This window comes from Planococcus antarcticus DSM 14505, from assembly GCF_001687565.2.
In the GTDB taxonomy this organism is placed as follows: Bacteria; Bacillota; Bacilli; order Bacillales_A; family Planococcaceae; genus Planococcus; species Planococcus antarcticus.
This window is the reverse complement of record NZ_CP016534.2, coordinates 115344-229639: the sequence shown is the minus strand read 5'-3', so window position 1 is coordinate 229639 and position 114296 is coordinate 115344. Positions and strand designations below refer to the sequence as shown.

The window sequence follows — 114296 nt, the reverse complement described above, 5'->3', positions numbered from 1 at the left end:
TGGCACCGTAGAAATCAGCTTCCGAGCTGACTTTTTCACGTCGGCTCTTCGCTTCTTGATCGGAAATCATTCCAGCGCCAAGATCGGCGTCGATGCTCATCTGTTTACCAGGCATTGAATCGAGTGTAAATCGGGCAGCGACTTCTGCCACTCGTTCCGACCCTTTCGTGATGACCAAGAACTGGATGATGACCAGGATCAGGAATACTAGAATCCCGATAATGGCACTGCCTCCAACAACAAACGAACCGAATGTTTCAATGACTTGTCCACCGGTCTGGTTGGTCAGGATCGAGCGTGTTGTCGAGACGTTCAAGCCCAAACGAAATAAAGTTGTCAGTAATAATAAAGTAGGAAAAATAGAAAATTGCAGTGGTTCTTTTGTGTTCATCGCCACTAACAAGATCGTTAAGGCGAGACTGATGTTGATCATGATTAAAACATCTAACAAGAGCGGCGGAAGAGGGATGACCATCATCACAACAATCATAATGACGGCTACCATGATGGCATAATCTCTGAATTTCACGCGGTTCCCTCCTCTTTCCCGTTCATCGGATTTTTCCTTTTAGTCGGTAAATATATGCTAACACCTCTGCCACGGCTAGGAACAGATCTTCCGGTACGGTATCCCCTATTTCAACTTGAGCATATAGCGCGCGCGCAAGAGGCTTATTTTCCATCGTCACAATTCCAAGTTCTTTTGCTTTTTCTTTAATTTTCAAGGCCAAGTGATCCTTGCCCATGGCGATGATGACCGGAGCCGCCATCGTTTCGGCATCGTACTTGATGGCGATAGCGTAATGCGTCGGATTGGTGATCAGTACATCCGCGCCTGGCAAATCTTGAATCATTCGATTCATACTCATTTGTCGTTGCTTGTCTTTTATTTTTGATTTGATCAGCGGATCGCCTTCCGCTTTTTTGTATTCATCTTTGATGTCTTGTTTGGACATCCGTATGCCTTTTTCAAATTCGTATTTCTGGTAGATATAATCCAGAATGGATAAACACAGCAGAATGATGCCAGCAATCAGACCCATTTGAAAAACCAATGAGCCGATAAAAGATAAAGATTCGCTGATGCTTTTCTGGGAAAGGGAAAACAATTCTTCCTTGCCGAGCCACAAAACACCGAATGCGGCGCCTCCGATAATGGCAATCTTCAGCAGGGATTTTCCCAATTCCACTAAGGCACGCATTGAGAAGATCCGCTTCGCTCCTTTGACCGGATCCATCCGCTCTAGCTTTGCCATGATCGGATCGGTTGAAAAGATAGCGCCAACCTGGATAAAATTCCCGAGAAACCCAAAGACCACGCCGACTAGCATGATGGGCAACATCAGTAAAAATGCATTCATGGCCATTTGTTCAAACAATGTACGGATCGTCGCCGGCGTTATTTCCCAGGAAATATATTGAGTAAAGTGAATGCGGTAAATGGCTAAAATACGGTCCAGCATCCAGCCGCCAAGCGAGTTCAGCAGCATGATTCCACCGAGGATAATCATGGCCGCTGCAACTTCAGGACTTTTGGCTACCTGGCCTTTCCGCTTGGATTCCTGGCGTTTTTGCGGTGTTGCTGCTTCAGTTTTCTCACCGGCAAAAAACTGCAGGTCCAAAGGATACCTTTTCACCACTTACCTTCCTCCTAATAAACCGATTAGCTCAGCCATGCTCACCAAAATTTTCTCAAAGAGAATCTGCAGGATGAAAAAGAACACAGGCATGGTCAGAAACAGCATGATAAAGCCGACGAAAATTTTCAACGGCAATCCGACAGCAAAAATATTCAGTTGCGGCACCGTTTTTGCCAAAATGCCAAGTGCGACATCCACCAGAAACAAAGCACCGACAATCGGCAGCGCTATTTGCAGCGCGATCAAGAACATCTCTGTGAACAAACCGGTCATAAACATGGCGATGTCTTCGGCTTTTACTGACATTGCCAAGCGTTCCACTGGAAAGACGCGGAGGCTCTGCATGACGCCGTCCAGCATCAAATGATGGCCATTGGCTGTTAATAGGAACAAGAGGGCCATCATGTACTTAAAATGACCAATGATTGGCACTTGCGCTCCTGTCTGCGGATCCAGCACATTGGCCATGGAAAATCCCATCTGAAAATCGATAAATGCCCCGGCAATCTGAACTGCATATAACAGCAGCGCCGCTGTGAATCCAAGCGCTAATCCGGTGCCAAGCTCTTTAATAATCAATAGAATATAGGAAGAATCCAAGGGAATCGTGTCGCCCATCGGCAAAGTCGAAACGGCGACAAACGCCAGGAAAGCGGCGATGCCAATTTTAAATTGCGTCGGTACGCCACGCATTGAAAAAATCGGTGCGATGAGGAAAAAGCTGGTCAAGCGGATGAGCATTAACAAAAAATAAGGCAGTATGTCAAAAATTGTTTCCATTTCCGCTTACCCGATGATTCTTGGCAGCTGCTGAAACAGGTCTCTAGTGTAGTCCAACAACAATGTCAGCATCCATGGCCCAAAGACCACCAGCGAGATAAACACCGCCAGTATTTTTGGAATGAACGCCAGCGTCTGTTCCTGGATTTGGGTCATCGCCTGAAAGACGCTGACCAATAATCCAACAGCTAAAGCGATCAACAGCATCGGCGCAGATATGAGGATAACGGTAAAAATCGATTGTTCTGCTAGTTTGATTACCATATCTGGAGTCATCGTTTTCTTCCCTTCGTCAAAAGCTGACAAGCAGCGATTCGATTATTAAGTACCAGCCATCCACTAGGACGAACAGCAAAATTTTAAACGGCAATGAAATCATGACCGGGGGCAGCATCATCATCCCCATTGCCATTAGCGTACTGGCCACCACCATATCGATGATCAAAAAGGGAATAAATATGACAAACCCGATTTGGAAAGCGGTTTTCATTTCACTGATGGCAAACGCCGGAATCAGTGAAGTCAGTGGAATTTCTTCAATGCTATCTGGCTTTTCAAGTTCTGCATATTTAAAAAACAAGGCCAAATCTTTTTCCCGTGTGTTTTTTGCCATAAATTCTTTTAAAGGCACAATGGCTGTATCCAATGCTTCTTGTTGTTCCATGTCTCCGTCTAAATAGGGTTGCAAAGCTGTCTCGTTCATTTCCATCGCAATCGGTGACATGATGAAGAACGTCAGGAACAGCGCCAAGCCGACCAAAACCTGGTTCGGCGGCATGGATTGTGTGCCGAGTCCGGTTCGGACGAACGACAGCACAATGATGATGCGCGTAAAGCTAGTCATCATAATCAGGATTCCCGGGGCCAGTGACAGTACTGTCAACAGGAAGAACAGCTGCAATGTGGTTGAGACATCCTCAGGCGATTCTCCGCCAAAATCAATGCCCGGAATATTGATGGATGATAAAATTTCCGGAATCATAGCGGACGTCCTTCCTTATCAGGCTGTTCTTGCCCAAGCTCATTTCCGAGCACTTGCTGCTTGGCTTTTTGCTTGTTCAGACTTTGCTTGAAAAGCTGATCAAAGCCTTTTTTCTCCGGGTTTTTCGAAAAATTACCGATTTTCTTTTTCGTAAAGTCGAGCAGATTTTTTGAAAGAATTGGCTGCTGTTGCTCAAAGTCTTTTTCGATGCTGTTTATTTCTGCTGCATCCGAGAACTCCTTGATCAGCGTTATTTCATCACCGACACCGATCAAGTACATCTGGCCGCCAATCTTCACTACTTGTAGCGACTTATTGTTGCCGAGCTGCGTACCGCCCATCAGTTTGACCGCCTGATTGGGCTGGAGGTTTTTCTGGCGCGCCGCCAAGAACTTGATCAGGCCGTAAATCATCGCCACAATTAATAGCGTATAAAGTACCAATTGAACGATGATGCCGGCCAGGCTTTTTTCTTCCACCGGTGCCGCTTCTACAGGATTTGCCGGCGTTTCTTCTGCAGGTTCTTCATTGTTGAGCCACTCCACGACATTCGGGCTTGCCTGAACAGTCAAGGGAACCGACAGTGCACCGAAAAACAAGACTGCCATAAGCAGTGCGATGTATACATTCTTTGATTTGTTCAATCTCGGCAAACTCCTTCTGTCAGGCATTAACGCAGTTTCGAGATACGCTCTGCTGTACTTAGTACGTCTGTTACGCGAACACCAAAATTTTCGTCAATGACCACGACTTCGCCAACTGCGATCAGCTTATTGTTGATCAGAATATCGACTGGTTCGCCAGCTAATTTATCGAGCTCGATGATGGACCCCTGAGAAATTTCCAGTATTTCTTTGACCACACGTTTTGTACGACCTAGCTCCACGGTTACTTGAAGTGGGATATCCAACAGCATATTCAGGTTATTCGGTTCCGACGGTGCTGTTTCCGTATTGTCGAAGCTTGAAAATTGGACATTTTGTACCGTTGGTGTTTCCTGAGTCTGTTCATTTAGCTGGTTGTCTAAATGGCTTTCTGATTGCTTTGGCATTTCACCTATCTCCTTTGTTTCTTCTTCTTCAAACGGTTCAGTTAATATAGTCACCAAGAGCTTCGTGAGTGGCACAGGAAGGCACAGATGAAAACGGATATTTTGCTTGCCGCTAATATTCAGCTGAAATTGGGATTCCGTAAACCACTGCTCTTTCGTGAAGTTGGCCAATGGAAAATCCCCAGCCTGGTCGACGACGTCTATGCCCGATAAGGAATGGGCAATATCCGTTTCCAATAGCGCTGACATCGATTGTGCTACGGCGTCGAACATCTTCCCGATCATCTCTTGAACAGCTTGGAATTCCGTTTCGTCCTCAGCATCATCCAGTCCAGCCCCCAATGCAGCATCTACATCTTTTTTGGAAACAGCAAGAACTTGCATTCCGTTGGCTGCGCCCGTATATTCGCCCAGTGCAACATAAAACGGTGCAACTACCGAAGCGAAGACATCCTCTCTATTGGTGATGGTCAAAGTTGGCGAAGTCACGAAAACCTGTTCAGAAAGCAGTGCAGTCAACTCAGCGGCTGAACCGCCGAGTGATGCGTTCAGCAATTCGATGACCGCTTCTGTTTCCGTTTTCGATAATGAACTTTCAGACATCATCTTTCCTCCCACCTTCTTGTAATTCAGTAAACCTGCGATTTCTTCCGAAGAATGTTGATCAATCGTCATCGAATAGAACTCCTTGAGTTGACACTTCCGTTACCTGTACAGCCATTCGACCTTTTGAAACGCCAGGCTGTGCATAAAATTTCAATTTATTGTCTACTTGAAGCGTGACGGGTGCATCGTACGACTCGTTCAAGCGAATCACATCTCCATTTTTCAGGTTGAGAAAATCCCCAAGTTCAATCGTCGATTTTCCCAGCACTGCTTTAATTTCCATTTTGGTGCCTTGGAGCTTTTCCTCTAAAGCTTCCATTTCGTGTGTTTCAATCGCTTTTTTTTGATTTGCCAGCCAGTGTTTTGCTGACAGCTTCGGCAAAATTTTCTCCAGCACAGCATGGGGCAAACAGATATTGATGATGCCTTCCACATTGCCAATTTTCGTTTGCAGCTGGACCAAAATGACTGTTTCGTTTGGTGGAGATGTGGTCAGGAATTGTGGGTTCACTTCAATCTCTTTGAGTTCTGGAGATAGCTTCACTACAGATGACCAAGCTTCCTCAAAACATTCCAATGACTTCGAAAACACACGTTGAATGACGCTGATTTCAATTTCAGTCAATTCACTGTCCTTCTGCAAAAGATTGCCTTGTCCCCCAAGAAGCCGGTCGAACATGACATATACGACATCCGGGGAAAAATCCATAACCATACTGCCCTGCAGCGGTGCCGCTTCGAAAACGCCTAACATCGATTTTTTCTGGACATTGCGGACAAAATCTTGATAAGAAACTTCTTCTACCGCCTCGACGTTAATTTGAACAAAAGTCCGAAGCTGCGCTGAGAAATAAGAAGTCAATAAGCGGGAAAAGTTCTCATGGATACGGGACAAGGTACGAATCTGATCTTGTGAGAAACGCAAAGCTTTCTTGAAATCGTATGTTTGAACATTCCTTTTTTTATCGATAGCTTTCGGTTCTTGTTTCCCCATTGCCGAAAGAATGGTTTCGATATTTTCATCTGATAAAACATCTGTCAACTTGGTTGCCTCCTCATTCGTCCAGGTTCGGCTCATGCAAACGAGGTAAAATGTTCAGTTTCTGGTAATAACCAGTCACTTTGTCCATAACTTCCTCTACGCTTTCTAGTACATGGACTTTCTTGCCCGTTGTTAACGTCACTACGGTATCCGGTGTAGATTCCAGCCGTTCGATATAAATGGCATTTAATACAAAAGAAGAGCGATTTAACCTGGTTAATTGAATCATGTCGATTGCTGTTCAAAGCATTACTTTGCTCAGCCTGAGCCTCCTCTATTAGCGCTTCAAGTTGACTACTTCCTGCAGAAGTTCATCCGAAGTCGTGATTGTTCGTGAATTCGCCTGGAATCCGCGCTGTGCAATGATCATTTCAGTAAACTCTTCCGTTAAGTCAACGTTGGACATTTCGAGCATTCCGGAACCAATTTCCGTATTCTTTTCTGTAGCTGTTTGAATATTCAACCCGTTCGCACTCGCTACTCCCGTCATCTCGTATAATGAACCGCCAAATTTACGAAGACCTGATGGATTTTCAGGTGTTGAGACCCCAATCTCGGCAATTGTCGTTTCTGTTCCATCGGCTTGTTTTCCGATTACTTCTCCTAAGCGATTGATGCTGAACGAATCGTAACCTGAGACATTGATTGCCTGCTCGTTACTGCCTAAAACATTGTAACCCTGTGCTGTCACTAAATTGCCTTCAGCTGTTACCGTGAAATTTCCCGCACGCGTTAAATATTGTCCTTCTCCAGCAGCAGCTTCTGGATCTTGAACAACGAAAAATCCATCTCCCATAATTGAAAGGTCTGTTCCAACGCCTGTAGACATTGAAGATCCAGCATTGTGATTGACGTTTATCGAAGCCATTGATGAACCCAAACCGATTTGCATTGGGTTAGCGCCACCGCTCGACAAATTCTGGCTCAAAAGATCTTGAAAGTTGATCGTGCTTTTTTTGTAGCCTATTGTATTGACGTTGGAAATATTATTCCCGATTACATCTAGCTTTGTTTGAAACCCTTTCATTCCTGAAATTCCTGAGTACATTGAACGTAACATTTAATTTTCCCCTTTCAAGAATCGTCTTTTGACCACGCTGGGTCAGACAATTTCTTGGTCAATTATAGCTGCTGTTTGTTTTTCGATCCGTTGAATCGATTCGATTGGCACTTTTACATCCGATCCTTCAAGTTCAGCGAGCAATTCGCCGTTCTTGCTGGACAACGCTTTGACGATTCCTTCGCCCGATTCCGTTTCTGACTCCCATTTAACTGAAGTGCCGATCAGGTGTGCATAGTCCGCCAACGAAGAAGTCCCTTGATTGCTGACGAATTGGGTCATGGTCTTGTTTAAGTTAGTCAATTGCTCCAGGCTCGTAAATTGAGCCATCTGGCCAATAAACTCAGTGTCTTTCAGCGGCTCCATTGGATCTTGGTGTTTCATTTGAGTTACCAGGATTTTCAAGAAAGCATCTTGTCCAAGTGCATTTGTTGCTTCCGTCTTAGCAGCTGGCGCTGGTGCAGCAGCTGTACCGGTCGTTACTGTTGAGATGTTCATCAAAACACCCTTTCTTCTACACTGTGTAATCCACTTTCATCAACTGACCAACGGAAGGCTGCCGTTCAACGGCCTTCTCTTCTTCAGGCTGAAAATAGCCGTTTTTATCTTGTCTTGTTGTTCCGTTTCTTTGTTGTTGTTGGGAAAACCGTTGTTCTGTATGGGAATGTTGCTGGCTGAAAGGCTGCTGTGAACTTTGCTGCAGCACTTCGATTTTTTCGACTGCTACACCTTGCTGTACTAACGAAGCCCTCAGCTGATTTAACTGAAGTTCAAGCGCCTCTTTTGCCATCGGGGTACTCGCCATAATTTGAGCGGCCAGTTTTCCATTCGTTGACGTCAGCAAAATTTCCAAGTGTCCCAGATGCTCCGGGAAAATATTGACGCGCATCTTCATGCCTTCTGTGGTCTCTGCCAAGCGCATCGAACTTTTTAACATTCCACTCAAGTCCTCAAGCAGATTGGATAGTCGGACAAATGGTGCAGCTGGTGGATTGGCTTCTGTTCGTACCTGGTTGCCAGCAGCCTTTACAGCTTCAGCCGCCACGGTAGCAGTTGGCTGAACAGCCGGCTCTAGAGCTACTTTACTTTCAACCAGCACTTTAGGAGACTGAAGTTCTTCTGCGGCTTGGAGCTTTCCGGCTGGTTGGAGTTCAACCACTTCGACTTGCTGTGGAATTCCCTGTATTTCAACAGGGGCTCTTGGAAGTTCCTTCACCGGTTTCAGCGTCTCATTCAAAAACCTTAGAGCCTCTTTGGCAGGATTAAGTCCTTGAACCGGTAGCAAATTCACCAACTCTTGCCCGATAGATTTTCCTTGTTGAGAGGCTGAAGTTGTTTGCGGCTGCTTTTCGAGAATGCCGATCAGTTTATCCAGCTGCTCAGAAATTTGCGTTAAGCTGGCAAGGTTTATATTGCTGTTTTTTTCTTCTGTCCCTTTAAACACAAGGGGATCTATAAATTTCGCAGTAAATTCGCTGGAGAGAACCTGCAGCTTTTGCTGAATTTTCTCCAGCAAGCCAATCAATTTATCGGCAGCATTTGCTGCACCTCCAGCCATTTGACCAGGTGCTGTAAAGTAGAGCTGTGTATTTCCGGCTAGAAGCTCCTGCAATTGAAGGATAGCGTATTGAATATCCGGCTGTTCAACCATCTCCTCCTCAACCGGTAGTTCCTGCAATAATGTCAATAAGGATTCCAGGCTTTTCAGTAATTCTTCTGCTGGTGCCTGTTCTTCGCTTGGAAGTTCCGCTTCTGTACCTAAAGAATTCAGCAAAGAGGCAAACAAGGCTTGATCTTGAACCGGTACAGCAGCTTTTTTTGATGCTGGGCTGATGGTTTGTGGAAACGATAGTTTCAATGCCTCCATCTGCTTAAATCCCTTCCACTAAGCTATTGGCTTTAGCTAAGCGATGAAACCGGATACTGGCCATTTCGTCAAAAAAGCTTTGTTCAGCCGCTTTGCTTTCTTCCTGGAAATGATTCAACTTTTGCTGCTTTAAATTTTCCCAAGTCTTTTCTTCCTGTGCTTTTTTTTGCAGTAGGCCTTGAGAAGTCGAAACATTTTTCTGCAAATACTCCAGTTCTCTTTTAGAGGACAGCGATTGATCTTGAAGCTGGTGAATATAGCCTTCTAGCATTCTCAATTCTGAAATATTGACGCCGCTTTGCTGTTTGGCGTTTTTCAGTTGCTCTATATCGCTGATTTGGCTTTGGATGGCTTTGTTTCGCTGATGCCCCACTTCATGCTGCTTAATGGCTTCAGCCATTTGGATCTGCGCAAAGCCCTTTTCATTTTCCTTTAGGTCCAATATTTTTTGAAATCGAAAGTTGAATTGTGTCAGTTTAAACGCCCCCAAATTGTGCTGATAGCCGCTCTATACTTTCTTCCAGTTTGGCTTTTTCATATATATCTTGCTGCAAGTATTCCTTGATCAATGGATGCGAACGAATCGCATCGTCAATCTCTTTATTGGCGCCACTCTTATAGGCACCGATATTGATCAGATCTTCTGAAGTTTCGTAGGCCGCAAGCAAACGTTTAAATTCCCGAGCTGCCAGCTGGTGTTCTTCCGAGACGACTTCGTGCATGACCCGGCTGACGCTGGCCATGACGTTGATCGCCGGGAACTGGCCTTTTTGGGCAATTTTGCGGTCCAAAACAATATGCCCGTCCAAAATTCCGCGCACCGCATCGGCAATTGGTTCGTTCATATCGTCGCCGTCCACTAAAACGGTGTAAAAAGCAGTAATGGAACCTTTGCTTGAAGTACCGGATCGCTCTAGCAGTTTGGGCAGCAGCGCAAAAACACTCGGCGTGTAGCCTTTACTGGTCGGTGGCTCACCCACTGCTAGACCGACTTCCCGCTGCGCCATGGCAAAACGGGTAACCGAATCCATCATGAGCATAACGTTTTTTCCTTGGTCCCGGAAATATTCGGCAATCGCTGTTGCGGTAAGTGCAGCTTTAATGCGTTGCATCGGCGTCTGGTCTGAAGTCGCCGCAACAACTACCGATTTTTTCAATCCTTCTGGACCGAGATCGCGTTCAATAAAGTCACGCACTTCACGTCCTCGTTCTCCGACTAAGGCGATGACATTGATATCAGCTTCCGTATTGCGGGCAATCATGCCCATCAAGGTACTTTTTCCAACGCCACTTCCAGCGAATACGCCAACACGCTGCCCCTGTCCGACAGTTAGCAACCCGTCAATCGCACGAACGCCGACTTCCAAAGGTTTATCGATTCTTGGCCGTTTCAGCGGATTGGGTGGCGCATTATTGGTTGAATATTTTTTCAAGCCACGGGGCAGCAAACTTTCATCAAGCGGCATCCCGGTTCCGTCAAGAACTTTTCCTAAAATAGAAGGACCGACTTTTATTTGAAGCGGTCCACCTGTTGCGACCACCAAACAACCCGGACCGACTTGAGAAAGATCCTGCAACGGCATGAGCATGATTCTATTTTCCTTGAAACCGACAACTTCCGCTTCAATCGGCGGTTCGTTGCGGTTTGGATACAGTAGGCAAAGCTCTCCGATTTTCGCATTCGGCCCTCTCGATTCAATTGTCAACCCGATGACTTGGATCACTTTTCCATGCTTTTGGATGGGCTCAATGTCATTCAGCAATTCCAAATACTCATCTTCCCACAGGTTCATCGTTGGTTTTCTCCTCACAATAAGCGAGCAATTGATTTTTGATTTCATCCAGTTGATTGTCGACCATGGCATCGTAGGATCCGCTCGCCGTATGAATCCGGCAGCCACCTGGCGTCAGATTAGCCACTGGAATCAGTTTCAATTCCGAATCCGCTTTAACGTAGGTCTTCAATTCTTCCAAAAACGGAATAATCATTGGATAATCTTCAGGAGACACCTGCATCGTGACATCTTCTGATTCCTCTACCTGCTTTAATGCATGTTGGATGATGTGTAACAATTGCTGCGTGTCCTGGCCCAATTCGTTATGAATCACTTTTTCTGCGATTGTGACACTTAATGACAACAGGAAAGGTTCAGCTTGCTGTATGATATTGGCTTTTTCTTCATAGGCCATTTCCAGCAATCGAGTCATTTCCAACCGTTTTTCAACACTGTCTTGTTCTGCCAGTTGCAGCCCTTGTTCAAATCCAGTCTGAAACCCCTGCTGTTCCGCTTGCTGTTCCATTTTTTTAGCGTATTGCTGAGCTTCCTGCTGTTTTTCATGCCACCATTCATCGATTTCCTGCTGTGAATTTTGTTGATCGCTCAGAATTTGAGTCTGCAATTGCTCGCGGCGAGATTCCAGTTCGTTGATTTCCTGAAACAACTGTTGTCGCTGCTGTCTCGGATCGTGTTCCTGATTACTGAAAACAGTTTTTTTAGTCTCGATTTTTCGGGTCTGGATAATTTTCTTTTCTTTCGAAAAAGACTGTGGAAGACGAATGATATTAGACAATTATTTCCTCTCCCCCTCCACGCGACACATCAATTTCTCCTTTTTCTTCCATGCTTCGAATCAAGCCAACGATATTCGTTTGCGCATTTTCCACATCTTTCAGTTTCACTGGCCCCATAACTTCAATTTCTTCGAGGATAGCTTCCGCTCTCCGCGTTGACATATTGCGGTAAATACTGTCTTTGACTTCTTCACTCGCTACTTTCAGCGCAAATGTCAGATCAGCATCGCTCACTTCACGGACAATTCGCTGAACGGAACGAGTTTCAAGCTTGACAATATCTTCGAAAACAAACATACGTTTTTTGATTTCCGTAACCAGTTCTGGATTGTCTTTTTCAAGTTCAGTTAAAATGGATTTTTCCGTACCGCGGTCAACATTGCTCAATACACGAACAATCGCTTCTACGCCACCGGTAGCTGTATAGTCCTGTGTTCCTGTAGCAGTCAACTTCCGCTCTAAAATTTGTTCTACTTGATGAATGACATCTGGAGAAGTACTTTCCATTAAAGCAATCCGCCTTGCAACTTCTGCTTGTTTGTCACTCGGTAATTCAGACAAAATCTTCGACGATTGCTTGGCATCCAAATAAGACAGCACTAATGCTATAGTTTGCGCTTGCTCATGTTGAAGAATGTTCAAAATTTGACTCGGGTCGGCTTTTCGCGCAAAACTAAAAGGTTTTACTTGAAGCCGGTTCGATAAACGGCTAATGGTGTCCATCGCCTTATCTTTCCCAAGTGCCTGCTCCAGGATATTCCGGGCATAAACCAAACCACCCTCATTCATATAATCCTGTGCCAGAATCATTTCATAGAATTCATTGATGACTCTTTCCGTTTGGCTGTTCCTCAACTGTCGGACATTGGAAATCTCCATCGTTAGTTGATCGATTTCCGGCTCTGTCAGTTGCTTAAATATCTCAATCGAAACATCGGGCCCTAAACCAACCAATAAGATGGCCACTTTTTGAATCCCTGTCAACTCATGCATTCCTCTAACCATTAGACACTCTCCTAGTCATCTGCCATCCATGACCGCAACAATTTAGTAAAGTCTTCAGGTCGTCCTTTGGCAAGCTTTTCGATCGTTTTTCGCTTCGGATTTGATCTGGCACTAAACTCAGACAAATCAATTTCTTCATCTTCAAGATTTACTTGGTTTGACTTGGCCAATGCCTGTTCAAATCCTTCAAACTCGTATTCTTCCTCGAACACTTCTTCTTTTTTCTTTTTGCGAAGCAATAGCAAAGCAATGATGATAATCAACACCAATACGACTGCTGCACAAATTACAATAAGAAGATTGTTCGGTATACCTGCCAGGAATGTTTCTTCCGGCTCTTCGTCTTCAATTACCGGACGCCCCTGGAATTCAGTAGCAAAAACAGAAATCCGGTCTTCCAGTTCCGCTTCTGTTGCAGGAAATTCATTCATACTTAATGAGGTACTGACAGCATTTTTCAGTAAATTACTGATATCCGTGACGTTTTCCTGTGTTAAGCTCGCCGGATTTTCAGGAACTGGCGGTTCCACACCCACATTGATTGTAATATCATCAATGACGTATGGACTCATTTCAATTTGCCGATTGATCCGATTGACTTCACTATTGATCCGTTCTTCAGTCCGTTCAGATTCGCTGTTGCCAGCACCGTCTAGACCTGGATAATTGGCGACTTCTGTTTCGCCGGTTCCCGCTGCGTCTTCAATGACCGTACCTTCGCTCGAATAGGTTTCAATAATGCGTTCTACACTAATATCCAAGCCTTCATTATTTTCAACATCTACGGGTTCAACCAATTGCTCTTCCCGCTTTTCTTTTGTGAAATCGATGTTCGTCATAACAGAAACGACTACCTTATCCTGCCCCAGCAGCAAGCCGAGCATTTGCTGCAACTCGCGCTGGATATCCTGTTCGATGCCTTTTTGGATTTCGCGATGCTGCTGGTAAACCGACAGATTGGTATCTGCTTGGCTGGCGTCCTGCACTTCAAACACTTGGCCGTTCTGATCCATGATAACAATCTGCTCAGCCGGTAAACTTGGAACCGATTTGCTGATTAAGTGATGCAAACCGTTAATCTGTTTCTGATCCAATTGCAACGTCGAATCGCCTTTGATAACGATGGAAGCCGTAGAGGTCTGTTCTTCATCAGTAATCCAAACATTTTCCTTCGGCAGCGTAATCATGACATTCGCTTCCGTCACTCCATCAATTTGTTCAATTAAATACGCCAGCTCATTTTGCATAGCGTCTCGTTCAACCACATCAAAATGACGATCAGTCATTCCGAGCCCCATGTTTTCGCTGAATATGCCGTAGTTCACATTGCCGTTTTTCGGAATGCCTTCCGCAGCCAGGCTGACTTTTAAATTGGCCAAATGCTCTTCAGGTACACTGATTGTTTTGCCATCGGCCGATACTTCCACTGGAATTGCCTGCTCTTCAATGGCGGTCTTAATCTCACCCGCCTCAGCTGCTGTCAAATTAGAATACAGCACCGAAAAATCAGAGCGATTGCTGAGAAAAACAAAAACAATCAAGATAATTAAGGTGAGTAAAAAGGAGCCAAGAACGGACCATTTCGTTACAGGAGAAAAACTGGTCCACGATTCACTCATCTTCGTTTTATATGCCGAAAACTTCTCTTTCATTTAGTCATCATCCCACCGGTCCACATCATACTTGCATTCTCATTACTTCTTGATAGGCTTCAACAACCTTGTTTCTCACCTGCATTGTCATCTGCAACGATAAACTGGCTTTTTGCGAAGCAATCATCACTTCGTGTACATCCTGAACTTCTCCCGTTACCAGCTGATTGGTCATTTTGTCCGATTCGTTTTGTGCTTTGCTCACTTCTTTTAATGCATCTTTAAAGATCTCTCCAAACCCTTCAACTTGGTTTTCAGGTTTTACTTTATCAAATAATTGATTTTGAATAAAAGGCGTTTGAATCCCGCTTATTTTTTCCATGGTGCCTCCTAGATATTTATAGTAAGATAAATTTTCTCTTTTAATACATCGCTTCGGTCGCTCTTTGCATGGCTCCCGCAAGAAGCCAGGCAAAGAACGCCTGTCTTCTTACTTCGCCTAGCCCGTGGACGCGCCTACGCTTAGAAATTTGGTGAATTTAGAAGCGAGCTCTCAATTTCACACTACTTTCATAAAGATATGGAGCAAGCCAGCGGAGACTCCCGCAGGAAAGCGGAGCTGGCTTGCGGAATATCACCGATGAAAATTAACGAGTTATTTCCCGATTTCTAGAGCCTTCATAAACATACTTTTTGATGCATTCAATGCGGTGACGTTTGCTTCATATGAACGGGTTGCTGACATCAGATCCACCATTTCTTTCAGTGGATCGACATTAGATGAACGGACATAGCCGTCTTCTCCAGCATCCGGATGTTCCGGCTCATAGGACAAAGTAAAAGGCGTTTCGTCTTCTTTGATTTCCGATACTTTGACACCAGATACTGACGTATTGCCTCTATTGATCACCGACTGCAATTGATTGGCAAAAGGCGAAGCGCCGTTTTGCGACAATTCAACTGTTTTCCGACGGTAAGGCATCCATTCCCCGTCCACGAGTTCGGCACGATTTGTATTGGCATTTGCGATGTTGGCGGACACGACATCCATGCGCATGCGATTGGCCGTCAATCCTGAAGCACTGATGTTAAACCCATTGAATAAACTCATCTTTTTTTATCTCCCTCCATTAATGACAGAGCTGAGACTGTTGAGTTTGCCGTTGACCCGTTCGGTAACAGCGTTATACCATAATTGGTTTTTTGCTAGTTCAGCCATCTCGACATCCATATCGACATTATTGCCATTGTTGTTGTATTTTGTGGAGCTATTAGTTAGAATTTCAGTTTTATCTGTTGAAGATTCATTGCTGAATGAAAGATGCCGATCATTGGTTTTATAGCTGGAGAGGCTTTGATTGTTCATTGCTGTATCCAACGCTGCTTGAAAGTCGACTTTTTTGCTTTTATAGTTGGCCGTGTCTACATTGGCAATATTTGCCGAATGCACTCGTTGTCTTAAAGTCGATGCTGAGAGGGCTTGTTCCATAGATTCAAGAGACTTAGGGAATATACTCATCAAAAAACTCCTTTTTTTAACAGTTAGTTAGTTAATAAAAATCCACCTTTAAAAAGGTGGATTTTTATCAAATCTACCACTTTGGTGACCCGGCTGCCTTTTACAATGTGTATTTAGGCCCGTAGCTTTGCGTCGTTACCTTTCGAGTAAGTTTGCCATTTTCATTATGATATTCTAATATTAAATTATTAAACTCGTTATTTCGTACTATTTTCTAAAATTAATAACAAAGTGATAATATCACGTTTCAATAATTTTGTATATTTTTCTTTTTTAAAATATAAAATGATATATTTTCCATATTAATCTAAAAGTCTCTATTTTTTTCGCATTTATAATGGTATGCTACGCGAGAAATATCGAAATAGGCTTTGAGAGGGAGAAATTATATGTTTCGTGGATTATATACCGCTACATCAGGGATGATGGCCAACAATAGACAGCAACAAATATTGACAAACAATCTATCAAATGCCAATACACCCGGTTTCAAAGAAGACCAAACCGTCTTGCGCGCTTTTCCTGATCAATTGATTAAAGCGATGGACACTAGTAAAAAAGGTACAATAGTCCCCCGAAATATTGGGACTTTGACTACAGGAGTATATACACAGGAAGGTATCCCATCTTTTCTGCAAGGCCCTTTAAAAGAAACCGGGAATTTGACAGATATGGTGCTGATGGATGAATTACTTCCAACAAATCCCGAAACTCAACAGAAAGGTAGCATGGTTTTTGCAGTAGCTGCGGAAAATGAAGAAGTACGCTACACAAAAAACGGCTCCTTCGCCGTCGATGCTGAAGGTTTTCTGACTTCCAGCGATGGTTTTCTCGTTTTAGGTGAAAATCAGGAACCCATTCAGGTGGGTTCAACTGACTTTACTGTACAGGACAATGGCCAAATCATTTTAGCTGATGGGACACAAGGAGATCGCCTATGGATCGGCCATACTGAAAATCCAGACCAGTTCGTAAAAGAAGGACAGAATCTCTTGCGTTGGGCCGGAGATCCGGAAACTCCTCCTCAATTTATTGAGAATGTTGATTTGCTGAATGCTACAGACAGCTTTGTAAAACAAGGCTTCATTGAACAATCGAATGTAGATTTGACCAGAACCATGACAGATATGATGACAACTTACCGTGGCTTCGAATCAAACCAAAAAGTAATACAGGCTTACGATCGCAGCATGGAAAAAGCAGTCAACGAAATTGGGCGCGTCTAGGAGGTAACTATACAGTTGAATATCCAAATGAATACCGCAAGCAACACCATGGGTGAACTGCAAAAAAAAATCGATTTGATTGGCAATAATATTGCCAATGTAAACACCACTGGCTATAAGCGCCAAGAAGCCAGTTTTTCGGATGCTCTTGTGCAGTCCATCGAAAAACAAGTCGGGCCACAAAATGAAGTTGGGCGAAATACGCCTTTCGGTTTGCGCATCGGTGCCGGCGCAATTCTTTCACAGACAGCAACCCGCAACGAACAAGGCTCCATTCGCCAAACGGATCGGCCGCTTGATTTTATGATCCAAGGCGAATCGGCTTACTTCCGTATTTCATCCGAAGACAATACGTTTTTTACAAAAGACGGATCTTTTCAAGTACAGCCAGTCCCGAATTCAAACCAAGTAAGCTTAGTTACGGCTAACGGTGATGCAGTTCTCGCAGCCAACAACCAGCCGATTGTTTTCGACGCTGACTATAAAGACATCCAACTAAATGGCAATGGAACTTTAGAGATTTCCTATCAAGATCCTACTAAACAACCGACTGAAATCCAACTGGGTATCGCGCAAATAAATCGGACGGACTCACTCGAAAAAATAGGCGGCAACCGATTCCAACTGACCGGCACGGAAGCTGAACAACTCGCCAACGGCAATTTGCAGTTTATTGATCTGTCTCAGCAAAGGGATGGAACGATTGGTGTGAAGCAAGGCGCTTTGGAAATGTCCAATGTTGAACTGGCTGACGAAATGACGGAATTGATTTCTACGCAACGATTGTTTCAATCACAAGGAAGAGCCATTTCTTATGCAGACGACATGATGGGCTTGGTTAATACCATTAAAGGATAACGAAAAAAGAGCAGGCACCCAGCGGGGTGCCTGCTCTTTTTCTATGTATCCTACTCGGAAGAAATCACTCCAGGCGGACGCTTTCCGGGGGGCACGGCTTCAGCCGCTTCCCTCGCTACGCTCAGTCCAGGGTCTTCAGCTCGCGCTGATCCCCCAGGAGTCGCCGCCTTCCGCTCTTCCTTCTAGGAATCATGGTGACAAATCATTAGTAGCAGTCTTTATCATTAGTACTCAACTCGACTTGTTGGAGAATTACTCAATAAACTATTTCACTATTGATTTAACTTATTTAAGATATGGAGCAAACCAGTGGAGACTCCCGCGGGAAAGCGAGACAGCCGAGACCCTGCAGGAGCGTAGCGACGAAGCGGCTTGGCGCTCGCCCGCAGGAAAGCGGAGCTGGTTTGTGGAATATCAGCACAACTAACTACCCATCACTTATCCAAAATTCATTATCTCAAAAAGTCCATCAAACTTGGTTGGATGATTTTTGATGTTGCAGCGAGGCTGGCTTGGTAAACACTTTCTTCGCTCTTTAGCTTGATGACCGCTTCTGCATAATCGATATCTTCGACTCTTGATAACATCGATTTAAGTTCTAAATTACTATCCAGCAAACGGTTTTCAACAGCTTCTACGCGATTTTGCCGCACGCCGTTTTCAGCACCCACTGTCAATAACCGGTCGATTCCTGCATCGATTTTATCCAAGTCAATGGAAGATCCAGCCTTTAAATTAGTGGATATGCTTTGCAGTGTTTGAAAGAGATTATTAGCGTCTGCCGCAGTTCCGAACAACTCATCAGGCAGAACACTTGATTGAATCTTGATGCCCTCTCCAATCGTAAACGTTTTAGCGATTAGGTCTGTAGGATCAACTGCAATGCTTCCTTTTTCAGGAAAAGGTTGTTCGCCCGTTTTTTGGCCGTTGAACAATGACTTGCCATTAACTTTAGCATTTGCCAATTGGCGCATTTGCTCTGTCAATTCTTCTATTTCAGCGGCCATTGCTGTCTGATCCAGCTCCGAATAAGTACCGTTATTGCCTTGAACCGCTAATTCACGCACCCGCTGCATCGCGTTCACCATTGAATCGATGTTTTGACCGGTTTCGTTCATCCACAACTTGGCTTCATTCGTATTTCGTTCGAATTGCGTGTTGGCCGAAAGCGTACTTTTTAAGTTCATCGCTTTGCTGACGCCGTTCGGGTCATCCGATGGGCGGTGAAGCAATTTACCACTTGATACTTGGTTGTTGATTTTTTCGAAGCGGCTCAAGTTTTGGCTCATATTGCGTATGGCATTCTGGTTCAGCATCTGTTGCGTGACTCTCATGTTTTTCCCCCCACGTTCCTTCTGCTATCAGTTGCCCATTCGGTTAATGATGGTATCCAACATTTGATCCGTCATCGATACTAAACGTGCTGCTGCATTATATGAATGCTGGTATTTGATCAAATTAGCCATTTCTTCATCCAGCGAAACGCCGGTCACTGACTGTCTGCGATTTTCTGTCGCTTGTAGCGTTGCTCCGTGGTTCGTAACAGAATGGATGGCTGCCTGGCTTTGTGCACCAAGCTGGCTAACCAGTTTTCGGAAATCACTTTGCGCTGCTTCGGACGTTTTTTCCGTCGCAGCTGGCTGCTTCAAAAGGCTCGCTTCATAATTGACTTTCACCTCGTACAGGTTAAAGTCTGCGGCATTGCCAATGAATAAAGCCTGATCCTTGCCGCCTGTCGCTGACATGCTGTTGGCCGCTGCAAAATCACCAACTACATTTTCCAAGTTATCCTGATAGCTTTTCGCAATATCGATCGACTCGCTCAATCCAGCCAACTTGCCGCCGTAAACTTTATTTTCACCAGTGCCGGTTTTGTGATCGACTTCAAAAACTTCTTCACCGCTTACCAGTTGCTGGTTGTTTGAAGAGAGGCTGATCGAGTAGCTGCCGTTCGATTTCTCATCTACTTTGATCGACATGAGCGTTGATAGCTCTTCCACCAGCACATCCCGTTTGTCTTTCAAATCATTTGACTGGCTGCCATCGCGGACAATGCTTTTATTTAATTCTGCGATTTGCTTTAAATAACCGTTTGCTTCTTCAGCTGTCGCTTGTGACTCCTGCGTCAGTTCACTTTTCAAACTGTCCAGCGATTTATTCATCGATTGCGCTACTTCGATAAAGCTTTGTGCGCGTTCTTTGACCACAGCCTGTGCGGACAAGCTATCCGGTTCATTGGCTAAATCCTGCCAAGCGCTATTCAGCAAGTCCATTGCGCTATTCAAGCCGCTGTCGCTCGGTTCATTGACAATCGTTTCCAAGCGGTCCAATGTTGTTTGTTTTGCCTGCCATTGTCCGAGTGTTTCGGAATGATCACGAAATTGCTGATCGAGGAAGCGGTCTCTTACACGGGTGATCGAATCGAGATTAACGCCGGTTCCAAGCTGTCCTGTATTCGCCCCTTGGCCTGTCCAAACGTCCAAAGACGGAGAAGCACTTGAGTTTACTTGTTGGCGTGAATAGCCTTTTGTGTTGACGTTGGCGATATTCTGTCCAGTCGTCGCTATGCTTGCCTGACCAACGGATAAGCCGCGTTTTCCTAATTCTAATCCGTGAAATGATGAAACCATAATTTCCCTCGCTCTCTACCAATTGCTAGGCTCTTGTATCAAAAAAGCCTTGATTGTTTGTTTGTGGTTTTTGTTGACCTGCCGGTGATGGATAATTGAAATGCTGTTGCTTTGATTTTGTAACCTGAGTAATCATATGTTGAACAAAGCTCATCGAGTCTTCCAGGATTTTTTCGTTGACTTTATTTTTTGCCTGCAGCTCCGTTAAAAGCATTTGTAACGTTTTCAATTGTGAGTGGAGCTCTTGTTTTACGTGTTCATCTGGAATTTGTTCTGCAAACTGGCTGAATGTCAAACCAGGATGTTCTTCCAATACGTCGGCTACAAGTTGCTGCCGTTCGTCTTCCAATTGGCTAAGCTGTTTGACTAGTTTCGTTTCTTCTTTCACAAGCTCTGTCAGTTCATCGACTTTTCGTTCGATCAACACCGTCTGCTTGCGTTCGGCGTAACGGATAAGCTGTTTTTGTATGCTGATCAATTCGTCCAGCGTATTTACTACTAAGTTCAGCATCCGATACCCTCCTCTTTTAAGAGCTCCACTTTATTTATCGAACCAGAATTGATGAACTTTATCCGCTACCTTGCTAACGTCAACCTGGTATTCACCTGATGACACCTGAGCTTTTAAGAGCTGGATCTTTTCTTGTCTTTCAACATCCACACTGGCATTTTTTTCAAACATCGCCTTCGCTTCATTTGAAATCTGCAACTCGTCTTCTTTTTGTAACGGCTTAGTTTTCGACACAGGAGCCACTTGCATTTTTTGATAAGATTGAATAAAGGAAGAACTATTGGTCTTGTCGATATTCATTCCTTCACCACCCTCTAGTTTAGTTTTGTTCTATTATCGTATTTTCCAATATTGTGCGTTCACTTTTGGCCTGACTCGTTTTCTTCCGGTTTCCTCTAAAAACTTATCGTTTTTCATTGTCGCATCGATTTCCAATGAAAAATCCTCGAAACAGTCATCGCACAGGATCTGCCTTTTGATTACTTTACCACAATGCTTGCACGGGTAACCCAAATTTGGGAAGTCCTCCGCGTAAATACGCCCGTCACGAATAAAATCGGCAATTTGTTTGACAGAGACAGTTGTGGACTCGCTAACCTCTTGAATATCCGCAAAGCGATTGCATTCGATTTTCAGAAAATTGTTCACCAACTTGAATTCCTCTTCGATTTCCTTGTAGCAGTCCAGGCAATAGTCAGTGTAGTCCTTAAGGAATAATGTACCGCAAATTCGGCAATTATCTAGCTGATTTGCTTTCATATCCACTCACCTGACCTTCTCTATAGATTTATATCGGCAGTTCTACCAAAATGTTTAGCGGAATTTCAATTCTTTCTACTTTAATAGCTAATGGCTCTGCCAACGCTTTTTTTACTGCATTTTAAATTCTGTCACCAGCACACGATTCACTTTTCCTTTTTCAAAAACTTCGGATAATCGAGCAGCAAGTTCTTCTTCAATTAGTGTAATTCCGCTTTCTCCGACCAGTTCGTCTTTTGTAAAGCTCGCAACGGTCGCAATCACTGCTGCACGCACTTCAGCAGTACGTTTTTCGGCTTCTTCTTTCGTATCCTTGTCGCTCAGCAAGATATTGAACTGGACAATCCCAAAGTTCCCGGGAGACGCTAAATTCGTCGTAATAATATCGGTATCGACGCTCAACTCAGCTACTTCTTCGGCGCTGAGCGATTTGTCCTCTTTAGCTTCGACATCTTTTTGCATGAAGTAAAATGCGGCTCCTCCACCAATAACTGCTGCAACAATGACAACGCCGATGATTTTCTTTAGTTTTCCCATGGTACACCTCTTAATCGTCAGTTTCTTTTTCATAAGGTGAAATCAGCACTTCGACACGGCGGTTTTCCGCCCGTCCTTCAGGTGTGTCATTTGAGGCAATCGGATGGTATTCGCTATAGCCGGATGCACTAAATTTCTGCGGGTCGAGATCATCATTTTCGAGCAGAATTCTCATGAAATTAATAGCGCGGGCAGAACTCAATTCCCAATTCGTTGGAAATTCCAATGTGCCTGTCGGAATATTATCTGTATGCCCTTCGATGAAAATCATCCGTGGTGGATCGGAAATCAGCAAATTCGAAATCTCGCTCGCAATTGTCTCGGATCCGTCTCGCATATCCGCACTTCCGGACTCGAATAAAACACCTTCTTTGATGGTAATCATCAGGCCTTTTGTGGTCATCTCCGTCTGGAGACGAGGCGATAATCCTTTTTCGTCAATGTACGCTTCAATCTTCGTCTGGAAATCCTGCAATTCCCGCTGATCTTTGGCAGCCAGAATTTCTTCCGAACTTTCACCAGATGGCGGATCTTCGCTCAATTCAGCGGTCGGTGACGTGTCGAAGCTTTCAACCGGCGCCTGCTCATCCAGTACACCAGTGCCGCCTTGCAGCTCGCTATTGAATGACTCTGCAATGGCATTGAATTTTTGGGCATCTACTTGGCTAGAAGCAAACAGTACGATGAACAGCGCCAAAAGCAGCGTCAAAATATCGGCATAAGGTAAGAGCCAGGCTTCATCGACATGTTCTTCATGCTTTTTTTTACGCTTCAACTTGAACACCGCTTTCTTCTTGAGATTCAAGCACACGGTCTTTCGCTGGCAAGTAAGTCAACAGCTTTTCTTCTACAGTCCGGACTGGCAGCCCTTCCTGAACAGCTAACAAGCCTTCTAGCATAATCATTTTCATTTTAACTTCTGCTTCTGATTTTCGCTTGAGTTTATTGGCAAATGGATGCCATAGTACATAACCTGAGAAAATCCCAAACAGGGTCGCGATAAACGCGGCGGAGATTGACTTACCAAGAAGTGCTACATCGTCCAAGTGACCGAGGGCGGCAACCAAACCGATAACGGCACCCAGTACACCGAGCGTCGGTGCGTACGTACCGGCTTGCGCAAAAATCTTTGCACCCAGTTCATGGCGTTCTTCCATCGCAACAATTTCTTCTTCCATTAAATCGCGAATGTGTTCTTGTGACTGGCCATCAACGACCATTTTCAAACCTCGTTGTAAAAATGGATCTTCTACTTCTTCCGCCTTTTCTTCGAGTGCCAGCAAACCTTCTTTTCGTGCGAGCATGGCCCAGCCTGTGAACATCGGAATCATTTCTTTGATCGAGACCGATTTCTTTTCGCTGAAAATCACTTTGAACAAGCTCGGAATTTTTTTGATTTCGTCCATCGGAAAGGCAACGAGCAGACAGGCGACGGTGCCGGCAAAGATGATTACCAGCGCCGCTGGATTGTACAAAGCGATCGGGTTTGATCCTTTCAAGATCATCCCGCCAATCAACACGGCAAATCCCATTATGACTCCTATCCATGACGTCTTATCCACGTTTATACCTCATTTCGTTTACAGGTGTCGTTTTATACTTTTTACTTGGTTGGGGATATTCCGCAAAACAACTCCGCTTTCAGGCCCACAGGATGTGGGTCATGCAGCCGGTGCGACAGGACGTCGCGGTACCAGCTGCCAAGGGCTTGCGCCGAACTAACTCGGGCTCAACGCCCGAGTGGATTTCGGCACTTCGCTATCCCGCGGGAGTCTCCGTTGCTTTGCTCCATATCCTAGTAGTGGAAATTAACAGAGATAAGTTAAAGAATTAAGTAGAGTTTTCTTTTATATTTTCACATAATTCTTAGAGAAAGAGCGGAAGGCGGCGACTCCTGGGGGATCAGCACGAGCTGAAGACCCTGGACTGAGCGGAGCGAGGGAAGCGGCTGAAGCCGGGCCCCCCGGAAAGCGTCCGCCTGAAGTGATTTCTTCTAGTTATCTTGTAAATTAAATACATAAAAATCCGTTATATTAGATTAATTCTTTCTCGCTAATGCCATGGCTTGTTTCCAGGTGTTGCGCATGTCTGTCATGAGTGTTTCTACTTCTTCTAGTGCTTCTAAATCGTTTTTCATGTTGGCTTCTAGTAGACGGCTATACATGTATTCGTACATTTGCTCAAGACCTGTCGACATATCGATGTCTGAGTTTAATGTGCTGCGAAGTTCTAGGATAATATTTTGAGCTTTGATAATGTTGGTGTTTTTTTCTTGGAAGTTCTTATCGTTCATTGCTCGTTTTGCTATTTTTATGAATTTTACAGAGCCGCTGTAGAGCATTAACGTTAGTTCCTGAGGTGATGCTGTCATGACTGAGTTTTGTTGGTAGGTTTGGTACGGATTGATGATTGCCATTTGGTTTCCCCCTTGCTTAGTTGCGCTTGTCGATAAATGAACCTGCGGCGGCCATCCCCTGATAGGCTCCGCTGTATTTTTTAGATATTTCTTTTGTTTGTGTAATACGTTTGATTTGTGCGAAAAAGGATTGGTGCAAGTTATTAATTAGCGGTTGGAGCTGCTGATCGATTTCTTGCAGTTGTTCAATAATCGAAAGTTCTTCTGTCGTCCATTGAAAATTCCGCTGCTTCATAAATATCTCCAAATGCCGAATCGATTCTTGCCGGCTAGCAAATAAGGTTTCGAGCGATTCTACGATTCCTTCTTCGTTGTCTTCCATTCGGGAATTGATATGCTGCGCTTTTTCATATATATCGTATGTTTGTTTCAGAAAAGCATACATAATCTGTTTTGAACTCATCATTATGAGCCACCGAATAGACTTTGCTGCATCCAAGTACTTTGCGAGTTCATTTGGCTTAACGCTTTCTCCATTGCCGTGAATTGCTTCCAGTAACGGTCCTCAACACGCGCCAGACGATCTTGCCAGCGGCTGATTTCTTCGTCCATTTGTTTGATTTTTTTAGACAATGTACTGTTGTCAATAGAACTTGAAGAGCTTCCCGCTTTTGCGCTGAGGTTTTTAACGACTGCGTTCAAGGTATCGTAGACGCGTACGCCTACTCCGTTGCCAGCAGCATCTCGCGTAGTGAATAACGCCATCACTTCATCGGGTTTGTTCGCTAACGCTTCGCTCAGTTTCTTGTCATCAATGAATAACTTACCGCCTTCTGTATAAGAGCCGGTGTTAATGCCGATCTGCGATAAATGACTGATGTTGCCGTCTGCAATGCCGGACACATTGTCCATGAAAGCTCTGCGCAGATCTTGCATCGCGCTTTTCAACACCGGATCGTTGCGCAACAAGCCACTACGTGCTTTTTCTTCCCATAATTCGATTTCTTTTTCCGTCAAATCCTTTTTCTGTTCATCAGATAAAGGTTGGAAATCAGGATAGCGTTTTTCGATGATCTGCTTTTGCAGGTTCTCGATTGTTTCGTTGTACTTATCGACAAAGTCTTTGATCATGGCTAATGGTTTTTCAGGGTTAGACTGGACGTTAACGATTGTTTCTGCACCTGTTTGTAAGAGGTTTACCGTTAATCCATTGACCGTAGTTTGGTTGGTTTTTAGTCCAGTTACTTCAATACCATCAAATTTAATGGCACCGTCCGTAGCTCCATCCGCTGTTGCTGTAGCCGTTCCGTTATTAATGATTTTGTTAGCAAGGTCTGCGTTGGCAGTAGTTCCATCTTCTGCTGTAAAGTCCATTGTAAAAGCTTGTTCGCTGCCCATTCCTTTTGTGGCGATAAAAAAGCGAGATGTTGTATCGTCAAAACTAACTCGTAACTCAGGTACTTTACCGATAGTTGAATCCTGTAGTTTCTTAGCTACTTCTGTATAGGTCATACCTGCCGTAATTTCGACCGTAGCATCTTTAGTTGCATCTCCAGTGCCATTGATGATTACCTTCCCAGCAATACCAATTTGATCGGTAGACTTCGCCGCCCTTGCAACTGTTGTAACGGTTCCGTCCGGGTCAGTTACAGCCGGTTTCATAATGGTTGCTGATGAATTTAATTTCCCCGCACTCGCCACACTCACTACTTCCACTCTATACGAACCGCTCATCGCGGTAGGTGTTGTGGCAACACTGAAGCTTGTCGGGTTTGGTGACGTCGCACTGTATGAGTTGAACGACGATTGCAGACGCAGACTACTGGCACTCGTACGAAGATTCGACATGGTCAGGTTGGTTTCGCGTACTGCTTCTTGTTGCCATCCTGTAAATGTTTTTTGCTGCATTAATTTATCTAAAGGCATTTTTTGGATCTTCATCATGTCTTTGACGATTGATTCGGTATCCATGCCTGATGCTATTCCGCCAACGCGCATAGGTTTTTCACTCCAATCTTATAATTTCTCATCCACGATTAAGCCCGCTAAACCGGCCATCGAGGCGTACATATCCAAAAATTTCTTATTGGGAATCTCTCGCAGAACTTCATCGGTTTTGGAATCAATTACTTGTACATAATAAACTTCCAGCTCTTCATGCAGCTGAAATTTCACATTTGTTGATGTTGCCTCTAGAAATTCGTTCATGCTATCCACTTTATCTACGATTGCTTTTTTCGTGACGGGTTTCTCGGCATGTTCGTTGTTGTTTTCTTCAGGAGCGATTGTCTCCTTGGGAACTACCGGATTGGATTCGTTAATTTTCGGAAATTGCAGAATAGCTGATTTTGTTACTTCCATAGTAAAACCACTCCTCGTCTTCTTGACTGACAAATAGATAAGTTGAACTAAAGAAACTAGCTTTCACCCATCGCTTCGGCCGCTTTGGGCATGGCTCCCGCAAGTAGCTCAGCAAAGGACGCCTGCCTTCTTGCTTCGCCTAGCCCCTAGACACGCCAGCGCTAATTTAGTCCATTGAAAATAAGTAACTCAAAATCTCGATGCTGTCTTAGGATAGATCAACAGATAAAAATCAGTAGTTCAACATATTTTGATCCTATATAGTAGTTATCGGCAGAAAAACAGTTTGTTTAAGTCGAAAAGCAAAAAAAAAATAAGGACCTATCCCAAAAGGTCATGAAAATTGACTTTTTAAGAACACCCCTTTTTCCTTTTCATAAGTAGTGGCTCCTGTCCATTCCGCCAGCTCTAAAAAACCAGACGGAGAAAAAGAAATCCTTTTTCTCCGTCTGGTTTATTTTAGGGAGGTATGGAACACCCCTTACTTCATGTAAGTTTGGCGTAAGTATTGCTGACGCCTTGCGTCCAGTGGTTGTTTAATCCTGTTGGATCGTTCGCTGCTCCAACTGGCGCATATTTCGCTCCGATTTTCGCAATGGTGTCTTTTCCTTCATTTAAATAATTTTGACGCAAATTGCGCGCCATATCAAAAATGCTGTCTTCTACAGAAGCATAGCTCCGTAAACCATTCTTCCCCATCATGCCCGCAACATTGTTTTTATCATTGACCGCGCGTGACGAGCCATTGCCCGTTTCGTGCATGGCAATTGCTGACAATAATTTCGGATCCAGGTCGTATTTTTTCCCAGCATTGATAAAGTGGGCGGCCGTTCCTTCCAGCTTGCCTTCCAGCGTACTATCCAGTTTAATAAATTGCGTCGGTCTGAACTTCAGATCACTTGTATCTGTTGCTGCAGTTGGAACTTCTTTCGTATTGATCGGCGGGATAGTGATGGCTGGATTATAGGAATTGGCTAGCGGCGCCGTTAAAGGCGTAGTCAAAGACGGCAATGCAGCCTGAACGCCGGTTTGCGGAGCTGTTCCGGTATTGGTTTGTTCTATACTTTCCATCATGGCATTCATCAGCATCGCGAAAAACGTGCTGGGACTTGTTGAACTACCGACAGAATTACTGTCACTACCACTTTGACCTAAAGCAGGCATCGACTTCGCCATCGTAGCGATTGTGTTATATAAAAGGAAATTAGAAGAAATTGGACTGGTCAATCGGTTCTCACACCCTTTGCTTGAGTAATCTTGTTTAGTGTACAAGATTACAGGTGAAAAAAGAATAGGATAATTGTGGTAGAGAACGAAATATTTTTACAATTAAAAACAAGAAAGCCTATGACCTTTGATAGTCACAGGCTTTCTTGTTTGTTTATCCTCTAATATCTATACGGCTCCCAATATGAGGCTGTACAGATTGCTCGAGCATCTTCACAACCTCTTGACCATTTGTTTCTGCCTGGTCGATTGTCTTTTTCATCACCGAAACATTCGCTTCAGTTCGAACATTCATTTGGCTCATTGCCATTGATAATGCAGCGATATCCACTAGATTACCTCCTTATAAAAAAAAGAGCCTAAAATCAGGCTCCTTTAAATCTTTTAGATTAACGTAGCAATTGTAGTACTTGCTGTGGTGCTTGGTTGGCTTGCTTTGCCGCTATGTCTTTCGATCATAGAATAGACTATATCTTCACCCTCTACTTAGAGGGGCTGGGCGCTTCGAATGGCGCTTGCCACCCTACGGATTTCATCGCCATAGCTTGTGCCTTAGACGGTTTATCCTAGTCGTTGAACCTTCCCCAGAGTTTCCTCACAGGAGCTTGGCTGCTGATTATCCATTGGTCCATCCTCATCATTTTCAAACCGTCACGCTGACCGTTTCCAGTTACGTTGTGGTTGATGGGGCTTTAGGAAGTTCCAGCAATTCACCCAGTTATACTCTAACCCGTTACCCGGTTAGACGCCCTAAAATCAATTATCTCAACAGTTGTAAAACTGATTGATTCATTTGATTTGCTTGAGCCAGCATTGCTTGTGACGCTTGTGCAAGAATCGAGTTCTTTGTTTGTTCCATCATTTCTTTCGCCATCGTGCGAACATCTACTTTCATAGATGACTAGACTATATCTTCACCCTCTAGTGTTAGTAGGGGCCGGGCACTTCGGATCCACAGTACTGATGTATACTGCCTCACCTACGGATTTCATCACCATAGCTTGCGCCTTAGATGGTCTATCCTAGTCGTTGAACCTTCTCCACTCTTTCGAGACAGGAGCTTGGCTGCTGATTGCCCAATCCTTTATTTTTTCGGGCCGTCACGCTTGTCGTTTCCAACTACGTTGTGGCAATAAAAGCTATTAGGGGTTTCCAGCAATTCACCCGGTCGTAATCTCTGGCTGTTACCGGCCAGGACGACTGTACCTCCACTCGCTTACGCGGCTTCGGCATAATCGACGTCACGGATTCTTGATTCCGCAGAAGTTAGGTTTTCGGCTGACGTGTCTAAGTTATTGATTGTGTGGTCTAGACGATTTTGTGTAGCTCCTAGTTTAGAACGTTCAGACGAAACACTTTCAATGGCATTATTTATTACTGTAATAGAAGCCTGCGCACTTTGAGAACTAGTTACATCTAAACCAGCTACTTTTAAAGCTCCTGCTCTCATATCTCCAATACCTATATTAATAGTTTGGGAAGAATTTGCACCAATCTGTAGAGATAAAGAAGTGTCCACATCATCAAAAGATGCTGTTGAGCTAGTAAATGTTAACTCGTCACCAACTTTCATCGAATCAGCGGCTCCAAGAGTCACATCAAAACTTCCGATAACCTGTACATCTCCTGCTGCAATATCAGTTGCAGCTCCAGTCACCCCAGCTTTATCTTCCCAACTTAAATTATACCCAGTAACAGCACCAGTGGCATCTCTAGTGACACCAGTAACTTTTACGTTATAAGTATTGTCTTCGCTAGTTCCAGCCGCAGTTAAAACTGCAGAAGCAAATGAAGCATCTGTACTGTTAACTTTAACTCCTTCTGTCGTTGAACTTGTACCACTTAATCCTCCATCAAGGAGTTTTTTTGCATTAAATTCAGTTGTGTTACCGATGCGATCGATTTCTTCGATTAATTGATCCATTTCTTTTTGAATCTCACCACGATCAGTATCCGTGTTTGTATCATTTGCAGACTGTACAGATAATTCACGCATACGTTGAAGAATATCCTGAGTCACACTCAGAGTACCTTCAGCGGTTTGTATCAAAGAAATGCCATCTTGAGCGTTCGTCGAAGCTTGCTCCAACCCGCGAATCTGACCGCGCATTTTTTCAGAAATTGTAAGACCTGCTGCATCATCTTTCGCACTGTTAATGCGAAGTCCAGAAGACAATTTCTCCATGCTGTCCATTTGTGCGCTTTGAGCTGAACCCATTTGTCTGTGTGTGTTTAGTGCTGCGATATTGTGATTGATAATCATTGTGTATTACCTCCGTGTAATGTTTTTTTGTTTTTTGTAAGCGTCCAAATCCTTTTGCACTGCCTTACAGTAGTTATTATCGGAGGGCTTTACCAAATGTTTAGCGTTTTTTGAAAAAAGATTTAGAATATTTTTTTCGCCCCCGTGGCAGCCACAATTCGAAGAACAATTGAGTCTGCCACCGTGGCGCGACACGCATAGAGAAAAGCCTGCACAATCTGCAGGCTTTTCTCTATTTCTTCCGCATACTCAAAAAATCACTCAAATTGATAACATTTGACGTTGCTTGTTTGTTTTCTTCTTGAATTTCCAAATATACTTCTTTCCGGTGGATGGTGATTTGCTTTGGTGCATTGATGCCGAGTCGTACCATGTCACCTTCGATCGAAGTTACCGTGATTTCAATGTCGTCGTTGATGACGATCGTTTCGCCTTTTTTGCGTCCGAGTACTAACATGTTCTACACCTTCCTTGCAGCGGTGTTGTCGACTTGAAATAACGCCTGCTTGATTTCGTAATCTTTGTTGTTCAAGACAATTTGCATGCCTTGTTGTTTTTTGTTGTTTATAACGAGTGGTGCTTTTAAGTTGGTCGTTGCGCCGCTAATGTCGCCTTTGACAGTAACTGTCGTTAAGACGATCGCATCAGTCGGCTCTTCTAGCTGCAACCGCTCCACCATTTGCTCTTCTAGCTTAATATTGTAGTCTTTGAAAAACGTGAATGGATCAACTAAGAAAAAGCTAACTTCCATCTGTTCTACTGACTGCAGGAAAAAGAATGGCGACTCTTCTAGTGCGTCTGCGGGAATCAATACATAGTCTTTTACCTCTTCAAATCCTGGAATGCCTTTATCAAACGTAATGACACGTTCTTCTGCGATCTCCACTTCACCAAATTGCTCTGTTTGAATTTTCATGCCCAACTCCCTTTCCTAACAAAAAAATGCCTCTTACGATAAAGATATCTCAACAGGCATTTATTAACAATCAATTTTTATCTATTCTATCTATTGGAAACTACTTGACTCGCGAGTTCTTCGACCACTAAGCCCTCCACTAACCGAACCCGTACCAACTCCACTGCCGCGTCGATGCCTTTTAACTCGGCAGAAAACTCTTCTAGCTCTACATTAGCGCTTGTCAGCAACTCCACTGACTCGGGTAGCGTGAGTACGTTTTTACTAATCACAATGTCTCCGCCTTCGCCTTGTCCTTGAATGCGCGCGGCAATGTTGACCGTTCGGCCGAAATAGTCGAGGCGGTCGTTGGAATTGACGGCAATGGCCGCTCCGCTGTACAACCCAATTCGCAATACCAACGTTTCTGTCGCTGTCTCGTTAAACGTTGCTAAATTTTTCTGAATGGCTAAAGCTGCCTTCAGCCCGTGTTCTGGCTTATGGAAGACTGCCATGACCGCGTCACCGATTGTTTTGACGACACTACCGGAATTCTTGGCAATATGGCTCGCTAGGAAGTCGAAGTGGTTGCGGACTTGTCCGTACGCACTCGAGTCGCCAGCCGTCTCATACAGCAAGGTCGAGCCTTTTAAATCGGTAAACAAGATCGTTATGTGACCGACCCCGATTTTCTGTCCGGGTGACAGCACTTCAGAAGAAAACAAGTCTCTGAATTCTTGCATCGCTGTGACTTTAGCGGCCGTTACTGCTTGTTTGTTCCAATCGGCATGTTCTAACGCGACAACGATATCCGCGCTGCTGGAGTTTGTGATCGAGACGTCTCGAGAGCCGTTCACTGAACTTTGTGACCAGCCGCGGTCCGTGTAAACGAGCTGGTTTGATTCCATCCCACTGTTCACAGGTACTCTGTCATTTGCTTGAAGCACACGAAAACGTAGCGCGTCTTCGCCTATTGGAATCGAAAAGCTCGCGGTTTTGCCCATTTCGATCACTTGCTGCGCTTTAACGTGCGGGGTAATCATTGGACCGCCGATGCAATACACTTCGGCGTAAGCTTGGCGAATGGTCGGATGAACAGAAAAGTTTAACTCGACATATTGATCAAAATTGGCGTCGTAGTTAATACCGCATAAATCGCAATGAAATTGCTGCTCTAGCTCTGACAGTGAATTGTGTTCGACTTTCGAAACGCGGCAGTTTGGACAGATGACGTTCCAGCTGAGATTCAGTAATCCGGCTTTTGTGGCATACAGCAACACGCGTAAGGTATCGTCCAAATCTGCATTCCACAACTTTGCCATTTGCACCGGCTCGATTTGCGCGATATCGTGGTCGCCTTTATCAGCTAAATAACGATGCAATAATTCTACGTAGTCTCCGTTGACCGGTGATTTAGCGAGTAGGGCAGTTAGCCGCTCCAGTTCTGGTAAGTTGATGTTAGCATTGCTTGTTTTTTGTGGCGCTTCAAAAACAGTCGCTGCTCCAGACTGCAGGTAATCATCTAGATAACGCATGATTTTTTTGACAGCAGGCAGCCCGGTTGCCCAAATGGCTCCATAGCCTAAGAGATTGAGCGGCACAAAGCTAGCTGTCAGCTTGACCCGCGTTCCATTCTCCGCGTTGTCGAACAGTTCAACTTTCAAGGTATAATGCTTCATCGGCCCTGCCAGATAGCGGCGTTCGACAGTATAGCTGTCGTTTTCCTGCCACTGGAAAGGAAACTCTTGCCAACTGATCGGCACAAGCCCCAGCACTTTGGCATGGGCTTCCCGGTAAAACACTTCCGCCCCGTCTTGTTTAGCGGGACGGAAGCTGACTGGAAACAGACCAATATACAAGTTCATGCGGTTATTGTCCGCCAGCAACTGCCAAGCGGTTTTTCGGTCTAGTGCGTATTCTTTTTCAAGCACGTATGTTTTCGATTTCAATATTTTCACTCCTAGGAAATCGCGATGGCAATGGCCAGTAAAATAATATGGAAAATCTGGTCAGCCATGATCGACAACCAAACTTTCTCCGGACCTTTAGCGGTCTGAACCCGTTGCACCCAGAACATGACAAATGTTTTTCGGTCTAATACAATGTGTCCGATAAAAACGATGGCCAGTGCGGGTAAAGACAGCCCGCCTGAGAAAACCCCAAAAACGGCAATCACGGCTGTATAAACCGACACATGCGTCAATAGGGGCAGCCATTTCGTCGCTTTGTGCTTGGCCATCCAACTCGTCTGCAACAAAAAATCCCCGATTAAATGACCAAGCAATAACAGGTCAAACTGATTCATAACCGGTAGCCTCTTCCTAGTTGTGCTTCGTATTGTTCTACCTCATAATCACAGTCTTGTAAGATCGTCGCGAACGCATCGACTACTTTGCCGTCAAATAAGGTGTCTTTGCAGCGAAGCAACTCTTCCGCTCCAGACTCAAAAGATGAACCTGCGCTATAAGAACGCGCCGTGGTCATGGCGTCAAACGCATCTGCTACTCCAACGATTTGTGCTAAAAACGGAATTTCTTCCCCTACTAAACCATGCGGATAGCCGGAACCGTCGAGTCGTTCGTGATGCGACAAAGCAATTTGAATGGCCTGTACCATAGCGTCTTTTGGTTCGATATTAGACAAAATGTCCGCACCGATAATGGTGTGCTTTTTGATCGCTGTATACTCATCGTTTGTTAAACGGCCAGGCTTTCTCAAAATGTCGTCCGGTATGCCGATTTTTCCAATGTCGTGCAAAAGAGCTGCTTTGTACAATTCTTCATAGCTTTGCGCATCAAATCCGAGCTTTTCAGCAATCCACAACGAATATTTCGCCACTCGCTCTGAATGGCCCGCCGTATACGGATCGCGCGCATCTAATACTTTTGCGAGTGTCCGAATCATGCTCAACAACATGCGCTGCAATTCATCGTACATTTGGCTGTTGTGGAGTGCCAGCGCCGATTGGTTGGCAAGTGCTACAGCGAGGCTGATGTCTTGTTCTGAGAAAAAGGCGATGTCTTTTTTATTTAATAACTGCAAGGCACCGAGCACTTGGCCTTTAACTGCCAAAGGAACCGTGATCATCGACTTGGTGACAAAGCCGCTCGAATGATCCACGCGATTAGCCCAGTTTGGATGGGACGCGACGTTTTCAATTAGCTGTGCTTCGCCTGTCCCGATCACTTTGCCGACAATGCCTTCGTCCATTTCCAATTCGAGGTTGAGGATATTGAATGCTGACGGACCGTACGCTGCGACGGCCTTGATCTTCTGGCGTTCTTTGTTCAATACCCACAAGGTCCCCGCTTCCGCTCCCACCACCTGCACCATCTGCAGCAGAATATTTTCCAGGACCTCTCCCATTTCTATATTTGAATTTAATTGATTCGAGGCTTCTAGCAAGGTCACCAGCTCTTGAACCCTCAGTTCCAAATCCTTTAGTTGCGTCATGGATTTCCTCCGATAGCTTATAGTAATCAAAAACGATTTATTTTTATGCTACTTTTATTGTTTCTTCTCGATCATAGCTCGGAATACGAAATTATGCAATATTACCCATATATTTTTATTTCTTTTTACTCAATTTGATAATCTTGTTAATCAACTATAAAAAACCGCCATCTCTCTGACTTCGAGTGATGGCGGTTTTCCCTGTTATTCTATTTCCACTAATTTCCTCAAGTTCTCAAACATCAAACTCCAACCCTCATGACTTTCATTGCTGAACTCCGCACTAACCCGTTTGATATCGTCTTCTGTCCAGCCTTCTTCATGCGGCACGACAATTTCCTGGACAAACGTCATCTCACAGCTGTTTTGCACCATCGAAATCCAAATCGTGATGCGGTCTTCTAGACCATTAAACTGCGGCATTTTGAACGTGAACCTCAGCTTATGCGGCGGCTTCAGTTCGAGGTATTCACCAATCGCCCGGAAGTCCACGCCTTCCCGGCGGTCGATGATTTCCCAGCTTCCGCCCTCGCGTAAGGAATTCTTTGCCACCTGGTTGGTGCCTTGTTGCGTGAATAGCCATTTCTTCATCAGTTCCGGGTTGGTCCATGCTTCATAAACTGCTTTGTCACTGGCATTGAAACGGCGTGCCATTGATAAGGTTACTGTCAAAGTCGTCAACTGGATCATCCTTTCTGAATGGAATGAACGTACGTCCAACTTGCTATTGCCTATACCTTACTGCAGAATATTTCCTCAAACAATAAAGTCTTCTTATAGAATGGCAGCAGCCTGTTTTTTCTGCCATTTCGACATTTTCACGTCAAGATGCCATTGCTTGCCGCTGTTAACGTCTAAATACCGGAACCCGCAGCACACCCTATGAGGTTGTCGCTTAGTATTTGACACTCTCCAGTGCCTGCTTAACCGTTGCATAGACGTCTGCATCCAGCATATCAATTCCACTGTGGACAATCGTCTGGACCAGGTCCGGACGCAATCCAGCAATGATCACGTGGATACCCATCAATCGCAGTGTCCCCCGATTTCTTGGAGAGACTGTGCAATGTGGTCATCAATGGTCAAGACACCCGAAAAATCGGTAATGACGTGATTGACGTTCATCTCCGCAATTCTTGGGATGACATTGTTCATGATATGGGCAATCCGGTAGCTGTCAATCACACCAATCAGCGGCAGCACCACGACATCTTCGAGTATTGGCACAATCGGCGCTGACAGATTGAGCAGTTCCACTTGTTTTTCCGCCTGGTATCTTTCCGAAAAACGTTCAAATGCATAAAAGGTTTCGTTCAAACTGATATCCAAAATTGCATTGATGCCTTTGATGGCATTGGCGCTTTCCACGACAGACAATCCGAACTTCAAGCTGAGACGTGTGAAAACCTCTGAAAAGATCTGTCGCGTTACCGGGTAACGGATGACAATTTCAGAAATCTTGCCGCCCGAAGCCACCTGCATTTCCGCATTGCTTTTGCTCCATTCAATCAACGCTTCCGGAACTTCAACCTGTCCGCCTTTAAGCAGAGATTGTCCAAAAAATCCAAGCAGTTCGATATACATACTGGCAGCCTGCTCTTTTTCCCATTCAGGGATATCCAGATGCATTTCCTGCACAACCGATTCGACCACTTCTGCAGACAAGGTGTCAGCATGTTCACTTATGTATTGAGAAAAGTCTTTTAACGAAGACATCCATTTCACACCTTTTCATTTATGTTGAATTAATTATAACATTTGGCAGGGTTCATGATAAAAACCATGCTCCTATTTATACAATTTTTTTGAAGAAAATTGGTCAACTGCCAGTATCCACTCAAAATATTCATCAGCAAATAGAAACAGCAATCACTTACCGAGAGGGAACTTCACGATAAGAGTATAGCAGAATACCGACAATCGCTATTTCGAAAAAAGATAAGCTTGGCTCCTTAATAGTCAGATCCTCACTGAATTCCACCCTCTATAATAAATCTGATTGCCCTCATTTTCTAGCAGCATTATCTTCCATTCGCCTTCTGCTTCTTAAAAAGTCGTCTCTTTTTCAAACACTTATATGAAGAAGCCTGCCTTTTTGTTGTTTCCTAAGGCTTTTGGATCTTTTATAGCACTAAGTTCCGAATAATTCAATATACCTAATTAATTGGAATTTTATTTAATATAAAAGTTATTTTTAGTTAAATAAACCTATTTCACCTTATACATATCACCTATATAATTTTAGATAATAAATTTTTAATATGTCTATAGAACCATATTCCATTTACTTTTTTTAGTCAATTGAATCACCATTCATTAACAAATAGATTCATTTGTTTCTTTTTTTCTTTTCATATTCCTTAACATCCACTTTAGCCTAATAGAAAATGCGTGGATTTAAAACTTCCTCCCTTTTTGTGAATAGGCAAGAGGATACTGGCTTTAGTATCGCAGTTGAATCAAATCCTTTTCGACTTCGCTTTTTATCATTTTAATATAGGAAAGGAGTTTTAACATGTTTGCATTTAAAAGAAGACAGGCCATATCGGATTCGGATTTAGATGAACTAAAAATCTTCCTCAGCAGCACACTTGAAAAGATGCTGCTGACACGGGACGAAACGTTAAATACGTTAAAAAAATATGATCTGGTGCTAATTTCTTCATGGGAAGGCAGTTATCTTGTAGCAGACATCTTTCAACTGTCGAAATTCAATTTAACTGATGGAAGAGCTGAAAGAGGAAAAAACGTCCCTTTCTACACTATCGCCCGCTCTTTCACTCGCAAGAACGATCTTATTGTCTACCTGGATGAGCACCAAAACAAATGCATGAGGCTAAAAAACCTTCTCGCTTTCCGTCACACTTGTTATTTGTTGCAAACCGTCGATATAGAAGTTTTATCTGAGAGAAAATATACATGCACTTGGTAATTTAGAGACTTTGACAGTGTGCGATAAAACAAGATTTGCATCCAATCACACTTTTCAACTCGTTGCCGTGGATCCCATTGGATATCTACAACTGCTTCAAAGGAAGAATAACCTGTTGTGTTGGCTAAACCGCAGACTATTTCACAGCACAATAGTACCTATTACAACTAATCAGTTCAGCATATCCAGCTTTTTAAACGAACAAAGCGCAATTATTTCAGAGGGGAGTGAGTGAATTATGGAACTGTTGGAACAGCAAGTACAGGCATTAATAGAAGAAAGAGACGATCTTGTGGTCCTTTTAGATACGAATGGATTCGTTTTACTAGCGAATAACAAATGGATTAACTATTGCCCTCAGCATGAGTGGCCGGTCTTCTCCCGGAAAATTGGAATGGATTATTTAGGATTTTTGAAGAAAACCAGAAATTTGGTGGAACTCGAAAATATTCAAGACATGTTACGTGGAAAAGCGCAGAAGCATTTCCAATTGAATCCGTCTTACACTGGTGACAGGACCGAATGGCTGTCCACAAAATATCGTCCATTTCCGCTAGATGACGGTTCAAATGGCGTCATTTTGTATCAACAGCCTGTAAATCTCCAATCGGTAAACTCTCTCCACAACGAGCATATTCTCGAAAACATGACGGATGCTTTTTACCTGCTCGATCATCAGATGAATTTTTACTTCCTGAATGCTCAATCCGAGCAGCTTCTCCACTGCCAGAGAGAAAATTTAATCGGAAAGAATTTGTGGGCTGCATTCCCCGAAACCACTAAAACTGCACTTTATCCAAATTATAATCGAGCGATGCAGGAACGGGTGCCTGTAAAATTTACGGAATACTACAAGCTATTGGATTCATGGTTCACTGTCAGGATATATCCCATCGAAAATGACGGATTGGCTATTTACTACCAAACAATCAGCAAGCAGTTGGCAATAGAAGAGGGGCTAGGGAAGTTCGCCTGCACAGATTATTTGACAGGTTTGCCAACCCGCAGAAAAATTGAAGAAGAAATCGGCGCGCTGCTGCAAAAAGACACACCGTTTTCTCTTCTTTATCTCAATTTAGACAATTTCAAATACATCAATACGTTTTATACGCACAAAAATGGTGACAAAGTGATTAAAAGCATTGTTGCTAGGCTGAAAAAGCTCATTGATGCGCAGGATTTGGTTGGTCGGCTTGAAGGAGACGAACTGGTGATTGTCCGGCGGCACCAAAAGGACAACGATGTATTAGCCTTCACGAAAAAAGTGAGCACCCTGTTCAACCAGCCTTTTTCACTGGGTTGCTCCAACTTTGTTGATGTAAGTGCCAGCATTGGCGTCATTTCTTGTCCTGCCGATTCAAAAGAGTTCGTAGACCTGATGACTTATAGTGAAATTGCAATGCGCAAGGCTAAGGGGCAAAAAGGCTCTTCTTTCTGCATTTTCGATTCCACTATGAGCGATAATCTCACGAGACGGATGCTAATTGAGCAAAGTCTCACTGAGGACCTGAAATCTCTTGGCTTCTATTTCGCCATTCAGCCACAAATTGATGCTGCAACCAGCAGGGTTCGTGGAGTGGAAGTGCTCGCGCGCTGGCATCATCCAGAGTTGGGGATGATATCGCCCATTGAATTTATCGCTATTGCAGAAGAAACGGATACCATCGAACGGTTGACGGAGCATTTGATGGTTGATGTTTTTTCTTATATGAAAACAAGGGAAAACCAATATGGCAGTATGCTTCGTACTGCCATTAATATTACCCCCTCCCTACTCGATAGCACTACTTTTTTTGATAAACTTTTCTCAATGCTGGACAACTTTGGCATTTCTCCCACACTGATTGAAATCGAAATTACCGAAAGCGTCGAACTTCGGTATTCAGAGACTACTCTCACGAACCTGTTAGCATGCAGAGCAAAGGGAATTTCTATTGCACTCGATGATTTTGGGACAGGATTTTCTTCTCTTGCTTATTTATTGGATTTTCCTGTTAATAAAATAAAAATGGACAAATCCTTTATCAATAAAATCGGCTATGATCCAAAATCGGAAGCCGTGTTAAAATCTCTTATTCAGTTTGTAAATAGTGTAGACTGCGCGCTTGTTGCCGAGGGGGTCGAACAGGCTCACGAAGCCTTGTTTTTGACCATGAACGGATGTAACATCCATCAAGGCTACTTGTATGACAAACCGATGCTGCCGAAGGTATTTGATGAAAAGTACCTTAACACCTACAGGATGACATCCGCCAGCAAAACAGCGCTTTCTCTGCTTCCCGTATTGCGGGGCTGACCACCACCTGCTGCATAATGCGAAAAACCCCTTTGGATTCGATATCCAAAGGGGTTTTTCTATTCAACCAGAAGCTGGCTTATTAATTATTCCACTGTCACTGACTTCGCCAAGTTACGTGGCTTGTCAACGTCACAGTCGCGGTGAAGCGCTGCGTAGTAGCTGATCAGCTGCATCGGGATGACCGATACAAGCGGTGACAGCAATTCGTTGACTTTTGGCAAGACCAGGCTGTCGCCTTCTTCTTGCAAGCCTTCCATCGAAATGATGCACGTATGTGCGCCGCGTGCCGCTACTTCTTTCACGTTTCCGCGGATGTTCAAGTTAACCGACTCTTGCGTTGCAAGTGCGATAACCGGTGTGCCTTCTTCGATCAACGCAATCGTTCCGTGCTTTAGTTCGCCTCCAGCAAAGCCTTCTGCCTGGATGTATGAAATCTCTTTCAATTTCAATGAACCTTCAAGTCCAACGAAATAATCCATGACGCGGCCAATAAAGAAGCAATTGCGAGTTGTCGACAAGTAGTCTGCAGCAATCTGCTCCATTTGCTCTTTTGAATCGACTTGTGCTTGAATGGCATTGGCGACGATTCCCAGTTCCTGAACCAAATCAAAGCCGATGTCGATGCCGCGTGCTTCAGCCGTCACTGCACCCAAAATAGACAATACAGCCAATTGCGCTGTATAGGCTTTGGTCGACGCAACCGCAATTTCAGGGCCTGCATACAACAATAAGGTATGGTCAGACTCGCGCGACAAGGTAGATCCCGCTACGTTTGTGATGGTCAATGACGCGTGGCCCATCTCTTTGATTTTTACCAGTACCTGGCGGCTGTCCGCTGTTTCTCCTGATTGAGAGATGAAGATGAACAATGGTTTTTCCGACAGCAATGGCATGTTGTAGCCAAATTCGCTTGAAACATGCACTTCAACAGGAATTCCTGCTAATTTCTCGATGTATTCTTTGCCGATTAATCCTGCGTGATAGCTTGTTCCAGCCGCAATAATATGAATGCGGTCAGCAGCTTGCATCGCGTCCAAAATTTCTGGTTGAATCGTCAATTTATCATTTTCATTCTGATATGCTTGAACAATTTTACGGACAACCGCTGGCTGCTCGTCAATTTCTTTCAGCATATAATGAGGGTACGTCCCTTTTTCGATGTCGCTCATGTCAATTTCTGCAGTGAACGGCAAACGGCTTACAGTATGACCGTCCAAAGTCAAAATTTCCACGCTGTCTTTACGCACAATAACGATTTCTTGATCCATCAATTCAACAAACTGGTCTGTCAATTGAAGCATAGCCATCGCATCCGATGCCACAACGTTAAAATCTTCGCCAAGGCCTACAAGCAATGGGCTTTTGTTTTTCGCTACGAAAATGGTTTGTTCTTCTTCAGCATCTAGTAACGCAATCGCATATGAACCCTTCAGTAAGGTAAGGGCTTTGCTGAAGGCTTCTTGTGTTGTTTGGCCTTCTTCAACAAATTTACCGATCAATTGAACAATAATTTCCGTATCCGTATCCGACTCCATTTCCACGCCAGCCAAGTAATCGCGCTGGATGTGGTGGTAGTTTTCAATCACGCCGTTATGAACAATCGTGAAGCGGTCAGATGTATTTTGGTGCGGATGAGCGTTAGCTCGGTTCGGTTTGCCGTGAGTCGCCCAGCGCGTATGGCCAATTCCTGTAGATCCCATCACTTCTTCTTCCACAACGCCGCGCAAGTCTGCAATGCGCCCTTTTTCTTTAAAAACAGTAATACCACTGCCATTGCGTACAGCAATTCCCGCTGAATCATAACCACGGTACTCCAAACGCTCCAAACCTTTTAACAAAATTTCTTTCGAGTCATTTTCTCCAATATATCCAACAATTCCACACATAATATAATTCCTCCATTTTTATGAACATCAAAATGAGTGTTTATATATTTTACAAACACTTCTCCTTTTGAGCCCATCCATCTTGTTGTCCAATCGATCACTCGACTGTTTTAAGAATGGACATAACGACCAGGCTTCATGGCCGGAAGGGATCCGCCGAAATCTCGATACTCCTTCTCCTCGTCTACTGAAGACGACTTGTCCGTCCGATTTCTTCAGTACAGGCGCTGTAATTGTTTTCCTCGCATTCACTTCTATCCTCCTTTTGCTGCGGTCGTAAACCGATTATACTATCATACAGCTTTCACACAATCCCGTCAATTAAAGCAAATAGTTACTTAGGTCTATTTTATCACATTTTTCCGTTTACTGGCTCTTTTTCCTTTTCCATATTATTTAAATATTTGTATTGTAGAAAACTAACTATTTGCTGAAATAGTTAGTCGTAATAAAGCCACTTCTGTGATATTCCGCAAACCAGCTCCTAAAAACCCTATGCTCCTGCATCGCTAAGCTAGCTTCGTCGCAAAGCCATTGCCCGAACTCTCTTCGGTCAATGACTTTCCTGCTGAAGCAGTAAAGCGACATCCAGGAGACCCCGCAGGAGCTTGCGACGAGGAAGCTCAAGCGACGTCCTGTCGCGGTGCCAGTTTTAGTTGCATGACCCACATCCTGTGGGCCCAAAGCGTCCGCCTAGAGCGATTTCTCCCTCTATCCACCCATATCTATTAAACTAACTCTTTCATAAAAAAAGCCCGCAAGCAAGGATGCTTACGGACACTTGATTTAATTAGTTTAAGCCCATTTCGCAGCGTACAACTTCTGCGATGCGTTCTACATAGTTTTCGCAGTCTTCTGCAGAAGCTGCTTCCACCATGATGCGAACAAGTGGCTCTGTTCCAGATGGACGCACAAGCACACGGCCGTTGCCGTTCATCTCAGTTTCAACTTCTGCTATGACAGCTGCCACTTTGGCGTTGTCTGTCACTGCATGTTTATCCGTCACGCGAATATTCACGAGTTTTTGCGGATAAATGGTCATTTCAGATGCCAGTTCAGATAATTTCTTGCCGGTGATTTTCATGATATTAACAAGCTGCAGACCAGTCAATAAGCCGTCGCCTGTCGTATTGTAATCCAGGAAGATAATATGGCCCGATTGTTCGCCGCCCAAGTTGTAGCCGTTGTTCTTCATTTCTTCTACGACATAACGGTCGCCAACAGCGGTCTTGTTGCTTTTCATGCCGTGGCTTTCCAATGCCTTGTAGAAGCCCATATTGCTCATGACAGTCGAAACCACTGTATCTTTCTTCAAACGGCCTTCTGAATGCAAGTGCTTGGCACAAATATACATGATCTGATCGCCGTCTACGATATGGCCTTTTTCATCCACTGCAATCAAACGATCGCCGTCGCCGTCGAAAGCCAATCCGATATCCGCATTTTTAGCGACTACCAACTCCGCCAATTTCTCGGGATGAGTAGAACCTACTCCAGCATTGATGTTCAAGCCGTTCGGTGAAGCGCCCATTGACGTGATGTCTGCATCCAGATCCGCAAATACATGCGTCGCCAGTGTAGAAGTCGCCCCGTGCGCACAATCAAGTGCTACTAAGATGCCTTCGAATTCTTCATCGACTGTCTGCTTCAAGTACTGCAGGTATTTTTGGCCGCCTTCGAAGTAATCTGTGATGCTGCCAAGATCGCCGCCTGTCGGACGCGGCAATGTGTCTACACTGCTGTCAAGCAAGGCTTCAATTTCCGCTTCCTGTGCATCCGACAATTTAAAGCCGTCTGAACCGAAGAATTTGATGCCGTTATCTTCTACAGGGTTGTGTGAGGCAGAAATCATGACGCCCGCTTCAGCACTCATCACACGCGTCAAATAAGAGACGCCAGGTGTACTGATAACGCCTAAACGCATTACTTCCGCTCCTACAGAAAGCAGGCCGGCAGCCAATGCGCCTTCCAGCATTTCACCTGAAATTCGTGTATCGCGGCCAATCAGCACTTTCGGTTTATCTTTTGCGCTTTTCGTTAAAATATATCCGCCAATGCGCCCTAATCTAAAAGCCAATTCAGGTGTCAGCTCCGTATTGGCGACTCCCCGTACTCCATCTGTTCCAAAATATTTTCCCATTCTAATTTTCGCTCCTTCAATCATTTGCTTCTGATTGGTTTAGTTAAGCTTTCGCTTTTTATCCTTTTCAATGCCATTATGCCTTCAGTTGCTTATTAATTTCCAAGATCTTCAGGCACCTGCACGGAGCCATCGACAACCGTTTCCGCTTCAACTGTGACTTGTCCCGGTGAAACTGCAGAAGCGCCAGAAGGAACTTTCAGCTCAACATCCACTGTGCTGTCCGTTGCAGTGACGCTTGCAGCATCCACTTCAACGACATATTCGGTCAGTTCATCCACGACGGTTTCCGGTCCAAAAATGCGGACTTCTTCGGTGGATGTGCTCCAGTCATTGATTGTAATACCTGCACCGGCTTCACCGATCGGTTCAATTCTCACCGGTACTACTTTGCTGTATTCGACAACCTCAACAGCCACTTCCACTTCCTGAGGTTCAATTTCCGCACTTTCTAGCTTGGTCAAATCCTCTGCCAAGACACGGACACGGGCCGCAGTCGTAAAGGATTCCTTCACTCCCTGCTCCCCAGAAACTGTCGCTTTGACAAAGCTAATGGCATCGATCATGCTTTTCGGGCCAGTCACCGTAACCGTTTCGGGATCGACAGCCACACTTTCTAAAGTGAAACCGTCTGCAAGCATCCGTTCGTTTATCTCCGGATCAATTCGGAACTCCTGCGATACCCGCTCTTCAATGACCACGTTGACGAATTCCGGGTCTACCCGAATATTTAATTGTTCAGACAGATTTTCAGTTTGGATAGGAACTTGATGCTCTCCCATCGGCAAATTTCGTAAATCTACAAACAAAGTAAAGTCTTCCAATTGGCGCGCAGTTTGCACAATACTGACGGGGCCGTTTAAATGCAGATCCGCTGTTTTCGGCACACCGCTGACCATCAGGCTATTGTCATGGTATACCTCAAGCTCCACATCTTCAATGATTTCAGACGTCCGGCTAGTGTCTGTCGTCCCAGTAGGACTGTCTTCCGCCTGCACGGTGAAGAATAAAAGAAAGGCCAACAGCAGCGCCGTAATCCGTAAAAACCAGCGATTGTCCATCATCTTATCCATTCTTTTTCCCCCTCAAATTCCACCAAGAAAGAGCGACTTCCTGCTGTTCTGCTCCGAACCAGATCCGGCGCAGCTTCACTTCAAAGTCTTCGAGCGACAAATTACGATGCAAATCGCCATTCGCCGTCAGGCTGATGGCTCCTGTTTCTTCCGACACGACAATGGTAATCGCATCGGTCACTTCACTGATACCAAGAGCCGCGCGGTGACGCGTTCCCAGCTCTTTTGAAATGAATGGACTTTCGGACAGCGGCAAATAACAAGCCGCTGCGGCAATCCGGTTTTTTTGTACAATTACCGCTCCATCGTGCAACGGTGTATTCGGGATAAACAAATTGATCATCAGTTCAGACGTAATATCTGAATTCATCGGAATGCCCGTCTCAATGTATTCGCTCAAACCGGTTTCGCGTTCGATCGACACCAATGCCCCGATCCGCCGTTTAGCCATATAGCTGACGGATTTAGACATCGCCTCAATGAGCCGGTTGCGCTCAGATTCTTCATTCAACGTACTGCTGGAGAATAGCTTGCCGCGGCCAAGTTGTTCAAGTGCTCGGCGCAGCTCGGGCTGGAAAATAATAATAATAGCCAGGAAGCCCCATTCCAGCACCTGCTGCATAATCCAACCTAGCGTTTCCAAGTTGAGTACCTGTGTTACAAGGCGGGCAATAATAATAACAAAGATCCCTTTCAGCAGTTGAACGGCCTTCGTTCCTTTGATGACGGTGATCAATTTGTAGATAACGAACCAAACTAATAAAATATCGATAACATTTCCTAGAAGTCCGAATGGTGTTTGGTCTGTTAAATTCTCAAAAAAAGGCATCTGCGACCCTCGCTTTTCTACATCTGCATATACATTCAGTATATCATAAGTGAATTGGGCTTGCCTTCATAGAAAAAACCCATCCTTTAGGAGAGGATAGGTTTTACTGTTTTGTTTGGCTGCCATCTGTCTCAAAAATAGCGGCTGCATCCTTGAAGCCGTTTTTAATGGTGTACCACAGCCATTCGAATGCTTTGTCAATTTCCTCAATTTCACCGGTAATAACGCCACTCGATGCCATGTATTGGCCATTCACAATCGTGACATTTCCTTGAAGCTCGCCTTCCACACGCAAATCGCCATTGCGTACGGTCAAGTCCCCGACTACGATCTGGCCTTCAGGAACCACCACTGTCTGGCCCTCTACCACTAAATCCGGCTGCTTGGTGAACGAAAATTGCTGATCATCGTTGAAGTTCGTAAATAATGCCGCACTCATCAATATGCAGAATAACGCTGCAGCTACCAGCATTGGATGTCTTCTGAACCACCGCTGAACACCTGCATGCTGTCTTTCTTTCGGCAGTCGTCCCATAGTTTTTTGGACAAAATCGGAAGGTGCCTGTATATGTGATGCACTTTGGACAAATGCAATGGTTTTGCTTAATGCCTGGTACTGCTTTCTACAATCACTGCAGCTTTCCAAGCATTCTTTCAATTGTCTTTCATCGCTTGGACTGATATCCCCATCCAGGTAATCGCCCATTAGATGGATCACGTTTTCCGGACACGCATTCATCATGCTCGCCTCCTACAAATTGCTCAATTGCTTGCGAAGAGCTTCTCGCCCTCGGTGTATACGTGTCTTCACCGTACCTAACGGCAAATCTAGGATTTCACTGATTTCTGCCAACGGCAATTCTTCAATATACTTTAATACAATAGCGGCACGGTACTTATCTGGCAAGCGGCTGATTTCGTACTGTACTCGCTCCTGAACTTCCATCCTCATCAACTCTTCTTCTGGAAGTTCATCATCATTGGCAACTTTCGAATACATGTTCAAGCCTTCCGTCCCGCGCACTTCAGCATCCAGGTGATAGTCCGGCTTTTTTTTGCGAATCCGGTCAATGCACAGATTAGTGGCGATGCGGTACAGCCATGTGGAAAATTTCCGATTCTGATCGAACGTGTGAATATTTACGTAAGCGCGCATAAAAGCTTCCTGAGCGATATCTTCCGCTTCCTGCTTGTTGCCAAGCATACGGTAGCAAATCTGAAACAGCTGATGCTGATAAAGCTCCACGATTTCGGCGAATGCGTTCTGATCGCCTTTTAAAACCTTAGCTATTCGTTTATTGACTAACGCATTCATGATCTCATTTCCCTCTGCCTATGCGGCTGTACTTTATATACGTGCATTGCATCTAAAAGTTTCAATTTTATTTTCTTATTCTATCGTATCAGACAATACCCAAATAAATCCAACTAATTTTTCAACAATTTTCATTTGGAAAATGTTCCTGTTTAATGGCATTAAAAAAAACAGGCTTTCGCCTGTCTTTGATTACATTAATTTTTCGCCGAATAAGGAACCAATCAATGCAACTGCTACGTCAGCTGTCCGATTTTTTTCATCAAGAATCGGGTTAACTTCCACAAATTCAGCAGAAGTAATGATGTCTGCATCAAACAGCATCTCCATCGCTAAATGACTTTCACGGTAGCTGATACCACCTGGAACCGGTGTACCAACGCCTGGCGTGTACATTGGATCGATGCCATCAAGATCCAGTGACAGATGGACTGCATCCGTCTTGCGCTCTTCTTTCAAATAGCGGATGGAATCTTCGATCACTGCATGCATGCCCATTTTGTCGATTTCGTGCATGCTGTAAACGCGGATCCCATGCTCTTTGATCAATTCACGCTCACCTGGGTCAACCGAACGCGCCCCGATGATAACAATATTTTCAGGCTTAACTTTCGGTGAATAACCACGGATATTCGTCAATTTTTCATGGCCGTGTCCAAAGCTTGCTGCAAGCGGCATGCCGTGGATATTTCCGGATGGTGAAGTATCGCTGGTGTTCATGTCTGCGTGTGCGTCATACCAAATGACGCCCAAGTTTTCATGACGCTCCGAAATTCCAGAAAGAGTACCGATAGCAATGCTATGATCGCCGCCTAACACCAACGGAAAATTGCCCGCTTCTGCCACTTCAAATACTTTATCACCAAGTGCTTCTGTCGCTTCCGTAATCGCTTTCAAATTACGCAGATTCGTTGATGTGTCAACGCTGCCATCTGCCTGGCCAATCTGGATATCCCCTTCATCCGAAACCGTATGACCCAGGTCTTCAATGCGGTCTACTACTCCGGCATAGCGGATGGCGCTTGGTCCCATGTCAACGCCACGGCGATTTTGACCGTGGTCCATTGGAACTCCGATAATAGAAATATTTAATTTATTCATTATTTTATACCCCCTTAGCAAGATAGATTCATTGTAACCGCTAAGGTCTCTTTGGCTCAACTGTACAAAATCAAGTATATTTATTCACTTTTTCCACAAGTTCTTTTTTCACTTTCGGCCAATCCTGATCAATAATTGAATAGACTACCGCATCTCTTGGCTTGCCGGTCGAGCGGATGCGTTCATTGCGCAATACTCCTTCTTTTACAGCCCCGATGCGCTCAATGGCCTTCTGTGAGAGGGTATTATCAGCATCCGTTTTGAATTGAACTCGGATCATGCCGCGCTCTTCGAAGCAATAACTCAGCAAAGCGAGTTTAACTGCCGTATTGACATGTGTTCGCTGAGCAGACTGTGCATAAAAAGTAGCACCAATCTCACAGCTTTTATGGGTCTCGTCAATTGCATATATGCGTGTCGTGCCGAGAATCTCGGCAGTCTCAGGGTTTTCCACCGCAAAAATAAGCACGTTCGATTGGTTCAGACCTGCTTCCAACCAAGTCACCATGCCTTCAAAATCCTCAACTTTATTGAGCATATATTCAAATATTTTTGGAGTATACAAAGCCCACAGCGCTTCAAAATCTTCTCTCTTTAATAAGCGCAAACGAATGCCATCCGATTCAATAATCATCCCGATCTCTCCTTTTTAAGTAAAATACACCGATTGGATGCGTCGTAAAAAATCTTCTTCAAGCACGCCCATGGTTTTCGTCAAAAAATAAGTGGAAACTACAGGCAAGGGAAACAAATCAAAATGCGCTTCCATCAATCTCCCTTCAACCAACTCCCGCCGAACCATCGATTTCGGCAAAAACGATGCCCCTAAACCTTCCTGGATAAATCGTTTGGCGATATGCGCTTGTGTCACTTTCATGGTCCGAATACCCGGTACACGAAATCTTAGCTTTCCTAACAGCTCTTCCCAGAAAACAGGATGATGGTGTGTAAACAAGACCGAGTCCCGCAATGTCTTCTCTACCGAAACGGCAGGGCCAGTCTCATCGTCATAGGCATCTCTAGGCAAAATGAACAGCAGCGGATCGTCATACACAATGTATTGAGCAATAGCTCGCCCGGTAGGCGGCAAGGCTGAAATCCCTGCAGATACTTGCTCGGATTCAACCAAAGCTTCGATATGCTCGGATTCTTCCACGCGGATCACCAATTCCACTTCTGGGTGTTCGCTTATAAACGATTTCAGCACATAGGGCAAAATCGTTTCCGCCATCAACGGGGAAATCGCCAAAATCCATTTTTTTCGGTAGCCTTGCGCAAACGAATGCACCTCCTCCACACTGGCATCCAGCTGTTCGAGCACCTGTGCAGCTCTCTTTTTAAAATGCCGCCCTTCCTCTGTCAGTGACACACGGTTATGACTGCGTTTGAACAAAAGGAGACCCAGACTTTCTTCCAACAAACGAATATGTACGGTGACGCTGGGTTGTGACATTATAAGGCGTTCTGAAGTCATCCTAAAATTCAAGGTTTCTGCAGCATCCACGAAAGTTCTTAACCACTGGACTTCCATAATCTCCCCCCCTCTTTCAATTACTATTCTTAATTGCTTCAATTATATATCTTTAATTTTTTTTATCAAACCAGGAGAGTAAACTAAAAGAAAAGGAGGAATTTTTATGTTTCAGCAAGGATTGAAAGGCGTAGTAGCTGTTCAAACAGCGATTGCTTCCGTAGATGGAGACCGAGGAGAACTGCGCTACCGAGGTCAATTGGTGGGAGACGTAATTCAAGGTAAGTCGTTTGATGAAACTGCCTATTTTCTCTGGTATGGTCAGTGGCCCGATGCTGAGCAATTAACAAACTTGCAACAGCAATTGATCAGCTACCGCGAACTGCCGGCGCACATTGTCGAAATCGCTCAGCTACTGCCGAAAGAAACGCCTTTGATGGACGCCATGCGGACACTGGTATCGGCATACACACACGCTGAATTCCAAGCTACATCTCCTGCCGAACAAGCCATTGCACTGACAGCTGCTTTGCCCGTGATGACAGCTGCTTTTTATCGGCTTCAAATTGGTCAAGAGCTTATCAGTCCAAGAGACGATTTCGGACACACTGAGAACTATTTATGGATGATCAATGGACAGGAACCAACCCGTGTACAGACCGAAGCTCTCGAAACCTATTTAAAGCTGACCATGGAGCACGGTATGAACGCTTCAACATTTGCAGCACGTGTCACCATCTCCACCGAGTCCGATCTCGTATCAGCCGTTGTTTCAGCAATTGGCACCATGAAAGGCCCGCTTCACGGTGGAGCTCCATCCGGTGTCATCGATTTGCTGGATAAAATGAAAACCGAAGATCGCATTGATGCAGTCATTACTGAAAAACTAGACCGCGGAGAGAAAATCATGGGCTTTGGCCACCGGGTCTACCGAACAGAAGATCCCCGGTCGGTCATACTCCGCGATAAGTGTTTCGAGCTGCAAGGGGAAGATCCATGGATCGATTTAGCGACCGTTGCCGAGAAGCACATTGTCAATCTCCTGAACGAGCGCAAACCCGGAAGAGCTCTTTATACAAATGTAGAATTCTATGCAGCAGCCATCATGCGGTCAATCGCGATGCCAACTCAGCTGTTCACTCCAACATTCAGCATTGCCCGGATTGTCGGATGGACTGCTCATGCGCTAGAGCAGCAAGACAATAACGTCATTTTCCGTCCCCAATCCGAATATATCGGGAGCTAAAGAAAAGCGCAAGTGCCCAACAGCAGCCACTCTAAAGGCGCGACTTCCTATCGCAATGGGTAGCTGGTTCGCATTCTGCGGACCAGCTACGGGCATAAGATGATCTGGCGAAGTAGCGTTTTTTCAGCGTCACAGTGTGAAAAGTAAAAGTGCCTGTCCAGTATATCTCGCACGTGAAAGTGGTATTTAATGAAGAAACTTCCACTTTGAGGTGACTCAGTTTTTAGTTGCTGTAAACAGTCCAGCTCTGACCGGTGCAAGACGGTATGGTGAAGTGGTATATCTTCCCGCACAGCGGGAGTGGCTTGCACTCGTCAAAGTTAGGCACTGCAACTGGATACGGCAGTCGTATAACCATCAGAATCTGGACAATACTTGTAGAGCTAAACATTATGGGACCTCAAACACTAAAAAAAACCCGCATCCAAATTAATGGATACGGGTTTTTTACACATGGATAGTACAAATACACATGGAACAATGGAGCCTAGGGGGCTCGAACCCCTGACCTCGTCACTGCCAGCGACGCGCTCTCCCAGCTGAGCTAAGGCCCCGCGCTGAACAGGCGCAAGGAAGTTGAAAAATGAGCCATGAAGGATTCGAACCTTCGACCCTCTGATTAAAAGTCAGATGCTCTACCAGCTGAGCTAATGGCTCATAGTAAAAATGGCTGGGGTACCTGGATTCGAACCAGGGCATGACGGGATCAAAACCCGTTGCCTTACCGCTTGGCTATACCCCAAACATAATAAAACTGGTGGTGGGGGGCAGATTCGAACTGCCGAACCCGAAGGAGCGGATTTACAGTCCGCCGCGTTTAGCCACTTCGCTACCCCACCATAATACACTTATCGAAAAAAATGGTGGAGGATGACGGGATCGAACCGCCGACCCTCTGCTTGTAAGGCAGATGCTCTCCCAGCTGAGCTAATCCTCCATGAAATTGGTGACCCCTACGGGATTCGAACCCGTGTTACCGCCGTGAAAGGGCGGTGTCTTAACCGCTTGACCAAGGGGCCATGATTAAAATAAACATGTTTAACTTTCCGCTAAGAAACTCCTAAAAGAAAACAAAAGCTTCCAACCGGATTCGAACCGGTGACCTCTTCCTTACCATGGAAGCACTCTACCTGCTGAGCTATGGAAGCAAGGTAAAAGAATCAGTAGGAACAAAAAAATAAACATAGAATAGCCCAGCGACGTCCTACTCTCACAGGGGGAAACCCCCAACTACCATCGGCGCAAAAGAGCTTAACTGCCGTGTTCGGGATGGGAACGGGTGTGGCCTCTTTGCCATCATCACTGGACTATTTGGTTTTGAAAGACAAGATTGATTATACCAATCTCACAGGTTTTTACAAGCTTTTTCATAAAAAAACTTTTCCTTATTCTTTCAAAACTGGATAAACGACATTGACCCATTGAAATTCCTTCATGATACATTATTTGGTTAAGTCCTCGATCGATTAGTATTCGTCAGCTGCACGTGTCGCCACGCTTCCACCTCGAACCTATCTACCTCATCGTCTTTGAGGGATCTTACTTGCTTGCGCAATGGGAAATCTCATCTTGAGGGGGGCTTCGTGCTTAGATGCTTTCAGCACTTATCCCGGCCACACATAGCTACCCAGCGATGCCCTTGGCAGAACAACTGGTACACCAGCGGTGTGTCCATCCCGGTCCTCTCGTACTAAGGACAGCTCCTCTCAAATTTCCTGCGCCCGCGACGGATAGGGACCGAACTGTCTCACGACGTTCTGAACCCAGCTCGCGTACCGCTTTAATGGGCGAACAGCCCAACCCTTGGGACCGACTACAGCCCCAGGATGCGATGAGCCGACATCGAGGTGCCAAACCTCCCCGTCGATGTGGACTCTTGGGGGAGATAAGCCTGTTATCCCCGGGGTAGCTTTTATCCGTTGAGCGATGGCCCTTCCATGCGGAACCACCGGATCACTAAGCCCGTCTTTCGACCCTGCTCGACCTGTACGTCTCGCAGTCAAGCTCCCTTCTGCCTTTACACTCTGCGAATGATTTCCAACCATTCTGAGGGAACCTTTGGGCGCCTCCGTTACTCTTTAGGAGGCGACCGCCCCAGTCAAACTGCCCGCCTGACACTGTCTCCCATCCCGATCAGGGATGTGGGTTAGAATTTCAATACAACCAGGGTAGTATCCCACCGACGCCTCCTCCGAAGCTGGCGCTCCGGGCTCTAAGGCTCCTACCTATCCTGTACAAGTTGCACCAAAATTCAATATCAGGCTACAGTAAAGCTCCACGGGGTCTTTCCGTCCTGTCGCGGGTAACCTGCATCTTCACAGGTACTATAATTTCACCGAGTCTCTCGTTGAGACAGTGCCCAGATCGTTACGCCTTTCGTGCGGGTCGGAACTTACCCGACAAGGAATTTCGCTACCTTAGGACCGTTATAGTTACGGCCGCCGTTTACTGGGGCTTCAGTTCGCACCTTCGCTTGCGCTAAGCACTCCCCTTAACCTTCCAGCACCGGGCAGGCGTCAGCCCCTATACGTCACCTTACGGTTTTGCAGAGACCTGTGTTTTTGCTAAACAGTCGCCTGGGCCTATTCACTGCGGCTCTCTCGGGCTATTCACCCTACCAGAGCACCCCTTCTCCCGAAGTTACGGGGTCATTTTGCCGAGTTCCTTAACGAGAGTTCACTCGCTCACCTTAGAATTCTCTTCTCGCCTACCTGTGTCGGTTTGCGGTACGGGCACCTCCCGCCTCGCTAGAGGCTTTTCTTGGCAGTGTGAAATCAGGGACTCTGAGGTAAACCTCTTGCCATCACAGCTCAACGTATCAGGAATGGGATTTGCCTCATTCCACGCCTCACTGCTTGGACGTGCACAACCAACGGCACGCTCTCCTTATCCTTCTGCGTCCCCCCATTGCTCAAACGGCGGGGAGGTGGTACAGGAATATCAACCTGTTGTCCATCGTCTACGCCTATCGGCCTCGACTTAGGTCCCGACTAACCCTGAGCGGACGAGCCTTCCTCAGGAAACCTTAGGCATTCGGTGGACGGGATTCTCACCCGTCTTTCGTTACTCATACCGGCATTCTCACTTCTAAGCGCTCCACCAGTCCTTCCGGTCTGACTTCAACGCCCTTAGAACGCTCTCCTACCACGGATCTCCGAAGAGATCCATCCACAGCTTCGGTAATCCGTTTAGCCCCGGTACATTTTCGGCGCAGTGTCACTCGACCAGTGAGCTATTACGCACTCTTTAAATGATGGCTGCTTCTAAGCCAACATCCTGGTTGTCTAAGCAACGCCACATCCTTTTCCACTTAACGGATATTTGGGGACCTTAGCTGGTGGTCTGGGCTGTTTCCCTCTTGACTACGGATCTTATCACTCGCAGTCTGACTCCCAAGCATAAATCACTGGCATTCGGAGTTTGTCTGAATTCGGTAACCCGGGATGGGCCCCTAGTCCAAACAGTGCTCTACCTCCAGGATTCTCTATCTTGAGGCTAGCCCTAAAGCTATTTCGGAGAGAACCAGCTATCTCCAGGTTCGATTGGAATTTCTCCGCTACCCACACCTCATCCCCGCACTTTTCAACGTGCGTGGGTTCGGGCCTCCAGTAAGTGTTACCTTACCTTCACCCTGGACATGGGTAGATCACCTGGTTTCGGGTCTACAACTGCATACTCTGTCGCCCTATTCAGACTCGCTTTCGCTGCGGCTCCGCCTTCTCAGCTTAACCTTGCATGCAATCGTAACTCGCCGGTTCATTCTACAAAAGGCACGCCATCACCCATTAACGGGCTTTGACTACTTGTAGGCACACGGTTTCAGGATCTATTTCACTCCCCTTCCGGGGTGCTTTTCACCTTTCCCTCACGGTACTGGTTCACTATCGGTCACTAGGAAGTATTTAGCCTTGGGAGATGGTCCTCCCGGATTCCGACGGAATTTCACGTGTTCCGCCGTACTCAGGATCCACTCTGGAGGGGCAGGGTTTTCGGCTACGGGGCTATTACCCGCTGTGGCGGACCGTTCCAGGTCGCTTCGCCTAATCCTGCCTTTTGTAACTCCGTATAGAGTGTCCTACAACCCCAAGAGGCAAGCCTCTTGGTTTGGGCTGATCCCGTTTCGCTCGCCGCTACTCAGGGAATCGCATTTGCTTTCTCTTCCTCCAGGTACTTAGATGTTTCAGTTCCCTGGGTCTGCCTTCTCATGTGCTATCAATTCACACATGGATACTGCCCAATTAAAGACAGTGGGTTCCCCCATTCGGAAATCTCCGGATCACAGCTCACTTACAGCTCCCCGAAGCATATCGGTGTTAGTGCCGTCCTTCTTCGGCTCCTAGTGCCAAGGCATCCACCGTGCGCCCTTTCTAACTTAACCAATGGTTAATTAAAAAGTTGTGGCACCAAGTGCCACGCGTACATGAATTGCTTCATTTTTGTTTCAATGTCGTTTTATCCAGTTTTCAAAGAACAAGATTGAAAGTCACAAAAAAAGGCGTTGCCGCCTGAAGGTGAACCTTCAAAACTGAACGCAAAACGTCAACCCCGAGAAAACCTCGGTTCCGAATTTATCCTTAGAAAGGAGGTGATCCAGCCGCACCTTCCGATACGGCTACCTTGTTACGACTTCACCCCAATCATCCGTCCCACCTTCGGCGGCTGGCTCCACAAGGGTTACCTCACCGACTTCGGGTGTTACAAACTCTCGTGGTGTGACGGGCGGTGTGTACAAGGCCCGGGAACGTATTCACCGTGGCATGCTGATCCACGATTACTAGCGATTCCGGCTTCATGCAGGCGAGTTGCAGCCTGCAATCCGAACTGAGAACGGTTTTCTGGGATTGGCTTGCCCTCGCGGGGTTGCAGCCCTTTGTACCGTCCATTGTAGCACGTGTGTAGCCCAGGTCATAAGGGGCATGATGATTTGACGTCATCCCCACCTTCCTCCGGTTTGTCACCGGCAGTCACCTTAGAGTGCCCAACTGAATGCTGGCAACTAAGATCAAGGGTTGCGCTCGTTGCGGGACTTAACCCAACATCTCACGACACGAGCTGACGACAACCATGCACCACCTGTCACCGCTGTCCCCGAAGGGAAAGGCGTATCTCTACACCGGGCAGCGGGATGTCAAGACCTGGTAAGGTTCTTCGCGTTGCTTCGAATTAAACCACATGCTCCACCGCTTGTGCGGGCCCCCGTCAATTCCTTTGAGTTTCAGCCTTGCGGCCGTACTCCCCAGGCGGAGTGCTTAATGCGTTAGCTGCAGCACTAAGGGGCGGAAACCCCCTAACACTTAGCACTCATCGTTTACGGCGTGGACTACCAGGGTATCTAATCCTGTTTGCTCCCCACGCTTTCGCGCCTCAGCGTCAGTTACAGACCAGAAAGTCGCCTTCGCCACTGGTGTTCCTCCACATCTCTACGCATTTCACCGCTACACATGGAATTCCACTTTCCTCTTCTGCACTCAAGTTCTCCAGTTTCCAATGACCCTCCACGGTTGAGCCGTGGGCTTTCACATCAGACTTAAAGAACCGCCTGCGCGCGCTTTACGCCCAATAATTCCGGACAACGCTTGCCACCTACGTATTACCGCGGCTGCTGGCACGTAGTTAGCCGTGGCTTTCTGGTGAGGTACCGTCAAGGTACCAGTAGTTAGTTGGTACTTGTTCTTCCCTCACAACAGAGTTTTACGATCCGAAAACCTTCGTCACTCACGCGGCGTTGCTCCGTCAGACTTTCGTCCATTGCGGAAGATTCCCTACTGCTGCCTCCCGTAGGAGTCTGGGCCGTGTCTCAGTCCCAGTGTGGCCGATCACCCTCTCAGGTCGGCTACGCATCGTCGCCTTGGTAGGCCATTACCCCACCAACTAGCTAATGCGCCGCGGGCCCATCCTGCAGTGACAGCGAGATGCCGTCTTTCCGTGCCGCCTCAGGAGAGGCGACAAACTATTCGGTATTAGCACCGGTTTCCCGGAGTTATCCCGATCTGCAGGGCAGGTTGCCCACGTGTTACTCACCCGTCCGCCGCTAAACCAGAAGGAGCAAGCTCCTCTGGTTCCGCTCGACTTGCATGTATTAGGCACGCCGCCAGCGTTCGTCCTGAGCCAGGATCAAACTCTCCATTATAGAGAACATTTGACTGCTCTAGTTGTTGCTGGCACCATCCGAAGATGGCTTGATCTGCACAAAGCTGATCAGTAAGTTGTAGTCACGAACACCGAGTAGATGAACAACTCTGCTCCAGTTGCCGGTGGCAACCTTCGCAAAAGCCGTTCTCGCACCGAAGTGCTCGTGACGTCTTTCGTTGACGTTTTGCTGTTCAGTTTTCAAGGTTCAGTTTGTTTGCCGCCGTTTCGTTTATGTTGTTCGTTGTTGCTTGGCGACTTTTACTATATTAAAGCATGTTTATATTCCTGTCAACACTTTCGTGAAAGTTTTTCTTAAAACGCTTTTTCCCTGCTGTATTCTCCGTTACTCCAGCTTCACCAACTCCCCCCGTCTTACAGCCACTAGCTCTCTTTTGCTATCCAACCATTTTTCCAAAAAAAACAAAAAAAGCTGTATAAGTTGAATTAAAGAAATAGCTTTTCCAACTCAACGAGGTAGGAAACCGAAGAAATCGCTCCAGACGGATGCTTTGGGCCCACAGGATGTGGCTCATGAAACTGGCACGACAGGACGTCGTCGCAAGCTCCTGCGAGGTCTCTTGGATGTCCCTTCATGCTCCAGCAGGAAAGTCATTGAACGAAAGGAGTTCGGGCAATGGCTTTGCGATGAAGCTAGCATAGCGATGCAGAAGCACATCTTCGCCGTCTTACGCTCTTTCTTCTAAGCATCCTTTAGTAACAAGTCATCAAGATACGGAGCAAACCAGCGGAGACTCCTATGAGAACAGCGCAAGTGACATGGAAAGAACTCCACTCGGACAGCCCGAGTTCGTTCGACGCAAGCTCTTGGCAGCTGATTTGCGGAACATTAACAGACCGGAATCATTAATTCAACATATATAGTTGTAAAATGAAGGGCAACCGCTAACTTCCCAGAAAAACAGGAAAGGCTAAAGATTAACCGCTTTTAACCGCGCACGATTAAGTCGACGAATCATAATCGATACGGAGGTTTATCTAGGGTCCAAACACAATCTCCCACTTTAAAACGCTCATTTGAACATCTGAACCCTTTCCAGCGCGGTCACGTCGCAACTCATCAAACAAGGGAAATCCAACAGGCCATTTGTGATCGACGCACGATCTGCCGGGAGCTGAAACGTGGCACAGTAACGCAAATGAAGACGGGAAAAAAGATGTTTGAAGCCTGTTTACCGGTATTTGTGGAAAACCGTTTAGTCCAGTTTGGCGTTTACACCCCCTTTCCTGAAACTGCTCAGGCAAAATAAAACGAGAACCACAAAACCTACGGTGCCAAAACAACTTGGATAATGCTATCAAATTCATTCAATTTGCCAAAAAGAAGATTCCTGAAGACAACTGGTCACCGGACGCCGTCTCAGGTTTCACTGGCCAAAAAGAGCTTTCAGCGACGCCAAAGTTTGCATAAAAACGTTCTACAACTCCATCGAGCTGTTATACATCAAGTTCAAGAACATCGATCTTCCCTTGAAAATCTGCCTCAATACAAAGAAGGGACGAATCTACGTGAACAAACGCATCTTGGAGCGAAGCATCGAAGAGCGCTCGACTGCCATTAATCAAAGGACAGAATTCGGCCATCGGGAAACCGATACCGTCGCCGGCAAGAAAAACTTGGACGAAGCCTTGATGACGCTGACTGAACGAAAGACTTATCAGGGAATCACCAAGCGAATCGATGGCACGGACAGTGAATCCGGCACACAAGCCCTCTACGTTCGTCTACGCATTCAAGGCCATCACTTCCGACAACGGATCTCAGTTCGCCAACCTCGCCATAGCGGTCGACTCCTAAGAGACAGAAATTTTCTTCACGTATCTGGACCGCCTGCAGACACGGAACGAATGAGGGCCACAACGAACCCATCCGCCGCTTCCTCCCGAAAGGAAAAGCGATCCGATCTGCGGCAGAGGAAACCATCCGTTACGCAGAGAACGGGTGCAACCGTCTGCCGCGAAAGATTCTCGGGTACCGAATACCAAAAGTGTGCTTCTTAGAAGAACTCGACACTATCGCCTGAACCACGGTTTAATGGGTTTTCATGTTTTGTTGCATTTAATATTGCAATTTAGGAAAACAAAAAACCGTTCATCCGCCGGAACAAAACTAGCAGATGAACGGTTTTTATTTTTTGGAAGCTGTCTGTGCCTCCGCTTTTCTTGCGGCGCGCCGCTCTTCCAATTTCTGTCGGTCAATATCTGATTGTGCGTTGTATTTCGGCAATACCAATAGCTGATAAGCATTCACTGCCAAGAACGGGAACAGCAATAAAGTTACCCAGCTGTCGATATTCCCCTCTTCCACCATCAATGCAGGCAACCATTCCACCGTCGTGATAACGATCATGAAGAACAATGCAGAAATAAATGTATCCTTATTGGTCCATTTCGCTTTGAAGTATGCCGTCACAACTCCGGTAACAATCAGAATGGTCAATAGTATGCCATATAGCCAGACCTGTTCAGTCGTTTCTGCGTTTGGTGCAAAACGGAATAAAATCAAATCGGTAATGACCACTCCGATGATCAACAGCTGAACCCAGTTCCATAATCGCAATGTCCGGAAGATATTCATCCCGATCTGATGCACCGTTAAGTAGGCAAAGAAACACAATTGGCTGATGATGCTCATCGTCAAGCCGACAATGACCAGCCACACAAATCCTGCGAGAAACTCGCCCCATTGACCTGCGTTAAACGGTTGTGAAAATATATCATCCCAGCGAACGAATAAACCGAGCACACCGGTTACCGCTCCACCAATTAAAAGAGCTTTCAAGAAAAACTTAACCCAATTTCGTATTGTCAATTGAATGCCTCCGTTATTTAAAGTCCTCTTAAGATTGTACCAACCGTCTATTGAAAAATCCATTCGCCATACGCGGTAGATTGTGAACAAAGCTTGAAAGTCGTAGCTTTGTTACTGAATCGCCATATCCTATTGTTAATCACAAAAAATAAAAGCCCGAAAACCAGTTAAGGCTTCCGGGCTGCTCAAGCTTTTATTTTTTATCGGCAAACTGTTTAAGCACTTGCTGTGCGATATCTTCGTAAATTTTCCCTGTCGGATGGTTCTCGAGATAAACGGATGGAGCGAAGTCTTCTTCGTTCCAATCTGGCTGACCCAATGGAATCTGTCCAAGAAGCGGCGTCTGCAATTCTTCTGCAAGCTTTGGGCCGCCGCCTTGTCCGAATAGGTATTCTTTCTTGCCGGTCTCTTTGCTTTCAAACCAAGACATGTTTTCAATGACACCCAATACTTCGTGATCTGTCTGAAGTGCCATTGCCCCTGCACGTGCTGCGACAAACGCTGCAGTCGGGTGAGGTGTCGTAATAACGATTTCCTTGGAAGCCGGAAGCATTTGGTGGATGTCGAGTGCGACGTCACCGGTGCCAGGCGGCAGATCCAATAGAAGGTAATCTAAATCTCCCCACTCTACATCGCGGAAAAATTGGTCAAGTACTTTGCCGAGCATCGGGCCACGCCATACGACTGGCATATTGTCTTCCACGAAAAAGCCCATGGAAATGACTTTCACACCGAAACGTTCAACCGGAATGATCGTTTGACCGCGAACGACGGGCGATTTGTCGATGCCCATCATATCCGGCACGCTGAATCCATAGATATCCGCATCGATCAACCCAACTTTTTTGCCCAGACGCGCTAATGCAATCGCCAAGTTGACAGACACTGTCGATTTACCAACGCCGCCTTTACCGCTGGCAATTGAAATAAATTCAACTTTGTTCAGTGGAGACAATAAATCCTGTGCTTCTGATTCATTGGCGGTCCCGCGGAACTGGGCCAGCGCCTCGGGTGGAAGCTCTTCGAAACGGATGCCGACAGAGCCAGCTCCCCCTTCTTTTAATACATCGACCACTTTCATCTGAAGCTGCATTTGTTCAGGTGTATTGGTTTTGGCGATCGCCAATTTGACACTGACATGCTTTTTTTCTTCTTTGATCGTGACAGACGTGATGCCGTTCGTTTCAGTCAACGATCTATGTAAAAACGGATCTTCTAACGTTCCGAGTAATTCGCGCACTTGTACTTCAGTTAACATATCGAAACACTCCCCATCAATTTTGCTCACCATAAAGTATAGCACAGCAAACTCTATTTTAAATCTATTCGGTCTTGTAGAGAAAACGGAAACAGCCACTCAGTTCCGATAGGTATAAAAGATTCGGCAAAGCGGCATTTTTCAACAAACTGGCGAGGCGCCGCAGAATCCAACTTACGAATCCAGCTTCAGCATATCGTTTTCATCGTACGTAAAGTCCGGACCCCACGCTACTTCCCAATAGTAGCCGTCAGGATCTGTGAAGTAACCTGAATATCCTCCCCAAAAAACATTTTTTGGTTCTTTGACGATTTTCCCTCCAGCTGCTTTTGCAAGGGCAACTACTCTATCCACTGTATATGGTAACTTAAAACTGAGCCACCAAAGCAATTGAAAACTGAGCCACTTCTGTAGGAAAATAAACCCTAGCATGATTGTTAGGGGGAAACAGGAGTGATTACATTGAACAAGAAGCAACAGGTGATTCAGCTGCATCTTCAAGATGTCAGCCAAAGACAAATATCCACAGAAGTGAAGGTCTCGAGAAACACCGTTTCAAAATACATCGAAGCTTTTGAGAAGAGCAAGGCAACCGATGTCCGTAACCTGCCGGTTACAGAGGATATCTTATCGGCTCCCTCCTACAAGAAAAGGGATGGGGTAAAACGCAAAATGACAGAGGAGATTATAGACAGGCTCAGAGGATTCATTCAAGACAATGAATGGAAACGCAAAAACAACATGAGCAAGCAACAAATGAAAAAGATTGATATGTATGAAAAACTGCAAGAAGAAGGATATGACATCGGCTATACGACGGTTCGGAATTTCGTCAATATCGAGGAGATGCGAGCGAAAGAGGTTTTTATTCGGCAACGCTATTCAGCAGCTTGGGAAGTAGAATTTGATTGGGGAGAAGTAAAACTAGTAATTGATGGGAAACAGAAATCCTATTCCTTAGCGGTTTTCACCTTGGCTTACAGCAATTACCGATTTGCGCTGCTTTATGAATCCGAGACGATGATCTGTGTGCAGGATGCCCATACCAAGCTGATTGACCACTTAGGTTTCGTCCCATCTGTTTTCACTTACGACAATATGCGAACCGTGGTGAAATCGTTTGTCGGAACAGACCGGAAGATCACGGATGGAATGATCAACCTCTCCAATTATTACGGATTCCGGATACGGCTCTGCGAGCCAAGAAAAGGAAACCAGAAAGGACACGTAGAACGGAGTGTCGAGGTTGTCCGCAGAAAAGCATTTTCATATGATATTGCGTTCGCTTCCCTGGAAGACGTCCGGAAACGTCTAAGCCAAACGATTCAATCGCTCAATAAACGAATCCACCACGAAAAGAAGATCGCTCATGTGGAATTGAAAGAGCAAGAAAAAGCAACAGCTACTCAAGAGTCGCTCCCTCTGCCATTCGATGTTTCGGAAGTCTTGGAATGTCGGGTAGATAAATACAGCACCGTCATGATTAAACAAAATCGGTACTCCGTACCCGAGGGCAATGTAGGCGCATGGATCCGTGCCAAGGTCAGCGCAGATGCAGTCCGGCTCTTTATTAAAGGCGAACTCGTTGCAGAACATCGGAGAAATTGGGGTGTCCATCAATGGGAAATGAATCTCTATCACTACATAAAAACCTTCACAAAGAAAAAAGGCGCTTTAGCTCAAAGTGAATGTTTGAGCCAAGCACCAAATCAAATTAAAAAACTCTTCGAAAACCATTATATCGGAAAAGAGAGAGATTTTCTAGAGCTACTCCTCTATGTACGAGAGAAAAATCAGTTGGATAACGTGATGACCGCTGCACGACAGATTGAGATAAAAGGTCTCGGTGAAATTACGACCGAAAAGCTAATTTTTCTGAGCGAACAAACAGATTTAGTACCTACGGTACCTCTACAAAAAGATGAGACAGTCGAACAGGCGCTTCAAAACATCCAAGCCTTTTCAGCGATGTTCAAACAAGTCGATGAAGGAGTGCTTGAACATGGATAAAAAGCAACAAGTCATTGATATGTGCAAAGAATTACGACTCCCGGGGATCCGTGAGTTGGTTGAAGAAGATGAAGGATTTGAAGAAACGACAGCTGCAATCGAGCTGTTATATACAGTATTAACAAAAGAAAAGAAAGACCGTTGGATCCGATCGAAATCAACACGGATCCGCCGTGCCAACTTTCCGGAGAAGAAACTGCTTGAGGAGATTGAGATCCAAGCGCTGCCCACAGATGCGCAACAAAAACTGCCCAACTTACAGACGCTTGATTTCATTAAAGCTGGGCAGAATGTGATTCTGACCGGTTCCCCTGGCACCGGCAAGAGCCACTTGGCTATCGGCTTAGGAGTAGAAGCCTGTTTGGCTGGTTACAAGGTATATTTTGCGAGTGTCTCTTCCTTAATCAATCAATTGAAAGAAAGTAGGTCCGAACGGACCTTGCGCTCTTTCGAATTGCGCTTTGAGAAGTACGACCTTGTCATCATTGACGAATTGGGCTACATTTCCTTCGATAAAGAAGGCGCTGAATTACTCTTTACGCATTTATCTTTGCGTGCAGGGCGATCCTCGACCATTATCACAAGTAATCTATCGTTTGCGAAATGGGAGGAAGTGTTTCATGACCCCATTTTGACTGCAGCATTGACGGATCGGCTGACGCACAAATCACATGTAGTGAATATGGTAGGTCCTTCTTATCGAATGAGAGAAACGAAAAAATGGCTCGAAAACAACCATTCATAAGTGGCTCAAAATTAAATTGCGTTGTGGCTCAATTTTCATTTGCGAAATACAATCCACCTCTTCCTTGGACTTTGCGTTATACGCTAAAGTGATACCTGAAAATCCACTGCCACTCGGTGGATTGTTCTCGTCGATATCTTTTGCCAATTCCTCCAATGGATACAGTTCCAGTTTCGTACCAGAACAATTAAAAAATACAATTTCAGGATGGTCCCCTTTTTCTGCAGTCTCAAAGCCAAGTCCATCTCTATAAAACTTAGTAGACGTTTTCATATCTTTAACACCCAGGCAAATCAAATTGATTCGGTTCACTTCTACCTCACCTCCTTTAGTTTCTTCTATTCTACCTGTTTAAGTCTCTAGTTAAACACAAAAAAGCACTCTCCGAATTTCTTCGGAAAGTGCTTTGTAAACGAAAATCGAAATTAACGTTTTGAGAACTGAGGTGCACGACGTGCTGATTTAAGACCTGGTTTCTTACGTTCTTTCATACGTGGGTCACGTGTTAACAACCCAGCAGATTTCAACGCTGGACGGAATGCAGGATCTACAGTAAGTAGAGCACGTGCGATACCGTGACGGATTGCTCCGGCTTGGCCTGTGAATCCACCGCCGTTTACGTTTACAAGGACATCGTAGCTTCCGAGAGTATCCGTAGCAACTAGTGGCTGCTTGATGATTTGTTGTAATGTTTCGTAAGGAACGTAGTCCGCTACGTCACGCTTGTTAATTGTAATTGTGCCGTCACCCGGTACTAACCGTACGCGAGCTGTTGAGTTTTTACGACGACCTGTCCCAATATATTGAACTTGTGCCAAAGGTGTATCCTCCTCTTATTTACTAATAATTATCCGCGAAGCTGGTAATTTTCTGGTGTTTGCGCTTGGTGGTTGTGTTCTGGGCCAGCATAGACATGCAGCTTTTTGAACGTTTGACGTCCTAAAGAGTTTTTCGGAAGCATCCCTTTAATAGCCATTTCAAGCATTTTAGTTGGGTATTTCGTGCGCATTTCAAGTGCAGTACGCTGTTTCAGTCCACCCGTGTATTGTGTGTGACGGTAGTAGATCTTGTCAGTAAGTTTTTTACCTGTAAGGTGAATCTTTTCAGCGTTGATGATAATCACGTGATCACCAGTGTCAACGTTTGGTGTGAATGTTGGCTTGTATTTCCCGCGTAGGATTGAAGCGACTTCAGAAGCTAAACGTCCAAGAGTTTGCCCTTCTGCATCGACAACCAACCATTTACGCTCTACTTCGTGACCCTTAGCCATGAATGTTGTACGCATGTATATTGTCCTCCTAATAAATCGTCTCTTTTTAAGTTCTTTTACAGTGTTCCGCTGTTCCGTTTTTTCGTTATCCCTAAACACAAATAACCTTCCGGGGCATATCGTGGGGGTAATGAAAATACCATACATCATGTTATAACGGAAGCGCTAAAAAGTCAAGAGGTTTTCTAAAAACACCAGGAAAAGTTGCTTCAGCTCCTATACGTCACACTTTCCAAGTAAAGACCATGTGCCGCCGCTGTTTTTCCAGCAGCGTCTCGATTAGCCGCAGCTACAATCCCACTGAGCTCTCCGGCCTTTCTTTTGCCGATGCCGACCTCTGTTAAAGTTCCTGCTATGATGCGAACCATGTTGTATAAAAATCCGGAACCTTCGATGATCATGTGCAATTCATTGCCATGCTCTTCAAAATCCAGACGCTGAATGGTCCTCACTTTATCAATCACCGCTGTATTCGCCGCACAAAAACTGGAGAAATCATGGGTACCGATCAAGGCCCGCGCCGCTGTTCTCATGGCTTCTATATCAAGTGGCTGCTTGACATGCACCATGTGATTGCGTGTGAACGGACTGATAATTCCGCTGCAATCCCACTTATAGCGGTAAGTCTTGCCAGTTGTATGGTAGCGCGCGTGAAAAGATGCATCCACTTCTTCAATCGAGCTGACACGGATGTCTTCCGGCAACAGCACGTTCAGAGCCTTTAACCAACCGCTCACAGGAATGGAAAATTCCGTATCAAAATGAATAACCTGTCCTGTAGCATGAACTTTGGCATCGGTCCGCCCGCTCGCCACCACTTGGACCACTTCGCCTTTATGAATGGTTTTCAGCACTTTCATTAATTCCAGTTGAACCGTGCGTGTTTCCGGCTGCACCTGATAGCCTGCAAATCCGGAACCGTCATATGCAATGGTCGCTTTTAATCGTTTCATAATTTCTCTCCTTATACCCGGAAATACCAAAGCATTCCCGCAAGCCCTGCCAGTACCAGCAAACTCAGACTGTCGATAAAACGCCAATCGAGCTGGCGATATCGCGTTCTGCCTTCGCCTCCCCGGTAGCCGCGGACTTCCATCGCTGTAGCCAAATCCTCTGCCCGTTTAAAGGCACTGACGAACAATGGAATCAGTAAGGGCACAACGGCCTTGACACGCTCTTTAATCGGCCCTGAGCCAATGTCTGAGCCTCTAGCCATCTGCGCCTTAAGAATTTTCCCAGTCTCGTCCATCAAGGTCGGGATAAACCGTAAAGAAATAGACATCATCAATGCCAATTCATGAACCGGCAACTTGACCCGCTTAAATGGACCAAGCAACACTTCAATACCATCGGTGATGGAAATCGGTGAAGTTGTCAATGTCAGAATACTAGTAATAAACACCAGTACCAGAAAACGAATTGAAATAAATATCCCTTGCCGCAAACCTTCCTCATAAATTTCAATAAAGCCGAAATTCAGTAATAAATCGCCTTCTCGCGTAAAGAAAATATGCAGCAAAAAGGTGAAAATCAATAAAATAAAGACCGGTTTCAAGCCATTTATCAAGAAATATAGACGAATCTTGGACAGAAAGACCACCAACAAAGTGAATCCCAACAAAATGCCATAAGTTACTGCGCTATTGGCAATAAATACAATGGCAATAAAAACGAAAACAAATGAAATCTTCGCTCGTGGATCCATTCGGTGAATGATGGAATTTCCAGGAATAAAGCGTCCAAAAATCATTTTCTCCATCATTCGGAATCACGTCCTTCCGATACGGCAAGTGCAATGTTCTTGGCCAACGCTTCTTCCGTCATTGAAATAGCACCAAGTTTAATGCCGGCTTTGTCTTCGAACTTTCGCTGCAAGCGAATTGTCCGCGGCGGTTCTAAGCTATAATCCCGAAGTTGCTCTTCATTTGAAAAGATTTTTTCAGGCTCTCCAGTGACCACACAACGCCCTTTATGCATAATAGCAACACTGTCTGCGTAACGCGCCGCATCTTCCATGCTGTGAGTTACTAGAACCGTCGTTAGGCCTTTCTGGATATGCAACTGATGGAACAGGTCCATTATTTCACGTCGGCCTCGTGGATCAAGTCCAGCGGTCGGTTCATCCAGCACTAACACATCCGGTTCCATCGCTAGCACGCCAGCAATTGCGACGCGGCGCATTTGTCCACCTGACAAATCAAACGGAGACTTCGTTAATACCTCAGAAGGCAATCCAAGCTGTTCGACCAATTCATGCGCCCTACGACTCGCTTCTTCTTCCGTCACTCCATAATTCAGAGGACCGAACATAATGTCTTTTAAGACGGTTTCATCAAATAGCTGCTGCTCAGGAAATTGAAAGACAATACCTACCTGTCGACGGACATCTCGTAAATTTTTTGCCTTTACTCCAGCTTCGATTTTACGCTCCCCAATTGTGACTGATCCTTCAGTTGGCTTTAGCAAAGCATTAAGATGCTGGAGAACTGTTGATTTACCAGACCCGGTATGACCAATGATGGCCGTATAGGAACCGGAGGGAATATGCAGCGACACATCTGTCAATGCCCGTTTTTCAAACGGCGTGTCTTTTGCGTAACTGTATCCTACTTCCCGGAGTAAAATGTCCATAGTTCATCCACCAATTCGTCTTCTGTCATATGTTCTCCTTGCAGAGCCACTCCGGCTTCCTGCAGCAAATGCGTCATGCGCATCGCAAACGGCAAGTCTAGACCTAAAGTCGTCAATTCATTACCGGAAAGAAACACCTCTTTTGGCGTCCCTTCTAATTGCTTATGTCCTGCGTTCATTACAAGAATGCGGTCAGCCAATGCTGCTTCTTCCAAGTCATGCGTAATAGATATAACCGTCAAACCTGTTGCTTCACGAAGTTCACGAATCGTCTCGATGACTTCCATACGCCCTTGAGGATCGAGCATAGAAGTTGCTTCGTCCAAAATTAGCAGACGTGGACGTAATGCAAGAGCACCGGCAATCGCTACCCTTTGTTTTTGTCCACCTGATAAATGGTGAGGTTCATGATCGAGATAAGCTTCCATCTTCACTTGATGCAAAGCTTCTTTGACACGAACCACCATTTCTTCATGCGGCACACCGTTATTCTCCAGCGCAAAAGCTACATCGTCCTGTACCGTCGCCCCGACAAACTGATTGTCTGGGTTCTGGAAGACCATCCCGATCTCGGAACGGATATCCCACAGACTTTCTTCAGCCATCAGTTTGCCCATCGCCGACACTTTGCCAGTTTGCGGAAACAATAAACCATTCATCAACTTGGCAATAGTCGATTTTCCTGAGCCATTATGGCCCACCAAAGCTATCCATTCGCCGTCCTGAATCGAGAACGTTAAATCCTGCACAGCTGGTTTCACCGACTCGTCTTCTTGCGCATATGTAAATGTCACATTTTCAAATGACAATATAATCGAATTCATCTCAGCTAACCTCCTCTAACACTTGCTTCGCTCATCTCTACTCTACTGGGTTTCAACAGCGTTTGTAAAACCTAAAATAAATAAAAAAAGCGCGCACCTCATTCAGAGAAATGCGCTTTTCTGTCTCTATGGCTTCCCCGGTTGCTTAAGCCAGGGTTGAATGAGGTGCGTAGAGCTAGACGAGACGCCGCCTTTCGGCTCGCTCATCATAACACTCAGCTTTTCATATTGTCGTATAAATCATAATGCTAAAAGAAGAGGGCTGTTGACCCCCTTCAATTGATTAAACCAATTCGATAATTACGATAGGTGCGCCATCTCCGCGACGAGGCCCCATTTTCATAATACGTGTATAGCCGCCTTGACGTTCAGCGTAACGTGGTGCAACATCATCAAACAATTTCTGCAAAGCATAAGTTGTTGTTTCGTTGCCTTCAGCGTCTGCAGTTGTTACCAACTCACGGCGCATCCATGCTGCTGCTTTACGACGAGCGTGAATATCTCCACGTTTACCAAGCGTAATCATTTTTTCTACAGTCGAACGCACTTCTTTCGCACGAGCTTCAGTCGTTTGAATGCGTTCATGTACGATTAAGTCTGTTGTAAGGTCACGTAATAATGCCTTACGTTGAGAACTTGTACGTTGAAGCTTTCTCATTGAAGTTTCCCTCCTTTGTTGAATAGTTCGGATCCGATCTCATCACTCAGTCTTCTTTACGAAGGCCAAGTCCTAAATCTTCCAACTTCACTTTAACTTCTTCAAGTGATTTGCGTCCGAGGTTGCGTACTTTCATCATGTCGTCTTCCGACTTGCTTGCCAGTTCGTGTACCGTGTTGATACCCGCACGTTTTAAGCAGTTGTAAGATCGAACCGAAAGATCAAGTTCTTCGATAGTCATCTCTAATACTTTTTCTTTCTGGTCTTCTTCTTTTTCAACCATGATTTCAGCCGTTTGTGCCTCATCTGTTAATCCTACGAAGATATTTAAATGCTCAGTAAAAATCTTTGCTCCAAGTGCAATTGCCTCTTTTGGACCAATGCTGCCATCTGTCCAAACATCAAGAGATAATTTGTCGAAATGAGCCAGTTGACCCACACGAGTGTTTTCTACTTGGAAGTTAACACGTGAAACTGGAGTGTAAATAGAGTCAATCGGGATAACGCCGATCGGAAGATCTTCACGTTTGTTCTGATCTGCACGGGCATATCCACGGCCTCTGTTCGCATACATGCGCATACGCAAATGGCCATTTTTAGCAATTGTTCCAATATATAGATCCGGATTCAGAATTTCCACGTCACTGTCGTGCGTGATATCTGCAGCCGTAACCGTTCCATCACCTTTTACATCAATTTCAATGACTTTTTCTTCGTCAGAGTAAATTTTCAAAGCCAGCTTCTTGATATTCAGAATGATGGTTGCTACATCTTCTTCTACACCTTCAACAGTGGAGAATTCATGCAGAACGCCATCAATTTGAATAGAAGTAACAGCTGCGCCAGGTAAAGATGAAAGTAAGATTCGACGTAAGGAGTTTCCTAAAGTGGTTCCATATCCACGCTCAAGAGGTTCAACAACAAATTTACCAAATTTGGCATTGCTGTCGATCTCAACCGTTTCAATCTTTGGTTTTTCTATTTCGAGCATTCATTTTACCCTCCTTCAAAACGTCGGTTTTTTTTCGCTTCATCAAGAATTCCATAGTCACAGACTTTCGCTACGATTTAGAACCCATCCAGTAAGTCGTGATGTTCAAAAATCCTATTCAGATTAACGATTATACTCGACGACGTTTTGGCGGACGGCAACCGTTATGAGGTACAGGAGTTACATCTTTGATCGCTGTAACTTCTAATCCAGCAGCTTGAAGTGCACGAATTGCAGCTTCACGACCTGAACCAGGACCTTTAACTGTAACTTCTAGAGTTTTAAGACCGTGTTCGATTGATGTCTTAGCAGCAGTTTCAGCAGCCATTTGAGCAGCAAAAGGAGTAGATTTACGTGAACCTCTAAATCCTAGAGCCCCTGCACTTGACCATGAAACAGCGTTCCCTTGCATATCAGTGATAGTAACAATTGTGTTATTGAATGTTGAGCGGATGTGAGCAATACCAGATTCGATATTCTTTTTCACACGACGCTTACGAGTTTGTTGTTTACGTGCCATGTTAAGAAGAAACCTCCTTTACTGATTATTTTTTCTTGTTAGCTACAGTTTTACGAGGACCTTTACGCGTACGCGCATTGTTCTTCGTATTTTGACCGCGAACAGGTAGTCCACGACGATGGCGGATTCCTCGGAAGCTAGCAATTTCCATCAAGCGTTTGATGTTCATTGAAACTTCACGGCGAAGGTCACCTTCGATTTTGTATTGATCTAATTGTTCACGGATATTGTTCAACTCGTCTTCTGTAAGATCACGAACGCGTGTCTCTTCAGAGATACCTGCAGCAGAAAGAACTTTCTGTGCAGTTGTTTTACCAACACCGAAAATGTATGTTAATGAAATAACAACGCGTTTGTCGCGTGGAATGTCAACACCAGCAATACGTGCCATGTGTGCGATGCACCTCCTTCAAATTAGCCTTGTCTTTGTTTGTGTTTCGGATTTTCACAGATTACCATTACTTTACCGTTTCTGCGAATAACTTTACATTTTTCACAGATCGGTTTTACAGATGGTCTCACTTTCATCTAACCCAACCTCCTTAGTAGTCCGGAGTGCAAAAGATTATTTAAAACGGTATGTGATACGACCGCGTGTTAAATCATAAGGAGAAAGTTCCACTGTCACTTTATCTCCTGGCAGAATGCGAATGAAATGCATGCGAATCTTGCCAGATACGTGCGCGAGAATCGTATGACCGTTTTCCAATTCTACTTTAAACATCGCGTTAGGCAAAGTCTCAACGACAGTTCCTTCGATTTCAATTACATCGTCTTTCGCCATCGACCCAGTCTCCCTTCTGTATACAAATCAGGTTCTCATCTTCAAACAGTATTTGCTGATTGAATAGTATAGTACATTCATTCACAAGAAATGCATGAGTGACATTCGAAAGACATTCTCCAAGTCCCGCTAATCAGCGGGCCGGGGTTAATCCGGCAAAGCCAGTCTGTCTCATGTATCCTCGACTGCCCGGACTGCTTTGGATGAGTTCCAAACCCGTTACACAGATGCTTCCACGAAACCCATTATACTAGTTTCGATGCGCAATTGCACTAAAGCGCATTTGCATCAACTTTCATAACCTGAGTCTTGTATGCTTTTGCAGCTCTCGAAAATTCATATCTCCGGTGCTCCTTAAAGCCACATGGAGGCAACTAACTGCGCCCGGCGCCGGGGATTAGCCTCGGTCGCCCTTTAGAAGAGCATCAATGTCAGCAAATACTTTTTGGATGTCCTGCTGTCCATCTATATTTTCCAGCACGTTTTTGCTTTCATAGAAATCAAGAAGCGGCTGTGTTTGTTGCATATTTACTGCTAACCGTTTCGTGACAGTTTCAGGCTTATCATCTTCACGCTGGTAGAGTTCTCCACCATCTTTGTCACACACTCCAGCTGTTGCTGGTGGGTTGAACACAGTATGGTAAGCCGTTCCACAAACTTTACAGATCCATCGGCCTGTTAAACGTGCAATTAATTCGTCTTGTTCGACTTGGATATTTACGACATGCTCGATTCGCTTATCAAGATCGGCCAGAAGAGATTCTAACGCTTCCGCTTGAGGAACTGTTCGTGGAAAGCCATCCAACAAGAAGCCTTCCTCACAATCCTTTTCGCTTAGTCGTTCCCGGACAATGCCGATTGTCACTTCATCAGGCACTAAAGCACCTTGATCCATGAATGATTTTGCTTTCAAGCCCAGCTCCGTTCCACCTTTTATAGCAGCTCGGAACATGTCACCTGTAGAAATATGAGGGATGTCGTACTTCTTAACAATTTCGTCTGCTTGAGTACCTTTTCCGGCACCCGGTAGACCCATCAATACGATATTCATACGTTTTCCCCCTCACACAATCGGACAAGAGACGCTTTCACGTCCCTCTAGATCCAACTGAATTATTTCATAAAGCCTTTATAATGACGTTTCACAAGTTGAGATTCCAATTGTTTCATTGTTTCAAGTGCTACCCCAACAGCAATCAGAAGACTCGTACCACCGATTTGCGCCGATTGCGGTAAATTTGCAATGTTGATGAAGAAAATCGGTAGAATAGCAATGACTGCAAGGAAAATGGCACCAACGAAAGTCAATCGGTATAACACACTTGTTAAATAATCCTGTGTATTTTTACCCGGACGGATTCCCGGAATATATGCGCCTTGCTTTTTCAGATTATCCGACACGTTCTCAGGGTTAACCTGGATGAATGCGTAGAAATACGTGAATGCTACGATCAAAGCGACATAAATGATCATGCCGACAGGACGCGTATAATCGAACGTATTCTGAATCGCTTCTGTAAACGCGTTGGCTCCAAAGAAAGAAGCAATAGTTTGTGGCGTAATGATAAACGCTACTGCAAAGATTACCGGGATAACTCCGGCCGCGTTTACTTTCAAAGGTAAATGCGTTTGCTGCCCACTTGTTGTCTGGCCACGGCCAGCAACTCGTTTTGCATACTGAATTGGTATTTTACGCAACGCTTGTTGAACGTAAATGACCAAAACCGTAATGGCAACAACAGCTAATGCAAGCAATGCCATAATGGCAAGATTGATCGGAAGCTGATCTCCAGCTCCTTCGATCTGCTGTGCATACAATTGATTAACAGCGCCTGGTACTGCAGCGACAATCCCTGCGAAGATGATAATCGAAATACCGTTCCCCACACCTTTTGCCGTAATCTGCTCACCAAGCCACAGTAGAAATGCTGTACCTGCAGTCAATACAATGGCGATGACAACATAAGTTGAAATCGTGTCATTCTGGATTAAAGAACCGCCGTACATTTGGTTAAATCCATAAGACATACCGATTGCTTGAATAAAGGCAAGAACAATTGTGAAGTAGCGAGTGAATTGAGCAAGTTTCCGTCTTCCGACTTCACCTTGTTTCGCCCACTCTGCAAATTTCGGTACAACATCCATCTGCAATAATTGCACGATGATTGATGCTGTAATGTATGGCATAATTCCCATCGCTAAAATTGAAAAGTTAGCTAGGGCACCTCCACCGAAAGTATTTAAGAATCCGACCAGACCCATCTGGTCAGTAGCTTGCAAAACCGAAGCGTCAACATTCGGTACTGGAACAAAAGTTCCAATACGGAAAATGATGAGCATCAGTAATGTAAAGAATATTTTATTTCGAATATCAGTCACGCGCATAAAATTTGAGATTGTCTGAAACATTAAACCACCTCGGTTTGTCCGCCAGCAGCTTCAATCGCTTCTTTAGCTGATCCAGAGAATTTGTGAGCTTTTACTGTCAATTTCTTTTCTAAGCTACCATTGCCGAGAATTTTGATTCCAGAAAGTTCATTGCTCACAACACCTGTTTCAATCAACAATGCAGGTGTTACTTCTGTGCCCTCGTCGAAACGATTTAACACATCAATGTTTACGACTGCATAGTCTTTACGGTTAATGTTGGTAAATCCACGTTTTGGCAAACGGCGGAACAAAGGATTTTGACCACCTTCGAATCCAGGACGAACACCGCCGCCTGAACGCGCGTTTTGACCTTTATGACCTTTACCTGCTGTTTTACCAGTACCTGAACCGATACCGCGTCCGATACGCTTTCTTGAGCTGCGTGAACCTTCTGCCGGTTTTAATTCATGAAGTTTCATTTGGTTGGCACCTCCTTCTATAGAAATCCGTAATTAAACTTCTTTGATAGTTACTAAGTGAGCGACTTTATCAAGCATTCCGCGAACGGCTGCATTGTCTTGGTGCTCAACTGTTTGATGCATTTTGCGTAATCCTAATGACTGAACAGTTTTACGTTGTGGCGGTTTAGCACCGATCACAGATTTTGTGAGGGTAATTTCCAATTTAGTTGCCATGTGATTTTCCCCCTATCCTAACAGTTCTTCTATTGATTTACCGCGAAGTTTTGCAACTTCCTCGGCACTTTTCAATTGAGTTAAACCGTTAATAGTTGCACGCACCATGTTGATTGGTGTGCTTGAACCTAGAGATTTAGATAAAATATCCTGTACTCCAGCTAATTCAAGTACCGCACGAACAGGTCCGCCAGCAATTACACCAGTACCCGGAGAAGCAGGTTTGATAAGGATTTGGCCTGCACCAAAGCGACCGATTACTAAGTGTGGAGTTGTACCTTTAACCATTGGTACTTCAATAAGGTTTTTCTTCGCATCTTCAATGGCTTTGCGGATAGCATCTGGAACTTCTTGAGCTTTACCAGTACCAAAACCGACATTACCATTTCTGTCGCCTACAACAACTAATGCGGAGAAACGGAAACGACGTCCACCTTTTACAACTTTCGCTACGCGGTTAATCGTAACTACGCGTTCTTCAAGTTCAAGTTTGTTTGGATCAATACGACGCATGAAATGTGTCCCTCCTTCTTTTTAAAATTGTAAACCGTTTTCACGTGCAGCTTCTGCTAATGCTTTTACACGTCCATGATACAAATAACCACCGCGGTCGAAAACAACCGATTTTAAGCCGTTTTCAGTAGCGCGTTTTGCGATTGTTTCGCCAACTTTAGCTGCCGCTTCCACGTTGCCAGTAGATTCTACTGAGAAATCTTTCTCCATAGATGATGCACTTGCAAGTGTAACGCCATTCATATCGTCGATCAATTGAGCGTAAATGTATTTATTTGAACGAAATACGTTTAAACGTGGGCGTTGTGCTGTACCCGTAATTTTAGAACGTACGCGTGCATGACGTTTTTTACGAGATGCGTTTTTATCGAGTTTCGTAATCACTGAGGTCACTCCTTTCAGCCTGCCTAAGCAGCATTATTTACCTGTTTTACCTTCTTTGCGGCGAACTACTTCTCCTTCGTAACGGATACCTTTGCCTTTATATGGCTCTGGTGGACGCGTTGCGCGGATGTTCGAAGCAAGAGCTCCAACACGTTCTTTATCGATGCCTTTAACAATGACTTTAGTGTTAGCTGGAACTTCAACTGTAATTCCTTCTTCCGGTACGAATTCAACCGGGTGAGAGTAGCCTACGTTAAGAACCAGTTTTTCACCTTGCAATTGAGCACGGTAACCAACACCAACTAATTCAAGTGAACGTTGGAATCCTTCTGAAACTCCAGTGACCATGTTCGCAAGCAACGCACGAGTTGTACCGTGGTTTGTGCGGTGATCTTTAGAATCTGAAGGACGTGTCAATGTTAGCACGTTATCTTCTTGAGCAATTGTAATATCTTTGTGGAATTCGCGAGTCAACTCGCCTTTAGGCCCTTTAACAGTTACGGCATTCTTATCTCCAAGAGTTACGGTAACGCTAGCAGGAACCTCGATTGGTTTTTTACCTACACGTGACATTCTGTTGCACCTCCATTCGTTTGTTGCTTATTACCAAACGTATGCTATGATTTCTCCGCCGATTTGTTTCGCGCGGGCTTCTTTATCAGTTACCAAACCTTGTGATGTTGAGACTAAAGCGATTCCAAGACCGTTTAGTACACGTGGCACCTCATTAGTTTTAGCATAAACACGTAATCCTGGTTTTGAAATGCGTTTCAATCCAGTAATAACGCGTTCGTTGTTCGCTCCGTATTTAAGGAAAATCCGGATCATGCCTTGTTTATCATCTTCAACATATTCTACGTCACGAACGAAACCTTCACGCTTAAGGATTTCAGCGATGTCTTTTTTCACATTAGAAGCCGGAAGCTCTAATTTCTCGTGACGAACCATGTTTGCGTTACGAATGCGTGTCAGCATATCTGCAATCGGATCTGTCATTGTCATTACTTTTACCTCCTTCCCAAATTAGGGGATTACCAGCTGGCTTTTTTGACGCCAGGAATTTGTCCCACATATGCAAGTTCACGGAAACAAATACGGCAAAGTTTAAATTTGCGTAATACTGAATGCGGACGTCCGCATCGTTCACAGCGTGTGTACTCTTGTACTTTAAACTTTGGCGTGCGTTTTTGTTTTGCGATCATAGATTTTTTAGCCACGTTTACGCCTCCCTCACGTTTACTTTTGGAACGGCATTCCGAATTGTGTTAATAACTCACGAGCTTCTTCATCAGAGTTCGCAGTCGTTACAATTACGATGTCCATACCGCGTACTTTTGAAACTTTATCATAATCGATTTCAGGGAAGATTAACTGTTCTTTCACGCCAAGTGTGTAGTTACCGCGTCCGTCGAACGATTTGTTCGATACGCCACGGAAGTCACGTACACGTGGAAGTGAAATAGCAATCAATTTATCCAGGAAGTCATACATACGCTCTCCGCGTAGTGTAACTTTACATCCGATAGGCATACCTTCACGAAGACGGAAGCCAGCGATAGATTTCTTAGCTTTAGTAATTACTGGTTTTTGACCAGTGATCGTTTGTAATTCTTCAACAGCAGAGTCAAGTGACTTCGTGTTTTGAACAGCTTCGCCTACACCCATGTTGATGACGATTTTATTTACTTCAGGTGCCTGCATTACCGATTTATATTCAAACTTGCTCACTAGAGCAGGAGTGATTTCATTGACATATTTTTCTTTTAGGCGGTTCATGTGTGTACCTCCCTTCACTCAGGAATTTTATTTATCTAATTTTTCGCCGGATTTTTTTGCAACACGAACTTTTTTACCATCTTCAACCTTATATCCTACACGAGTCGGCTCGCCGGATTTAGGGTCAAGTAACATTACGTTAGAAACATGAATTGCTGCTTCTTGGCTGACAATTCCACCTTGTGGGCTTGCCTGGTTCGGTTTTGTGTGCTTTTTCACGATGTTTATACCTTCTACAAACACACGGTCTTTCTTAGGTAAAGCAGTCAAAACAACACCTGTTTTGCCTTTGTCTTTGCCTGAGATTACCTTAACTGTATCGCCTTTTTTAACATGCATTCTGTCGCACCTCCTTGGTATGGCACATTGATTTATTAAAGAACTTCAGGAGCAAGTGATACGATTTTCATGAAGCTGTTATCGCGAAGTTCGCGGGCAACAGGTCCGAAAATACGAGTTCCGCGTGGACCTTTGTCGTCACGGATAATGACACATGCATTTTCATCAAATTTGATATAAGTACCGTCTTTACGGCGAGCTCCGCTTTTCGTGCGAACGATGACAGCCTTAACGACTTCACCCTTCTTAACAACGCCACCTGGTGTTGCTTTTTTCACGGTACACACGATTACGTCTCCGATGTTTGCAGTCTTACGACCAGAACCACCAAGCACTTTAATCGTTAGTACTTCACGAGCACCCGAGTTGTCTGCAACTTTTAAACGACTTTCCTGTTGGATCACTTAGGTAACCTCCCTCCGGAATTTCTTAGGTTCCGAAATTATTTAAATTAAATGATAACCGCTTTTTCTACAATTTCCAATACGCGGAAACGTTTTGTAGCTGATAACGGACGAGTTTCCATGATGCGAACTACATCGCCCATTTTCGCTTCGTTTAGCTCATCATGAGCTTTATATTTCTTAGAGTATTTTACACGTTTGCCATAGAATGCGTGCTTTTTTTGAGTTTCAACCATTACGGTAATGGTTTTGTCCATTTTGTCAGACACAACACGGCCTGTGTATACTTTGCGTTGGTTACGCTCAGTCATACTTGCAAACCTCCTCTCGATTTATCAGTTATTGCCACTGAGTACTCTTTCGTGAATCACAGTTTTCATACGGGCAATCGCTTTACGTACTTCGCGGATGCGAGCAGTGTTTTCTAATTGACCAGTAGCCAATTGGAAGCGAAGGTTGAAAAGCTCTTCTTTCAGTGATTTCACTTTTTGTTCAATCTCAGCAGTGGTTAGGTCACGGATTTCATTAGCTTTCATTCGATTCACCACCAATTTCTTCGCGTTTTACGAACTTCGTTTTGATTGGAAGTTTGTGAGATGCAAGGCGTAATGCTTCGCGTGCCACTTCTTCAGTTACTCCACCAAGTTCGAACATGATTTTACCAGTTTTGACAACGGCTACCCAGCCTTCAGGTGAACCTTTACCAGATCCCATACGAACCTCTAGAGGCTTTTTCGTATATGGTTTATGAGGGAAAATTTTGATCCAGACTTTACCGCCACGTTTCATGTAACGAGTCATGGAAATACGTGCTGCTTCGATTTGACGGTTAGTGATCCAAGATGACTCTAGTGCTTGGAGACCAAATTCGCCGAATGCGATTTCTTTACCGCCTTTAGCTTCTCCGCGCATCTTGCCTCGGTGCTCTCTACGATATTTAACGCGTTTAGGCATTAACATATTATTTGCCTCCTTCCTCAGATTTCTTCTTAGTTGGAAGGACTTCACCGCGGTAGATCCATACTTTTACGCCAAGCTTACCATAAGTTGTGTCTGCTTCAGCATGCGCATAATCAATGTCAGCGCGGAGCGTATGGAGCGGAACAGTACCTTCACTGTAGTGTTCAGCACGCGCAATGTCAGCGCCGCCTAGACGTCCAGATACTTGAGTTTTGATCCCTTTAGCGCCAGAACGCATAGTGCGTTGGATCGCTTGTTTTTGTGCACGACGGAATGATACTCGGTTTTCCAATTGACGTGCAACACTTTCAGCAACCAATCTTGCATCCAGGTCAGCTCTTTTAATTTCGATGATGTTGATGTGTACACGCTTGCCAGTCATAGAGTTAAGCTGTTTACGAAGTACTTCTACTTCAGATCCACCTTTACCGATTACCATACCTGGTTTCGCAGTGTGAATAGTTACGTTGACACGGTTTGCAGCGCGTTCAATTTCGATTTTAGAAACTGAAGCTTCTTTCAAACGCGCTTCAACATATTCACGGATTTTGATATCTTCGTGAAGAAGTGTCGCATAATCTTTCTCAGCGTACCATTTAGACTCCCAATCACGAATGATTCCGATACGCATCCCAATTGGATGTATTTTTTGTCCCACGAATTACCCCTCCTTCTTGTCAGATACCACTAGAGTGATGTGGCTTGTGCGTTTATTAATTGCGCTTGCGCGTCCCATTGCACGTGGACGGAAACGTTTAAGTGTTGGTCCTTCGTCAACGAACACTTCACTGATGACCAAGTCATTCAGATCCATTTCGTAGTTGTGTTCAGCGTTAGCAGCTGCAGATTTCAATAACTTCTCAACAACAATAGATGCTGCTTTCGGAGTGTGGTTTAAAATTGCAACAGCTTCGCCGATTTGCTTGCCTCGGATTAAATCTACTACTAAACGGACTTTACGAGGAGCAATACGTACTGTTCTAGCGACAGCTTTTGCTTGCATGGGGAAATCCTCCTCTCAATTAACGTCTTGTTTTCTTATCGTCTGCACCATGACTAGCGTATTTGCGTGTTGGAGCGAATTCGCCTAGTTTATGGCCCACCATATCTTCAGTCACATATACAGGGATGTGTTTACGACCATCGTATACTGCGATTGTTTGTCCGATGAATGTCGGAAAAATTGTAGAACGGCGAGACCAAGTTTTGATCACTTGTTTTTTCTCAGAATCCTTCTGTGCTTCAACTTTTTTCATAAGATGATCATCAACAAAAGGTCCTTTTTTCAAGCTGCGGCCCATGTGGGAGCCTCCCTTCGTGATTGCACCACGGTTCTTTTGGCGAACCGTAGCGGAATCAAATTATTTTTTATTTTTACGACGACGCACGATAAATTTGTCTGACTGATTCGTTTTCTTGCGTGTTTTGTATCCAAGAGTTGGTTTACCCCATGGAGACATTGGTGATTTACGTCCGATTGGCGAGCGGCCTTCACCACCACCGTGTGGGTGATCGTTAGGGTTCATTACAGATCCGCGGACTGTTGGGCGGTTGCCTTTCCAGCGGTTACGTCCTGCTTTACCAATGTTGATCAATTCGTGTTGCTCATTTCCTACTGCACCAATAGTTGCGCGGCAAGTAGCAAGAATCATGCGAACTTCGCTTGATTGCAAACGAACTGTTACGTATTTTCCTTCTTTACCCAATACCTGAGCTGAAGTTCCTGCAGAACGAACAAGTTGCCCGCCGCCACCTGGCTTCAATTCGATGTTATGGATTGTAGAACCCATTGGGATGTTTGACAACGGCAAAGCGTTACCCGGTTTGATATCTGCTTCGATACCTGACATAAGTTGAGTTCCAACTTCGACTCCTTTAGGAGCGAGGATGTAACGTTTCTCACCATCAGCGTAGTTAATCAATGCGATGTTTGCAGAACGGTTCGGATCGTATTCGATTGTAGCAACGCGTCCTGGAATGCCATCTTTGTTACGCTTGAAATCAATAACACGGTATTGGCGTTTATGTCCACCGCCGTGATGACGAACAGTTATTTTACCTTGGTTGTTACGGCCGCCCTTGCGCTTTACAGGTCGTAAAAGCGATTTTTCAGGTTTGTTCGTAGTGATTTCAGCGAAATCTGAACTCGTCATGTTACGACGACCGTTAGTGGTAGGTTTATATTTTCTTATCCCCACGTTGTTTCCCTCCTTCTTTAATAGTCCTTTAAGAACTTATGAAAATTAAATTTCGAATAGTTCGATGTCTTTAGATTCAGCAGTCAATTTAACAATCGCTTTACGGCGTTTGTTCGTATATCCCGCGTGTTTGCCCATGCGCTTGAATTTGCCTTTGTAGTTCATGATGTTGACTTTCTCAACTTTCACACCAAAGATCTCCTGCACTGCTTGTTTAACTTGTGTTTTGTTTGCGCGAGTGTCCACTTCAAAAGTGTACTTTTTCTCTGCCATTACTTCAGACGATTGCTCAGTAATGACTGGACGTTTAATTACATCACGTGCTTCCATTAACTAAGCACCTCCTCAATTTTCTCAATCGCTGCTTTTGTCATAACAATTTTGTCATGTCCAAGCAAGTCTAAAACGTTGATACCATCTGCCGCTACTACTGTCATACCATGAAGGTTACGTGCAGATTTTGCAACATTCTCATCAAGGTCAGCAGTTACGAACAATGCTTTTTTGCCAATTGAAAGATCTTGAATCAACTGGGTGAAAGCTTTTGTTTTTGGTGCATCAAATGTCAACCCTTCAAGTACCATCAAGTTTTTCCCAACTACTGCAGATGAAAGCGCAGAACGTAGAGCTAAACGACGTACTTTTTTAGGAAGTTTGTAACTGTAGCTACGTGGAGTTGGTCCGAATACGACACCGCCTCCGCGCCATTGTGGTGAACGGATCGACCCTTGACGAGCACGTCCAGTCCCTTTTTGACGCCATGGCTTTTTACCACCACCAGCTACTTCAGAACGGTTTTTTACTTTATGGTTACCTTGACGAAGTGAAGCGCGTTGAGACACTACTGCGTCAAACAACACTGATTCATTTGGCTCGATACCGAATACATAGTCGTTCAATTCGATGTCGCCCACTTGTGAACCTGTTTGATTTAATAAAGCTACTTTTGGCATTCTTGTTTCCTCCTTTCTCAAAAAAATTATTATTTCGCTTTAGTTGCCGTTTTAACACGGATCAATGCTTTGCGAGAACCAGGAACATTACCTTTAATAAGAAGCAAGTTACGCTCAAGATCAACTTTCACGATAGAAAGGTTTTGAATCGTAATTGTCGTGCCACCCATTTGACCAGGTAATTTCTTCTGTTTGAATACGCGGTTAGGAGCAACCGGACCCATTGAACCAGGACGACGGTGGTAACGTGAACCGTGAGTCATTGGTCCGCGAGATTGTCCGTGGCGTTTAATAACACCTTGGAAACCTTTACCTTTTGTTGTTCCTGTGACATCTACTACATCGCCTTCTGCGAATACGTTTACTTTGACTTCTTGACCAATCTCGTAATCAGCTAAGTTTACATTGCGAAGTTCGCGAATGAAGCGCTTAGGAGCAGTGTTCGCTTTTGCTACGTGTCCTTTAGAAGGTTTGTTAGAAAGCTTTTCGCGCTTGTCTTCAAAACCTAATTGGATTGCTTCGTAGCCGTCAACCTCAACTGTCTTCTTTTGAAGTACTACGTTTGGAGCAGCTTCAATAACAGTTACAGGGATTAAATCACCGTTCTCAGCAAAAACTTGCGTCATACCGATTTTTCTACCTAAGATTCCTTTGGTCATGTTGTCACACCTCCTGTGGTTATTTATGTTTTTCTATTTCGTTTACCGATTAAAGTTTGATTTCAATGTCAACGCCTGATGGTAAATCAAGTTTCATTAACGCATCAACAGTTTGTGGTGTTGGGTTAACGATATCGATTAGACGTTTGTGCGTACGCATTTCAAATTGCTCACGAGCATCTTTGTACTTATGGACAGCACGCAAGATTGTGTAGACCGATCTTTCAGTCGGCAACGGTATCGGACCCGATACGCTTGCACCTGAACGTTTAGCGGTTTCTACAATTTTCTCAGCAGACTGATCAAGAATTCTATGATCATATGCTTTTAAACGGATACGAATTTTTTGTTTTGCCATTATTTTCCCTCCTTTTCGCCTATTTTTGATAGACATTCTCCACGAAAATTTTCCAATCACTCGCCATGGCAAAGCGGCCGGGTGTATCGGTAACCTCTCGCTTCATCGCAGTCAAAAGACCAACATTAGATATTATACAGAAGAAAAAAGAATTCCGCAAGTGTTTCCACGAAATTCTTTTTAATTCGCTTTTATTAGTATAACAGGATATTTCGGAACATCAAGTCATACGAGAATAGTCCGAATACTCCGTGCTTAACCCAAGAACATAGCGGCAGCCCAGCCAAAAATCACTAAAGGAATATTGTAGTGGAGAAAGGTCGGCACGCACGTATCCCAAATATGATTGTGCTGCCCATCGACGTTTAGCCCAGCAGTTGGTCCTAGCGTCGAGTCAGAAGCTGGCGAGCCGGCATCACCCAAAGCTCCTGCAGTTCCGATCAAAGCAATAATCGCCATTGTCGAAAATTCGAATTCCAAACTCAGTGGCACAAAGATAGCGGCAATGATTGGAATCGTAGCGAACGATGAGCCGATGCCCATCGTCACAAACAAACCTACGACAAGCATCGCCAGTGCTGCAATGCTTTTATTGCCAGCAAACAGTTCGGACACGCTAGCTACCAACGGTTCAATAGCACCTGTTGCCTGTATGACTGAAGCAAAGCCGTTCGCTGTAATCATGACAAAGCCGATGAACGCCATCATCTGCATGCCTTCTGTGAGAACTGCGTCAGCTTCACGCCATTTCATTGCGCCAAAGACATACAACACAAGAATCCCGGAAAGTGCGCCGATGATCATCGATTCTGTCTGAATCTGGGCGACTAAAGCAGCAATTAAAGCAGCAATCGTGATGATGACGTCTTTGTTCGAAGCGGTCTTTTTAAAAGTTCCTTCTATAGTCGTATTCACCTTATGATAATCGCGCGGCTTGCGGTAAGAGATGAACACCGCAATGATTAATCCCACTAATAAGCCCACTACTGGAATTGCCATCGCTTTCGGGATATCTGCCATATCAATCGTCAATCCTGCCAGCTCCATCTGTTCGAAAACAATTCTGTGGAATATCAGGCCAAAGCCATACGGCAATAAAATATAAGGAGCCGTCAGACCGAACGTCAAGACTGCGGCAATCAGGCGCCGGTCAATCCGCAGTTCATTTAAAATGTGCAAAATTGGTGGCACCAATAAAGGAATAAACGCAATATGGATCGGAATTAGATTTTGCGAGAAGATGGCCATTGCTAATAGCGCAATAATGATGAGCGCTTTCGCTAAATTTTTCCGCGTCGCTTCCCCATCTTTATTGACCAGCTTCAATACTCCTGAAACAAGCAGCTCTGGTATGCCTGTGCGTGAAATAGCTACAGCAAATCCACCGAGCATGGCGTAGCTCAGTGCGATGGTTGCTCCCTTGCCTAAACCACTTGTAAATGATGTTACTGTGTCTGTAAATGATAATCCGCCGCTTAATCCGCCTGCAAGTGCGCCGATCAGTAAAGCAAAGACGACGTTCACACGCAACAAGCTCAATACGAGCATGATTAAGACAGCGATAACAACTGCATTCATAAGTAAAATCTCCTTTAGTTTGCTAAAGCGTTAAAGTACACTTTTAAAATTAACAAATTAAAAAAACCTTGTCAACACTCTATTATGGTTTTACTTATAGACTAAAAAATCTAAAAACAAAGACCCCTTACAGTTACGTAAAGGGTCTCCTTATGAAAATAAGCTCTTCTAAACACAAACGGTTTATTCATTAAGCTTGTTGCTGTCTTTCTTCGTAAGCTGCGATATAGGAATCATACTGGAACGTTAAAGTAATTTCATCCCATCCTTTTAATAGCATTTCTTTCCAATATGGATCAATTTCAAATTCATAGCGTATGCCGTCTTGGCCCGTGACAGTTTGGTCTTTTAAATTGACTTCCAATTGGAATTCCTCACGCTGTCCTTTATCGATTAACTCATCAACTTCTTGACCTTTTAAGCAAATCGGTAAAATGCCATTTTTTACACAGTTATTATAAAAGATGTCTGCGAAGCTGGGAGCAATGACTACACGGAACCCATAATCTAAAATTGCCCACGGAGCATGTTCACGAGAAGAACCGCAGCCGAAATTTTCTTGTGCGACCAAAATTTCGGAGTCGTTGAAACGGGGATCATTCAACACAAAGTCTGCTACCGGTGTACCATCAGCATGAAAGCGCCAATGATAAAATAAATACTTGCCGAATCCCGTCCGTTCAATGCGTTTTAGAAACTCTTTTGAGATAATTTGGTCGGTGTCTACGTTTTTGCGTTCAAGCGGGGTCAGGACGCTTGAGATTTTATTGATCGGTTTCATCGTTCGGCCTCCTCATTTCTACCTGTCATACGGACGGTACTGGCTCTTTCATATAATTCCGAACATCTGTCAAATGTCCTTCAATCGCAGCGGCTGCAGCCATTACAGGGCTTACTAGATGCGTCATTGATCCCGCTCCTTGGCGTCCTTCAAAGTTCCGGTTGGAAGTGGAGGCACAGCGTTCGCCCGAGGGCACCGAGTCTTCATTCATCGCCAGACACATACTGCATCCGGTTTCGCGCCATTCAAAGCCGGCTTCAAGAAATACTTGATCCAAGCCTTCTTGTTCAGCTGCACGTTTGACCGTTTCAGACCCAGGAACCACAATCGCCGTTACTGATGGATGCACTTTTTTACCTTTAATGATTTCACTTGCCGCACGTAAATCGCCAAGACGCGCGTTGGTACAAGAACCAATAAAGACATGTTGGATATCAATAGAAGAAAGCGGCATCTCTTCTTCTAAGTGCATATAAGCCAAAGCTTGCTTTAAGGCGTCTTTATCCGACTGTTTATCGTAATCTGCGGCAGATGGAACGCTGTCAGCAATACCTGAGCCCATTGATGGGTTCGTGCCCCATGTGACGAATGGGGAGATTTCATCTGCATGAATGGTGACAGTCGCATCGTACCGCGCTCCTTCATCTGTTGCAAGAGCCAACCAACGATCAGCTTCTTTTTCAAACGCTCTGCCTTCAGGTACATTTCTGCGACCTCTCAAGTACTCTACCGTCTTTTCGTCAGGACTAATCAAACCTGCGCGAGCGCCAGCTTCTATGGACATATTACATACAGTCATACGTTCTTCCATCGACAACTCATGAATGGCTTTACCCGTATACTCCATAATATAACCCGTACCCATATCGATACCGAATTTCGAAATAATGGCCAAAATGACGTCTTTGGAAGAAACACCAAAGCCTAGTTTGCCGTCAATTCGAACTTCCATCGTCTTCGGCTTTGATTGCCATAGTGTTTGAGTAGAAAGCACATGCTCTACTTCACTTGTGCCAATGCCGAATGCTAATGCACCAAAAGCACCGTGCGTTGAAGTATGGCTATCCCCACAAACAATGGTCTTACCAGGTTGCGTCAATCCTAGTTCTGGTCCAATGACATGGACAATTCCTTGATCGGGATGATTAATACCCGCAAGTGGCACACCAAATTCATCGCAATTGTCTTGCAAGGTTTTGATTTGCTTGCGCGAAACGGGATCTGTAATGGTGTCCCGGTTTCTTGTTGGAACATTATGGTCCATGGTCGCGAAGCAAAGATCCGGTCGACGGACTTTACGCCCGTTTAACCGAAGTCCTTCAAATGCTTGTGGAGAGGTCACCTCATGCAGTAAGTGAAGATCGATATACATCAGGTCCGGCTTTCCTTGCTCTTCGAAGACAATATGTTGTTCCCAAATTTTTTCTATGATGGTTTTTGCCATGCCAACCGCTCCTTTTACTTACACATAAGAATACATAATGTGTTCTGATACAAATTCTCTTTCTAGCTCTTCTACAACTTTCGTTACGAATCGATCAGTTGATACCACGCGTTTTCCTTCTCCGGCCAGATCTCCCGTACAATAGCCATCTTCTAGAACGCCCATTACAGCTTTTTCAATGGCTGTAGCTTCTGTATGCAGACCAAATGAATGCTTCAACATCATGGCTGCTGACAAAATAGCTGCAGATGGATTTGCTTTGTTTTGCCCAGCAATGTCAGGCGCCGAACCATGTACAGGTTCGTAAAGTCCGAAACCGTCTGAACGGATACTGGCAGATGGCAGCATGCCGAGTGACCCGGTGATAACTGAAGCTTCGTCACTCAAGATATCTCCAAACATATTCTCTGTTACAACAACGTCAAAAGTACGCGGGTTCGTGATCAGCTTCATCGCTGCCGAATCAACTAGCATATGTTCTACTTCGATATCTGGATATGCCGCTTTGCGTTCTTCTACAACTTCACGCCACAGCTTGCTCGTTTCCAATACATTGGCTTTATCGACCGAAGTCACTTTACCTTTGCGTGTGCGAGCAATTTCAAACGCCTGATTGACGATACGTTCGATTTCATCTCTCGTGTAAACCAATGTATCAACTGCTGATTTTTCTGATCGACGTTTCGGTTCTCCGAAATACAAGCCGCTCGTCAATTCGCGGACAATGACCAGATCTACTTCTTTCGCCACTTCTTCTTTTAATGGCGAAGAAGCAAGCAGTGCCGGTACGGCTTTAACTGGGCGAATATTAGCGAACAAATCGAAATGCTTCCGGATATTCAAAAGTCCTTTTTCTGGACGCAAATGAGCAGGATTGCTATCCCATTTCGTTCCTCCAACCGCACCGAGGAGAATCGCGTCACTCGCTTCACAAACATCAATGGTTTGCTGAGGCAGCGGGTTATCAAATTGATCAACCGCTGTTCCTCCGATTGCCGCATGCTTCAAATGAAAAGTATGTCCATAACGTATTGCGATGGATTGCAGCACTTTTACTGCTGCATCTGTTACTTCTGGTCCAATTCCGTCTCCTGGCAATACCGCTATTGTTTTTTTCATTTCAAATTCCTCCTCTTTCGATTTGTTCTTTTTTACACTGCGGACATCCTTACTTTTTTCCCTACTTGAACAATTTGACGATTAACTGCATTCAAATAGGCTTTAGCCGTCGCTTCCAAAACGTCCTGCGCAACATCGCGTCCTGTAACCGTCTCACCGTTATAGCTCATATTGATAACCGCTTCACCTAGTGCATCGCGGCCTTTACCAATAGAAGTCACACGGTAATCTAAAATATGAACTTTGCCTTCCACAATCCGCTCTAATGTATTAAAAATCGCTTCAACAGACCCTGCTCCAGTAGCTGCTTCACTAATTAGTTCACCGTTCGGGTGATAGGCAGAAGCGGTAGCCGTCGGGATATTCGCTGTACCATACTGTACTTGTACACTTTCCAACTTGTAGACCAGAGTTTCATCGTCGTGAATTTGCTGATCCGTCAGCAATACGTATAGATCGTCTTCCACAATCTCTTTCTTGCTGTCAGCTAATTTCTTGAACTCAACGAATGCGTTGTTCAACTTCTCCTCTGGTAAATCAAAGCCCATTTTGATGGCGCGGTCTTTAAAGGCATGGCGCCCGGAATGTTTGCCTAGCACCAATTCAGTTGCTACATCACCAATCAATTCCGGTGTAATGATTTCATAAGTCAACGGGTTTTTCAGCATACCGTCCTGGTGAATTCCCGATTCATGGGCAAAAGCATTTTTTCCGACTACGGCTTTATTTGGCTGAATCAAGCTACCTGTCAACTGGCTGACTAGCTGGCTTGTGCGCTTGATTTCATTAAGTTTGATGCCTGTTTCGATATTGAAAATTGGTTTCCGAATGTGCAAAGCAACTGCAATTTCCTCGAGTGCAACATTACCGGCGCGTTCCCCGATGCCATTGATGGTTCCCTCGATTTGAGTCGCTCCATTTTCAATCGCAGCCAGTGTATTGGCTGTTGCCATACCCAAATCGTTGTGGCAGTGTGCGGATAGCTTCACTTTTTCGATTCCTGCTACATTTTCAGTCATGTAGTTGAACATTGCCCCATACTCATGAGGCGTTGCATAACCAACTGTATCTGGAAGATTAATCGTCGTCGCACCTGCTTCGATAACTTTGCGGATAATATGCGCCAAAAATTCGGGATCTGAACGAGAAGCATCTTCCGCTGACCATTGGACTAGCGGAAAGAACTTACGTGCATATTTCACCGATTCCACAGCTAGTTCAACAACTTGGTCTGGTGTTTTAAATAATTTCGTTTCCATATGAATGGGCGAGGTAGCCAAAAAGATGTGGATATGCGGCTGCTCCGCTCCTTTTAGCGCTTCCCACGTGCGGTCAATATCACTTTGTATCGAACGGGCTAGGCCCGTTACAATTGAATTCTTTACTGTGCCTGCAATGCGTTGCACAGCATCAAAGTCTCCTGGAGATGAAGCCGGAAACCCTGATTCGATAATCGTCACTCCTAGACGTTCAAGTTGGCGCGCGATTTCGATTTTCTCTGCTGTGTTCAAGTTGATCCCGGCTGACTGTTCTCCGTCTCGTAATGTCGTATCGAAAATATCAATTTGTGACATTGGTGACCACCTCTTTTTGTTTGGCTTTTTTGCCTTCATTGACAAACGGCATCATCGCACGCAATTCACGTCCAACTTGTTCGATTTGATGAGATTCTTCTGCTTTTTCGATTGCCGTGAATTCTGGACGGTTTAATTGATTTTCCAGCAACCAGCCTTTTGCGAATTTCCCAGTTTGAATATCTGTCAGAACATCTTTCATGCGAGCTTTCGTATCTGCATCGACAATGCGTGGTCCTGAAACAAAATCTCCCCATTGAGCCGTATCGGAAATTGAGTAACGCATTCCTGACAAGCCACCTTCGTACATTAGGTCAACAATCAATTTCAATTCGTGCATACATTCAAAATACGCGAGTTCCGGTTGGTATCCAGCTTCCACAAGTGTTTCAAATCCAGCTTTCACAAGTGACGTTACACCACCACAAAGAACAGCTTGTTCTCCAAATAGATCCGTTTCTGTTTCTTCTTTAAATGTTGTTTCTAAAACGCCTGCGCGTGTAGCTCCGATCCCTTTTGCATAAGCAAGCGCTACTTCCTGAGCTTGTCCAGATACATTCTGATGAACCGCGAACAATGCAGGAACTCCCGCACCCGCTTCATATGTACGGCGCACGAGATGCCCTGGACCTTTTGGAGCTACCAGGAATACATCTACATCAGCAGGTGCAACAATTTGGTTAAAATGAACATTAAAACCGTGCGCGAAAACCAGCGACTTGCCAGCTGTTAATGAAGGTTTGATTTCTGCGTTATAGATTTGTGTCTGTTTTTCATCTGGCACTAAGACCATGATTACGTCTGCTGCTTGTGCCGCTTCTTTTACTGTCGCTACTTTCATGCCGTCATTTTTAGCCTGGTCAAATGATTTGCCTGGACGTACGCCAACTACTACGTCAAAACCGGACTCTTTTAAGTTTTGAGCATGTGCATGACCTTGTGAACCATAACCGATCACCGCGATTGTCTTTCCTTTAAGTACCTGTTCGTTTACGTCTTGGTTATAATACATTTTTGCCATTTTTAATTTCCTCCTCGAGTTTGGGTTTTTATAAGATATTCAATTGCGGTGCTTGTGCTTTTTGTGTTTCTCTAACAAATGCGGATACCCCGGTTCGGGTCAACTCTTTTACACCATATGGTCTCATCAGATCAATAAACGCTTCAATTTTTTCTGGGTCTCCCGTTACTTGGAAGGTTGTTACATTTTTGCTCATATCGACGACTGTTGCGCGAAAGGGTTCAACGATACTAAAAATTTCATTTCTGACTGCCGGAGGGACGACTACTTTAACAAGCGCCAGTTCCCTCATGACCATCGCCTTATCGGTAATGTCATTTACTTTGATGACATCAATTTGCTTTTGTAGCTGCTTTAATAATTGTTCCAGTTTGCCTTTATCTTCTACATTGACCACAAACGTCATTTTTGACATGCCAGGCTGCTCGGTGTGGCCAACCGAAATGCTTTCGATGTTGAACTGACGCTTCATCAGCAATCCGGTCACCCGGTTCAGCACTCCGCTCTGGTTGATCACCGTTGTTGTAATAACTCTTTTCATTCGCCTTTCACTCCGATCATTTCATTCAAGCCCTTGCCAGGCGCAACCATCGGATAAACTGATTCCAGCTGCATCACTCGGCAATCGATCAAGACTGGCTCGTTTGAATTAAATGCTTCTGCGAAAACCACTTCTGCTTCTTCCATCGTTTCCACTTTATAGCCTTTGATGTCGTATGCTGCTGCCAACTTCACAAAATCAGGTTGAACAGGCATCAAAGATTGTGAATACCGTCCTTCGTAGAATGTTTCCTGCCACTGTCTTACCATACCTAGACTTTGATTGTTTAAGATGATAATCTTCACCGGAAGCCGCAGCTCCTGAAGCAAAGACAATTCCTGCAAAGTCATTTGGAAACCTGCATCTCCTACAATGGAAATGACCAGTTCCGCGGGTTTTGCCAATTGGGCACCGATAGCTGCTGGGAAACCAAAGCCCATCGTACCTAAGCCGCCTGATGTTACCCAGTTATGCGGATTGTTGAAGCGATAATATTGAGCCGCCCACATCTGATGCTGGCCAACATCGGTTGTTACAACTGCATCCCCCGCAGTCAAACGGTGAATCAATTCAACCGCCTGTTGTGGAAGAATGCCTTCCCGACCTTTGACGTGATACTGAAGTGGATATTCTGCTTTATCCTCGGATAATTTAGCCAGCCACTCTGTAGTATTAGGACTTTCAAATGATTGATTGAGTAATTGAACCAATGCTTCTTTGGCATCTGCCACAATCGGGATTGCCGTTGGAACATTTTTCCCAATTTCTGCTGGATCAATGTCGATGTGGATTACTTGTGCATTTGGTGCAAAGTGAGCCAGATTTCCGGTTAGCCGATCATCGAAGCGAGCACCAATATTTAGCAGCACATCACAATCACAAATTGCTGTATTGGCTGTATAAGTTCCGTGCATTCCCGCCATTCCGAGAAACAATTCGTGCTCGCCAGCAATACTGCCTAACCCGAGTAACGTATTGGTGATCGGAATTTGATGCTTTTCCGAAAAAGTTTTTAGCTCTTCTGTCGCTTTGGCAGCAAGTATGCCGGCTCCCGCTAAGATCAATGGCTTTTTCGCCTTTGATAATACTTGAGCAGCTTTTTGGATCTGCAGAAAATTCGGACTGGTTGTTGGCTGATAACCCGGCAGATAGACCGCTTCTTCCTCTTTGCTGGATAAGAATAATTCAGTTGCAATATTTTTTGGTATGTCGACCAGAACCGGTCCCGGGCGTCCTGTGGAAGAGATATAGAATGCTTCCTTTATGATTCTTGGCAAATCCGCCACTTTTTTCACTTGATAATTATGCTTCGTAATCGGTTGTGTAATACCGATAATATCCGCTTCTTGGAAAGCATCGGTGCCAATTACTGAAGTTGCAACCTGTCCTGTAAAGATAACCAGCGGCAAGGAATCCAACATGGCATCTGCTATTCCTGTAACTAAATTCGTTGCACCAGGACCGGATGTGGCAAGTACAACGCCGGGTTTGCCAGATACTCTAGCATATCCCTCAGCTGCATGGATGGCACCTTGCTCGTGTCTCGCCAATATATGGCGTATTGGATTTTTGTGCAAGGCATCATAAATTGGCAGCACTGCTCCTCCCGGATAGCCGAAAATAATTTCTACACCCTGACCTTTCAAAGATTGAATCAGTACGTCTGCCCCACTGCCTGTTAGCTGCTGTTTAACTTCTTCTCTAACTTGTACGTTTACTCCCAATTTTTCCGCCTCCTTTTCTCAGTCTCTGGTGGAATAAAACAAAAAAGCTTTTCCATCCCTACACAAAGAAACATGTTCTTCGCATAGGGATGAAAAAGCTTCATGGTACCACCCTAGTTCGCTGCGCAACCGCAGCCTCATAGATAAGCAATGCTTATCCGTTGTTAACGATGCCTTTTAACTTGCAAGTCACCGGAATTACCTAAACAGCCAAAGCTTTTCAGCAATTCACTCAGAGGGGATGTCGCAAAAGGTTGTATTACCGGCTTCCACCTATACCGGCTCTCTGTGAATACGACTTCCATTTGCTTTAACCTCGTCATTGAGTTGAACGTATATTTGATTGAGATAATTCCTGTTTTATACTACATTTAAATGATCGGTATAGACTTTTACGCCGTCGTTCTGAACAAGCTCCCTGAACGACTCAAGTAAATCATTTGTAACTGGACCCGGCTTTCCTTCGCCGATTACCCGACCATCCACTTTTATTACGGAAATTACTTCAGCAGCAGTTCCTGTTAAGAACACTTCGTCTGCAACATAAACATCGTGTCTTGTAAAAACTCCTTCTTGTATGTCATAGCCCTTTTGAACAGCTACATCCATGATGGCATTACGTGTAATTCCTTCAAGTGCACCTACATAGCCTGGAGGTGTCAGTATCTTATTTTTTCGGACAATGAAAATGTTATCCGCTGAACCTTCAGCTACATAACCCTGGTCATTTAACATAAGCGCTTCAGAAACACCTGCGAGATTAGCTTCAAGTTTCACTAAAATGTTGTTCATATAATTTAATGATTTAACTTTCGGGCTTAACACATCTGAGCGGCTTCTTCTTGTAGCTACCGAAACAATTTCGATTCCCGTTTCATACATTGATTTAGGAAATAATGATAAGGGTTCAGCTATTACAATTACACTTGGATGAGAACAGCTGTAAGGATCCAATCCAAGATTTCCTACTCCTCTTGAAACGATAAGACGAACATACGCATCTTTAAATTTGTTTTCTCTAAGCGTTTGAACAACAATGCTAGTCATTTCTTCGAAAGTATGTGGAATCTCAAGCATCACTGATTTTGCTGAATCGTAAAGCCGCTCTAAATGTTCTTCCAGCCGAAAGACATTTCCATTGTAAGAACGGATTCCTTCGAACACTCCATCACCGTATAAAAAGCCATGATCGTAAACTGAAATTTTAGCGTCTTCTTTTTTGACGAATTCACCATTTAAATAAATTACTTGTTCGCTCATGATGTCCACTTCTTTCTCGAAAGTTTTATAATATGCAATATATCGAATTCTGTATGCGTTTTGTAAATTGTTGCTATCATATCGCCTATTCAGAAGTGTGTCAATGAACATAATGTAAATTTTTTATTAATTTTGAATATTCACAGATAATGTATCCGTTTTCATTGTTGGTACCACTAGATTTATATTGTTATTTAAAAAGTTTGAATATTTTATGAACATTCATTAATTTTACCGATAAATTCTTTTCTACTTCAATACAAACACAAAGAAAGACCCTGCCTCATTAGTAATGAGACAGGGTCTTAAATTAACACTCAGCAGTTATTATTTAGTGATTGTAGCAACAACGCCAGCGCCTACAGTACGTCCACCCTCACGGATAGAGAACTTAGTTCCTTCTTCAAGTGCGATAGGAGAGATTAGAGAAACGATCATTTCGATGTTATCTCCAGGCATAACCATTTCTACACCTTCAGGAAGGTTACAAACACCAGTTACATCAGTTGTACGGAAGTAGAACTGTGGACGGTAGTTTGTGAAGAATGGAGTGTGACGTCCACCCTCTTCTTTTGAAAGAACATAAACTTCAGCTTTGAACTCAGTGTGTGGAGTAATCGTACCTGGCTTAGCCAATACTTGTCCACGTTGTACGTCGTCACGAGAAACCCCGCGAAGAAGTGCACCGATGTTGTCGCCAGCTTCAGCGTAGTCAAGCAATTTACGGAACATTTCTACACCTGTTACAGTTGTAGATTTTGGTTCTTCAGTAAGACCGATGATATCAACGTTGTCACCAATTTTGATTTGTCCGCGTTCAACACGTCCAGTAGCAACCGTACCACGGCCAGTGATTGAGAATACATCCTCAATAGGCATCATGAATGGTTTTTCAGTGTCACGAGCTGGAGTAGGGATATACTCATCAACTGCGTTCATCAATTCGACGATTTTATCTTCCCATTCTGCTTCTCCTTCAAGAGCTTTAAGAGCAGAACCTTTGATGACAGGAATGTCATCGCCAGGGAAGTCATATTCAGAAAGAAGATCGCGGACTTCCATTTCAACTAATTCAAGAAGTTCTTCATCATCTACCATGTCGCATTTGTTCATGAATACAACTAGGTAAGGAACACCAACTTGACGTGAAAGAAGAATGTGCTCACGAGTTTGTGGCATTGGGCCATCAGCAGCAGATACTACCAGGATCCCGCCGTCCATTTGAGCAGCACCAGTGATCATGTTTTTAACATAATCGGCGTGTCCAGGGCAATCCACGTGTGCATAGTGGCGAGTTTCAGTTTCATACTCAACGTGTGAAGTATTGATCGTGATACCGCGCTCTTTTTCTTCAGGAGCGTTGTCGATTTGAGCGTATGAACGAGCTTCCCCGCCTGATTTTTTAGCTAGAACTGTAGCGATTGCTGCAGTCAAAGTTGTTTTACCATGGTCAACGTGACCAATTGTACCAATATTCGCGTGCGTTTTAGAACGATCAAATTTAGCTTTTCCCATTAGAAAAATCCTCCTCAAAATGTAAGTGAATGTTTGTTTGAAGTGCCGGAATAATAGGGCCCTATTATTCCGGACATACAAACTATTTATACTTTATTAAAGATCAAAATTCAATTATTGACCTTTATTTTTTTTGATAATTTCTTCGGAAATTGATTTCGGTACTTCTTCATAGTGATCGAAGTGCATTGAGAACACACCACGACCTTGCGTATTTGAACGCAATGAAGTTGCATAACCGAACATTTCTGCAAGAGGTACCATAGAACGAACGACTTGCGCGTTTCCGCGAGCGTCCATACCTTCTACACGGCCTCGGCGTGACGTAATGTCACCCATGATATCTCCAAGGTACTCCTCAGGGATAACAACCTCAACACGCATGATTGGCTCAAGAAGAACCGGTCTAACTTTAGAAATTGCATTTTTTAGTGCCATAGAAGCAGCAACTTTAAATGCCATCTCATTCGAGTCAACATCATGATAAGATCCGTCGAACAAACGAGCTTTGATATCAATCAAAGGATATCCGGCAATAACACCATTGTCTAGTGAGTCACGAAGACCCGCTTCAACTGCTGGGATGTATTCACGTGGAACAACACCACCAACGATGCCATTTTCAAATTCAAAACCTGCTCCTTCTTCGTTTGGAGAGAATTCAATCCAAACGTGTCCGAATTGTCCACGTCCACCAGATTGGCGTACGAATTTGCCTTCAACTTTAGCAGACTCACGGAATGTCTCACGGTAAGACACCTGAGGTGCACCCACGTTAGCTTCTACGTTGAACTCACGGCGCATACGGTCAACTAGGATATCAAGGTGAAGTTCACCCATCCCTGCGATGATTGTTTGACCAGTTTCCTGGTCAGTATGTGCACGGAAAGTTGGATCTTCTTCTTGCAACTTGCCAAGAGCTTGACCCATTTTATCTTGATCGGCTTTAGACTTAGGTTCCACAGAAAGTGAAATAACTGGTTCTGGGAATACCATACGCTCAAGAATTACCTGTTGTTTCTCGTCACTTAAAGTATCACCTGTTGATGTATCTTTAAGGCCGATAGCAGCAGCAATATCTCCGCAATATACTTCAGCGATTTCTTCACGGGAGTTTGCGTGCATTTGAAGGATACGTCCAACGCGCTCACGCTTGCCTTTAGAAGAGTTCTGGACATATGAACCAGATTTAAGAGAACCGGAATACACACGGAAGAAAGTTAACTTCCCAACGTATGGATCTGTCATTACTTTAAACGCCAACGCAGAAAATGGTTCGTCTTCGCTAGGTTTACGCAATACCTCTTCATCTGAATCTGGAAGAACGCCAGTCATTGGTGGTACGTCCAATGGAGATGGTAGGTAATCAATTACTGCATCAAGCATTAATTGAACTCCTTTATTTTTAAATGCACTTCCACAAACTACTGGGTAAAACTCAACATCCAGTGTTCCTTTACGGATACCAGCTTTAAGTTCTTCCTTAGTGATTTCTTCTCCACCAAGGTATTTTTCCATTAAGTCTTCATCAAGCTCAGCAACAGCTTCCACTAATTTAGTGTGCCACTCCTCAGCAAGTTCTTTATACTCTTCAGGAATTTCGCCTTCTGTGATTTCAGTTCCCAAATCGTTTGCATAGAAGCGCGCGTTCATTTCAACAAGGTCAATAATTGCTGAAAAGTCGTCTTCTGCGCCGATTGGCAACTGGATCGGATGAGCATTAGCCTGCAAACGGTCATGTATTGTGCCTACAGAGTAAAGAAAATCAGCACCGATTTTATCCATTTTATTGATGAATACGATACGTGGAACTCCGTATGTCGTAGCTTGACGCCAAACTGTTTCAGTTTGGGGCTCAACACCTGATTGAGCATCAAGTACTGTAACTGCACCATCAAGTACGCGCAATGAACGTTCAACTTCAACAGTGAAGTCTACGTGTCCTGGGGTATCGATAATGTTAACACGGTGGTTTTTCCATGAAGCGGTTGTAGCAGCAGATGTGATAGTAATTCCACGTTCCTGCTCTTGCTCCATCCAGTCCATTTGAGAAGCACCTTCATGCGTTTCCCCAATTTTGTGGATTCTACCAGTGTAATATAAAATACGCTCCGTAGTAGTCGTTTTACCAGCATCAATGTGTGCCATGATCCCGATATTACGTGTTTTGTCTAAGGAGAACTCTCTAGCCATGTTGTTTTTCTCCTTCCGTTTCGGATTAAGATGTAAACATCTCGAAAGAAATTACCAGCGATAGTGAGCAAACGCTTTGTTTGCTTCCGCCATTTTATGAATATCTTCACGTTTTTTAACAGCTGCACCAGTGTTGTTAGCAGCATCCATGATTTCATTAGCCAAACGCTCTTCCATTGTTTTCTCTCCACGAAGACGTGAATAGTTTACAAGGTAGCGAAGACCTAGAGTTGCACGGCGTTCAGGACGAACTTCAACCGGTACCTGATAGTTTGCACCACCAACACGGCGAGCGCGTACTTCAAGAACTGGCATAACGTTAGTCAATGCTTGTTCGTATACTTCAATTGGATCTTTACCGCTGCGTTCTTTAACTAACTCAAACGCTCCGTATAGGATCTTTTGTGAAGTACCTCTTTTTCCGTCAACCATCATTTTATTAATTAAGCGTGTCACCAATTTCGAATTATAAATTGGATCTGGCAACACATCACGTTTAGCTACAGGACCTTTACGAGGCATGTATGTTCCTCCTTTCAACGAATTCTCTTCGTTAATTTAAATTATTATTTTTTTACTTTAGGACGTTTAGTTCCGTATTTAGAACGGCTTTGCATACGACCGCTTACTCCAGCTGTATCAAGTGCTCCACGTACGATATGGTAACGTACACCCGGTAAATCTTTTACGCGTCCGCCGCGAAGAAGAACTACACTGTGCTCTTGAAGGTTGTGACCTTCTCCAGGGATGTAAGCATTAACCTCGATTTGGTTAGTTAACCGTACACGGGCATATTTACGTAATGCCGAGTTTGGTTTTTTTGGTGTCATCGTACCAACACGAGTACATACTCCACGTTTTTGTGGTGACGTCACGTTAGTTTGTGACTTTTTAAAGCTGTTGTACCCTTTGTTTAGCGCTGGTGAACCTGATTTTGTAGTCTTTGGTTTACGAGGCTTGTTAACTAATTGGTTAATTGTAGGCATCGATTTTTTCCTCCTCTCAAAAGGTGTTCTAATACCACATATCCAGGTGGTTCATTTTTGGGTAAAAAACAAAGTCTTTGTGTTTTACACAAAAACTGTTATCCAGTAATAGCCACAGCAGCTGCACCGACATTAATGCCACATGCTTTGCCAAGCTTCAATCGTGAATCTGCAAATTCGATCCGAACACCTTTTTCTAAGGCTAGTTGGATAATCTGTTCGGTCATTCGATCGTCCGCGTCTTTTGCCACTATTATCTCTTGGACAATACCGCTTTTTAATGCTTTTACTGTCTGTTTTATACCGATGATTACTTCACTTGCCTGTTTTACTTTTTCATTAGACATTTGCATATCCTCCAAAGTGTCAGACCGTTAACCATCAACCCTCAACATATTATCATTCTATGACAATACTGTCAACTCAATTCTTAAAAAATCCCGGGGAGACTGTTAAAAGCTCCCCCGGAATCTAAAAATCTATTTTATGACTCTGTACCGACAATTTCCTGCTTCGCTGCTTTTTCGCTTTGAGCAATTTTAATTTGACGGTAACGCTGCATTCCTGTTCCAGCCGGAACAAGTTTACCGATAATGACATTCTCTTTCAATCCTAGAAGCTCATCACGTTTTCCTTTGATCGCTGCATCCGTTAAGACACGAGTCGTTTCTTGGAATGATGCGGCTGATAGGAATGATTCTGTTTCAAGTGACGCTTTCGTAATCCCAAGAATTACAGGACGGCTTGTCGCTGGCAAGTTGCCTTCCAGCACTGCTTTAACGTTGGCTTCAGTAAATTGGTGAATATCCAATAGTGAACCTGGTAGCAATTCAGTATCGCCGGCTTCAATTACACGAACTTTACGGAACATTTGACGAACCATAACTTCTACGTGCTTATCGCCGATTTCTACCCCTTGCATGCGGTATACTTTTTGAACTTCTTTCAATAGATACACTTGAACAGCCTGAACATCTTTTACTTGAAGCAATTGCTTTGGATCGATTGAACCATCCGTCAACACTTCGCCCCGAACGATGGCATCATCAACTTGAACCTTGATGCGCGCATTGTATGGAGCTAAATATTTACGTGTTTCGACTTCCCCTTGAATCGTTACTTCTTTCTGGCCTTCGCGAATTTCTTCAATTTCAGTAACTGTACCTGTAATTTCTGAAATAACTGCCTGACCTTTCGGGTTACGTGATTCAAATATTTCCTGAATACGCGGAAGACCTTGTGTAATATCGTCTCCTGCGACTCCGCCTGTGTGGAATGTACGCATTGTAAGCTGAGTTCCTGGTTCACCGATTGATTGAGCGGCAATAATACCTACTGCTTCGCCTACTTCAACTTCGTCTCCAGTTGCCAAGTTAGTACCGTAGCATTTCTTACAAACGCCGTGTTTCGTATTACATGTAAACGCAGAGCGGATTGTTACTTCTTTAATGCCCGCTTCAAGAATAAGGCGAGTCAAATCTTGTGTAATCAATTCGTCTTTTGCTACAATTATTTCTTTTGTTTCAGGATGGCGAATTGTTTTCTTAGCATGACGGCCGACGATTCGCTCATCAAGCTCTTCAATCACTTCTGTTCCTTCCATCAACGCCCCTACCAGCAGGCCTCTGTCCGTTCCACAGTCATTTTCGCGAACAATTGCATCTTGTGCAACGTCTACCAAACGACGAGTCAAATAACCAGAATCGGCTGTTTTAAGTGCTGTATCGGCAAGACCTTTACGAGCACCGTGAGTAGAGATGAAATATTCTAGTACAGTCAATCCTTCACGGAAGGAAGATTTAATCGGAAGTTCGATGATCCGCCCAGCCGGGTTGGCCATCAATCCGCGCATACCAGCAAGCTGCGTAAAGTTTGATGCGTTACCACGTGCTCCGGAATCACTCATCATAAAGATTGGATTTAAGTTATCAAGAGATGCCATTAGTTTGCTCTGGATGATATCTTTTGCATTGCTCCAATACGAAATAACGCGTGCATATCGTTCTTCTTCTGTAATCAATCCGCGACGGAATTGCTTCATTACTTTATCAACGTTTTCTTGTGCATCAACCAGAATTTCTCCCTTGTCCGGAAGAACTACGATATCTGCTACGCCAACAGTGATGCCGGCTTGCGTAGAGTATTTGAATCCAAGGCTCTTCATTCGGTCAAGCATTTTCGAAGTTTCCGTAATATGGAAACGTTTGAATACTTCTGCAATGATTTCCCCGAGAATTTTCTTCTTGAATGGTGTTACAAGTTCCGCTTCTTCAATATGCTTACGGATATCAGTCGTTGTAGCAACGAAGTATTTCGCTGGTGTTTCCACCTGCAAGTTGAAATCAGTCGGCTCATTAATATAAGGGAATGACTTCGGCAGAATTTCATTGAAAATAATTTTACCGACAGTAGTCAATAAAAGCATTTTGTTTTGTTCTTCTGTGAACGTCGGATTATTAACAGCTCCAGCTTGAATCGCAATACGTGTATGCAAGTGCACATGGCCTGTTTGATAAGCAATCATTACTTCTTCAGGTCCTGAGAAAGTAGCCCCTTCTCCTGTAGCACCTTTACGCTCAAGTGTTAAGTAATAGTTCCCTAAAACCATATCCTGAGATGGTGTTACAACAGGTTTTCCGTCTTTTGGATTCAAAATGTTCTGAGCTGCAAGCATCAATAATCTTGCTTCTGCCTGTGCTTCGGATGATAAAGGTACGTGAACAGCCATTTGGTCACCATCGAAATCGGCGTTGTATGCAGTACATACAAGCGGGTGAAGACGGATTGCTTTGCCTTCAACTAAGGTTGGTTCAAATGCTTGAATACCCAATCTGTGAAGAGTTGGTGCTCGATTCAATAGAACAGGATGCTCTTTGATAACATCTTCCAGTACATCCCAAACTTCAGAATGAAGACGTTCGATTTTGCGTTTTGCACTCTTAATGTTATGAGCCAATCCGCGTTCAACCAATTCTTTCATAACGAACGGCTTGAACAATTCAATTGCCATTCCTTTCGGCAAACCACATTGGTACATTTTCAGGTTAGGTCCAACTACGATAACCGAACGGCCTGAGTAATCTACTCGTTTACCAAGAAGGTTTTGACGGAAACGTCCTTGCTTACCTTTTAACATATGAGAAAGAGATTTCAATGGACGGTTACCAGGTCCTGTGACCGGACGACCACGTCGACCGTTATCGATCAAAGCATCAACAGCTTCCTGAAGCATACGTTTCTCGTTCTGTACAATGATACTCGGTGCACCAAGGTCCAGAAGACGTTTCAAACGGTTATTCCGGTTGATTACGCGGCGATAAAGATCATTTAAATCAGAAGTCGCAAAGCGGCCTCCATCTAATTGAACCATCGGCCGAAGTTCGGGCGGGATAACAGGAAGAACATCAAGAATCATCCAGTCAGGGTTGTTTCCTGAATTACGGAATGACTCAACCACTTCAAGACGTTTAATTGCGCGAGTACGGCGTTGGCCTTGAGCTGTTTTCAATTCTTCTTTCAAAGAGTCTGTTTCACGCTCAAGATCAATTTCCTGCAATAGACGTTTGATTGCTTCTGCTCCCATGGCAGCTTGGAATTTTTTACCAAACTTATCGCGGTATGCACGGTATTCTTTCTCAGATAGAAGCTGTTTCTTTTCAAGTGGTGTATCCGCAGGATCGATTACCACATAAGAAGCGAAGTAAATAACTTCTTCAAGTGAACGCGGAGACATATCCAAGATAAGTCCCATACGGCTAGGGATTCCTTTGAAATACCAAATATGTGAAACAGGAGCTGCTAGTTCAATGTGTCCCATGCGTTCGCGGCGAACTTTTGAACGTGTGACTTCAACGCCACAACGATCACAAACAACACCTTTATAACGGACACGCTTGTATTTACCGCAATGGCATTCCCAGTCTTTTGTAGGACCGAAAATACGTTCACAGAATAACCCATCTTTTTCAGGTTTTAGTGTACGGTAATTGATTGTTTCTGGCTTTTTGACTTCTCCATAAGACCATGAGCGAATTTTATCGGGTGACGCTAATCCGATTTTCATATACTCAAAATTATTAACATCTATCAAGGAGCCTACCTCCCTTTTGTCTCGAGTTTCTGTACGGCTCTTCCTCGGTAATGGCTAAGTGAATAAATGGAGAACGGCCGATTAAAGCCGTTCGAATCCAATAGTTATTAATCAATTGTTCCAACCGGTGCTTCTTTATCTGCGATTGGTAGGATATTCAATGAATCTGCAGGCTGAAGATCTTCTTCTTCATCCAAATCGCGCAATTCAATTTCTTCATCATCAATTGTCAACATCTTAACGTCCATCCCTAAACTTTGAAGCTCTTTGATCAAAACTTTAAATGATTCCGGCACACTTGGCTCCGGTACACTTTCACCTTTAACAATTGCTTCGTAAGTTTTCACACGACCTACCACATCATCTGACTTCACCGTTAAGATTTCTTGTAATGTATGGGCAGCACCATATGCTTCAAGTGCCCATACTTCCATTTCACCAAAACGCTGTCCGCCGAATTGCGCTTTACCGCCCAATGGCTGTTGTGTAACCAATGAGTAAGGTCCAGTTGAACGGGCATGCAATTTATCATCGACCATGTGGGCAAGTTTAATCATGTACATGATTCCTACAGACACACGGTTATCGAATGCTTCACCAGAACGGCCATCATAAAGAATCGTTTTACCATCGCGTGGCATTCCTGACTCTTCCATAGTTTCCAACACATCTTCTTCATTCGCTCCATCAAATACAGATGAAGCCATATGAATTCCGAGTGAACGGGAAGCCATTCCAAGGTGCAACTCAAGTACCTGACCGATATTCATACGGGATGGTACACCAAGTGGGTTCAACATAATGTCGACTGGTGTGCCATCTGGCATGAATGGCATATCTTCTTCAGGCAGAATCCTTGAGATAACACCTTTGTTTCCGTGGCGTCCAGCCATTTTATCGCCGACAGAGATTTTACGTTTTTGAACGATATATGCACGCACCAGCTGGTTAACACCCGGTGGCAGTTCATCTCCATCTTCACGATTGAAGATTTTAACGTCCAATACAATACCGCCAGCACCGTGAGGCACTCGCAATGAAGTATCGCGAACTTCGCGTGCTTTTTCGCCGAAAATGGCATGAAGAAGACGTTCTTCAGCAGTCAATTCAGTAACCCCTTTAGGTGTTACTTTACCAACAAGAATATCCCCATCTTTCACTTCAGCTCCGACACGGATAATTCCTCGGTCATCCAAGTTACGCAATGCATCTTCCCCAACGTTCGGAATGTCACGCGTAATTTCTTCTGGTCCAAGTTTCGTATCACGTGAATCAGATTCATACTCTTCTATATGGACAGATGTATAAACATCGTCTTTTACTAAACGTTCACTCATGATGATCGCATCTTCGTAGTTAAAACCATCCCATGTCATGAAGGCAACCAGTACGTTTCTCCCTAATGCCATCTCTCCGCGTTCCATTGAAGGTCCGTCAGCTAAAATGTCACGTGTTGAAATGCGGTCTCCGACTTTAACAATTGGACGCTGGTTATAACTTGTTCCTTGGTTAGAACGAACGAATTTCTGCAATCGATAAGTATCAAGGTCGCCTTTGACTTCATTGCCATCCACAACTTCAATGCGGCGGACTGCGATTTCTTTAGCTTCCACATACTCCACAATACCATCATTTTTTGATACTACAGCGGCACCGGAATCACGCGCTGCTAAGTGTTCCATTCCGGTACCTACAAAAGGAGCTTCTGGGTTTAACAACGGAACCGCTTGACGCTGCATGTTTGCTCCCATTAATGCTCGGTTGGAGTCATCGTTTTCAAGGAACGGGATACAGGCTGTCGCTACAGAAACAACCTGCTTCGGTGAAACATCCATGTAGTCGATGTTGCTGCGTTTGTAAACAGTGTTCTCACCGCGGAAACGTGCAACAACGCCTTCTTCGACGAATGAACCATCGTCATTCAGCTTCGAATTGGCCTGAGCCACCACATAATTGTCTTCTTCATCAGCAGTCAAGTAATCAATGTGTTCTGTAACTAAGCCAGATTCACCATCTACGCGACGATAAGGAGTTTCAATGAAACCGAACTTATTCACTTTCGCAAATGTTGAAAGTGTGTTGATCAACCCAATATTGGGTCCCTCAGGTGTCTCAATCGGACACATACGACCATAGTGGGAATAGTGAACGTCACGTACTTCAAAGCCTGCACGTTCACGTGTTAAACCACCGGGCCCAAGCGCCGATAGACGGCGTTTGTGCGTCAGTTCAGCTAGTGGATTGGTTTGATCCATAAACTGAGAAAGCTGCGAACTACCGAAGAACTCTTTAATGGATGCAATAACCGGACGGATATTGATCAATTGCTGAGGAACGATTGCCTGCGTATCATTGATGGACATCCGCTCACGAACCACGCGCTCCATACGGGATAAACCGATACGGAATTGATTTTGCAGCAGTTCGCCTACTGAGCGGAGACGACGGTTACCAAGATGGTCAATATCATCTGTGTTTCCGACACCATGAAGAAGGTTAAAGAAGTAACTGATAGAAGAAATAATATCAGCCGGTGTTACGTGCTTGATTTTATCTTCTATATAAGCGTTGCTGATGACAGTGACTTCTTTTTGGTCTTCATTGTTTGGTGCGTAGATTTTGATCGACTGCAAGGTAACTTCACCTTCCAGAACGCCACCCACTTGGGAAACAGTATGGAAACCAACTCCATTTTCCAAGTTAGGAATTAAACGATCAAGTACACGTCGATCAATCAACGTGCCAGCTTCAACTAGAATTTCACCCGTTTCAGGATCCGCCAGTGTTTCAGCGATTGTCTGATTGAAAAGACGGTTCTTGATGTGAAGCTTTTTGTTCATTTTGTAACGGCCGACATTGGCCAGGTCATAGCGTTTTGGATCGAAGAAGCGTGAATACAGTAAACTCTTCGCGCTTTCAACTGTTGGCGGTTCACCAGGGCGTAAGCGTTCATAAATTTCAAGAAGCGCTTTTTCTGTGCTCTCTGTGTTGTCTTTGTCAAGCGTGTTTTGAAGAAATTCGTTATCTCCAAGTAAATCAATGATTTCCTGGTCAGATCCGAAACCAAGAGCTCTTAAAAGAACCGTTACCGGTAATTTACGTGTGCGATCAATTCTGACATACACGACATCTTTAGCATCTGTTTCATATTCTAACCATGCTCCACGGTTTGGAATAACAGTTGCCCCAAAGCCTTTTTTACCATTTTTATCTGTCTTGTCATGGAAATAAACACTTGGCGAACGAACCAATTGGGAAACGATGACGCGTTCTGCGCCATTGATGACGAAAGTACCTGTTTCTGTCATTAACGGGAAATCTCCCATAAAGACATCCTGTTCTTTCACTTCATCTGTTTCTTTGTTGTGCAGACGCACTTTAACACGCAAAGGTGCCGCATAAGTAACGTCACGCTCTTTCGATTCATCAACTGGATACTTTGGTTCCGCGAGACTGTAATCAACAAACTCCAGTGATAGATTGCCTGTGAAATCTTCAATCGGTGAGATATCCCGGAACATTTCACGAAGCCCTTCTTCGAGGAACCATTCGTAAGATGATGATTGAATTTCAATCAAGTTCGGAAGATCCAGCACTTCACTGATTCTCGAAAAACTTCTGCGTTGACGATGTTGACCGTACTGAACTAGTTGACCTACCAACTTATTCACCCCTCAATAAAGCGATTATAGGTCTTTGCGATTTCTACAAAATAGTGTATGATATCGAAAAGACAAAAAGAAAACGAGACTAAAGATCAGCTCATTTTCGGTTTACACGTGATTAGCTCTGTCGCCATGCCAAAGCCCGAAAAAGGGCAAACGACCTCAAAATAATAAATTTTGCATTTCATTATAATAACACAGCCGTTTTGTCAAGTCAAACTTTTCTGGCTTCAAAAATAAAGTAACCTTTTTTCTTATCAACCACTCTGACTTCTCCGAAAAGCTCTTCCAGTTTTACCTGCGTAGAAGGGGCACCCTGCTTTTTCTGGATAACCACCCACAATGATCCCCCCTCCGCTAATTTTTCAGCAGCTTCTTCATAAAAACGAAAAATGGTTTCTTTGCCTGCTCTGATCGGCGGGTTTGTTAAAATTGCAGAGAAATCAGAAGTTACAACAGCGTCGAGACCATCACTTTCGTAAATCTGGACATTGGAGATATCGTTTTTTTCAACGTTTATTTTTGCCAGTTCAATGGCTCGTGTATTAACGTCCACCATGTGCACTTGTTTGTGAGGAAATGCTTTTGCAAGCACCATTCCGATGGGCCCGTACCCGCAGCCCACATCCAGCACTGGTCCATCTATCTCAGCTTCTTCGAATGTCTCGATCAATAGACGCGAACCAAAGTCGACTTCACTTTTGCTGAAAACACCTGTATCAGTCTGGAAACGGATTTTTTTGCCAAGTAACACGTCTGTCCACTCTCGAGGATTGCTTTTTGTTTGAGGGTTTTTGGAATAATAATGCTGAGACATATAAAGTCCTCCTTGCGTTCACTTTAGTGGGGGCAGCTGCCCGTTATGCAAATGAATTTAAAAAAAGGAAAGCCCGTCGGTATACACTGACGAGTTTTCCTTTCTTGTTTATAAATTCATGAAATTACTTAACTTCTACTGATGCGCCAACTTCTTCAAGTTTGCCTTTGATTTCTTCAGCATCTTCTTTAGAAACGCCTTCTTTGATAGCTTTAGGAGCTTCGTCTACAAGAGCTTTTGCTTCTTTAAGACCAAGACCAGTTACTTCACGTACTGCTTTGATTACTTTGATTTTTGAATCGCCTGCAGAATTAAGAACAACGTCGAATTCAGTTTGTTCTTCTTCAACAGCACCGCCAGCTGCTGCTGCTGCAACTGGAGCTGCAGCAGTTACGCCGAACTCTTCTTCGATTGCTTTTACTAGGTCGTTAAGTTGAAGAACTGTCATTTCTTTGATTGCGTCTAAGATTTGTTCGTGTGTCATTATAGTTTCCTCCTATTGATAGGTAATTTTTTTTGTACTTAACCGGCTAACTTATTAAGCGCCTTGTTCTTCTTTTTGATCTGCAACTGCTTTTGTAGTAGCTGCAAAGTTGCGGATTGGAGCTTGTAGTACACTGAGTAGCATAGATAGTAAACCATCGCGTGATGGAAGTTCTGCCAGTGCTTTCATATCTTCAGCAGATGAGACTAAACCTTCAATAATACCCGCTTTGATTTCAAGCGCTTCGTTTGTTTTAGCGAAATTGTTGATAATTCTCGCTGGCGCTACTACATCTTCGTTAGAAAATGCAATTGCGTTTGGTCCTGTAAAGTGTTCGTTGATCGCTTCAAGTCCGTGCATTTCTGTCGCACGACGAGTCATTGAGTTTTTGTAAACCTTAAACTCAACACCTGCTTCACGAAGCTGTTTACGAAGTTCTGTTAATTGTGCAACATTCAATCCACGGTAATCAACAACTACAACCGAAGCTGCAGCGCCGAACTTATCAGCGATTGTTTGCACGACAACTTTTTTCGTTTCAACTGCTTTGCCCATTTTGGCACCTCCTATAGATTTTTCATTTATACCGTCCATAAGAAAAGCCTCTGGTCCATTACAGACACAGAGGCATAAAATCAGCATCAAAAAGATGTTTACTGAATTCATCATGTCCTCGGCAGGGATAAATTAAGCGACTAGCGCCCCTACTGTCTGCGGTACAAATGGGTATTTCACAACTCCGCTAGTATAGCAGAGCGAAAATACGATGTCAATATCTTATTTAGCAACTACTTTAGATGGATCTACTTTAACAGCAGGTCCCATTGTAGTAGTAACGTTTAGTGATTTGATGTAAGTACCTTTAGCAGAAGATGGCTTCGCTTTTTGTACTACGTCATAGATTGCTTCTAAGTTTTCAGCAAGTTTGCTGTCATCAAAAGAAACTTTCCCGATTGGAGCATGGATGATACCTGTTTTGTCTGCACGGTATTCCACTTTACCAGCTTTGATTTCCTGAACAGCTTTCGTTACATCAAATGTAACTGTGCCTGTTTTCGGGTTTGGCATTAAGCCTTTTGGCCCTAAAACGCGTCCAAGTTTACCAACTTCACCCATCATGTCAGGAGTTGCAACGATCACGTCGAAATCAAACCATCCTTTTTGGATTTTTTCGATATATTCAGCGTCGCCTACGAAATCTGCGCCTGCTGCTTCAGCTTCTTTAAGTTTTTCGCCTTTTGCGAAAACTAAAACGCTTTGAGTTTTACCAGTTCCGTTTGGAAGTACTACTGCCCCACGGATTTGCTGGTCGTTCTTACGCGTGTCAATTCCTAGACGGAAAGCCACTTCTACTGTAGCGTCGAAGTTTACTGTGCTTGCTTTTTTAGCAAGTTCGATAGCTTCTTTTGCTTCGTATAGTTTAGAACGGTCAATCAATTTTGCTGCATCTTGTAATTTTTTTCCTGTTTTAGCCATTTTAAACGTCCTCCTTGTTGTGGTATAACGGAATGAACCTCCCACGATTAAAGGCTGCGCGGTTCATGATGAACTGCGCAACCCATCCAAAAACAACTACTCGAATTAGTCTTCGATTGTGATGCCCATACTGCGAGCAGTACCTTCAACCATCAACATTGCAGCTTCTACTGAAGCAGCATTTAGATCTGGCATTTTAGTTTCTGCGATTTCGCGAACTTTGTCGCGTTTCACAGTCGCTACTTTATTGCGGTTCGGTTCGCCTGAACCTGATTCAATACCGGCTGCTACTTTTAATAGAACAGCTGCGGGTGGAGTTTTCGTAATGAATGTAAATGAACGATCTTCAAATACTGAAATCTCAACTGGAATGATCAGTCCTGCTTGATCTGCCGTACGCGCGTTGAACTCTTTACAGAAGCCCATGATGTTAACACCTGCTTGACCCAATGCTGGACCAACTGGTGGCGCTGGATTAGCTTTTGCTGCAGGAATCTGCAATTTTACAACTTTAACAACTTTTTTAGCCACGAAACACACCTCCTTAAGTCCGTGATGTGGTAATAGGGTTTCCCCTCCCACTCAAATATCTGTCTGTCAACGATGTTGATAGAATTAGCTAAATTGTACAGATTGTCCTATGACAGTCTGACCTATGAAATAATACCATTAATAATCCAAAATAGCAAGGGGCTTTTATACTTTTTGAACTTGCTCGAAATCTAGTTCCATTTTGGTTTCGCGGCCGAAGATATCAATCGACACTTTAACTTTGCCTTTTGTATCATCAATTTCTTCCACTTTCCCTTGGAAGTTGGCAAATGGCCCTTCCATCACTTCAACTGTATCAGCAACTGCAAAGTCGATATCCATCTTGCGTTCTGTCATTCCCATCTGTTTCAGGATGAAATCTACTTCTTCATCTAGTAAAGGCGTCGGTTTTGCTCCCCCGCCTGATGAACCGATAAATCCTGTAACACCTGGTGTATTTCTAACCACATACCAGGATTCATCTGTCATGATCAACTCGACCAAGACATACCCCGGGAATGTTTTACGCATGACTGTTCGTTTCTTGCCATCTTTGAAATCTGTTTCCTGTTCTTCCGGAATGATGACGCGGAAGATAAGATCTTCCATGCCCATTGTTTCAACACGCTTTTCCAGGTTCGCCTTAACTTTGTTCTCATAACCGGAATAAGTGTGGACTACATACCAATTTTTCTCCATAATCGTGCGGACTAAGAGTCCATCCCTCCTTTTTTACCAAATGAAAAAGCCCGTTCTCATAGAATGACGGGCTATTTTTTATGCGCTATTCTTGTCGAACAACTTATAGTGCTACGAACCAACGGAATAATTCCGAGATGCCTGCATCGACTATTGTGAAAAAAAGAGCCATAAAAATACAAGTAGAAAGAACAACAATTGTATAACGAGTTAGTTCTTTTCGTTTTGGCCAGCTAACTTTCCGCATTTCCGAAACGACATTTTTTAAAAAACCGCCAATGTTACCCATTATTTAAAAAACCTCCGAATTTCAAAATCACTCTATATCGTCCGGCATTCAGTTAAAATTCATATCGTTTGTTTATGCACGGTATGCTCATTGCAATGAGCACAGAATTTTTTGAGTTCCAAACGTGTGCTGGATTCCGCTATTGTAGGAACCGTATAATTGCAGTATGCACATTTTGAGCAGCTTAATACAATTTTTTAACCATATTATCACCTTATTTATGTTTAAAGCTTTTTCAAGGTTATCACCTTGAAACAGACATGTCAACCGCACTTCAGGAGCTCGGCATCTCATTGATCTGTAAGTGGCGTTCTAGTTTCCGTTTGACCCGCTGTAAAGCGTTATCAATTGATTTCACGTGGCGCTCGAGCTTTTCTGAAATTTCCTGATAGGATTGACCATCTAAATAAAGAGTCAGCACCTCGCGCTCAAGTTCACTTAATACTTCTCCCATTTTCTCTTCCATATACTGAAATTCCTCATTGTGGATAATCAAATCTTCCGGATCATCCACGCCGTTTCCAGTCAGCACATCCATTAAGGTCCGGTCAGACTCTTCGTCGTAAATCGGCTTGTCGAGGGATATATACGAATTCAGCGGAATATGCTTTTGACGTGTAGCCGTTTTAATGGCCGTGATGATTTGCCGGATAATGCATAATTCCGCAAATGCACGGAAAGAAGACAATTTGTCACTCCGGAAATCACGGATCGCCTTATATAAGCCAATCATGCCCTCTTGGATGATATCTTCTTTATCAGCACCTATCAGGAAATACGACCGGCCTTTCATTCGAACAAAAGGACGAAACTTCGTAATCAAAAAATCCAGTGCTTCCGTGTTTCCACTGTGGACTGAACTGACAAGTTCCTCATCTGTCATGTCGGTGAATCGTTGGGGCTGAACTTGCTCATGATTTTCCACGGGTGATCCCTCCGATTGCGTGAGCCTCGATATCTTCAGTATACAGGAAGAAAAAAATGAGCGTCAACCGTTCATTTCAAGCCTCTTCGCCATTTTTCGAAAATTTCCGCTACTTCTCCGGACAGTGGTATTTTTGAAATTCCGCGCTGCCTCTGGATTTCTTTTACTTTTTTAGTGATGTTCTCCTGGATTTCAGCCATTTCAATTTCCAATTCGCGTGCTGAAATTCGCAACGCGCCTTTGCCAAAAATAACCCATTGCTCTGTTAAATCTGAAGTCGCTACATAAATCTGGTCTCGGCGCGTATATAAACTCGCCACTAATTTTTCAATCCGTTCGTCTGCCGTTTCGCTTTCTTTCGTATAAATGACTTCAACATCGTGGTGCAGGTTTTTGGCCTCGATTCCTGGAACCAGATGGGCATCGAAAACAATAATGACACGCCATCCTTTATAGCTACGGTATTCAGCCATCCGCTCTATGAGACGATCCCTGGCATTCGCCAGTTTATCTTTTTTTAGTTCCTGCAGTTCCACCCAGTCCCCAATGATATTGTATCCATCAACCAGCAGAATATTCATGGCATTAAACCAGTGGATTGCGCTTTCTATAAACTTCGTACACCAATAAACTTGCTGCCACTGAAGCATTCAGCGAAGTGACATGGCCGACCATTGGCAACTGATAAAGAAAATCGCATTTTTCACGTAAAATCCGGCTCATGCCTTTGCCTTCGCTGCCAATAATAACGGCAAGTGGTAAAGACGCGTCCATTTTCCGGTAATCCACCGATTCTTTTGCATCAGTTCCCGCAATCCAAACGCCGCGCTTTTTCAATTCGTCCACAGTCTGCGACAAATTGTTAATACGCACAACCGGCACGTGCTCTATCGCACCTGTCGAAGCCTTTGCCACTACGCCCGTCAGGCCAACTGCCCGGCGTTTGGGAATAATCAAACCATGAACACCGATTGCATCAGCTGTTCTCATAATAGAGCCTAAATTATGTGGATCTTCTAATTCATCTAAAATCAAGAAAAACGGATCTTCATTTCTTGCCGCAGCTGCTTCAAACAAATCATCTAGACTTGCGTAATTATAAGCAGCTACTGCTGCAGCGATTCCTTGATGATTGGTATCCGTCAATCCATCAATTTTTTTCTTTGGAACAGATTGGACGATGACGCCTTTATCTTTTGCTAACTGCAGTAATTCGGTAATACCTTTTTTCTGGACGCCTTCAGCAATCCAGATTTTATTGATATCCCGGTCCGCTCTTAATGCCTCGAGTACAGGATTCTTGCCGCCAATTATTTCAGGTGCCAACTCTTCTTCAGTCATTTCAATACGCCTCCCAGCTCTTCGACAATCTCAATCGCATAGGAAATGATTTCGTCCACACGCGCTTGTTCTTCTTTTAAATACAACCAACCCAGCACCGCTTCAAAAGCCGTGCTGAAATTATAAGTCTGCACATCAGTATTTTTTGGAACAGATCCGGACTTAGCATTACGTCCTCTTCTCATAATCGCCAATTCGGCTTCAGTTAGAAAATTTTCTTCGGTCAGTCGCTTTAGAACCATGGCTTGCGCTTTGGCAGAAACAAAAGTAGTCGACTGGCGATGCAAAATATTCGGTTTAGAACGTCCTGAACGCAATAAATGTTCACGAATCGACTGCTCATACACTGCATCTCCCATATAGGCAAGAGCGAGTGCATTGAGTTGGTCTACATCGTTTTTTCGTAAAATAGTCAATTTATTGCCCTCTTTTCCAGCGCATACCTTGAGCTGTATCTTCTAAAATAATATTTTTTTCTTTAAACAAATCACGGATTTCGTCTGCGCGGGCGAAATCACGATTTTTACGCGCTTCAATGCGTTCTGTCATCAATGCCTCTACTTCTTCGTCTAACAGTTCGTCTTTCTGGCTAAATGGCACGCCTAAAACGCCAGCCAATTCATCAAATACAGCAATAAAAGTCTCTAACACTGATGTCGCTGTTTGCTTTTCCAATAAATATGTATTCGACAAACGAGATAAGTCGAATAGATTTGAAATAGCATTAGCTGTATTAAAGTCATCGTCCATTGTTTTAATAAACGCCGCTTTAATGGTTTCGATTTTATTGATCCAAATATCAGAATGGTCGCCTAGGTCAGCAGACACGCTCAATCGGTGATTCAAGTTAGCATAAGCTGTACGCAGTCGTTCTAGTCCCGCAACCGCATCTTCTAC

At 44.4% G+C, this 114296-nt stretch carries 126 protein-coding genes, 7 tRNA genes, 3 rRNA genes, 2 pseudogenes, 1 riboswitch and 1 other annotated feature (2 of these 140 cut by a window edge); of the genes and pseudogenes, 7 read left to right on the top strand and 131 right to left on the bottom strand.

All coding sequences use genetic code 11. The features are described from left to right. The 20 genes from flhA to flgB all read right to left on the bottom strand — a co-directional run. Window positions 1–529 carry the beginning of a flagellar biosynthesis protein FlhA gene (gene flhA / locus BBH88_RS01245; RefSeq protein WP_065536276.1) on the bottom strand. The gene continues 1511 nt to the left of window position 1, outside the view, so the window shows 529 of its 2040 coding nt (coding positions 1–529); the start codon lies at window positions 527–529; the stop codon falls past the left edge of the window. Window positions 530–551: 22 nt separating this feature from the next. Then, window positions 552–1640 carry a flagellar biosynthesis protein FlhB gene (flhB, locus tag BBH88_RS01240; RefSeq protein ID WP_065536277.1) on the bottom strand — a complete coding sequence of 363 codons (1089 nt, stop codon included), beginning with the start codon at window positions 1638–1640 and terminating at the stop codon, window positions 552–554. After that, on the bottom strand, window positions 1641–2420 hold the full coding sequence (gene fliR, locus BBH88_RS01235) for a flagellar biosynthetic protein FliR (protein WP_006828094.1): 780 nt from the start codon (window positions 2418–2420) through the stop codon (window positions 1641–1643). Between the two features lie 6 nt (window positions 2421–2426). Then, entirely contained in the window at window positions 2427–2696 is a 270-nt protein-coding gene (gene fliQ, locus BBH88_RS01230; protein WP_006828093.1) for a flagellar biosynthesis protein FliQ, read from the bottom strand. A 16-nt stretch (window positions 2697–2712) separates the two neighbouring features. After that, window positions 2713–3402, bottom strand: coding sequence for a flagellar type III secretion system pore protein FliP (gene fliP / locus BBH88_RS01225; RefSeq protein WP_006828092.1), 690 nt, complete (start codon window positions 3400–3402; stop codon window positions 2713–2715). Then, on the bottom strand, window positions 3399–4046 hold the full coding sequence (locus tag BBH88_RS01220) for a flagellar biosynthetic protein FliO (RefSeq protein ID WP_006828091.1): 648 nt from the start codon (window positions 4044–4046) through the stop codon (window positions 3399–3401). Before BBH88_RS01220 ends, fliP begins: the two co-directional genes overlap by 4 nt. A 26-nt stretch (window positions 4047–4072) precedes the next feature. Next, window positions 4073–5128 carry a flagellar motor switch phosphatase FliY gene (gene fliY, locus BBH88_RS01215; protein WP_006828090.1) on the bottom strand — a complete coding sequence of 352 codons (1056 nt, stop codon included), beginning with the start codon at window positions 5126–5128 and terminating at the stop codon, window positions 4073–4075. Next, window positions 5118–6101, bottom strand: a complete 984-nt coding sequence (fliM, locus tag BBH88_RS01210; RefSeq protein ID WP_065536278.1) for a flagellar motor switch protein FliM — start codon at window positions 6099–6101, stop codon at window positions 5118–5120. Before fliM ends, fliY begins: the two co-directional genes overlap by 11 nt. Window positions 6102–6114: 13 nt before the next feature. After that, window positions 6115–6330, bottom strand: coding sequence for a flagellar FlbD family protein (locus BBH88_RS01205; RefSeq protein WP_006828088.1), 216 nt, complete (start codon window positions 6328–6330; stop codon window positions 6115–6117). 48 nt (window positions 6331–6378) lie between these two features. Beyond that, window positions 6379–7161, bottom strand: coding sequence for a flagellar hook-basal body complex protein (locus BBH88_RS01200; RefSeq protein ID WP_065536279.1), 783 nt, complete (start codon window positions 7159–7161; stop codon window positions 6379–6381). A 42-nt stretch (window positions 7162–7203) separates the two neighbouring features. Further along, window positions 7204–7659, bottom strand: a complete 456-nt coding sequence (gene flgD, locus BBH88_RS01195; protein WP_065536280.1) for a flagellar hook assembly protein FlgD — start codon at window positions 7657–7659, stop codon at window positions 7204–7206. 16 nt (window positions 7660–7675) lie between these two features. Then, the gene (locus tag BBH88_RS01190; protein WP_065536281.1) at window positions 7676–9028 is read right to left on the bottom strand and encodes a flagellar hook-length control protein FliK; all 1353 of its coding nucleotides are present in this window, start codon (window positions 9026–9028) and stop codon (window positions 7676–7678) included. Window positions 9029–9032: 4 nt separating this feature from the next. Then, the gene (gene fliJ, locus BBH88_RS01185; RefSeq protein ID WP_006828084.1) at window positions 9033–9518 is read right to left on the bottom strand and encodes a flagellar export protein FliJ; all 486 of its coding nucleotides are present in this window, start codon (window positions 9516–9518) and stop codon (window positions 9033–9035) included. Then, the gene (gene fliI / locus BBH88_RS01180) at window positions 9505–10821 is read right to left on the bottom strand and encodes a flagellar protein export ATPase FliI (RefSeq protein ID WP_065536282.1); all 1317 of its coding nucleotides are present in this window, start codon (window positions 10819–10821) and stop codon (window positions 9505–9507) included. Before fliI ends, fliJ begins: the two co-directional genes overlap by 14 nt. After that, a complete protein-coding gene (locus tag BBH88_RS01175) occupies window positions 10802–11599 on the bottom strand; it encodes a FliH/SctL family protein (protein ID WP_065536283.1) in 798 nt (265 codons plus the stop codon). Before BBH88_RS01175 ends, fliI begins: the two co-directional genes overlap by 20 nt. Next, the gene (gene fliG, locus BBH88_RS01170; protein ID WP_006828081.1) at window positions 11592–12605 is read right to left on the bottom strand and encodes a flagellar motor switch protein FliG; all 1014 of its coding nucleotides are present in this window, start codon (window positions 12603–12605) and stop codon (window positions 11592–11594) included. The genes BBH88_RS01175 and fliG overlap by 8 nt, the downstream gene beginning before the upstream one ends. 11 nt (window positions 12606–12616) lie before the next feature. Next, entirely contained in the window at window positions 12617–14257 is a 1641-nt protein-coding gene (gene fliF, locus BBH88_RS01165; RefSeq protein WP_065536284.1) for a flagellar basal-body MS-ring/collar protein FliF, read from the bottom strand. 25 nt (window positions 14258–14282) lie between these two features. Next, window positions 14283–14579, bottom strand: coding sequence for a flagellar hook-basal body complex protein FliE (fliE, locus tag BBH88_RS01160; protein WP_006828079.1), 297 nt, complete (start codon window positions 14577–14579; stop codon window positions 14283–14285). 273 nt (window positions 14580–14852) lie between these two features. Next, window positions 14853–15308, bottom strand: a complete 456-nt coding sequence (flgC, locus tag BBH88_RS01155) for a flagellar basal body rod protein FlgC (protein ID WP_006828078.1) — start codon at window positions 15306–15308, stop codon at window positions 14853–14855. A gap of 6 nt (window positions 15309–15314) precedes the next feature. Next, window positions 15315–15716 (bottom strand): flagellar basal body rod protein FlgB, encoded by a 402-nt coding sequence (gene flgB / locus BBH88_RS01150; protein WP_006828077.1) that lies wholly within the window; start codon window positions 15714–15716, stop codon window positions 15315–15317. An 80-nt stretch (window positions 15717–15796) separates the two neighbouring features. After that, window positions 15797–15883, bottom strand: a riboswitch (cyclic di-GMP riboswitch). Between the two features lie 222 nt (window positions 15884–16105). Between flgB and BBH88_RS01145 the strand changes: the two genes are divergently transcribed. Together BBH88_RS01145 and BBH88_RS01140 are read left to right on the top strand one after the other, a co-directional pair. Then, window positions 16106–16942, top strand: a complete 837-nt coding sequence (locus BBH88_RS01145; RefSeq protein WP_006828076.1) for a flagellar hook-basal body protein — start codon at window positions 16106–16108, stop codon at window positions 16940–16942. 15 nt (window positions 16943–16957) lie between these two features. Further along, entirely contained in the window at window positions 16958–17800 is an 843-nt protein-coding gene (locus tag BBH88_RS01140; RefSeq protein ID WP_065536285.1) for a flagellar hook-basal body protein, read from the top strand. Between the two features lie 452 nt (window positions 17801–18252). Here the strand turns inward: BBH88_RS01140 and flgL are convergent, their stop codons facing one another. The 24 genes from flgL to BBH88_RS01020 all read right to left on the bottom strand — a co-directional run bounded on the left by flgL (window position 18253) and on the right by BBH88_RS01020 (window position 36508). Further along, complete coding sequence (flgL, locus tag BBH88_RS01130; RefSeq protein WP_065536287.1) at window positions 18253–19134, bottom strand: flagellar hook-associated protein FlgL; 882 nt, start codon at window positions 19132–19134, stop codon at window positions 18253–18255. 27 nt (window positions 19135–19161) lie between these two features. Then, window positions 19162–20430, bottom strand: coding sequence for a flagellar hook-associated protein FlgK (gene flgK, locus BBH88_RS01125; protein ID WP_065536288.1), 1269 nt, complete (start codon window positions 20428–20430; stop codon window positions 19162–19164). Between the two features lie 25 nt (window positions 20431–20455). After that, window positions 20456–20941, bottom strand: coding sequence for a flagellar protein FlgN (locus tag BBH88_RS01120; RefSeq protein WP_006828072.1), 486 nt, complete (start codon window positions 20939–20941; stop codon window positions 20456–20458). 30 nt (window positions 20942–20971) lie between these two features. Beyond that, entirely contained in the window at window positions 20972–21241 is a 270-nt protein-coding gene (gene flgM / locus BBH88_RS01115; protein WP_065536289.1) for a flagellar biosynthesis anti-sigma factor FlgM, read from the bottom strand. Window positions 21242–21274: 33 nt separating this feature from the next. Next, window positions 21275–21700, bottom strand: a complete 426-nt coding sequence (locus BBH88_RS01110) for a flagellar protein (protein ID WP_065537331.1) — start codon at window positions 21698–21700, stop codon at window positions 21275–21277. A 111-nt stretch (window positions 21701–21811) separates the two neighbouring features. Next, on the bottom strand, window positions 21812–22237 hold the full coding sequence (locus BBH88_RS01105; RefSeq protein WP_006828069.1) for a flagellar basal body-associated FliL family protein: 426 nt from the start codon (window positions 22235–22237) through the stop codon (window positions 21812–21814). Window positions 22238–22247: 10 nt separating this feature from the next. After that, complete coding sequence (motB, locus tag BBH88_RS01100) at window positions 22248–23012, bottom strand: flagellar motor protein MotB (RefSeq protein ID WP_083387816.1); 765 nt, start codon at window positions 23010–23012, stop codon at window positions 22248–22250. Then, complete coding sequence (gene motA / locus BBH88_RS01095; protein WP_040851614.1) at window positions 23002–23799, bottom strand: flagellar motor stator protein MotA; 798 nt, start codon at window positions 23797–23799, stop codon at window positions 23002–23004. The genes motB and motA overlap by 11 nt, the downstream gene beginning before the upstream one ends. A 476-nt stretch (window positions 23800–24275) precedes the next feature. Then, complete coding sequence (gene fliS / locus BBH88_RS01090; protein WP_006828066.1) at window positions 24276–24653, bottom strand: flagellar export chaperone FliS; 378 nt, start codon at window positions 24651–24653, stop codon at window positions 24276–24278. A 16-nt stretch (window positions 24654–24669) separates the two neighbouring features. Next, entirely contained in the window at window positions 24670–25059 is a 390-nt protein-coding gene (locus BBH88_RS01085) for a flagellar protein FliT (protein ID WP_006828065.1), read from the bottom strand. Then, window positions 25059–26591: a flagellar filament capping protein FliD gene (fliD, locus tag BBH88_RS01080; protein ID WP_065536291.1), complete on the bottom strand. Its 1533-nt coding sequence runs from the start codon at window positions 26589–26591 to the stop codon at window positions 25059–25061. Before fliD ends, BBH88_RS01085 begins: the two co-directional genes overlap by 1 nt. Window positions 26592–26609: 18 nt before the next feature. Next, complete coding sequence (gene flaG, locus BBH88_RS01075; protein WP_065536292.1) at window positions 26610–26954, bottom strand: flagellar protein FlaG; 345 nt, start codon at window positions 26952–26954, stop codon at window positions 26610–26612. A gap of 486 nt (window positions 26955–27440) precedes the next feature. Further along, entirely contained in the window at window positions 27441–28181 is a 741-nt protein-coding gene (locus BBH88_RS01070) for a glucosaminidase domain-containing protein (RefSeq protein ID WP_065536293.1), read from the bottom strand. Window positions 28182–28335: 154 nt separating this feature from the next. After that, window positions 28336–28512, bottom strand: a complete 177-nt coding sequence (locus BBH88_RS01065) for a YjfB family protein (protein WP_065536294.1) — start codon at window positions 28510–28512, stop codon at window positions 28336–28338. A gap of 429 nt (window positions 28513–28941) precedes the next feature. Next, window positions 28942–29055 carry a flagellin gene (locus BBH88_RS01060; protein WP_269147292.1) on the bottom strand — a complete coding sequence of 38 codons (114 nt, stop codon included), beginning with the start codon at window positions 29053–29055 and terminating at the stop codon, window positions 28942–28944. A gap of 342 nt (window positions 29056–29397) precedes the next feature. Further along, window positions 29398–30444, bottom strand: coding sequence for a flagellin N-terminal helical domain-containing protein (locus BBH88_RS01055; RefSeq protein WP_065536295.1), 1047 nt, complete (start codon window positions 30442–30444; stop codon window positions 29398–29400). 232 nt (window positions 30445–30676) lie between these two features. Beyond that, window positions 30677–30901 (bottom strand): carbon storage regulator CsrA, encoded by a 225-nt coding sequence (csrA, locus tag BBH88_RS01050; protein WP_008431704.1) that lies wholly within the window; start codon window positions 30899–30901, stop codon window positions 30677–30679. A gap of 3 nt (window positions 30902–30904) precedes the next feature. Then, window positions 30905–31360, bottom strand: coding sequence for a flagellar assembly protein FliW (gene fliW / locus BBH88_RS01045; RefSeq protein WP_065536296.1), 456 nt, complete (start codon window positions 31358–31360; stop codon window positions 30905–30907). 86 nt (window positions 31361–31446) lie between these two features. Then, a complete protein-coding gene (locus tag BBH88_RS01040) occupies window positions 31447–33297 on the bottom strand; it encodes an adenylate/guanylate cyclase domain-containing protein (protein ID WP_238323377.1) in 1851 nt (616 codons plus the stop codon). A 2-nt stretch (window positions 33298–33299) separates the two neighbouring features. Further along, window positions 33300–33644 carry a DUF3307 domain-containing protein gene (locus tag BBH88_RS01035; protein WP_065536298.1) on the bottom strand — a complete coding sequence of 115 codons (345 nt, stop codon included), beginning with the start codon at window positions 33642–33644 and terminating at the stop codon, window positions 33300–33302. After that, a complete protein-coding gene (locus tag BBH88_RS01030; protein ID WP_065536299.1) occupies window positions 33641–34792 on the bottom strand; it encodes a GAF and HD-GYP domain-containing protein in 1152 nt (383 codons plus the stop codon). The genes BBH88_RS01035 and BBH88_RS01030 overlap by 4 nt, the downstream gene beginning before the upstream one ends. 204 nt (window positions 34793–34996) lie before the next feature. Then, window positions 34997–35482, bottom strand: coding sequence for an SRPBCC family protein (locus tag BBH88_RS01025; protein ID WP_065536300.1), 486 nt, complete (start codon window positions 35480–35482; stop codon window positions 34997–34999). Between the two features lie 205 nt (window positions 35483–35687). Next, window positions 35688–35822 (bottom strand): STAS domain-containing protein, encoded by a 135-nt coding sequence (locus BBH88_RS19775; RefSeq protein WP_269148242.1) that lies wholly within the window; start codon window positions 35820–35822, stop codon window positions 35688–35690. After that, on the bottom strand, window positions 35819–36508 hold the full coding sequence (locus tag BBH88_RS01020; RefSeq protein WP_238323376.1) for an STAS domain-containing protein: 690 nt from the start codon (window positions 36506–36508) through the stop codon (window positions 35819–35821). Before BBH88_RS01020 ends, BBH88_RS19775 begins: the two co-directional genes overlap by 4 nt. A 799-nt stretch (window positions 36509–37307) precedes the next feature. On the opposite strand from BBH88_RS01020, the gene BBH88_RS01015 reads away from it, so the two are divergent. Together BBH88_RS01015 and BBH88_RS01010 are read left to right on the top strand one after the other, a co-directional pair. Further along, window positions 37308–37724 carry a hypothetical protein gene (locus BBH88_RS01015; RefSeq protein WP_065536301.1) on the top strand — a complete coding sequence of 139 codons (417 nt, stop codon included), beginning with the start codon at window positions 37308–37310 and terminating at the stop codon, window positions 37722–37724. A 238-nt stretch (window positions 37725–37962) separates the two neighbouring features. Then, a complete protein-coding gene (locus BBH88_RS01010) occupies window positions 37963–40020 on the top strand; it encodes a GGDEF and EAL domain-containing protein (RefSeq protein ID WP_065536302.1) in 2058 nt (685 codons plus the stop codon). Window positions 40021–40106: 86 nt separating this feature from the next. Here BBH88_RS01010 and glmS read toward each other — a convergent pair whose 3' ends face one another. From glmS to BBH88_RS00960, 9 genes are all read right to left on the bottom strand, one after another. Then, window positions 40107–41909, bottom strand: a complete 1803-nt coding sequence (glmS, locus tag BBH88_RS01005) for a glutamine--fructose-6-phosphate transaminase (isomerizing) (protein ID WP_065536303.1) — start codon at window positions 41907–41909, stop codon at window positions 40107–40109. Between the two features lie 790 nt (window positions 41910–42699). After that, window positions 42700–44049 (bottom strand): phosphoglucosamine mutase, encoded by a 1350-nt coding sequence (gene glmM, locus BBH88_RS00995; protein WP_065536304.1) that lies wholly within the window; start codon window positions 44047–44049, stop codon window positions 42700–42702. Window positions 44050–44144: 95 nt separating this feature from the next. Next, window positions 44145–45122 (bottom strand): CdaR family protein, encoded by a 978-nt coding sequence (locus BBH88_RS00990; RefSeq protein ID WP_065536305.1) that lies wholly within the window; start codon window positions 45120–45122, stop codon window positions 44145–44147. Further along, entirely contained in the window at window positions 45115–45951 is an 837-nt protein-coding gene (gene cdaA / locus BBH88_RS00985; RefSeq protein WP_006828045.1) for a diadenylate cyclase CdaA, read from the bottom strand. Before cdaA ends, BBH88_RS00990 begins: the two co-directional genes overlap by 8 nt. Window positions 45952–46054: 103 nt before the next feature. Further along, the gene (locus tag BBH88_RS00980) at window positions 46055–46690 is read right to left on the bottom strand and encodes an anti-sigma factor family protein (RefSeq protein ID WP_065536306.1); all 636 of its coding nucleotides are present in this window, start codon (window positions 46688–46690) and stop codon (window positions 46055–46057) included. A 12-nt stretch (window positions 46691–46702) separates the two neighbouring features. Then, window positions 46703–47266, bottom strand: a complete 564-nt coding sequence (gene sigW / locus BBH88_RS00975; protein ID WP_006828043.1) for an RNA polymerase sigma factor SigW — start codon at window positions 47264–47266, stop codon at window positions 46703–46705. A 192-nt stretch (window positions 47267–47458) separates the two neighbouring features. After that, window positions 47459–48367, bottom strand: coding sequence for an arginase (gene rocF, locus BBH88_RS00970; RefSeq protein WP_006828042.1), 909 nt, complete (start codon window positions 48365–48367; stop codon window positions 47459–47461). Between the two features lie 70 nt (window positions 48368–48437). Further along, the gene (locus BBH88_RS00965; protein WP_006828041.1) at window positions 48438–49001 is read right to left on the bottom strand and encodes a GNAT family N-acetyltransferase; all 564 of its coding nucleotides are present in this window, start codon (window positions 48999–49001) and stop codon (window positions 48438–48440) included. Window positions 49002–49016: 15 nt separating this feature from the next. Further along, window positions 49017–49898 carry a LysR family transcriptional regulator gene (locus BBH88_RS00960; RefSeq protein WP_065536307.1) on the bottom strand — a complete coding sequence of 294 codons (882 nt, stop codon included), beginning with the start codon at window positions 49896–49898 and terminating at the stop codon, window positions 49017–49019. 106 nt (window positions 49899–50004) lie between these two features. Between BBH88_RS00960 and BBH88_RS00955 the strand changes: the two genes are divergently transcribed. After that, the gene (locus BBH88_RS00955) at window positions 50005–51084 is read left to right on the top strand and encodes a citrate synthase/methylcitrate synthase (RefSeq protein WP_065536308.1); all 1080 of its coding nucleotides are present in this window, start codon (window positions 50005–50007) and stop codon (window positions 51082–51084) included. A gap of 481 nt (window positions 51085–51565) precedes the next feature. On the opposite strand, the gene BBH88_RS00950 is transcribed toward BBH88_RS00955, so the two are convergent. From BBH88_RS00950 to BBH88_RS19520, 13 genes and pseudogenes are all read right to left on the bottom strand, one after another. Next, window positions 51566–51638, bottom strand: a tRNA-Ala gene (locus BBH88_RS00950). A gap of 30 nt (window positions 51639–51668) precedes the next feature. Then, window positions 51669–51741 (bottom strand) — tRNA-Lys (locus BBH88_RS00945). A 10-nt stretch (window positions 51742–51751) separates the two neighbouring features. Continuing rightward, a tRNA-Gln gene (locus BBH88_RS00940) sits at window positions 51752–51826 on the bottom strand. Window positions 51827–51839: 13 nt separating this feature from the next. Then, window positions 51840–51923, bottom strand: a tRNA-Tyr gene (locus BBH88_RS00935). A 22-nt stretch (window positions 51924–51945) separates the two neighbouring features. Next, window positions 51946–52021 (bottom strand) — tRNA-Val (locus BBH88_RS00930). 7 nt (window positions 52022–52028) lie between these two features. Next, window positions 52029–52103: transfer RNA gene (locus BBH88_RS00925), tRNA-Glu, on the bottom strand. 56 nt (window positions 52104–52159) lie between these two features. After that, window positions 52160–52232: transfer RNA gene (locus tag BBH88_RS00920), tRNA-Thr, on the bottom strand. A gap of 43 nt (window positions 52233–52275) precedes the next feature. Next, window positions 52276–52391: ribosomal RNA gene (rrf, locus tag BBH88_RS00915) — 5S ribosomal RNA — on the bottom strand. A gap of 139 nt (window positions 52392–52530) precedes the next feature. Then, window positions 52531–55462: ribosomal RNA gene (locus tag BBH88_RS00910) — 23S ribosomal RNA — on the bottom strand. Between the two features lie 200 nt (window positions 55463–55662). Continuing rightward, a 16S ribosomal RNA gene (locus BBH88_RS00905) occupies window positions 55663–57214 on the bottom strand. Together the 16S, 23S and 5S rRNA genes with 7 tRNA genes alongside form the textbook arrangement of a ribosomal RNA operon. Before the next feature lie 2148 nt (window positions 57215–59362). After that, entirely contained in the window at window positions 59363–60046 is a 684-nt protein-coding gene (locus tag BBH88_RS00895; RefSeq protein ID WP_006828964.1) for a KinB-signaling pathway activation protein, read from the bottom strand. 193 nt (window positions 60047–60239) lie between these two features. Continuing rightward, entirely contained in the window at window positions 60240–61304 is a 1065-nt protein-coding gene (locus tag BBH88_RS00890; RefSeq protein WP_006828963.1) for an Mrp/NBP35 family ATP-binding protein, read from the bottom strand. A gap of 174 nt (window positions 61305–61478) precedes the next feature. Then, window positions 61479–61658, bottom strand: a pseudogene (locus tag BBH88_RS19520) (VOC family protein); the annotation flags it as partial. 108 nt (window positions 61659–61766) lie between these two features. On the opposite strand from BBH88_RS19520, the gene istA reads away from it, so the two are divergent. Then, the gene (gene istA / locus BBH88_RS00880) at window positions 61767–63314 is read left to right on the top strand and encodes an IS21 family transposase (protein ID WP_154669110.1); all 1548 of its coding nucleotides are present in this window, start codon (window positions 61767–61769) and stop codon (window positions 63312–63314) included. Then, a complete protein-coding gene (gene istB / locus BBH88_RS00875) occupies window positions 63307–64059 on the top strand; it encodes an IS21-like element ISSau9 family helper ATPase IstB (protein ID WP_083387728.1) in 753 nt (250 codons plus the stop codon). Before istA ends, istB begins: the two co-directional genes overlap by 8 nt. Window positions 64060–64110: 51 nt before the next feature. Here the strand turns inward: istB and BBH88_RS00870 are convergent. From BBH88_RS00870 to cysS, 65 genes and pseudogenes are all read right to left on the bottom strand, one after another. Continuing rightward, window positions 64111–64371, bottom strand: a pseudogene (locus tag BBH88_RS00870) (VOC family protein); the annotation flags it as partial. A gap of 113 nt (window positions 64372–64484) precedes the next feature. Beyond that, window positions 64485–64877: a 30S ribosomal protein S9 gene (rpsI, locus tag BBH88_RS00865; RefSeq protein WP_006828961.1), complete on the bottom strand. Its 393-nt coding sequence runs from the start codon at window positions 64875–64877 to the stop codon at window positions 64485–64487. Window positions 64878–64906: 29 nt separating this feature from the next. Then, window positions 64907–65344 (bottom strand): 50S ribosomal protein L13, encoded by a 438-nt coding sequence (rplM, locus tag BBH88_RS00860; RefSeq protein WP_006828960.1) that lies wholly within the window; start codon window positions 65342–65344, stop codon window positions 64907–64909. 194 nt (window positions 65345–65538) lie between these two features. Then, window positions 65539–66282 (bottom strand): tRNA pseudouridine(38-40) synthase TruA, encoded by a 744-nt coding sequence (truA, locus tag BBH88_RS00855; protein WP_065536311.1) that lies wholly within the window; start codon window positions 66280–66282, stop codon window positions 65539–65541. 11 nt (window positions 66283–66293) lie between these two features. After that, the gene (locus BBH88_RS00850) at window positions 66294–67091 is read right to left on the bottom strand and encodes an energy-coupling factor transporter transmembrane component T family protein (RefSeq protein WP_040851986.1); all 798 of its coding nucleotides are present in this window, start codon (window positions 67089–67091) and stop codon (window positions 66294–66296) included. Beyond that, window positions 67088–67960, bottom strand: coding sequence for an energy-coupling factor ABC transporter ATP-binding protein (locus BBH88_RS00845; protein ID WP_065536312.1), 873 nt, complete (start codon window positions 67958–67960; stop codon window positions 67088–67090). The genes BBH88_RS00850 and BBH88_RS00845 overlap by 4 nt, the downstream gene beginning before the upstream one ends. Then, window positions 67936–68784, bottom strand: coding sequence for an energy-coupling factor ABC transporter ATP-binding protein (locus BBH88_RS00840; RefSeq protein ID WP_006828956.1), 849 nt, complete (start codon window positions 68782–68784; stop codon window positions 67936–67938). The genes BBH88_RS00845 and BBH88_RS00840 overlap by 25 nt, the downstream gene beginning before the upstream one ends. 283 nt (window positions 68785–69067) lie before the next feature. Continuing rightward, a complete protein-coding gene (rplQ, locus tag BBH88_RS00835) occupies window positions 69068–69442 on the bottom strand; it encodes a 50S ribosomal protein L17 (protein WP_006828955.1) in 375 nt (124 codons plus the stop codon). Between the two features lie 46 nt (window positions 69443–69488). After that, window positions 69489–70433: a DNA-directed RNA polymerase subunit alpha gene (locus BBH88_RS00830; protein ID WP_006828954.1), complete on the bottom strand. Its 945-nt coding sequence runs from the start codon at window positions 70431–70433 to the stop codon at window positions 69489–69491. A gap of 130 nt (window positions 70434–70563) precedes the next feature. After that, a complete protein-coding gene (rpsK, locus tag BBH88_RS00825; protein ID WP_006828953.1) occupies window positions 70564–70953 on the bottom strand; it encodes a 30S ribosomal protein S11 in 390 nt (129 codons plus the stop codon). Between the two features lie 25 nt (window positions 70954–70978). Then, window positions 70979–71344, bottom strand: a complete 366-nt coding sequence (gene rpsM / locus BBH88_RS00820) for a 30S ribosomal protein S13 (protein ID WP_006828952.1) — start codon at window positions 71342–71344, stop codon at window positions 70979–70981. Window positions 71345–71367: 23 nt separating this feature from the next. Beyond that, entirely contained in the window at window positions 71368–71481 is a 114-nt protein-coding gene (gene rpmJ, locus BBH88_RS00815; RefSeq protein WP_006828951.1) for a 50S ribosomal protein L36, read from the bottom strand. A gap of 37 nt (window positions 71482–71518) precedes the next feature. Further along, the gene (gene infA, locus BBH88_RS00810) at window positions 71519–71737 is read right to left on the bottom strand and encodes a translation initiation factor IF-1 (RefSeq protein WP_006828950.1); all 219 of its coding nucleotides are present in this window, start codon (window positions 71735–71737) and stop codon (window positions 71519–71521) included. A gap of 397 nt (window positions 71738–72134) precedes the next feature. Beyond that, a complete protein-coding gene (locus BBH88_RS00805; RefSeq protein ID WP_006828949.1) occupies window positions 72135–72788 on the bottom strand; it encodes an adenylate kinase in 654 nt (217 codons plus the stop codon). Window positions 72789–72850: 62 nt separating this feature from the next. Next, window positions 72851–74146, bottom strand: a complete 1296-nt coding sequence (gene secY, locus BBH88_RS00800; RefSeq protein ID WP_006828948.1) for a preprotein translocase subunit SecY — start codon at window positions 74144–74146, stop codon at window positions 72851–72853. Further along, window positions 74146–74586 carry a 50S ribosomal protein L15 gene (gene rplO, locus BBH88_RS00795; RefSeq protein WP_065536313.1) on the bottom strand — a complete coding sequence of 147 codons (441 nt, stop codon included), beginning with the start codon at window positions 74584–74586 and terminating at the stop codon, window positions 74146–74148. The genes secY and rplO overlap by 1 nt, the downstream gene beginning before the upstream one ends. A 33-nt stretch (window positions 74587–74619) precedes the next feature. Then, the gene (gene rpmD, locus BBH88_RS00790; RefSeq protein ID WP_006828946.1) at window positions 74620–74802 is read right to left on the bottom strand and encodes a 50S ribosomal protein L30; all 183 of its coding nucleotides are present in this window, start codon (window positions 74800–74802) and stop codon (window positions 74620–74622) included. 12 nt (window positions 74803–74814) lie between these two features. Beyond that, window positions 74815–75315 carry a 30S ribosomal protein S5 gene (gene rpsE, locus BBH88_RS00785; protein ID WP_006828945.1) on the bottom strand — a complete coding sequence of 167 codons (501 nt, stop codon included), beginning with the start codon at window positions 75313–75315 and terminating at the stop codon, window positions 74815–74817. 21 nt (window positions 75316–75336) lie between these two features. Further along, window positions 75337–75699 (bottom strand): 50S ribosomal protein L18, encoded by a 363-nt coding sequence (rplR, locus tag BBH88_RS00780; RefSeq protein WP_006828944.1) that lies wholly within the window; start codon window positions 75697–75699, stop codon window positions 75337–75339. Window positions 75700–75732: 33 nt separating this feature from the next. Further along, window positions 75733–76272, bottom strand: a complete 540-nt coding sequence (gene rplF, locus BBH88_RS00775) for a 50S ribosomal protein L6 (protein ID WP_006828943.1) — start codon at window positions 76270–76272, stop codon at window positions 75733–75735. Window positions 76273–76302: 30 nt separating this feature from the next. Then, window positions 76303–76701, bottom strand: a complete 399-nt coding sequence (gene rpsH, locus BBH88_RS00770; RefSeq protein ID WP_006828942.1) for a 30S ribosomal protein S8 — start codon at window positions 76699–76701, stop codon at window positions 76303–76305. A gap of 29 nt (window positions 76702–76730) precedes the next feature. Beyond that, window positions 76731–76916 carry a 30S ribosomal protein S14 gene (rpsN, locus tag BBH88_RS00765; protein ID WP_006828941.1) on the bottom strand — a complete coding sequence of 62 codons (186 nt, stop codon included), beginning with the start codon at window positions 76914–76916 and terminating at the stop codon, window positions 76731–76733. Window positions 76917–76935: 19 nt separating this feature from the next. Beyond that, window positions 76936–77475, bottom strand: coding sequence for a 50S ribosomal protein L5 (gene rplE / locus BBH88_RS00760; RefSeq protein ID WP_006828940.1), 540 nt, complete (start codon window positions 77473–77475; stop codon window positions 76936–76938). A 27-nt stretch (window positions 77476–77502) separates the two neighbouring features. Next, window positions 77503–77814, bottom strand: coding sequence for a 50S ribosomal protein L24 (gene rplX / locus BBH88_RS00755; RefSeq protein WP_065536314.1), 312 nt, complete (start codon window positions 77812–77814; stop codon window positions 77503–77505). 35 nt (window positions 77815–77849) lie between these two features. Further along, on the bottom strand, window positions 77850–78218 hold the full coding sequence (gene rplN, locus BBH88_RS00750; protein WP_006828938.1) for a 50S ribosomal protein L14: 369 nt from the start codon (window positions 78216–78218) through the stop codon (window positions 77850–77852). A gap of 47 nt (window positions 78219–78265) precedes the next feature. Continuing rightward, window positions 78266–78529 carry a 30S ribosomal protein S17 gene (rpsQ, locus tag BBH88_RS00745; protein ID WP_006828937.1) on the bottom strand — a complete coding sequence of 88 codons (264 nt, stop codon included), beginning with the start codon at window positions 78527–78529 and terminating at the stop codon, window positions 78266–78268. A 24-nt stretch (window positions 78530–78553) separates the two neighbouring features. Further along, window positions 78554–78754: a 50S ribosomal protein L29 gene (gene rpmC / locus BBH88_RS00740; protein ID WP_006828936.1), complete on the bottom strand. Its 201-nt coding sequence runs from the start codon at window positions 78752–78754 to the stop codon at window positions 78554–78556. After that, window positions 78744–79178, bottom strand: coding sequence for a 50S ribosomal protein L16 (gene rplP / locus BBH88_RS00735; protein WP_006828935.1), 435 nt, complete (start codon window positions 79176–79178; stop codon window positions 78744–78746). The genes rpmC and rplP overlap by 11 nt, the downstream gene beginning before the upstream one ends. A 1-nt stretch (window position 79179) precedes the next feature. Further along, window positions 79180–79836, bottom strand: a complete 657-nt coding sequence (gene rpsC / locus BBH88_RS00730) for a 30S ribosomal protein S3 (RefSeq protein WP_006828934.1) — start codon at window positions 79834–79836, stop codon at window positions 79180–79182. 3 nt (window positions 79837–79839) lie between these two features. Then, window positions 79840–80181 (bottom strand): 50S ribosomal protein L22, encoded by a 342-nt coding sequence (gene rplV / locus BBH88_RS00725; protein ID WP_006828933.1) that lies wholly within the window; start codon window positions 80179–80181, stop codon window positions 79840–79842. Window positions 80182–80200: 19 nt separating this feature from the next. Next, window positions 80201–80479, bottom strand: a complete 279-nt coding sequence (gene rpsS / locus BBH88_RS00720) for a 30S ribosomal protein S19 (RefSeq protein WP_006828932.1) — start codon at window positions 80477–80479, stop codon at window positions 80201–80203. A 60-nt stretch (window positions 80480–80539) separates the two neighbouring features. After that, window positions 80540–81376, bottom strand: coding sequence for a 50S ribosomal protein L2 (gene rplB, locus BBH88_RS00715; RefSeq protein WP_006828931.1), 837 nt, complete (start codon window positions 81374–81376; stop codon window positions 80540–80542). Window positions 81377–81421: 45 nt separating this feature from the next. Then, entirely contained in the window at window positions 81422–81706 is a 285-nt protein-coding gene (gene rplW / locus BBH88_RS00710) for a 50S ribosomal protein L23 (protein WP_006828930.1), read from the bottom strand. After that, a complete protein-coding gene (gene rplD / locus BBH88_RS00705; protein ID WP_006828929.1) occupies window positions 81706–82329 on the bottom strand; it encodes a 50S ribosomal protein L4 in 624 nt (207 codons plus the stop codon). Before rplD ends, rplW begins: the two co-directional genes overlap by 1 nt. Window positions 82330–82358: 29 nt before the next feature. Further along, window positions 82359–82988 (bottom strand): 50S ribosomal protein L3, encoded by a 630-nt coding sequence (gene rplC / locus BBH88_RS00700; RefSeq protein ID WP_006828928.1) that lies wholly within the window; start codon window positions 82986–82988, stop codon window positions 82359–82361. Between the two features lie 49 nt (window positions 82989–83037). After that, window positions 83038–83346, bottom strand: a complete 309-nt coding sequence (gene rpsJ, locus BBH88_RS00695; RefSeq protein WP_006828927.1) for a 30S ribosomal protein S10 — start codon at window positions 83344–83346, stop codon at window positions 83038–83040. 255 nt (window positions 83347–83601) lie between these two features. After that, complete coding sequence (locus BBH88_RS00690) at window positions 83602–84924, bottom strand: Na+/H+ antiporter family protein (protein ID WP_006828926.1); 1323 nt, start codon at window positions 84922–84924, stop codon at window positions 83602–83604. A 190-nt stretch (window positions 84925–85114) separates the two neighbouring features. Continuing rightward, window positions 85115–85705, bottom strand: a complete 591-nt coding sequence (gene leuD / locus BBH88_RS00685; protein ID WP_006828925.1) for a 3-isopropylmalate dehydratase small subunit — start codon at window positions 85703–85705, stop codon at window positions 85115–85117. A gap of 25 nt (window positions 85706–85730) precedes the next feature. Then, window positions 85731–87149, bottom strand: coding sequence for a 3-isopropylmalate dehydratase large subunit (leuC, locus tag BBH88_RS00680; protein WP_006828924.1), 1419 nt, complete (start codon window positions 87147–87149; stop codon window positions 85731–85733). 18 nt (window positions 87150–87167) lie between these two features. After that, window positions 87168–88268: a 3-isopropylmalate dehydrogenase gene (gene leuB, locus BBH88_RS00675; protein WP_065536315.1), complete on the bottom strand. Its 1101-nt coding sequence runs from the start codon at window positions 88266–88268 to the stop codon at window positions 87168–87170. Between the two features lie 32 nt (window positions 88269–88300). After that, window positions 88301–89842 (bottom strand): 2-isopropylmalate synthase, encoded by a 1542-nt coding sequence (locus BBH88_RS00670; RefSeq protein WP_006828922.1) that lies wholly within the window; start codon window positions 89840–89842, stop codon window positions 88301–88303. Next, complete coding sequence (ilvC, locus tag BBH88_RS00665; RefSeq protein ID WP_006828921.1) at window positions 89829–90863, bottom strand: ketol-acid reductoisomerase; 1035 nt, start codon at window positions 90861–90863, stop codon at window positions 89829–89831. Before ilvC ends, BBH88_RS00670 begins: the two co-directional genes overlap by 14 nt. A 28-nt stretch (window positions 90864–90891) precedes the next feature. Beyond that, the gene (gene ilvN / locus BBH88_RS00660; RefSeq protein ID WP_006828920.1) at window positions 90892–91404 is read right to left on the bottom strand and encodes an acetolactate synthase small subunit; all 513 of its coding nucleotides are present in this window, start codon (window positions 91402–91404) and stop codon (window positions 90892–90894) included. Continuing rightward, a complete protein-coding gene (gene ilvB / locus BBH88_RS00655) occupies window positions 91401–93128 on the bottom strand; it encodes a biosynthetic-type acetolactate synthase large subunit (RefSeq protein ID WP_006828919.1) in 1728 nt (575 codons plus the stop codon). Before ilvB ends, ilvN begins: the two co-directional genes overlap by 4 nt. Window positions 93129–93488: 360 nt before the next feature. Further along, window positions 93489–94388, bottom strand: coding sequence for a branched-chain-amino-acid transaminase (gene ilvE, locus BBH88_RS00650; RefSeq protein WP_006828918.1), 900 nt, complete (start codon window positions 94386–94388; stop codon window positions 93489–93491). 327 nt (window positions 94389–94715) lie between these two features. Continuing rightward, entirely contained in the window at window positions 94716–95903 is a 1188-nt protein-coding gene (gene tuf, locus BBH88_RS00645; RefSeq protein ID WP_006828917.1) for an elongation factor Tu, read from the bottom strand. Between the two features lie 114 nt (window positions 95904–96017). After that, entirely contained in the window at window positions 96018–98096 is a 2079-nt protein-coding gene (gene fusA / locus BBH88_RS00640; protein ID WP_006828916.1) for an elongation factor G, read from the bottom strand. A 51-nt stretch (window positions 98097–98147) separates the two neighbouring features. Next, the gene (gene rpsG, locus BBH88_RS00635; RefSeq protein WP_006828915.1) at window positions 98148–98618 is read right to left on the bottom strand and encodes a 30S ribosomal protein S7; all 471 of its coding nucleotides are present in this window, start codon (window positions 98616–98618) and stop codon (window positions 98148–98150) included. A gap of 44 nt (window positions 98619–98662) precedes the next feature. Continuing rightward, entirely contained in the window at window positions 98663–99082 is a 420-nt protein-coding gene (gene rpsL / locus BBH88_RS00630) for a 30S ribosomal protein S12 (RefSeq protein WP_006828914.1), read from the bottom strand. Between the two features lie 98 nt (window positions 99083–99180). Further along, window positions 99181–99429, bottom strand: a complete 249-nt coding sequence (locus BBH88_RS00625) for a 50S ribosomal protein L7ae-like protein (protein ID WP_065536316.1) — start codon at window positions 99427–99429, stop codon at window positions 99181–99183. Between the two features lie 137 nt (window positions 99430–99566). After that, entirely contained in the window at window positions 99567–103172 is a 3606-nt protein-coding gene (gene rpoC, locus BBH88_RS00620; protein ID WP_006828912.1) for a DNA-directed RNA polymerase subunit beta', read from the bottom strand. A 107-nt stretch (window positions 103173–103279) separates the two neighbouring features. Then, on the bottom strand, window positions 103280–106834 hold the full coding sequence (gene rpoB, locus BBH88_RS00615; RefSeq protein WP_006828911.1) for a DNA-directed RNA polymerase subunit beta: 3555 nt from the start codon (window positions 106832–106834) through the stop codon (window positions 103280–103282). Window positions 106835–107051: 217 nt separating this feature from the next. Next, on the bottom strand, window positions 107052–107654 hold the full coding sequence (locus BBH88_RS00610) for a class I SAM-dependent methyltransferase (protein ID WP_006828910.1): 603 nt from the start codon (window positions 107652–107654) through the stop codon (window positions 107052–107054). Window positions 107655–107778: 124 nt separating this feature from the next. Further along, a complete protein-coding gene (rplL, locus tag BBH88_RS00605) occupies window positions 107779–108138 on the bottom strand; it encodes a 50S ribosomal protein L7/L12 (protein WP_006828909.1) in 360 nt (119 codons plus the stop codon). Window positions 108139–108192: 54 nt separating this feature from the next. Next, on the bottom strand, window positions 108193–108693 hold the full coding sequence (gene rplJ / locus BBH88_RS00600; RefSeq protein ID WP_006828908.1) for a 50S ribosomal protein L10: 501 nt from the start codon (window positions 108691–108693) through the stop codon (window positions 108193–108195). Window positions 108694–108724: 31 nt separating this feature from the next. Next, window positions 108725–108873 (bottom strand) — a sequence feature (ribosomal protein L10 leader region). 42 nt (window positions 108874–108915) lie between these two features. Continuing rightward, window positions 108916–109614 carry a 50S ribosomal protein L1 gene (gene rplA, locus BBH88_RS00595; RefSeq protein ID WP_006828907.1) on the bottom strand — a complete coding sequence of 233 codons (699 nt, stop codon included), beginning with the start codon at window positions 109612–109614 and terminating at the stop codon, window positions 108916–108918. Between the two features lie 105 nt (window positions 109615–109719). Beyond that, complete coding sequence (rplK, locus tag BBH88_RS00590; RefSeq protein ID WP_006828906.1) at window positions 109720–110145, bottom strand: 50S ribosomal protein L11; 426 nt, start codon at window positions 110143–110145, stop codon at window positions 109720–109722. Window positions 110146–110310: 165 nt separating this feature from the next. Then, a complete protein-coding gene (gene nusG / locus BBH88_RS00585; RefSeq protein ID WP_006828905.1) occupies window positions 110311–110844 on the bottom strand; it encodes a transcription termination/antitermination protein NusG in 534 nt (177 codons plus the stop codon). Between the two features lie 103 nt (window positions 110845–110947). After that, complete coding sequence (secE, locus tag BBH88_RS00580; protein ID WP_006828904.1) at window positions 110948–111133, bottom strand: preprotein translocase subunit SecE; 186 nt, start codon at window positions 111131–111133, stop codon at window positions 110948–110950. 59 nt (window positions 111134–111192) lie between these two features. Continuing rightward, a complete protein-coding gene (gene rpmG, locus BBH88_RS18700; RefSeq protein ID WP_081487830.1) occupies window positions 111193–111327 on the bottom strand; it encodes a 50S ribosomal protein L33 in 135 nt (44 codons plus the stop codon). An 80-nt stretch (window positions 111328–111407) separates the two neighbouring features. Beyond that, complete coding sequence (gene sigH, locus BBH88_RS00575) at window positions 111408–112058, bottom strand: RNA polymerase sporulation sigma factor SigH (protein WP_006828903.1); 651 nt, start codon at window positions 112056–112058, stop codon at window positions 111408–111410. 71 nt (window positions 112059–112129) lie between these two features. Then, a complete protein-coding gene (locus tag BBH88_RS00570) occupies window positions 112130–112639 on the bottom strand; it encodes an NYN domain-containing protein (RefSeq protein ID WP_006828902.1) in 510 nt (169 codons plus the stop codon). A gap of 4 nt (window positions 112640–112643) precedes the next feature. Beyond that, window positions 112644–113399: a 23S rRNA (guanosine(2251)-2'-O)-methyltransferase RlmB gene (gene rlmB, locus BBH88_RS00565; RefSeq protein ID WP_040851974.1), complete on the bottom strand. Its 756-nt coding sequence runs from the start codon at window positions 113397–113399 to the stop codon at window positions 112644–112646. After that, the gene (locus BBH88_RS00560) at window positions 113396–113815 is read right to left on the bottom strand and encodes a Mini-ribonuclease 3 (RefSeq protein ID WP_006828900.1); all 420 of its coding nucleotides are present in this window, start codon (window positions 113813–113815) and stop codon (window positions 113396–113398) included. Before BBH88_RS00560 ends, rlmB begins: the two co-directional genes overlap by 4 nt. Window position 113816: 1 nt before the next feature. Continuing rightward, window positions 113817–114296: the end of a cysteine--tRNA ligase gene (gene cysS, locus BBH88_RS00555; protein ID WP_065536317.1), read on the bottom strand. Its footprint extends 924 nt past the window's final position; 480 of the gene's 1404 nt are visible here — the last part of the coding sequence; the start codon falls outside the window, past its right edge; it ends in the stop codon at window positions 113817–113819.

Excerpts from the sequence above, each read along its gene's own strand:
- rplW (WP_006828930.1), bottom strand. The coding sequence starts at position 81,706 with ATGGAAGCACGTGATGTAATTAAACGTCCAGTCATTACTGAGCAATCG.
- BBH88_RS00805 (WP_006828949.1), bottom strand. The coding sequence starts at position 72,788 with ATGAATATCGTATTGATGGGTCTACCGGGTGCCGGAAAAGGTACTCAA.
- rocF (WP_006828042.1), bottom strand. The coding sequence starts at position 48,367 with ATGAATAAATTAAATATTTCTATTATCGGAGTTCCAATGGACCACGGT.
- ilvC (WP_006828921.1), bottom strand. The coding sequence starts at position 90,863 with ATGGCAAAAATGTATTATAACCAAGACGTAAACGAACAGGTACTTAAA.
- flgL (WP_065536287.1), bottom strand. The coding sequence starts at position 19,134 with ATGAGAGTCACGCAACAGATGCTGAACCAGAATGCCATACGCAATATG.
- rplP (WP_006828935.1), bottom strand. The coding sequence starts at position 79,178 with ATGTTAATGCCTAAACGCGTTAAATATCGTAGAGAGCACCGAGGCAAG.
- rpsQ (WP_006828937.1), bottom strand. The coding sequence starts at position 78,529 with ATGACTGAGCGTAACCAACGCAAAGTATACACAGGCCGTGTTGTGTCT.
- flgD (WP_065536280.1), bottom strand. The coding sequence starts at position 7,659 with ATGAACATCTCAACAGTAACGACCGGTACAGCTGCTGCACCAGCGCCA.
- BBH88_RS00955 (WP_065536308.1), top strand. The coding sequence starts at position 50,005 with ATGTTTCAGCAAGGATTGAAAGGCGTAGTAGCTGTTCAAACAGCGATT.
- rpsJ (WP_006828927.1), bottom strand. The coding sequence starts at position 83,346 with ATGGCAAAACAAAAAATTCGTATCCGTTTAAAAGCATATGATCATAGA.
- BBH88_RS00980 (WP_065536306.1), bottom strand. The coding sequence starts at position 46,690 with ATGAATGCGTGTCCGGAAAACGTGATCCATCTAATGGGCGATTACCTG.
- istB (WP_083387728.1), top strand. The coding sequence starts at position 63,307 with ATGGATAAAAAGCAACAAGTCATTGATATGTGCAAAGAATTACGACTC.
- fliD (WP_065536291.1), bottom strand. The coding sequence starts at position 26,591 with ATGCGCGTTGGCGGAATAGCATCAGGCATGGATACCGAATCAATCGTC.
- rplQ (WP_006828955.1), bottom strand. The coding sequence starts at position 69,442 with ATGAGAAAGCTTCAACGTACAAGTTCTCAACGTAAGGCATTATTACGT.
- ilvE (WP_006828918.1), bottom strand. The coding sequence starts at position 94,388 with ATGAGCGAACAAGTAATTTATTTAAATGGTGAATTCGTCAAAAAAGAA.
- fliI (WP_065536282.1), bottom strand. The coding sequence starts at position 10,821 with ATGAACCTGTGGGAAGATGAGTATTTGGAATTGCTGAATGACATTGAG.
- flaG (WP_065536292.1), bottom strand. The coding sequence starts at position 26,954 with ATGGAAGTAACAAAATCAGCTATTCTGCAATTTCCGAAAATTAACGAA.
- cdaA (WP_006828045.1), bottom strand. The coding sequence starts at position 45,951 with ATGCCTTTTTTTGAGAATTTAACAGACCAAACACCATTCGGACTTCTA.
- rplX (WP_065536314.1), bottom strand. The coding sequence starts at position 77,814 with ATGCATGTTAAAAAAGGCGATACAGTTAAGGTAATCTCAGGCAAAGAC.
- BBH88_RS01205 (WP_006828088.1), bottom strand. The coding sequence starts at position 6,330 with ATGATTCAATTAACCAGGTTAAATCGCTCTTCTTTTGTATTAAATGCC.
- BBH88_RS01055 (WP_065536295.1), bottom strand. The coding sequence starts at position 30,444 with ATGATTATCAATCACAATATCGCAGCACTAAACACACACAGACAAATG.
- BBH88_RS01010 (WP_065536302.1), top strand. The coding sequence starts at position 37,963 with ATGGAACTGTTGGAACAGCAAGTACAGGCATTAATAGAAGAAAGAGAC.
- BBH88_RS00610 (WP_006828910.1), bottom strand. The coding sequence starts at position 107,654 with ATGTCTCAGCATTATTATTCCAAAAACCCTCAAACAAAAAGCAATCCT.
- BBH88_RS01120 (WP_006828072.1), bottom strand. The coding sequence starts at position 20,941 with ATGCTGAACTTAGTAGTAAATACGCTGGACGAATTGATCAGCATACAA.
- BBH88_RS01105 (WP_006828069.1), bottom strand. The coding sequence starts at position 22,237 with ATGGGAAAACTAAAGAAAATCATCGGCGTTGTCATTGTTGCAGCAGTT.
- BBH88_RS01035 (WP_065536298.1), bottom strand. The coding sequence starts at position 33,644 with ATGAATCAGTTTGACCTGTTATTGCTTGGTCATTTAATCGGGGATTTT.
- rplL (WP_006828909.1), bottom strand. The coding sequence starts at position 108,138 with ATGACACACGAACAAATCTTAGACGCAATCAAAGAAATGACAGTTCTT.
- flgK (WP_065536288.1), bottom strand. The coding sequence starts at position 20,430 with ATGGTTTCATCATTTCACGGATTAGAATTAGGAAAACGCGGCTTATCC.
- infA (WP_006828950.1), bottom strand. The coding sequence starts at position 71,737 with ATGGCGAAAGACGATGTAATTGAAATCGAAGGAACTGTCGTTGAGACT.
- nusG (WP_006828905.1), bottom strand. The coding sequence starts at position 110,844 with ATGGAGAAAAATTGGTATGTAGTCCACACTTATTCCGGTTATGAGAAC.
- tuf (WP_006828917.1), bottom strand. The coding sequence starts at position 95,903 with ATGGGAAAAGCTAAATTTGATCGTTCTAAAACGCACGCGAATATTGGT.
- fliG (WP_006828081.1), bottom strand. The coding sequence starts at position 12,605 with ATGGTTAGAGGAATGCATGAGTTGACAGGGATTCAAAAAGTGGCCATC.
- rplV (WP_006828933.1), bottom strand. The coding sequence starts at position 80,181 with ATGCAAGCAAAAGCTGTCGCTAGAACAGTACGTATTGCTCCTCGTAAA.
- truA (WP_065536311.1), bottom strand. The coding sequence starts at position 66,282 with ATGAAACGATTAAAAGCGACCATTGCATATGACGGTTCCGGATTTGCA.
- secY (WP_006828948.1), bottom strand. The coding sequence starts at position 74,146 with ATGTTTCAGACAATCTCAAATTTTATGCGCGTGACTGATATTCGAAAT.
- BBH88_RS01060 (WP_269147292.1), bottom strand. The coding sequence starts at position 29,055 with ATGGCGAAAGAAATGATGGAACAAACAAAGAACTCGATTCTTGCACAA.
- rpmC (WP_006828936.1), bottom strand. The coding sequence starts at position 78,754 with ATGAAAGCTAATGAAATCCGTGACCTAACCACTGCTGAGATTGAACAA.
- rplE (WP_006828940.1), bottom strand. The coding sequence starts at position 77,475 with ATGAACCGCCTAAAAGAAAAATATGTCAATGAAATCACTCCTGCTCTA.
- fliW (WP_065536296.1), bottom strand. The coding sequence starts at position 31,360 with ATGAAAATTCAAACAGAGCAATTTGGTGAAGTGGAGATCGCAGAAGAA.
- BBH88_RS01190 (WP_065536281.1), bottom strand. The coding sequence starts at position 9,028 with ATGGAGGCATTGAAACTATCGTTTCCACAAACCATCAGCCCAGCATCA.
- flgC (WP_006828078.1), bottom strand. The coding sequence starts at position 15,308 with ATGAGTTTATTCAATGGGTTTAACATCAGTGCTTCAGGATTGACGGCC.
- glmS (WP_065536303.1), bottom strand. The coding sequence starts at position 41,909 with ATGTGTGGAATTGTTGGATATATTGGAGAAAATGACTCGAAAGAAATT.
- BBH88_RS00965 (WP_006828041.1), bottom strand. The coding sequence starts at position 49,001 with ATGATTATTGAATCGGATGGCATTCGTTTGCGCTTATTAAAGAGAGAA.
- rpsS (WP_006828932.1), bottom strand. The coding sequence starts at position 80,479 with ATGGGCCGCAGCTTGAAAAAAGGACCTTTTGTTGATGATCATCTTATG.
- sigW (WP_006828043.1), bottom strand. The coding sequence starts at position 47,266 with ATGAATGCGTTAGTCAATAAACGAATAGCTAAGGTTTTAAAAGGCGAT.
- rplJ (WP_006828908.1), bottom strand. The coding sequence starts at position 108,693 with ATGGGCAAAGCAGTTGAAACGAAAAAAGTTGTCGTGCAAACAATCGCT.
- BBH88_RS00960 (WP_065536307.1), bottom strand. The coding sequence starts at position 49,898 with ATGGAAGTCCAGTGGTTAAGAACTTTCGTGGATGCTGCAGAAACCTTG.
- fliR (WP_006828094.1), bottom strand. The coding sequence starts at position 2,420 with ATGGAAACAATTTTTGACATACTGCCTTATTTTTTGTTAATGCTCATC.
- rpsG (WP_006828915.1), bottom strand. The coding sequence starts at position 98,618 with ATGCCTCGTAAAGGTCCTGTAGCTAAACGTGATGTGTTGCCAGATCCA.
- BBH88_RS01015 (WP_065536301.1), top strand. The coding sequence starts at position 37,308 with ATGTTTGCATTTAAAAGAAGACAGGCCATATCGGATTCGGATTTAGAT.
- rpsL (WP_006828914.1), bottom strand. The coding sequence starts at position 99,082 with ATGCCTACAATTAACCAATTAGTTAACAAGCCTCGTAAACCAAAGACT.
- rplM (WP_006828960.1), bottom strand. The coding sequence starts at position 65,344 with ATGCGTACAACATTCATGGCTAAGGGTCACGAAGTAGAGCGTAAATGG.
- BBH88_RS01145 (WP_006828076.1), top strand. The coding sequence starts at position 16,106 with ATGTTTCGTGGATTATATACCGCTACATCAGGGATGATGGCCAACAAT.
- rpsH (WP_006828942.1), bottom strand. The coding sequence starts at position 76,701 with ATGACAATGACAGATCCGATTGCAGATATGCTGACACGCATTCGTAAC.
- flgM (WP_065536289.1), bottom strand. The coding sequence starts at position 21,241 with ATGAATATCGACAAGACCAATAGTTCTTCCTTTATTCAATCTTATCAA.
- BBH88_RS00840 (WP_006828956.1), bottom strand. The coding sequence starts at position 68,784 with ATGAATTCGATTATATTGTCATTTGAAAATGTGACATTTACATATGCG.
- fliQ (WP_006828093.1), bottom strand. The coding sequence starts at position 2,696 with ATGACTCCAGATATGGTAATCAAACTAGCAGAACAATCGATTTTTACC.
- BBH88_RS00830 (WP_006828954.1), bottom strand. The coding sequence starts at position 70,433 with ATGCTCGAAATAGAAAAACCAAAGATTGAAACGGTTGAGATCGACAGC.
- fliS (WP_006828066.1), bottom strand. The coding sequence starts at position 24,653 with ATGGCAATCATCAATCCGTACCAAACCTACCAACAAAACTCAGTCATG.
- glmM (WP_065536304.1), bottom strand. The coding sequence starts at position 44,049 with ATGGGAAAATATTTTGGAACAGATGGAGTACGGGGAGTCGCCAATACG.
- fliF (WP_065536284.1), bottom strand. The coding sequence starts at position 14,257 with ATGAAAGAGAAGTTTTCGGCATATAAAACGAAGATGAGTGAATCGTGG.
- rplC (WP_006828928.1), bottom strand. The coding sequence starts at position 82,988 with ATGACCAAAGGAATCTTAGGTAGAAAAATCGGTATGACGCAAGTTTTT.
- leuD (WP_006828925.1), bottom strand. The coding sequence starts at position 85,705 with ATGAAACCGATCAATAAAATCTCAAGCGTCCTGACCCCGCTTGAACGC.
- rpmJ (WP_006828951.1), bottom strand. The coding sequence starts at position 71,481 with ATGAAAGTGAGACCATCTGTAAAACCGATCTGTGAAAAATGTAAAGTT.
- fusA (WP_006828916.1), bottom strand. The coding sequence starts at position 98,096 with ATGGCTAGAGAGTTCTCCTTAGACAAAACACGTAATATCGGGATCATG.
- leuC (WP_006828924.1), bottom strand. The coding sequence starts at position 87,149 with ATGGCAAAAACCATCATAGAAAAAATTTGGGAACAACATATTGTCTTC.
- rpsM (WP_006828952.1), bottom strand. The coding sequence starts at position 71,344 with ATGGCACGTATTGCTGGTGTTGACATTCCACGCGACAAACGCGTTGTT.
- secE (WP_006828904.1), bottom strand. The coding sequence starts at position 111,133 with ATGGGTAACATTGGCGGTTTTTTAAAAAATGTCGTTTCGGAAATGCGG.
- BBH88_RS01085 (WP_006828065.1), bottom strand. The coding sequence starts at position 25,059 with ATGATGAGTTCAAAACAGATTATGTATGCTTTTCTGAAACAAACATAC.
- leuB (WP_065536315.1), bottom strand. The coding sequence starts at position 88,268 with ATGAAAAAAACAATAGCGGTATTGCCAGGAGACGGAATTGGACCAGAA.
- rplO (WP_065536313.1), bottom strand. The coding sequence starts at position 74,586 with ATGAAACTTCATGAATTAAAACCGGCAGAAGGTTCACGCAGCTCAAGA.
- rpsK (WP_006828953.1), bottom strand. The coding sequence starts at position 70,953 with ATGGCACGTAAACAACAAACTCGTAAGCGTCGTGTGAAAAAGAATATC.
- BBH88_RS01110 (WP_065537331.1), bottom strand. The coding sequence starts at position 21,700 with ATGAAAGCAAATCAGCTAGATAATTGCCGAATTTGCGGTACATTATTC.
- BBH88_RS00570 (WP_006828902.1), bottom strand. The coding sequence starts at position 112,639 with ATGAATATTCTGCTGGTTGATGGATACAATATCATTGGGGACTGGGTG.
- BBH88_RS00890 (WP_006828963.1), bottom strand. The coding sequence starts at position 61,304 with ATGTTAACTGAAGTACAAGTGCGCGAATTACTCGGAACGTTAGAAGAT.
- rlmB (WP_040851974.1), bottom strand. The coding sequence starts at position 113,399 with ATGACTGAAGAAGAGTTGGCACCTGAAATAATTGGCGGCAAGAATCCT.
- fliE (WP_006828079.1), bottom strand. The coding sequence starts at position 14,579 with ATGGAAAAAATAAGCGGGATTCAAACGCCTTTTATTCAAAATCAATTA.
- BBH88_RS00690 (WP_006828926.1), bottom strand. The coding sequence starts at position 84,924 with ATGAATGCAGTTGTTATCGCTGTCTTAATCATGCTCGTATTGAGCTTG.
- fliP (WP_006828092.1), bottom strand. The coding sequence starts at position 3,402 with ATGATTCCGGAAATTTTATCATCCATCAATATTCCGGGCATTGATTTT.
- BBH88_RS00850 (WP_040851986.1), bottom strand. The coding sequence starts at position 67,091 with ATGATGGAGAAAATGATTTTTGGACGCTTTATTCCTGGAAATTCCATC.
- BBH88_RS01025 (WP_065536300.1), bottom strand. The coding sequence starts at position 35,482 with ATGATCCAGTTGACGACTTTGACAGTAACCTTATCAATGGCACGCCGT.
- BBH88_RS01200 (WP_065536279.1), bottom strand. The coding sequence starts at position 7,161 with ATGTTACGTTCAATGTACTCAGGAATTTCAGGAATGAAAGGGTTTCAA.
- BBH88_RS00625 (WP_065536316.1), bottom strand. The coding sequence starts at position 99,429 with ATGTCTAATGAAAAAGTAAAACAGGCAAGTGAAGTAATCATCGGTATA.
- rplF (WP_006828943.1), bottom strand. The coding sequence starts at position 76,272 with ATGTCACGTGTAGGTAAAAAACCAATCGAGGTTCCTGCTAGCGTTACC.
- flgB (WP_006828077.1), bottom strand. The coding sequence starts at position 15,716 with ATGAGTATATTCCCTAAGTCTCTTGAATCTATGGAACAAGCCCTCTCA.
- BBH88_RS00670 (WP_006828922.1), bottom strand. The coding sequence starts at position 89,842 with ATGTCACAAATTGATATTTTCGATACGACATTACGAGACGGAGAACAG.
- rplD (WP_006828929.1), bottom strand. The coding sequence starts at position 82,329 with ATGCCAAAAGTAGCTTTATTAAATCAAACAGGTTCACAAGTGGGCGAC.
- BBH88_RS00845 (WP_065536312.1), bottom strand. The coding sequence starts at position 67,960 with ATGGACATTTTACTCCGGGAAGTAGGATACAGTTACGCAAAAGACACG.
- csrA (WP_008431704.1), bottom strand. The coding sequence starts at position 30,901 with ATGTTAGTACTCGGACGCAAAAAAGGCGAAACGATCGTCATCAACGAC.
- ilvN (WP_006828920.1), bottom strand. The coding sequence starts at position 91,404 with ATGAAAAGAGTTATTACAACAACGGTGATCAACCAGAGCGGAGTGCTG.
- rpmD (WP_006828946.1), bottom strand. The coding sequence starts at position 74,802 with ATGGCAACTAAATTGGAAATTACCCTCACAAAATCTGTGATCGGTGCT.
- BBH88_RS01030 (WP_065536299.1), bottom strand. The coding sequence starts at position 34,792 with ATGACGCAACTAAAGGATTTGGAACTGAGGGTTCAAGAGCTGGTGACC.
- BBH88_RS00990 (WP_065536305.1), bottom strand. The coding sequence starts at position 45,122 with ATGGATAAGATGATGGACAATCGCTGGTTTTTACGGATTACGGCGCTG.
- rplA (WP_006828907.1), bottom strand. The coding sequence starts at position 109,614 with ATGGCTAAAACAGGAAAAAAATTACAAGATGCAGCAAAATTGATTGAC.
- fliY (WP_006828090.1), bottom strand. The coding sequence starts at position 5,128 with ATGACGATTGATCAACATTCTTCGGAAGAAATCGCAGGTTTACTGAAT.
- rpsE (WP_006828945.1), bottom strand. The coding sequence starts at position 75,315 with ATGCGTCGTATTGATCCAAACAAACTTGAACTTGAAGAACGCGTAGTT.
- BBH88_RS01020 (WP_238323376.1), bottom strand. The coding sequence starts at position 36,508 with ATGTCTTCGTTAAAAGACTTTTCTCAATACATAAGTGAACATGCTGAC.